The sequence below is a fragment of the Pseudomonas sp. MWU13-2105 genome, from assembly GCF_023242315.1.
Lineage (GTDB): Bacteria > Pseudomonadota > Gammaproteobacteria > Pseudomonadales > Pseudomonadaceae > Aquipseudomonas.
Genome location: NZ_JALLIY010000006.1, coordinates 114,650 through 229,992, shown reverse-complemented (window position 1 = coordinate 229,992; position 115,343 = coordinate 114,650). Strand labels below are relative to the sequence as shown.

General features: G+C 64.7%; 71 protein-coding genes (1 of these 71 cut by a window edge). 25 read left to right on the top strand and 46 right to left on the bottom strand.

What is annotated here, in order from left to right; translation table 11 throughout:
- The first annotated feature begins 95 nt into the window (after positions 1–95).
- The 4 genes from M5B96_RS10760 to M5B96_RS10745 all read left to right on the top strand — a co-directional run bounded on the left by M5B96_RS10760 (position 96) and on the right by M5B96_RS10745 (position 2,174).
- Complete coding sequence (locus tag M5B96_RS10760; RefSeq protein WP_248796693.1) at positions 96–332, top strand: glutaredoxin family protein; 237 nt, start codon at positions 96–98, stop codon at positions 330–332.
- Positions 333–495: 163 nt separating this feature from the next.
- Positions 496–696, top strand: coding sequence for a hypothetical protein (locus tag M5B96_RS10755; protein WP_040064674.1), 201 nt, complete (start codon positions 496–498; stop codon positions 694–696).
- Positions 697–846: 150 nt separating this feature from the next.
- Positions 847–1,179: a transcriptional regulator gene (locus M5B96_RS10750; protein ID WP_248796692.1), complete on the top strand. Its 333-nt coding sequence runs from the start codon at positions 847–849 to the stop codon at positions 1,177–1,179.
- Between the two features lie 104 nt (positions 1,180–1,283).
- The gene (locus M5B96_RS10745; RefSeq protein WP_248796691.1) at positions 1,284–2,174 is read left to right on the top strand and encodes a pseudouridine synthase; all 891 of its coding nucleotides are present in this window, start codon (positions 1,284–1,286) and stop codon (positions 2,172–2,174) included.
- A 12-nt stretch (positions 2,175–2,186) separates the two neighbouring features.
- Here the strand turns inward: M5B96_RS10745 and M5B96_RS10740 are convergent, their stop codons facing one another.
- The 3 genes from M5B96_RS10740 to mobA form a co-directional block, all read right to left on the bottom strand.
- Positions 2,187–2,630: a type II 3-dehydroquinate dehydratase gene (locus M5B96_RS10740; RefSeq protein WP_248796690.1), complete on the bottom strand. Its 444-nt coding sequence runs from the start codon at positions 2,628–2,630 to the stop codon at positions 2,187–2,189.
- A gap of 150 nt (positions 2,631–2,780) precedes the next feature.
- Positions 2,781–3,002, bottom strand: coding sequence for a YgdI/YgdR family lipoprotein (locus tag M5B96_RS10735; RefSeq protein ID WP_248796689.1), 222 nt, complete (start codon positions 3,000–3,002; stop codon positions 2,781–2,783).
- 95 nt (positions 3,003–3,097) lie between these two features.
- Positions 3,098–3,709, bottom strand: a complete 612-nt coding sequence (gene mobA, locus M5B96_RS10730) for a molybdenum cofactor guanylyltransferase MobA (RefSeq protein WP_248796688.1) — start codon at positions 3,707–3,709, stop codon at positions 3,098–3,100.
- Positions 3,710–3,790: 81 nt separating this feature from the next.
- Between mobA and moaB the strand changes: the two genes are divergently transcribed.
- On the top strand, positions 3,791–4,330 hold the full coding sequence (gene moaB / locus M5B96_RS10725; protein WP_248796687.1) for a molybdenum cofactor biosynthesis protein B: 540 nt from the start codon (positions 3,791–3,793) through the stop codon (positions 4,328–4,330).
- Between the two features lie 22 nt (positions 4,331–4,352).
- Positions 4,353–5,540, top strand: a complete 1,188-nt coding sequence (glp, locus tag M5B96_RS10720) for a gephyrin-like molybdotransferase Glp (protein ID WP_248796819.1) — start codon at positions 4,353–4,355, stop codon at positions 5,538–5,540.
- 145 nt (positions 5,541–5,685) lie between these two features.
- Here the strand turns inward: glp and fnr are convergent, their stop codons facing one another.
- From fnr to M5B96_RS10640, 16 genes are all read right to left on the bottom strand, one after another.
- Positions 5,686–6,420, bottom strand: coding sequence for a fumarate/nitrate reduction transcriptional regulator Fnr (gene fnr, locus M5B96_RS10715; RefSeq protein ID WP_248796686.1), 735 nt, complete (start codon positions 6,418–6,420; stop codon positions 5,686–5,688).
- A gap of 194 nt (positions 6,421–6,614) precedes the next feature.
- Complete coding sequence (gene hemN / locus M5B96_RS10710) at positions 6,615–7,997, bottom strand: oxygen-independent coproporphyrinogen III oxidase (protein WP_248796685.1); 1,383 nt, start codon at positions 7,995–7,997, stop codon at positions 6,615–6,617.
- An 82-nt stretch (positions 7,998–8,079) separates the two neighbouring features.
- A complete protein-coding gene (locus M5B96_RS10705) occupies positions 8,080–8,763 on the bottom strand; it encodes a sulfite exporter TauE/SafE family protein (RefSeq protein WP_248796684.1) in 684 nt (227 codons plus the stop codon).
- A complete protein-coding gene (gene ccoS, locus M5B96_RS10700) occupies positions 8,756–8,971 on the bottom strand; it encodes a cbb3-type cytochrome oxidase assembly protein CcoS (protein ID WP_248796683.1) in 216 nt (71 codons plus the stop codon). The genes M5B96_RS10705 and ccoS overlap by 8 nt, the downstream gene beginning before the upstream one ends.
- Before the next feature lie 22 nt (positions 8,972–8,993).
- Entirely contained in the window at positions 8,994–11,444 is a 2,451-nt protein-coding gene (locus M5B96_RS10695) for a heavy metal translocating P-type ATPase (RefSeq protein ID WP_248796682.1), read from the bottom strand.
- A gap of 245 nt (positions 11,445–11,689) precedes the next feature.
- Entirely contained in the window at positions 11,690–12,229 is a 540-nt protein-coding gene (locus M5B96_RS10690) for a FixH family protein (RefSeq protein WP_248796681.1), read from the bottom strand.
- Between the two features lie 11 nt (positions 12,230–12,240).
- A complete protein-coding gene (ccoG, locus tag M5B96_RS10685; RefSeq protein WP_248796680.1) occupies positions 12,241–13,656 on the bottom strand; it encodes a cytochrome c oxidase accessory protein CcoG in 1,416 nt (471 codons plus the stop codon).
- 395 nt (positions 13,657–14,051) lie between these two features.
- Positions 14,052–15,026 carry a cytochrome-c oxidase, cbb3-type subunit III gene (gene ccoP / locus M5B96_RS10680; protein ID WP_248796679.1) on the bottom strand — a complete coding sequence of 325 codons (975 nt, stop codon included), beginning with the start codon at positions 15,024–15,026 and terminating at the stop codon, positions 14,052–14,054.
- The gene (locus M5B96_RS10675; RefSeq protein WP_100940961.1) at positions 15,023–15,208 is read right to left on the bottom strand and encodes a cbb3-type cytochrome oxidase subunit 3; all 186 of its coding nucleotides are present in this window, start codon (positions 15,206–15,208) and stop codon (positions 15,023–15,025) included. The genes ccoP (M5B96_RS10680) and M5B96_RS10675 overlap by 4 nt, the downstream gene beginning before the upstream one ends.
- Positions 15,209–15,213: 5 nt before the next feature.
- On the bottom strand, positions 15,214–15,822 hold the full coding sequence (ccoO, locus tag M5B96_RS10670) for a cytochrome-c oxidase, cbb3-type subunit II (RefSeq protein WP_019361778.1): 609 nt from the start codon (positions 15,820–15,822) through the stop codon (positions 15,214–15,216).
- Positions 15,822–17,264 (bottom strand): cytochrome-c oxidase, cbb3-type subunit I, encoded by a 1,443-nt coding sequence (ccoN, locus tag M5B96_RS10665; RefSeq protein ID WP_248796678.1) that lies wholly within the window; start codon positions 17,262–17,264, stop codon positions 15,822–15,824. The genes ccoO (M5B96_RS10670) and ccoN (M5B96_RS10665) overlap by 1 nt, the downstream gene beginning before the upstream one ends.
- 333 nt (positions 17,265–17,597) lie before the next feature.
- Positions 17,598–18,536 carry a cytochrome-c oxidase, cbb3-type subunit III gene (gene ccoP / locus M5B96_RS10660; protein ID WP_248796677.1) on the bottom strand — a complete coding sequence of 313 codons (939 nt, stop codon included), beginning with the start codon at positions 18,534–18,536 and terminating at the stop codon, positions 17,598–17,600.
- On the bottom strand, positions 18,533–18,730 hold the full coding sequence (locus M5B96_RS10655; RefSeq protein ID WP_248796676.1) for a cbb3-type cytochrome oxidase subunit 3: 198 nt from the start codon (positions 18,728–18,730) through the stop codon (positions 18,533–18,535). Before M5B96_RS10655 ends, ccoP (M5B96_RS10660) begins: the two co-directional genes overlap by 4 nt.
- Positions 18,731–18,733: 3 nt before the next feature.
- Positions 18,734–19,342: a cytochrome-c oxidase, cbb3-type subunit II gene (ccoO, locus tag M5B96_RS10650; RefSeq protein ID WP_248796675.1), complete on the bottom strand. Its 609-nt coding sequence runs from the start codon at positions 19,340–19,342 to the stop codon at positions 18,734–18,736.
- A 10-nt stretch (positions 19,343–19,352) separates the two neighbouring features.
- On the bottom strand, positions 19,353–20,777 hold the full coding sequence (ccoN, locus tag M5B96_RS10645) for a cytochrome-c oxidase, cbb3-type subunit I (RefSeq protein ID WP_248796674.1): 1,425 nt from the start codon (positions 20,775–20,777) through the stop codon (positions 19,353–19,355).
- 262 nt (positions 20,778–21,039) lie between these two features.
- The gene (locus M5B96_RS10640) at positions 21,040–29,040 is read right to left on the bottom strand and encodes an Ig-like domain-containing protein (protein WP_248796673.1); all 8,001 of its coding nucleotides are present in this window, start codon (positions 29,038–29,040) and stop codon (positions 21,040–21,042) included.
- 188 nt (positions 29,041–29,228) lie between these two features.
- Between M5B96_RS10640 and M5B96_RS10635 the strand changes: the two genes are divergently transcribed.
- Positions 29,229–29,909 (top strand): alpha/beta family hydrolase, encoded by a 681-nt coding sequence (locus M5B96_RS10635; RefSeq protein WP_248796672.1) that lies wholly within the window; start codon positions 29,229–29,231, stop codon positions 29,907–29,909.
- A gap of 41 nt (positions 29,910–29,950) precedes the next feature.
- On the opposite strand, the gene M5B96_RS10630 is transcribed toward M5B96_RS10635, so the two are convergent.
- The 3 genes from M5B96_RS10630 to M5B96_RS10620 all read right to left on the bottom strand — a co-directional run bounded on the left by M5B96_RS10630 (position 29,951) and on the right by M5B96_RS10620 (position 34,390).
- On the bottom strand, positions 29,951–30,676 hold the full coding sequence (locus tag M5B96_RS10630; protein WP_248796671.1) for a hypothetical protein: 726 nt from the start codon (positions 30,674–30,676) through the stop codon (positions 29,951–29,953).
- Between the two features lie 28 nt (positions 30,677–30,704).
- A complete protein-coding gene (locus tag M5B96_RS10625; RefSeq protein WP_248796670.1) occupies positions 30,705–32,507 on the bottom strand; it encodes an addiction module component in 1,803 nt (600 codons plus the stop codon).
- Between the two features lie 119 nt (positions 32,508–32,626).
- Positions 32,627–34,390: a hypothetical protein gene (locus M5B96_RS10620; protein WP_248796669.1), complete on the bottom strand. Its 1,764-nt coding sequence runs from the start codon at positions 34,388–34,390 to the stop codon at positions 32,627–32,629.
- Positions 34,391–34,854: 464 nt separating this feature from the next.
- Between M5B96_RS10620 and M5B96_RS10615 the strand changes: the two genes are divergently transcribed.
- Positions 34,855–37,125 carry an autotransporter outer membrane beta-barrel domain-containing protein gene (locus tag M5B96_RS10615; protein ID WP_248796668.1) on the top strand — a complete coding sequence of 757 codons (2,271 nt, stop codon included), beginning with the start codon at positions 34,855–34,857 and terminating at the stop codon, positions 37,123–37,125.
- A gap of 77 nt (positions 37,126–37,202) precedes the next feature.
- On the opposite strand, the gene M5B96_RS10610 is transcribed toward M5B96_RS10615, so the two are convergent.
- The 3 genes from M5B96_RS10610 to acnA form a co-directional block, all read right to left on the bottom strand.
- Positions 37,203–39,020, bottom strand: coding sequence for a hypothetical protein (locus M5B96_RS10610; RefSeq protein WP_248796667.1), 1,818 nt, complete (start codon positions 39,018–39,020; stop codon positions 37,203–37,205).
- 391 nt (positions 39,021–39,411) lie between these two features.
- Positions 39,412–40,977, bottom strand: coding sequence for a methyl-accepting chemotaxis protein (locus M5B96_RS10605; RefSeq protein WP_248796666.1), 1,566 nt, complete (start codon positions 40,975–40,977; stop codon positions 39,412–39,414).
- Between the two features lie 265 nt (positions 40,978–41,242).
- Complete coding sequence (acnA, locus tag M5B96_RS10600; protein WP_248796665.1) at positions 41,243–43,984, bottom strand: aconitate hydratase AcnA; 2,742 nt, start codon at positions 43,982–43,984, stop codon at positions 41,243–41,245.
- A 162-nt stretch (positions 43,985–44,146) separates the two neighbouring features.
- Between acnA and rlmM the strand changes: the two genes are divergently transcribed.
- Both rlmM and tusA read left to right on the top strand, forming a co-directional pair.
- Positions 44,147–45,214: a 23S rRNA (cytidine(2498)-2'-O)-methyltransferase RlmM gene (rlmM, locus tag M5B96_RS10595; RefSeq protein WP_248796664.1), complete on the top strand. Its 1,068-nt coding sequence runs from the start codon at positions 44,147–44,149 to the stop codon at positions 45,212–45,214.
- A 26-nt stretch (positions 45,215–45,240) separates the two neighbouring features.
- Positions 45,241–45,492, top strand: a complete 252-nt coding sequence (gene tusA / locus M5B96_RS10590; RefSeq protein WP_248796663.1) for a sulfurtransferase TusA — start codon at positions 45,241–45,243, stop codon at positions 45,490–45,492.
- 34 nt (positions 45,493–45,526) lie between these two features.
- Here tusA and M5B96_RS10585 read toward each other — a convergent pair whose 3' ends face one another.
- Positions 45,527–46,939, bottom strand: a complete 1,413-nt coding sequence (locus tag M5B96_RS10585; RefSeq protein WP_248796662.1) for an MATE family efflux transporter — start codon at positions 46,937–46,939, stop codon at positions 45,527–45,529.
- Positions 46,940–47,123: 184 nt separating this feature from the next.
- On the opposite strand from M5B96_RS10585, the gene pdxB reads away from it, so the two are divergent.
- Positions 47,124–48,266, top strand: a complete 1,143-nt coding sequence (gene pdxB / locus M5B96_RS10580; RefSeq protein WP_248796661.1) for a 4-phosphoerythronate dehydrogenase PdxB — start codon at positions 47,124–47,126, stop codon at positions 48,264–48,266.
- A 153-nt stretch (positions 48,267–48,419) separates the two neighbouring features.
- Here pdxB and M5B96_RS10575 read toward each other — a convergent pair whose 3' ends face one another.
- Positions 48,420–48,593 carry a PA1571 family protein gene (locus M5B96_RS10575; protein WP_164886231.1) on the bottom strand — a complete coding sequence of 58 codons (174 nt, stop codon included), beginning with the start codon at positions 48,591–48,593 and terminating at the stop codon, positions 48,420–48,422.
- 264 nt (positions 48,594–48,857) lie between these two features.
- On the opposite strand from M5B96_RS10575, the gene M5B96_RS10570 reads away from it, so the two are divergent.
- Positions 48,858–50,651, top strand: coding sequence for an ABC transporter transmembrane domain-containing protein (locus M5B96_RS10570; protein WP_412548598.1), 1,794 nt, complete (start codon positions 48,858–48,860; stop codon positions 50,649–50,651).
- Positions 50,652–50,718: 67 nt separating this feature from the next.
- Here the strand turns inward: M5B96_RS10570 and M5B96_RS10565 are convergent, their stop codons facing one another.
- From M5B96_RS10565 to M5B96_RS10535, 7 genes are all read right to left on the bottom strand, one after another.
- Positions 50,719–51,000: a pyrimidine/purine nucleoside phosphorylase gene (locus tag M5B96_RS10565; RefSeq protein ID WP_248796660.1), complete on the bottom strand. Its 282-nt coding sequence runs from the start codon at positions 50,998–51,000 to the stop codon at positions 50,719–50,721.
- A gap of 128 nt (positions 51,001–51,128) precedes the next feature.
- Positions 51,129–51,671: an exonuclease domain-containing protein gene (locus M5B96_RS10560; RefSeq protein ID WP_248796659.1), complete on the bottom strand. Its 543-nt coding sequence runs from the start codon at positions 51,669–51,671 to the stop codon at positions 51,129–51,131.
- A gap of 69 nt (positions 51,672–51,740) precedes the next feature.
- A complete protein-coding gene (locus M5B96_RS10555; protein ID WP_248796658.1) occupies positions 51,741–53,702 on the bottom strand; it encodes an acetyl/propionyl/methylcrotonyl-CoA carboxylase subunit alpha in 1,962 nt (653 codons plus the stop codon).
- 124 nt (positions 53,703–53,826) lie between these two features.
- On the bottom strand, positions 53,827–54,627 hold the full coding sequence (locus tag M5B96_RS10550; protein ID WP_248796657.1) for an enoyl-CoA hydratase/isomerase family protein: 801 nt from the start codon (positions 54,625–54,627) through the stop codon (positions 53,827–53,829).
- A complete protein-coding gene (gene atuD, locus M5B96_RS10545) occupies positions 54,624–55,781 on the bottom strand; it encodes a citronellyl-CoA dehydrogenase (RefSeq protein WP_248796656.1) in 1,158 nt (385 codons plus the stop codon). Before atuD ends, M5B96_RS10550 begins: the two co-directional genes overlap by 4 nt.
- A gap of 24 nt (positions 55,782–55,805) precedes the next feature.
- A complete protein-coding gene (gene atuC / locus M5B96_RS10540) occupies positions 55,806–57,422 on the bottom strand; it encodes a geranyl-CoA carboxylase subunit beta (protein ID WP_248796655.1) in 1,617 nt (538 codons plus the stop codon).
- Between the two features lie 54 nt (positions 57,423–57,476).
- Positions 57,477–59,261, bottom strand: coding sequence for an acyclic terpene utilization AtuA family protein (locus M5B96_RS10535; protein ID WP_248796654.1), 1,785 nt, complete (start codon positions 59,259–59,261; stop codon positions 57,477–57,479).
- A gap of 170 nt (positions 59,262–59,431) precedes the next feature.
- On the opposite strand from M5B96_RS10535, the gene M5B96_RS10530 reads away from it, so the two are divergent.
- Positions 59,432–60,055 carry a TetR/AcrR family transcriptional regulator gene (locus M5B96_RS10530; RefSeq protein ID WP_248796653.1) on the top strand — a complete coding sequence of 208 codons (624 nt, stop codon included), beginning with the start codon at positions 59,432–59,434 and terminating at the stop codon, positions 60,053–60,055.
- A 98-nt stretch (positions 60,056–60,153) separates the two neighbouring features.
- A complete protein-coding gene (locus M5B96_RS10525) occupies positions 60,154–60,963 on the top strand; it encodes a substrate-binding periplasmic protein (protein WP_248796652.1) in 810 nt (269 codons plus the stop codon).
- Positions 60,964–60,970: 7 nt separating this feature from the next.
- On the opposite strand, the gene M5B96_RS10520 is transcribed toward M5B96_RS10525, so the two are convergent.
- Complete coding sequence (locus M5B96_RS10520; RefSeq protein ID WP_248796651.1) at positions 60,971–61,519, bottom strand: RNA polymerase factor sigma-70; 549 nt, start codon at positions 61,517–61,519, stop codon at positions 60,971–60,973.
- A 299-nt stretch (positions 61,520–61,818) separates the two neighbouring features.
- Between M5B96_RS10520 and M5B96_RS10515 the strand changes: the two genes are divergently transcribed.
- Entirely contained in the window at positions 61,819–62,577 is a 759-nt protein-coding gene (locus M5B96_RS10515; RefSeq protein WP_248796650.1) for a thioesterase II family protein, read from the top strand.
- 100 nt (positions 62,578–62,677) lie between these two features.
- Positions 62,678–75,709, top strand: coding sequence for a non-ribosomal peptide synthetase (locus tag M5B96_RS10510; protein WP_248796649.1), 13,032 nt, complete (start codon positions 62,678–62,680; stop codon positions 75,707–75,709).
- A 127-nt stretch (positions 75,710–75,836) separates the two neighbouring features.
- On the opposite strand, the gene dsbG is transcribed toward M5B96_RS10510, so the two are convergent.
- From dsbG to dsbD, 3 genes are read right to left on the bottom strand one after another with little or no spacing between them, the layout of a single operon-like run.
- Entirely contained in the window at positions 75,837–76,616 is a 780-nt protein-coding gene (dsbG, locus tag M5B96_RS10505; RefSeq protein ID WP_248796648.1) for a thiol:disulfide interchange protein DsbG, read from the bottom strand.
- The gene (locus M5B96_RS10500) at positions 76,592–77,461 is read right to left on the bottom strand and encodes a TlpA disulfide reductase family protein (RefSeq protein ID WP_248796647.1); all 870 of its coding nucleotides are present in this window, start codon (positions 77,459–77,461) and stop codon (positions 76,592–76,594) included. Before M5B96_RS10500 ends, dsbG begins: the two co-directional genes overlap by 25 nt.
- On the bottom strand, positions 77,461–79,203 hold the full coding sequence (dsbD, locus tag M5B96_RS10495; protein ID WP_248796646.1) for a protein-disulfide reductase DsbD: 1,743 nt from the start codon (positions 79,201–79,203) through the stop codon (positions 77,461–77,463). Before dsbD ends, M5B96_RS10500 begins: the two co-directional genes overlap by 1 nt.
- A gap of 192 nt (positions 79,204–79,395) precedes the next feature.
- Here dsbD and M5B96_RS10490 point away from each other — a divergent pair, with 192 nt between their 5' ends.
- From M5B96_RS10490 to M5B96_RS10475, 4 genes are all read left to right on the top strand, one after another.
- Positions 79,396–80,076 carry a response regulator gene (locus M5B96_RS10490; RefSeq protein WP_248796645.1) on the top strand — a complete coding sequence of 227 codons (681 nt, stop codon included), beginning with the start codon at positions 79,396–79,398 and terminating at the stop codon, positions 80,074–80,076.
- On the top strand, positions 80,073–81,398 hold the full coding sequence (locus tag M5B96_RS10485) for an ATP-binding protein (RefSeq protein WP_248796644.1): 1,326 nt from the start codon (positions 80,073–80,075) through the stop codon (positions 81,396–81,398). The genes M5B96_RS10490 and M5B96_RS10485 overlap by 4 nt, the downstream gene beginning before the upstream one ends.
- Positions 81,399–81,549: 151 nt before the next feature.
- Positions 81,550–82,962 carry an aspartate aminotransferase family protein gene (locus M5B96_RS10480; RefSeq protein WP_248796643.1) on the top strand — a complete coding sequence of 471 codons (1,413 nt, stop codon included), beginning with the start codon at positions 81,550–81,552 and terminating at the stop codon, positions 82,960–82,962.
- An 83-nt stretch (positions 82,963–83,045) separates the two neighbouring features.
- Positions 83,046–83,267 carry an MbtH family protein gene (locus M5B96_RS10475; protein WP_248796642.1) on the top strand — a complete coding sequence of 74 codons (222 nt, stop codon included), beginning with the start codon at positions 83,046–83,048 and terminating at the stop codon, positions 83,265–83,267.
- 103 nt (positions 83,268–83,370) lie between these two features.
- Here M5B96_RS10475 and M5B96_RS10470 read toward each other — a convergent pair whose 3' ends face one another.
- The 8 genes from M5B96_RS10470 to M5B96_RS10435 all read right to left on the bottom strand — a co-directional run bounded on the left by M5B96_RS10470 (position 83,371) and on the right by M5B96_RS10435 (position 89,784).
- Positions 83,371–84,255 (bottom strand): metal ABC transporter solute-binding protein, Zn/Mn family, encoded by an 885-nt coding sequence (locus M5B96_RS10470; protein WP_412548600.1) that lies wholly within the window; start codon positions 84,253–84,255, stop codon positions 83,371–83,373.
- 81 nt (positions 84,256–84,336) lie between these two features.
- A complete protein-coding gene (locus M5B96_RS10465) occupies positions 84,337–85,236 on the bottom strand; it encodes a metal ABC transporter permease (protein ID WP_248796640.1) in 900 nt (299 codons plus the stop codon).
- Positions 85,233–86,165 carry a metal ABC transporter ATP-binding protein gene (locus M5B96_RS10460; RefSeq protein ID WP_248796639.1) on the bottom strand — a complete coding sequence of 311 codons (933 nt, stop codon included), beginning with the start codon at positions 86,163–86,165 and terminating at the stop codon, positions 85,233–85,235. Before M5B96_RS10460 ends, M5B96_RS10465 begins: the two co-directional genes overlap by 4 nt.
- The gene (locus M5B96_RS10455) at positions 86,162–87,091 is read right to left on the bottom strand and encodes a metal ABC transporter solute-binding protein, Zn/Mn family (RefSeq protein WP_248796638.1); all 930 of its coding nucleotides are present in this window, start codon (positions 87,089–87,091) and stop codon (positions 86,162–86,164) included. The genes M5B96_RS10460 and M5B96_RS10455 overlap by 4 nt, the downstream gene beginning before the upstream one ends.
- Before the next feature lie 35 nt (positions 87,092–87,126).
- On the bottom strand, positions 87,127–87,699 hold the full coding sequence (locus M5B96_RS10450; RefSeq protein ID WP_248796637.1) for a DUF6162 family protein: 573 nt from the start codon (positions 87,697–87,699) through the stop codon (positions 87,127–87,129).
- A complete protein-coding gene (locus M5B96_RS10445; protein WP_248796636.1) occupies positions 87,696–88,025 on the bottom strand; it encodes a hypothetical protein in 330 nt (109 codons plus the stop codon). The genes M5B96_RS10450 and M5B96_RS10445 overlap by 4 nt, the downstream gene beginning before the upstream one ends.
- A complete protein-coding gene (locus tag M5B96_RS10440) occupies positions 88,022–88,561 on the bottom strand; it encodes a thiamine pyrophosphate-binding protein (protein ID WP_248796635.1) in 540 nt (179 codons plus the stop codon). Before M5B96_RS10440 ends, M5B96_RS10445 begins: the two co-directional genes overlap by 4 nt.
- Entirely contained in the window at positions 88,558–89,784 is a 1,227-nt protein-coding gene (locus tag M5B96_RS10435; RefSeq protein ID WP_248796634.1) for a PepSY-associated TM helix domain-containing protein, read from the bottom strand. Before M5B96_RS10435 ends, M5B96_RS10440 begins: the two co-directional genes overlap by 4 nt.
- 272 nt (positions 89,785–90,056) lie before the next feature.
- On the opposite strand from M5B96_RS10435, the gene M5B96_RS10430 reads away from it, so the two are divergent.
- The 5 genes in view from M5B96_RS10430 to M5B96_RS10410 are tightly spaced (at most 12 nt apart) and all read left to right on the top strand, a layout consistent with a single transcriptional unit that may run on beyond the window.
- Complete coding sequence (locus M5B96_RS10430; RefSeq protein ID WP_248796633.1) at positions 90,057–91,031, top strand: TauD/TfdA family dioxygenase; 975 nt, start codon at positions 90,057–90,059, stop codon at positions 91,029–91,031.
- Complete coding sequence (locus tag M5B96_RS10425; RefSeq protein WP_248796632.1) at positions 91,028–94,474, top strand: amino acid adenylation domain-containing protein; 3,447 nt, start codon at positions 91,028–91,030, stop codon at positions 94,472–94,474. Before M5B96_RS10430 ends, M5B96_RS10425 begins: the two co-directional genes overlap by 4 nt.
- Positions 94,471–102,321, top strand: coding sequence for a non-ribosomal peptide synthetase (locus M5B96_RS10420; protein ID WP_248796631.1), 7,851 nt, complete (start codon positions 94,471–94,473; stop codon positions 102,319–102,321). The genes M5B96_RS10425 and M5B96_RS10420 overlap by 4 nt, the downstream gene beginning before the upstream one ends.
- 12 nt (positions 102,322–102,333) lie before the next feature.
- The gene (locus M5B96_RS10415; RefSeq protein ID WP_248796630.1) at positions 102,334–108,942 is read left to right on the top strand and encodes a non-ribosomal peptide synthetase; all 6,609 of its coding nucleotides are present in this window, start codon (positions 102,334–102,336) and stop codon (positions 108,940–108,942) included.
- A 1-nt stretch (position 108,943) separates the two neighbouring features.
- Positions 108,944–115,343, top strand: partial view of an amino acid adenylation domain-containing protein gene (locus M5B96_RS10410; protein WP_248796628.1) — the 5' portion only. 2,267 nt of this gene lie beyond the right edge of the window; only the first 6,400 of its 8,667 coding nucleotides appear in the window; its start codon is at positions 108,944–108,946; the stop codon falls past the right edge of the window.

The window sequence follows — 115,343 nt, the reverse complement described above, 5'->3', positions numbered from 1 at the left end:
CGCAAGGTTCATTCTCCGTGGGCTGCATCGTCGGCTCGACTGGCCCGGATGGCGGACCTAGAATAAGTCTTCACCTTGTCCCGGACCCTCTTGCCATGCTTCCTGAATGCCAACTGTTCGGCACCCTGGGTTGCCATCTCTGTGAAGTCGCCGAAGCGCTGCTGATGCCTCTGGTCGATCACGGCCTGTTAGTGGAGCTGGTGGACATCGCCGACAGCGAAGCCTGGTTCGACGCCTATGGCTTGCGTATCCCGGTCCTGCGCCGGGTGGACAGCGGGGCCGAGTTGGACTGGCCCTTCGACGTCGAGCAGGTCGTGGCCTTTCTGCGCTGAACCTCCTTATCTCTTCTGTCATGTGCTTGTTGCACCATTACCCGGCGGCGGCGGCGCTTCTGTTTCATCAAATTACCTGCGGTTGCGCTTGAAAAACGACTGTGCTTACGTCGCTGCATGACGTTTAGGCAGCACGTTCCAGTGGTGCAAGGGAGGAAATGAAATGAAAGGGAGGTCGATTCTGCTGGTCAACCAACTGGGCGGTCGCAAGTTCCTGGCCACCGTGGTGGTTGGCGTAAGCACCGCGACGTTGACCTGGTATGGAAAGATCGATGGTGGGACCTACGCCATGGTGATCCTTGGCACGGTGGGTTCGTTCATCGGCGGCAACGTCTATGGCAAAGTCCATCCCAGGGAATCATGAAGGCTGCCGGCCGGCGGCAATCGGTTGGCGGCTCAGTAAAAAATCAGTTACTGTATGTTTATACAGTTTTCGTTCCGGTGTTGGGACAGGATGCCCACCCTGGCGTGCGCACCCGGGAACGGAATCCAGAGAGATAAAGAGGGTTAAAGCATGCTCAATGTCGAACAATTGAAATCCAGCGTGAATCGCATGTCCGCTGATGTGGTGCGTGAAGCGGTACTGGAATTGCGCCTGGACGGGCTGGTAACGGAAGGCAAGACGCCCTTCAACAAGTTGCACTTCAACACCTGTTTCGCGGAAATCGAAGCCTTGTTCCAACGCGCGGGCTATCACCGGCAACTGGATGTGGTGGGTTACCAGGGCTTGTTGTACGCGCTCTACGATCCGGGGCGCTGGGAGGCGGTGGATGTACTGCGCTGGCTGAAGGACTACACCGAGGCGGCCGGGACAAGGTTGCTGGGGAGCAAGATCGCCTCGGGCTGAGGCGCGCGGCTGGCGCCCGGTGCCTGGATCACGTTGCCGCGAGCCTAGGTTCTGCCGGAGTCTTGCGGGATAATGCCGGCTTGCCCAGCCGTTCGAGTCCTGTCATGTCCGCCTTGTCCTTCAATGCCGCCGAGCACCAGGCCAGCACCTTGTACCTGCCACCCGGTTCGTGGACCACGGTGCTGGATTGCCTGTGCGAACACTTCAAGGCGATCAGCCGCGAGCAATGGCTTGACCGCATTGCCCGTGGCCGGGTGCTGGATGCCGGGGGCGCGGCGATCAGCGCGCAGTTGCCTTACCGCGAAGGTTTGCGCATCCACTACTTTCGCGAAGTGCCCAATGAGACGCCGATTCCGCTGAACGAGACGATTCTCTACGCCGACGAGCATCTGGTAGTGGCGGACAAGCCGCACTTCCTGCCGGTGACGCCGGCCGGCGAGTATGTCGAGCAGACCTTGTTACGCCGCCTGATCCGCCGCCTGGACAACCCGAATCTGGTGCCGCTGCACCGTATTGACCGGCATACCGCCGGCCTGGTGTTGTTCTCGGCCAATCCAGCGAGTCGCTCGGCCTATCAGGCGCTGTTTCCGACCCGGCAGATTGAAAAACGCTACGAGGCCATTGCCGCGGCCTTGCCGGATCTGTCGTTCCCGTTGCTGCATAAAAGTCGCCTGGTGGAAGGCGAACCGTTTTTCCGCATGCGCGAAGGGGCGGGTACCTGCAATACCGAAACCGCAGTCGAAGTGCTCGAGAAAAATGCCGGGCTGTGGCGCTATGGGCTGTATCCGGTCACGGGCAAGAAGCACCAGTTGCGGGTGCACATGGCGGCCCTCGGCGCGGGTATCTGCAATGACCCGTTTTATCCACAGGTGCTCAAGGATGCCGTGGATGACTACGCCAACCCACTCAAGCTGCTGGCCCAGGGCCTGCGCTTCATTGACCCGATCAGTGGCCAGGAGCGGCGTTTCCAGAGCGAGATCGTCCTGGACTGGTGAAGCCGGCGACCGTCAATGGCAGGTCTGCGCCGCGCTCACCGCCGCCCGCAGGCCGAGCAGGTAGCTGTCGACGCCGAAACCGCAAATCTGCCCGCGCGCCACTTCGGCCAGCACCGAAGGCTGGTGCAAGGGTTCGTTGCGATGGATATTGGCCATGTACAACTCGATCACCGGCACCGACAAATGCGCCAGGGCGTCGCGAATGTCGTAGCTGCTGTGGGCCCAGGCGCCGGCGTTGATCAGCACCGCGTCCACCTGTTCGCGGGCGCCCTGGCGGATGCGGATGCACATCGCGCCCTCGCTGTTGGTCTGGAAACTGGTGACATCCACGTCGAGCTCCCTGGCCAGCGAGTGCAAGCGGGCGTCGATCTGTTCCAGGGTGATGCCTGCATGGCGGATCGGCTCGCACTTGCCGAACAGATGGTGATTGAGACCGTGCAGCATGAGGACTTTCATGATTCAGCTACCGGAAAGGGTCAATGAGCCCGGGTCGGGGATTCCCATAGAATAGGCCGTCCCCGGCGGTTGTGCCTGCACGCTGTCGCCCTCCGGCAAAAACGGCAGAGCCCGCGCCAGTCGGGCTCTGTGCTGGAGGCGTAGGAGGACTTACAGCTCCTTGACGGTACGCACCTGGTCCTTGTTGATGCGGGTCTTTTTACCGTCCAGTTGCTTGAATTCGTAGAAGCCCGAGTCCTCGTCGTATTTCGGTGTGTCCACCGCCTGGATTTCACGCCCGTCATTCAAGGTGATCACCGTCGGCGAAGAACAACCGGCGAGGGCGGCGAGGGCGGTTGTCAGCAGGAGTGCGGCAAGAGTCCGTTGCGTCATGGTACTTCTCCAGAAAGATTTTTTGAGAATAGCGGCGATTGATGTCAGAGCAGATGAATTACAACGCTCATTGATAGTTTCTGACGGACATAGGCTCAGCAAGTTCCTTGCGAGGCACCATCCGGCGAGTTATCCACGGGTTGCAGCAGCTGCGGGGTGTTCAGATTGGCCAACCTGGGATCACCCGGCGGACACTGCAGGGCCTGGGCCTGCAGTTGCAGCATGACCTTGCGCGGGCTGCGCTCGCCCTGGGCCCAGGCGTTTTCGAAGACCCCGGCCAGGGCCGTGGGGATCACGCACAGCAGTGGCTCCCAGTGCTCGCCCTGACGCAACATCAGTGGCTTGCCCGGCTCGCGGCGAACGGCATCGAGCATGGCCGTGAGCAGGGCGGCGTCGATTTGTGGCACATCGCAGGGCAGCACCAGCAGATGGCCATGGCGTGCCGCCGCGAGGCCTGCGCGAATGCCGGCCAGGGGGCCGGGAAAGTCATCGCTGTCGTCGCTCACCAACTGGTCGGCATACGCCGCGTAGCGCTCGCGGTTGCGGTTGCAGGAAATGATCAGGTCATCGCTGAACGGGCGCGCCACGGCGTGCAGATGGGCGATCAGCGGTTGTCCGCGCCAGTCCAGCAGGCCTTTGTCCTGGCCGCCCATGCGCTGGCCGCGACCGCCGGCCAGGAGCAGAATGGAAAGGTCGTTCACGGGCATGGGGCAGTCTCGACAGCAGCGATAAAAAGGGACGCTGTGATATAACACCGGGCTGTTCCTCCTTACAACTGGACCGAGCCTATGAAAGCCAAGGCTGATACACCTTTCGTACCGCTGAATATCGCGGTCTTGACCGTCAGTGACACCCGTACCTTCGAGACCGACACCTCGGGGCAGCTCTTCGTCGACCGCCTGACCGCCGCCGGGCATCGTCTTGCCGAGCGGGTGTTGCTCAAGGACGACCTTTATCGGATACGCGCGCAGGTCGCCAGCTGGATCGCCGAAGACGTGGTCCAGGTCGTACTGATCACCGGCGGCACCGGCTTTACCGGCCGCGACAGCACCCCGGAAGCCGTTGCCTGCCTGCTGGACAAGCAGGTCGACGGCTTTGGCGAACTGTTCCGGCAGATCTCCGTGGCCGATATCGGCACTTCCACCGTGCAGTCCCGGGCGCTGGCCGGCCTGGCCAACGGCACCCTGGTCTGTTGCCTGCCGGGTTCGACCAACGCGGTGCGCACCGGCTGGGACGGGATCCTCGCCGAGCAGTTGGATTCGCGCCATCGCCCGTGCAACTTCGTCCCTCACTTGAAACTGGCGGCGCCTTGTGAATCCCGTGGGTAAGCCGGGCAAGCTCAGTGCGTTGATGCCGGTGGAAGTCGCCCTGGCCCGGCTGCTGGCGCTGGCCGAGGCGGCGCCGATCCTTGAGGCGCAGCGCGTGCCATTGGCGCAAGCCGACGGCCGGGTGTTGGCCGAGGACCTGGCCTCCAGCCTCGACCTGCCGCCCTGGCCCAACAGCGCCATGGACGGTTATGCCCTGCGCCTGGCCGACTGGCACGGCGAGCCGCTGCCGGTCAGCCAGCGGATCTTTGCCGGGCAAGCTCCCGAGCCCTTGCTGCCGGGAACCTGCGCGCGGATCTTTACCGGTGCGCCGCTGCCGGCGGGGGCCGATTGCGTTGAAATGCAGGAAAACGCCGAGGTGCTCGCCGATGGGCGGGTGCGTTTTATCGAGGCGCTGGCGGTTGATCAGAACATCCGCCCCCAGGGCCAGGAAACCACAGTGGGCGAGGTGGTATTGACCGCCGGAACCCGCTTGGGGCCGATCGAGCAGGGGTTGGCGGCGTCCTTGGGCTGCGCCGAACTGAACGTGGTACGGCGGGTGCGGGTGGCCGTGCTGTCCACCGGCGACGAGCTGGTCGAACCGGGCCAGCCGCTGGGGCCGGGACAGATCTACAACAGCAATCGTGTGTTGCTGTGCAGTTGGCTGGCACGCCAGGGCTGCGAGGTGCTGGACGCCGGGATCCTGCCGGATGACCTGGAGGCGACCCGCCGGCGTCTGACGCAGTTGGGCGATGTCGACCTGATCCTGTCCACGGGCGGGGTCTCGGTGGGCGAAGCCGATTTCCTTGGGATCGCCTTGCGCGAGGCGGGCGAGCTGGAGCTCTGGAAGCTGGCGATCAAGCCGGGAAAACCGTTGACCTTCGGGCATTTTCGCGGGGTGCCGGTGATCGGTCTGCCGGGCAACCCGGCTTCGACCCTGGTCACCTTTGCGTTGTTGGCCCGGCCTTATCTGTTGCGCCGCCAGGGCGTGCGGGAGGTGCAGCCGTTGCAGTTCAAGGTGCCGGCCGGGTTTGTCTGGCCCAAGCCGGGCAACCGCCGCGAATACCTGCGCGGGCGCCTGGAAAACGGTCGGGCGATCATCTACCGCAACCAGAGCTCTGGCGTGCTGCGCAGCGCGGCCTGGGCCGAGGGGTTGGTCGAGGTGTTGGAGGGGAGCACCCTGGTGGAAGGCGACTGGGTGAGCTTTATTCCGTTGAGCGAAGTGCTGGGTTAGCCCGCGAGGCTTTCAGCGGTCTTGCGGGCCTTTTCGCGGATAAATCCGGCTCCCACAAGGTGTGTGTCGAACCGAGAGTTCGCATCCCTGTGGGAGCGGAGCTTGCCCGCGAAGCTTTTAGCGGCCTCACGGCTCTCCAGCCGGATCAGCCCTCCAGCGAACCACCGGCCAGCGCACAGAGCTGGATCGGGTCGAGGATATGCACTTCCTTGCCCTCGGCGGCGATCAATTCGTTGCTCTGAAAACGGGTAAAGACCCGGGACACGGTTTCCACCGCCAATCCCAGGTAGTTGCCGATCTCGTTGCGCGACATGCTCAGGCGGAACTGGTTGGCCGAGAAACCCCGGGCACGGAAACGCGCCGACAGGTTGACCAGGAAGGTGGCGATGCGCTCGTCGGCGGTCTTTTTCGACAGCAGCAACATCATTTGCTGGTCGTCGCGAATTTCCCGGCTCATCACCCGCATCAACTGCCGACGCAGTTGCGGCAGTTGCAGGGCCAGTTCGTCCAGGCGCTCGAAGGGGATTTCACAGACCGAGGTGGTTTCCAGCGCCTGGGCCGAGACCGGGTAGGTCTCGGTGTCCATGCCCGACAGGCCGACCAGTTCGCTCGGCAGGTGAAAACCGGTGATCTGTTCTTCGCCGCCGTCGCTCAGGCTGAAGGTCTTCAGCGCGCCGGAGCGCACGGCATAGACTGAACCGAAGGTATCGCCCTGGCGAAACAGGAATTCGCCTTTCTTCAGTGGTCGGCCACGTTTGACGATGTCGTCCAGCGCGTCCATGTCCTCCATATTCAGCGAAAGTGGCAGGCAAAGAGGGGCCAGGCTGCAATCCTTGCAATGGGCCTGACTATGGGTGCGCAATTTCACGGGGTCGGACATTTCTTAAATCCTTGTGGGAAAACACACATAAGACGTAAGGGTAACTCAGCAAGGGGCACTCAGGCCAGCCTGCGCCAAAATGGCACACCTGTGCCACGGGCGCTCGCCATCCTCCAAGTCGGGCCCTGGCCAGGGTCTACGTGAGCCGCGCCGCGCCAGTCCGGGGCCCGGCTGCCACAACCCCGTGGATCGTTTCAGATCACCCGTGAAAAGCGCTGACGGTTCTGCTGCTCCAGGTACGCATCGAAGACCATGCACACCGAGCGGACCAACAGGCGTCCCGCCGGCAGGACCGTGAGGCGTTCGTGGTCCAGCTCGATCAGACCGTCCGCGGCCATCTCCGTCAGGCGCGGCCAGAGCGCGGCGAAATAACCGCCGAAGTCGATATTGAACTGGCGCTCGATGCTCGCGAACTCCAGGCTCAGGTTGCAGATGATCTGCTGGATCACTTCCCGGCGCAGGCGGTCGTCGGCGTTGCACAGCAGGCCGCGGCTGGTGGCCAGTTGCGCACTGGCGAGGGTGTTCTGGTATTGGTTCAGGTCACTGTTGTTCTGGCAGTAGAGATCGCCGATCTGGCTGATGGCCGAGACGCCCAGGCCGATCAGGTCGCAATGGCCGTGGGTGGTGTAGCCCTGGAAATTGCGCTGCAGGGTCGACTCTTCCTGGGCAATCGCCAGTTCGTCGTCGGGCAGGGCGAAGTGGTCCATGCCGATATAACGGTAGCCGGCGGCGGTGAGCTGCTCGATGGTGCGGTGGAGCATTTCCAGCTTGTCGGCCGGCGCCGGCAGGTCATTGCTGTTGATCCGGCGTTGCGGCATGAAGCGCTCGGGCAGGTGGGCGTAGTTGAACACCGACAGGCGGTCCGGTTGCAGGTTGATCACCTCGTCGACGGTCCGGGCGAAATTATCCGGGGTCTGCTTGGGCAGGCCGTAGATCAGGTCGATATTGATCGAACGGAACTGCAGGGTCCGCGCCGCCTCGATGATCGCCCGGGTTTCCTCCAGGCTTTGCAGGCGGTTGACCGCGCGCTGCACGTCCGGGTCGAGATCCTGCAGACCGACGCTGACCCGGTTGAAACCCAGCTCGCGCAACAGGCCCATGGTCGACCAGTCGGCTTCCCGTGGATCGATTTCGATACCGTAGTCGCCGGAGTCGTCGTCCAGCAGGTTGAAGTGCTGGCGCAGGCAGGTCATCAGTTGCCGCAGTTCGTCGTGACTGAGAAAGGTCGGGGTGCCGCCGCCCAGGTGCAGTTGCTCGACTTTCTGCGCGGGATTCAGGTGGCAGGCGACCAGCTGGATTTCCTGTTCCAGGCGTTGCAGATAGGGCAGGGCACGGCCACGGTCCTTGGTGATGACCTTGTTGCAGGCACAGTAGTAGCAGATGTTCGCGCAGAACGGTATGTGCACGTACAGCGACAGCGGTCGCAGGGCCTTGCGGCTGTCGCGCAGGGCGTGGAGCAGGTCGAAGGTGCCGACCTGGCTGTTGAACTGCACGGCCGTGGGATAGGAGGTGTAGCGCGGTCCCGCGATGTCGTAGCGGTGGATCAGATCAGAGTCCCAACGGATGGCGTCGAGCATGCGGGCATTCCCCCGGATTGGCTGCAATATCCGGAGTCTAGGGGCTGTGCGCAATCGCCATCTTGACCTGTATCAACGGCTGTTAGTGGCCCATCAGCCAGTGCTGGTGCGGCCCCGGCAAGGTCCACAGGCCGAACAGCATTACCAGCAGGCCGCCACTCATACGCACGCTGCGTTTGCGCAGCACGGCGGTGACCCGCTCCGCCGCCAGCCCGGTGGCGAGCAGTACTGGCCAGGTGCCCAGGCCGAAGGCCAGCATTAACAGCGCACTGTCGAGGGCATTGCCCTGGCTCGCCGCCCAGAGCAGGGTGCTGTAGACCAAGCCGCATGGTAGCCAGCCCCAGAGCGCGCCCAGCAGCAGGGCGCGGGGCAGGCTCGATACCGGCAGCAGGCGGTTGGCCAACGGCTGGATATGCCGCCACAGGCCGCGTCCGAGGCTTTCGATGCGGGTCAGGCCACTCCACCAGCCGGCCAGGTACAGGCCCATGCTGATCAACAGCAGCCCGGCGATTACTCGCAGGAACAACGCCGCCGGGCTGCTGGCCACGGCCCAGCCGGCCAGGCCGATCAGCAGGCCGGCGCTGGCATAGCTGAGAATCCGCCCCAGGTTGTAGGCCAGCAGTAGACGAAAGCGCCGGCTGCGCTGCTCCGGGGGAATCGCCAGGGTCAGGGCGCCCATCAGGCCACCGCACATGCCCAGGCAATGGCCACCGCCGAGCAGGCCGAGAATCACCGCCGAGACCAGCAGGGGCGCCAGTTCAAGCATGGGGTGGGGCCTTGTCGTGCTTGTCGGTGATGGCTTTGGTTTCTTCGACGGCGGCGGTGTGCTTGGGGTCCTGGTCGTCGAACAGGATGCTGTGGGCCGGGCCCTCGAGGTCATCGTACTGGCCGCTGTCCACCGCCCAGAAGAAGATGTAGACGGCGATGGCCACGATCAGCAGCGCGGCGGGGATCATGATATAGAGGGCTGGCATGGGAACTCCATGTCCGCGCGGCTCAGGCCGGCAGCGGACGGGTATCTGGCGTGGTCGTGAGCGTCGGCGCGCCGGGCAGGCGGGTCAGGCGCAGGGCATTGAGGACCACGGTCAGCGAGCTGATGGACATGCCGACCGCGGCCCACACCGGAGTGACCCAGCCGAGGGCGGCGAACGGCAACATCAGGCCATTGTACAGGCTGGCCCAGATCAAGTTTTCGATGATGATCCGCCGGGTCCGCCGGGCCAGGCCGATGGCCTGCACCAGGGCACCCAGGCGATTGGACAGGAGCACCGCGTCGGCGCTGGTCTTGGCCAGGTCGGTGGCCGAGCCCATGGCCACGCTGATATCGGCGGCGGCCAGGACCGGCACGTCATTCACCCCGTCACCGAGCATCAGCACCTTGTGGCCCTGGCGATGCAGATCCCGCAGCACCTGCAACTTGTCGTCCGGGCGCAGGCCGCCACGGGCCTCGTCGATCCCCAGTTCGGCGGCGACGCTGGCGACCATCGGCGAACTGTCACCGGACAGCAGCAGGGTGCGCCAGCCGCGCGCGCGGCAGGCCGCCAGCAGCGCCGGGGCGTCATCGCGCAGGCGGTCGTCGAGGACAAACCAGGCCAGTGGCCCGCGAGTATCGCCCAGCAGCAGCCATTGCCCGGCCTCGTCCGGCGTCGGCGGTAGCGGGCAGTTGCCGAGCTCGCAGACAAAGGCCGCCTGGCCGATACGCAGCAGTTGCTCGCCGACCCGACCTTCGAGACCCAATCCAGGCGTGGCGTGGACCTCCTCGGCGGCTTGCGGGGCACGGCCGAAGGCGCGGGCGATCGGGTGTTCGGAACGGTTTTCCAGGGCGGCGGCGAGGCTCAGGCAGCGCTCGCTGTCCAACTCGCGCAGCGGACGGATGGCGCGCAGGGTCAGGCGGCCTTCGGTGAGGGTGCCGGTCTTGTCGAAAATCACCGTGTCGACCTGGTTCAGGCCTTCGAGCACGTGGCCACGGGTCAACAGCAAGCCGAGCTTGTGCAGGGTGCCGGTGGCGGCGGTCAGGGCGGTGGGGGTGGCCAGCGACAGCGCGCAGGGGCAGGTGGCGACCAGCATCGCCAGTACGATCCAGAACGCTCGCGCCGGGTCCAGTTGCCACCAGACCAGGCCGATGAGCGCCGCGGCGAGCAGCGAGAACAGCAGGAACCACTGCGCGGCGCGGTCGGCGATCTGCGCCAGGCGCGGTTTTTCGCTCTGGGCGCGGTCGAGCAGGCGGACGATGGCGGACAGGCGGGTGTCCGGACCGAGGGCCAGGACTTCTACGGTCAGGGCGCTTTCGACGTTCAGGGTGCCGGCGGTGACCGCATCCCCCGTTGTGCGCGTTTGTGGCAGGTACTCGCCGGTCAGGAGGGACTCGTCGATGCTCGACTGGCCCTCGACAATCCGCCCGTCGGCCGGCAGCACGGCACCGGGATGTACCAGCACCCGTTCCCCCTGGCGCAGTTCACTGAGCAGGATGCGTTCGCTCTGGCCGTCGGCGCCCAGGCGCAGGCAGGAAGCGGGCAGCAGGTTGACCAGTTGCGCGGTGGCGGCGGCGGTACGTTCGCGGGCGCGGCGTTCCAGGTAGCGGCCGGCCAGGAGGAACAGGGCGAACATGCCCACGGCGTCGAAATAGAGTTCTCCGACCCCGCTGATGGCGGTCCAGATCCCGGCGCAGTAGGCGCTGCCGATCGCCAGCGAGACCGAGACGTCCATGGTCAGGTGACGGGTGCGCAGGTCGCGAAAGGCGCCACGGAAGAACGGTGCGCAGCTGTAGAACACAATGGGCGTGGTCAGGAACAACGCCACCCAGCGCAGGATGGTGTGCAGTTCCGGGCTCAGGTCGATATTGAATTCCGGCCAGGTGGCCATGGTCGCCATCATCGCCTGGAACCACAGCAGGCCGGCCAGGCCCAGTTGGCGCAGCGACTTGCGGTTTTCACTGGCCAGTTGTTCGCTGGCCTGGTCGGCCTGGTAGGGGTGCGCGGCGTAGCCGATATGACGCAGTTCGCCGAGGATCTGGCTCAGTGGCAGTTGGCGGTCCGCCCAGCGCACTTGCAGGCGGTGATTGGACAGGTTCAGCCGCGCCTCGGCCACGGCGGGCAGGCCGAGCAGGTGTTTCTCTATCAGCCAGCCGCAGGCGGCGCAACTGATGCCCTCCATCAGCAGGGTGGCTTCGGCGAGTTCGCCGTCGTGGCGGACAAAGGGCTTCAGCACATCGGCGCGGTCGTACAGCGCCAGTTCGTCGACCAACTGCACGGGCAGGCTCTCGGGGTTGGCCGAGGTTTCGCTGCGATGGCTGTAATAGTGTTCCAGGCCGCCGGCGACAATCGCCTGCGCCACCGCCTGGCAACCCGGGCAGCAGAACTCGCGGGGTTCGCCCAGGACGACAGCGGTGAAGCGACTGCCGGAGGGGACGGGCAGGGCGCAGTGGTAGCAGGGAACAGGACTGGTCATGGGCGCCATCGGTCAATCAATTGTGGCGAGCGGGCTTGCCCCAATATCAGCCAGTCAAGAATGCTCTCAAGTCTGGCCGAGGTTTGTGGCGAGCGGGCTTGGCCGCGCTGGGCTGCGAAGCGGCCCCAAAATCGGCAAATGCGTTGTATCAGATACAGCGAGATTGCAGGTTTTACGACTGCTTCGCAGCCGAGCGCGGCCAAGCCCGCTCGCCACAGGAGTTTGTCCGTCAGGGAAGAGGGCATTTATCTAGAGCGTTCTTCAGCGCCTTGCAGCGGTTCGTCGCCCAGCTTCAGGTCCTTGTCCTGGCTGATCTGCTCTTCTTCGAACAGGCGCCAGCTCTTGTCGCCCTCGACCCCCAGCAATTCGACGAACCGCCGGCCTTCGATCTTGTCGGCCAGTTGCCCGATATAGCGTCCCGGTTCGCTGGCACTGCGGTTCAGGGTGATCTTGCGGTCCTTTTCCGGCTGGGTCGGCGAGATCAGGTTCAGCTCGACGCTGGCCGGCTGGCTGTTGCCCAGCAGGCGCAGGTCGACTTCACCGGTGACTTCATCCAGATGCACGCTGGCATGCAGCTTCAGGCTCTGGGCCAGCAGTTCGCGGTCCAGGGAACGGTTGATGCCCTTGCCGGCCTCGTAGTAATTGTCGTTGACCAGGTTGTCCGGGTTCTTCACCGCAATGGTCACCATCGACAGGGTCAGGGTCACCGAGCAGGCCATGATCCCGATCAGGATCCAGGGCCAGAGGTGCTTGTACCAGGGGCTTGTGGCGGTGGCTGCGGGCATTGGGTCGTTCCTTAACGGATTTGCGGGCCGATGAATCGGCTCTTGGCTTCAATGTGAATGCTGTCGTTATCGGCATCGCGCAAGGTGAATTTCACCTCATTGGTGCTCGACGGCAGTTGATCGGGGGCGCTGGACAGTTCCATCGGCATGCTGAAGATCTCGCCGGCGGCCACGTGGATCTCGCGCTTGCCCTGCAGTTTCAGGTCGGGCAGTCCGCTGGCATCGAGGACATAGGTATGGTCGCGCTGATCCTTGTTCATGATCTTCAGGCTGTAGACGTTTTCAATCCGCCCTTCGGCATTCTCACGGTACAACACGCGGTCCTTGCTGACGTCGAAGCCCACCAGCGGGCGGATGAAGAACGCCGCGACCAGCAGGCTGATCATGGTCAGCAGCACCAGGGCATAACCGATCAGGCGTGGCCTCAGCTTATGGGTTTTCTGCCCGGAGAGGTTATGTTCGGTGGTGTAGCTGATCAGTCCGCGAGGGTACTGCATCTTGTCCATGATGCTGTCGCAGGCGTCGATGCAGGCGGCGCAACCGATGCATTCGATCTGCAGGCCGTCGCGGATGTCAATGCCGGTGGGGCAGACCTGTACGCACATCGTGCAGTCGATGCAGTCACCCAGGCCCTGGGCCTTGTAGTCGGCGCCTTTCTTGCGCGGGCCACGGCTTTCGCCACGGCGCGGGTCGTAGGAGACGATCAGAGTGTCCTTGTCGAACATCACGCTCTGGAAGCGCGCATAGGGGCACATGTAGATGCACACCTGTTCGCGCAGCCAGCCGGCGTTGCCGTAGGTGGCGAGGGTGAAGAAGCCGACCCAGAAGTACGACCAGCCATCGGCCTCGCCGGTGAAGAAGCTGATGACCAGTTCGCGAATCGGCGAGAAGTAGCCGACGAAGGTCATGCCGGTGACAAAACCGATCAGCAGCCACAGGCTGTGCTTGGCGAACTTGCGCAGGAATTTGTTGGCGCTCATGGGCGCCTTGTCGAGCTTGATGCGCTGGTTGCGGTCGCCTTCGGTGACCTTTTCACACCACATGAAGATCCAGGTCCAGACGCTTTGCGGGCAGGTATAGCCGCACCAGACCCGCCCGGCATAGACGGTGATGAAGAACAGGCCGAAGGCGGCGATGATCAGTAGGCCCGAGAGCAGGATGAAGTCCTGGGGCCAGAAGGTCGCGCCGAAGATGAAGAACTTGCGCTCGGGCAGGTTCCACCACACCGCCTGGTGACCGCCCCAGCTCAGCCACACGGTACCGAAGTACAGCAGGAACAGGCCGGCACCGCCCACCATCCGCAGGTTGCGGAACAGGCCGGTGAAGGCGCGGGTGTAGATTTTCTCTCGCGAAGCGTAAAGATCGACGGTTTCAGGGGTGTGCTTGGCAGGTGGCGTGACGTCGTGTACCGGAATCTGGTTGCTCATCATTGCGTCCCACGGCTGGGGGAAATGCCTCGGTCAGTACGTGCCGACCGCGATCAAAAAGGGTAGTGCAGTGGCGCAATGATACGCCGGTCCCTGCGTTCCAAGGGTGCGACCTTTGGTCGCGTTGGGTCTGCGCTCAGTATGGTGTAGCAGATGTAACAAGACATGATCCAAGTCAATTGACTATAGATGATTGATCATGAACGGGGGGGGGCGAGCGGACTTGCCCCAATGCCGTTCAATCAAGGGGAATGGGATATTGAAAACGCTACCTAACCTGTGGGAGCGGTGCCTGCCCGCGAAGCTTTTAGCGACCTCAAGGGCCTCTTCGCGAGCAAGCTCCGCTTCCACAAGGACCGTGTTCGGCTCTCTCCCTCAAGCCAACAACAAGGTGCTTATTCAGCCGGCTTGTTATCCCCATGGGACAGGCTGTAGACATAGGCGGCGAGCAAGTGAACCTTGTCGTTGCCCTGCAGCTGTGCCTGGGCCGGCATCTGCCCTTGGCGACCATAACGGATGGTCTGTTGCAGCTGCGCGAAGCTCGAACCGTAGATGAATGCCGCCGGGTGCGTCAGGTTCGGCGCGCCCATGGCCGGGGTGCCCTTGCCTTCAGGACCGTGGCAGGCCACGCAGTTGGCGGCGAAGAGTTTCTGCCCCGCCACCGGGTCGGCCTTGGCGCCTTCCGGCAGCTTGCGGCCGTCGAGGTTGGTCAGCACGAACGAAGCGACATCGGCCACGCCTTGCTCGCCGATGACTTCGGCCCAGGCCGGCATCACCGCGTGGCGACCGCCCATGATGGTGGTCTTGATGGTTTCCGGCTCGCCGCCCCAGCGCCAATCCTCGTCGGTCAGGTTGGGGAAGCCGTAGGCGCCCTTGGCGTCGGAACCGTGGCACACCGAGCAGTTGGAAGCGAACAGGCGCGCGCCCATCTTCAGTGCTTGCGGGTCCTTGGCCACGTCCTCGATAGGCATGGCGGCGTACTTGGCGAAGATCGGCCCGAACTTGGCATCCGAACGAGCCATTTCCTTTTCCCACTCGTGCACGCCGGTCCAGCCGTTCTGGCCGTTGGCAAAGGGGGTCTGCTTATCGTTGTCGAGGTAGTTGTAGCCCGGCAGCAGGCCTTTCCAGTTGCCCAGGCCCGGGTACAGGGCCAGGTAGCCGAGGGCGAAGATGATGGTGCCGACGAACAGCATGAACCACCATTTGGGCAGCGGGTTGTCGTACTCCTCGATACCGTCGAAGGAGTGGCCAACCGTCTCGTCGGTCTGCTCGGCGCGCTGGCCCTTGCGGGTGGACAGCAGCAACCAGGTCAGGGCGAAGATGGTACCCAGGCTGAGGACTGTGACGTACAGACTCCAGAATGTAGTCATTCTTTGTTACTCCTAGACGCTTTTTCGACCTGCTTGATGGCTTCGGGGTCATCCGCGAAAGGCAACAAGGTCGCGTCCTCGAATTCCGACTTGCGCCGCGGGCTGAACACCCACAGCGCCAGGCCGATAAAGGCCACCATCACCACCAGGGTGCCCAGGCCACGAATCATCCCGATATCCATCCAGATCACCGTTTGCTTTTGATGATGGTGCCCAGGCCTTGCAAGTAGGCCACCAGCGCGTCCATTTCGGTCTTGCCCTTCACGGCATCCTTGGCCCCGGCGATGTCTTCGTCGGTGTAAGGCACGCCGAGGGTGCGCAGGACTTCCATTTTCTTCGCCGTGTCCTTGCCGTCGAGCTTGTTTTCCACCAGGAACGGGTAAGCCGGCATTTTCGACTCGGGCACCACGTTGCGCGGGTTGTACAGGTGCGCGCGGTGCCAGTCATCGGAGTAACGTCCGCCGACCCGGGCCAGGTCCGGCCCGGTGCGCTTGGAGCCCCAGAGGAACGGGTGGTCCCAGACGCTTTCACCGGCCACCGAGTAATGCCCGTAGCGTTCGGTCTCGGCGCGGAACGGACGGATCATCTGCGAGTGGCAGCCGACACAGCCGTTGGCGATATAGATGTCGCGGCCTTCCAGTTCCAGCGCGGTGCGTGGCTTCATGCCCTCGACCGGCTTGTTGGTGACGTCCTGGAAGAACAGCGGGACGATCTGGGTCAGGCCGCCGATGCTCACGGCGATGACCATGAAGAAGGCCAGCAGGCCGATATTTTTCTCGACTACTTCGTGCTTCATCAGTGAGCTCCAGCGACAGCGATCTGAGCGGCGGCTTCAGCTTCAGCCGGGTCCGAGGCGCGAACGGTACGGAACACGTTGTAGGCCATGAACAGCATGCCGCTGGCGAAGAACGCACCGCCCAGGGCGCGAACGATATAGCCGGGGTGGCTGGCCTGCAGCGCTTCGACGAACGAATAGGTCAGGGTGCCGTCGTCGTTGATCGCGCGCCACATCAGGCCCTGGGTGATGCCGTTGACCCACATCGAGGCGATGTAGAGCACGGTGCCGATGGTGGCGAGCCAGAAGTGCGCGTTGATCAGGCCGATGCTGTGCATCTGCGGCCGGCCGAAGATTTTCGGGATCATGTGGTAGATCGCGCCGATGGAGATCATCGCCACCCAACCGAGGGCCCCGGCGTGCACGTGGCCGATGGTCCAGTCGGTGTAGTGGGACAGCGAGTTGACGGTCTTGATCGCCATCATCGGCCCTTCGAAGGTCGACATGCCGTAGAACGCCAGCGATACCACCAGGAAGCGCAGGATCGGGTCGGTGCGCAGCTTATGCCAGGCGCCCGAGAGGGTCATCATGCCGTTGATCATGCCGCCCCAGCTCGGGGCCAGGAGGATGATCGACATCGCCATGCCCAGCGACTGGGCCCAGTCCGGCAGGGCGGTGTAGTGCAGGTGGTGGGGGCCGGCCCAGATGTACAGGGTGATCAGCGCCCAGAAGTGCACGATGGACAGGCGATAGGAGTAGATCGGCCGCTCGGCCTGTTTCGGCACGAAGTAGTACATCATCCCGAGAAAGCCGGTGGTCAGGAAGAAGCCCACGGCGTTGTGCCCGTACCACCACTGGATCATCGCATCGGTCGCCCCGGCATAGGCCGAGTAGGACTTGAAGAAGCTCACCGGCAGCGAGATGTGGTTAACGATGTGCAGCATCGCCGTGACGATGATGAAAGCACCGTAGAACCAGTTGCCGACATAGATGTGCTTGGTCTTGCGCTTGATGATGGTGCCGAAGAACACCAGGGCGTAGACCACCCAGACAATCGCCAGGAGGATTGCCAGCGGCCATTCCAGTTCGGCGTATTCCTTGGTCGTGGTGTAACCCAGGGGCAGGGTGATCCCGGCGCCGACGATTACCGCCTGCCAACCCCAGAAGTGGAAGGCCGCGAGGCCGTCGGAGATCAGTCGTACCTGGCAGGTTCGCTGCACGACATAGTAGGAGGTGGCAAACAACGCACAACCACCGAAGGCGAAGATCACCAGGTTGGTGTGCAGCGGGCGCAGGCGTCCAAAACTCGTCCAGGGCAGGCCGAAATTCAACTCCGGCCAGACCAGTTGCGAGGCGATGAAGACACCGAGCCCCATGCCAAGGATCCCCCAGACCACCGTCATGATGGCGAACTGGCGGACTACCTTATAGTTATAAGCAGTCGGACTGATTGCTGTGCTCATTCTAAGGTTCCACGGTTTAGGTATATTTATTAGGGTGAAAATCGCCCGCAAGTATGGATAAAGAGTAGGGTCATTGCAACGCGCCATGACCTGGGTCAATACCGTGCGACGCTGATTCTGCGGCCTTTCCATGCTCGGTGTAAGGTCAAAGCGCGCCCTCGGAAAGTCCGGAATCGACCGGCAGGCGAGGGAATACGGTTTGATCGAAGTTTGCAAAGCTTAGTACCGATTCCCCGGAGTGGGTAGGCGGACTAAAGGAGAGGTGCGACACTTGGTCACGTACAGGCGGGGAACTGCCGCATCCTGGTCGATGCGGCAGGAAATATCCGGTGCTTATTGGGCTTTGTTTTCTCCTTGATTGCCGTGGGAGAGGCTGAACACGTAAGCGGCGAGCAGCTGTACCTTGTCGTTACCGAGCAGTTCGTGCTGGGCTGGCATTTGGCCCTGGCGCCCGTGGCGGATGGTCTGCTGCAACTGTTCCAGGCTGCTGCCGTAGATAAATGCCGCCGGCTCGGTCAGATTCGGTGCGCCCATGGCTTGGGTACCCTGGCCGGTGGCGCCGTGGCAGGCCACGCAGGTGGTACTGAAGATCTTCTGGCCGGCCTGCACGTCGGCATCGCTGCCCGCGGCTAATGGCAGATGACCCAGTTCATGCCTGACATAGGCGGCGACATTCTTCACCCCGGCTTCACCGAGGATTTCGCCCCAGGCCGGCATGGCCGCGATCCGTCCACCCATGATGGTCTGCTTGATGGTGTCGGCACTACCGCCCCAGCGCCAGCTGTTGTCGGCGAGGTTCGGGAAGCCATAGGCACCCTTGGCATCCGAGCCGTGGCACACCGCGCAGTTGGAGGCGAACAGGCGCCCGCCCATTTTCAGCGCTTGTGGGTCCTTGGCCACTTCTTCCACGGGCATCGCCGCGAATTTGGCGAAGATCGGCCCGAACTTGGCATCGGCCTTGTCCATCTCCTTTTCCCACTCATGAACGCCGGTCCAGCCGTTCTCGTAGCCGGGCAGGATGCCTTTCCAGTTGCCGAGGCCGGGGTAGAGGATCAGGTAGCCGACGGCAAACACCAGGGTCCCGGCGAACAGCATGAACCACCACTGCGGCAGCGGATTGTCATACTCCTCGATGCCGTCGAAGCTGTGGCCCATGGTCTGGTCGACGCTGCCCTTGGTTTCACCCTTGCGCGTCCCGATCAGCAACCAGGTCAGGCCGATCAGGCTGCCGATGGTCAGTACGCAGATATACGCACTCCAGAAGGTGGTCATGGCCGGGTGCTCCTTGTTGCGGTGGGATCTTCAGGGGGGGCGGGAAGCGGTTCATCATCGGCGAACGGCAGCATGCAGGCCTCGGCGAACTCGGGTGCGCGCTTGGCGTTGAACACCCAGAGGGCGAGGCCGACGAAGGCGATAAAGACCACCAGGGTGCCGAGGCCGCGGATCATTCCGGTACTCATATCCATGACTCACCTCTTGCTCTTGATCGCAGTGCCGAGCACTTGCAGGTAGGCGACCAGGGCATCCATCTCGCTCTTGCCCTTGACGCTGGCCACGGCCCCGGCGATATCGTCGTCGGTATAGGGCACGCCGAGGGTACGCATGGCCCGCAGCTTGGTTTCGGTCAGGCTGCTGTCCAGCGGGTTGGCCACCAGCCAGGGGTAGGCCGGCATTTTCGACTCCGGTACCACGTTGCGCGGGTTGTACAGGTGCGCGCGGTGCCAGTCTTCCGAGTAGCGGCCGCCGACCCGGGCCAGGTCCGGTCCGGTGCGTTTGGAACCCCAAAGGAACGGGTGGTCCCAGACGCTTTCGCCGGCTACCGAGTAGTGCCCGTAGCGTTCGGTCTCGGCGCGGAACGGACGGATCATCTGCGAGTGGCAACCAACGCAGCCCTCGCGAATGTAGATATCGCGGCCTTCCAGCTGCAGCGCGGTGTAGGGCTTCATGCCCTCGACCGGCTTGTTGGTGACGTCCTGGAAGAACAGCGGGACGATCTGGGTCAGGCCGCCGATACTCACGGCCAGCACCATCAGCAGCATCAGCAGACCGACGTTCTTTTCAATTACTTCGTGTCTCATGGCGAACTCCTCAAACCGTCTGCGCGGCGGCGATCACGGCGGCGGGTTGTGCACCGCGCACGGTGCGCCAGGTGTTGTAGGCCATCAGCAGCATGCCGCTGAAGAAGATTGCCCCGCCGATCAGCCGGACGACGTAACCGGGGTGGCTGGCCACCAGGGTTTCGACGAAGGAGTAGGTCAGCGTGCCGTCCTCGTTGACCGCGCGCCACATCAGGCCCTGGGCGATGCCGTTGACCCACATCGAGGCGATGTAGAGCACGGTGCCGATGGTGGCGAGCCAGAAGTGCGCGTTGATCAGGCCGATGCTGTGCATCTGTGGGCGGCCGAAGATTTTCGGGATCATGTGGTACAGCGCGCCGATGGAGATCATCGCCACCCAACCGAGGGCCCCGGCGTGCACGTGGCCGATGGTCCAGTCGGTGTAGTGGGAGAGGGCGTTGACGGTCTTGATCGCCATCATCGGACCTTCGAAGGTCGACATGCCGTAGAACGCCAGCGATACCACCAGGAAGCGCAGGATCGGGTCGCTGCGCAACTTATGCCAGGCCCCCGAGAGGGTCATCATGCCGTTGATCATGCCGCCCCAGCTCGGTGCCAGGAGAATCAGCGACATCACCATGCCCAGCGACTGGGCCCAGTCCGGCAGGGCGGTGTAGTGCAGGTGGTGGGGACCGGCCCAGATATACAGGGTGATCAGCGCCCAGAAGTGCACGATCGACAGGCGATAGGAATACACCGGGCGCTCGGCCTGTTTCGGCACGAAGTAGTACATCATCCCGAGGAAACCGGCGGTCAGGAAGAAGCCCACGGCGTTGTGCCCGTACCACCACTGCACCATGGCGTCGGTGGCCCCGGCGTAGACCGAGTAGGACTTGGTCAGGCTGACCGGCAGTTCCAGGTTGTTGACGATATGCAGGATCGCCACGGTGATGATGAAGGCACCGAAGAACCAGTTACCGACATAGATGTGCTTGGTGGTGCGCTTCATCAGCGTACCGAAGAACACGATGGCGTAGGCAACCCAGACGATGGTGATCAGGATATCGATCGGCCATTCCAGTTCGGCGTATTCCTTGGAACTTGTGTAGCCCAGCGGCAGGCTGATGGCCGCCAGGAGGATCACCAGTTGCCAGCCCCAGAAGGTGAACGCCGCGATCTTCGGCGCAAACAGCTGGGTCTGGCAGGTGCGTTGCACCGAGTAGTAGGAACTGGCGAACAGTGCACAGCCACCGAACGCGAAAATCACCGCGTTGGTGTGTAACGGGCGCAGGCGGCCGAAGCTGGTCCACGGCAAGTTGAAGTTGAGTTCGGGCCAGACCAATTGGGCGGCGAGGAAAACCCCGAGCCCCATGCCGACGATGCCCCACACCACCGTCATAATGGCGAATTGGCGGACCACCTTGTAGTTGTAGGCGGTACTGATTGAAGTGTTCATGGTTCCCCATCCACGGTTCAGACCCGGCCGGCGCTCTTGCATTCGCGGGATCTGGAGTTATAGGCAGACTAAAAGCCAGCCAAGCATGGGCAAATAGCCAGCCGGTGGTATTGACGAAGGTCAATGGGGCGGGTGTGGGAGCGGTGCCTGCCCGCGAATAGGGCCGTGAGACCGCTAAAAGCTTCGCGGCGGTGCGGCGATCCGACAAGCACCGCTCCCACAGGATATGCGTTCAAGCCTCACGGCTGACGCAGGTTCCGGCTCAGCTCAGGCCCAGGCCATAAGCGCTGCTCAGATCGAACAGGATCGACTCCTTGCCGCTGGGCAGGTGCACGCTGTAGTACTTGATCGGTGGCACCTGGGTTGCACGGTCGGTGGACCAGGTCAGGCCGAAATCCCGCGAGGTGGTCGACTCCGCCTCCCGCGGGGTGTTTTCCAGCCATTCGCGCTGGACGCCCAGGGGCCAGCGGTTGCCATAGAGGCGATGGATCTGTGTGAATTCGGCGCGGGCCGGCAGCCGCCGTTGCCCGGCGTAGGCCTTGGCCTGCATGTTGGCGAACGTGCCCAGCCCCAGGGCATGGCAATGGATCACGCCGCTGACCGACAGGCTGTAGCTTTTCATCTGGCCGCCAGCATCGCTCACGCTGATGGTAGTACTGCCGTTGCCGCGCACCGTGACCAGGCCGGAGGCGTCGACCACGGCAATCGCCGGATTGCCCGAGGTGTAGGTATAACCGGGGGTCCCGCCGCTGGCCTGGCGCCGGGCCGAGGTGGTCGGGCCGAAGGCCGGCAACACCGCTGGGTGGCTGGGGATCAGGTAGATCTTGCCACTGAGGGTGAGCGGACGCTGGTCGAACACCAACTCGGGGTGCTCGCCGCCCGACAGTCGCAATTTGACCGTGATCGCTGCCGAACGCTCCGACAAGTTGCCCGCGCGATCGCGGATCCGGTAGGACACCGGCCAGTCGGCATCCGCGCCGAGTGAGGCGAGGAAGGCGCGGGGAAACTCGATGACGATGGTCTTGAGCTCCATGACCAGCATCCCCGGTCCCTCGACATCGCCCCAGAAGCTGGTCACCTGGTCGCCGACCGCGAAACCGTTGTAGCTGGCGATGGTGCCCGGCAGCACATTACCCAGTTGGGTCAGCTCCGCCGAGGTCAGGCCGTCGTTGATCTGGGGGGGGAAGGCCATGGCTGCGAGCAGCGGCTGGCCGGGTTTTTCGCGGTCGACCTCGATCAGGCTCGGGAACGAATCCGTCGAGGCCTGGCTGATGGTGTCGTACGCCCGGTACCTGAGTTCATGGCGGCCGTGGGTCAGTGCCTCGACGGGAATGTCCAGCGCCAGCGTGTCTCCGGGATTGTCGCCCGGACCGATGAACACTGGACTACCGAGCAGTTCCGTACCCCAGAGTAACTGGTAGGTTTCGTCGGTGGTGGGGTTGCTCCAGACCGGGAAGGTCACCGTGACGGGCGCGTCGAGGGCGCTGGCCGGCAACAGTCCATGACCGTCGTCCAGGGCCGCCTCGACCCTCGGTTTTTCCAGTTCCCGGGCGTCCGCGGGCAGGCCCCGGGCTTTTTTGCAGTCGCTGATCAGCGCGGGACCGATGCCCAGTCCGCTGGCCTCATAGATCAGGCCCAGGCCGGCGGTGATCTTGATATAGGGCCGGTCCGGCTCGACCACGTCCAGGGTCATATCCAGTACCGCATGCACCAATCCCAAGGTGCTTTTGGTCGTCGATGACCAGGTTTTCGGCTTGAGCGGCGACTGCAACGGCCAGCGCTTGCCGTAGGCCGCGCGGATGCTGATCAGTTCGTCCAGTGATGGAATATCCAGGCCTTTTTGCCGGGCCTTGCGCAGGGTTTCGTCTTGGCTGCCTTCGCCCAGGTTGTAGCACTGGACCACGCCGCTGACGCTGAGCGGATAGCTCTTGCGCTGCCCGGCCCGGTCGCTGACGCGGATCGTGGTCTGGCCATTGCCGCGCACGCTGACCTTGCCGCTGCTGTCGACCACGGCGATCCGCGGGTTGTCGCTGCTGTAGTAATAGCCGGGCACGCCGCCGCTGGCGGCGCGCTGGAGGGTTGTGCCTGGGCCGAAGAGCGGCAGTACCCGCGGGTGGCAGGGGATCAGGTAGATCTTGCCAGGCAGGCTGGCGGGGCTGCTGTCGAAGAGCAGTTCCGGCACGCGTTTGCGGGCCCTGACCGTCAGTGACAACCGCGGGAATGTCAGGGCGCCCGATTCATCGCTGCTGCCGTCGAAGGCGACCTTGAAGGTGAAGGTCAGGCCGCTCAGGTCCCTCAGTTGATCGAGCTGCGCCCGTGGGAGCAGGCCTTCGACAAGATCGGCGACCATGCTGACCTCCTCGGCGTTCCAGAGTGTGAAACTGTACGGACGGCCGTTGTCCAGGGTCCCCTCGATCCGGAGCCAGATCCGCTGTCCGACCTGGATATGCGGCCATTTCCTGACTTCGATGTGGGCCGCGCCAGCAAAGGTGTTGAGGTCCAGCAGGAGATTGTCCGGGGCCTCGCGAACGAAGGGTGGCTGCAGTTGTTCGTGGGCGATGGGCAGGATGTCCAGCGGCAGGACCTTCGAGGGTGCCGCGATACCCTGGCGGGTGACGCTATAGCCGACCTCGACACGCTTGCCGATATTGGCGCTGACCGCCGTAACCGGAACGGCAAAGTCGACGCTGCCCTCGGCGCTGCCGGGCTTGGCTTCGAGCATCGGCGTGCCATTGCCGGGCGTGCCCCGCCAGTAGGCCTGGATACTGTCGTGGGGCTCCATCGCATAGCTCACCCGGATCGTCGCGCCGGCGAGCGCCTCGTGGGGGAACAGTACGCTGTCATGGGCTTCCAGTACCTCCGGGCGCGGCAGATCCAGCGGGTTGGCGCTGACCGGCAGCAACAGCGGTTGCGAAATAATCGGCTCCGGGGCAAGGGTCTTGACGTTATAGCGCACCACGACCGAGCCTCCGGCCAGCCCACTGACCTGGTCGTCCGGGATCGTGAAGTCGATGTCCCGCTCGGTCTCGATGACCGCCTGGCTCTGTTCGTGCAGGACCTCCATGCCGCCGGCGGTGATGCCGAGCCAGATCAGGCTGACGGTCTGGCCCACGGCGCTGAACGAGTAGGGTTCGACCCGGGCAATGACGCCGGTTTGTGTCGGGTCGAGGACGTTGCCGTTCGCTTCGGCCACGGGGACCCGTGGCGGCTTGAGCATCAGGGCGCGACCGACGATCTGCAGCGACAGGCTCTTGGAGCGGCGTGACGGCTGGTTGGGCGCCTCGACATAGTAGTAGAACCGCGCCTGCCCCTGAATGATCAGGCGGAACTGTTCGTTCGGCACCTCGAAGGACACGAACGCATCGCTGTCGTTGCCGGGCTTGACCTCGCTATACGCGGGCAGCGTCGCGCCGAGGGCGGTTTCCCGTTCGACCAGCAGGCGCAGGGTCTGGGCGCTGCTCATGCCTTCATAACGCAGTACCAGGGTCTGCACGTCGGCGCCATTGAGGGCGTCCAGGTTCAACTGCATGCCCTGGGCTCGCGGGACCACCGGGGCGCGCAGGTCCGGATCGCCGATGGCGACTTCGACCAGGGCCGGGCGTGACCAGCGCGACCAGTTGTTGACCCCGTCGCGTATCTCATAGCGCACGAGGATCGCCTCGGAGTTGCCGGCCTCGCGGATAATCGCCGGATCGATCGGCACCAGCACTTCGTCGCTCGGTGCGCTCAAGGGCGGGTGTTGCACCAGGCGGCCATGCCAGGACACGACAATGCTATCGCCGGCGGCCATGTTCGCGTAGCGCTTGACCAGCACGCTGACCCCCTCGGGGTCTTCGATCACCCCGGGTGGTAGCACAACCGGCAGTTCGAGTTTGTCATTGATGGTCGGCGTCGCGGATTGGGTGTCGGGGTCGCCGGGTACGTCGAGCTTGATCCGCACCCGGGTCTCGGCGGTTTCCGGCGCTCCGCCGGGGAAGGGCGTGAGTACGTAGCGCACGGTCAGCTCTGCCGCCGACATGATCCAGCGGGTCGCGACCCGCAAGGTCAGATGGCTGGCGCCGGATTCGCCGCCTTGGGTATGGCTGGCGACGGGGTCCGGATGGCTGCCCCAATACAGGTCGACCCGATCCCTGGGTTTCAGGTCCAGCGGGGCAATCACCACGGGCAACGCTCGTTGCGGATCGATCACATCGGTGGCGCCGACGCCACCGATATTGAAACTGTTGATCAGCGGCGGTAGCAGGTCCCGCGTAGCCCGTGGGCGCCGATCAGCGACTGCTGTTGTCGGCGTCCAGCTGGCGTCGATCGGGCCGGGCTTGTGCCAGAACGTACTGGTTCGCAGCACGCTCAGCTTGCCCGCGCTGGCGACGGCATTGATCAGGCGGACATGGGGCGGGGTAATGCCGTTGCCGGTGGCGCTGTCCGGTTCGGCTGGCATGCACAAATCCCGTTGTGCGCTGGAATCCCTGGGCTGGTACTTGAGCAGCGCGCCTTCCTGGCTGGAGTAGTAGACGCCATTGAGGAAGAGATTGTCCGCCAGCAGGGTCCTGGTGACGAAGCAGATATCCTCGACGCAAAAGAAGTCGAAACAGGGCGTGTCGCCGATCTGGTAGCGGGCAGGGTCGAGCGGCCTGGCATAGTGGATGCTGTCGAGCGGGGTTTTCCCCAGGGTCAGCGCAAGGCGCTGTTGCTCCAGTTCCTGGGTCTTCAGGTCGGCCAGGGTGCGGGTGACCTTGATCGCCCGGCCATCGACGAAAGGCTCAAGGGTGACATAGCCGTCGGGGGCGGATGTCCGATAGATCGCGTCGACCAACAGCACGCCTCGACCTTGGCCGATTTGCTCATGGGTAAAACGCGCGGCATCGTCCGCATGGGCGAAAAACGGGCTGAGGGCATAAGGTCCGGCTTCACCCGGCGTGCCGTCGGCCGGGTCCCAGTTGGCGCTGACCGGACCCGTCTGCCGCCACAGCGTACCGGGTTGCAAGACACTCAGTTTGCCGCTCGCCGCCACGCGGCGAACATAGTCGCGGCCGGACAGCGAGCCGTTCTCCAGTTGCGCCTGGGTGTCGATACCGTCGTTGTGAAAGACGCTACCGCGCAGCACTTCGTCGGCATCCGGGACCAGCGCCACCTTGTAGCTGAACAAGGCCCCGTCGGCGCTCGACAGATAAATCCAGGTGTTGCTCTGGTGTCCCGGCACGATCGCCGTCTCGCGAGCGGTCTTGATCGCATGGGCGAAATCGCGCACCGAAATGAAATGCTGGTAGACCCTGTCGCCGGGCGGCGCCTCGCGCCGCGGGGCCGACACATAGAGGCCATCGGGGAGATAACCGGGAATCAGGCTGGGAATGGCGATGTCCGGCGCGAGTATCAGCGTTCGATCGAAGTCGGCGCTGGTAGCGAGGGTGGGGGCGGTCGCGACGTATTCTTTCTCGGTTCTCCGGAAAATGAAGCCGAAGCTGCGCTGGGTTCGCTGGTTGGTTTGCCCGAGCGCATGGCGCACGGCATCCGCCGCCGTCATGAACAGCGGGCTGAACGCGGGAGGCGCGGTGGCGATAAGCGCCTGGTCCGTCTCGACCAGCACCCCGCCGGCACTGTCGCGAATCGACAGCACTTTCCCGGTGTCGGTCCAGACATCGCGACCGCGGACCAGCACCCGCAGCTCAGCGGCTTTGACCAGGTCCCGGACGAATGTCAGCACAGCGCCCTTGTCGGCCTCCTGGCCACTCTTGAAGCGTTGCTCCGTGGGATTGTCCATCAGGTTCAGCGGGTCTGCCGATGACGGCGACAGGGCCTTGAACAGATCGATTTCGTTTGGGGAATGCTGGCTGGTATAGCGGATCAACGAGCCGTCCTGGGCGGAGAAATAGCGCAATGGAATCGAGCGTTCCTTGATCGCCCGATAGATATCCCAGGTCGGAAACAGGTTCAGGTAAAGCTGGCCTTCGGTTTCCGGCAGCGAGAAATCCAGGGTCCCCAGGCGGGAGCTATAGGTCCCGATAATCGTGTGATCCTCCAGGGGAAAACCATTCCTGATGGGGAAGATCAGCGTGTGGTCGAAGATTTCGGTGGCTGACGCCAGCGGCATCGTCGCGACAAACAGGCCGTCCGGGCGTTTCAGGATCACCCCGCCATAGACCTTGTCGTAGCGCCGGGGGATCTGTCCGTGGGCGTGGCGCGCCGCGTCGTCGGCGCTGGCGAAGAGCGGACCGAGGACGCGCCGGCGCAGCTGGCGATAGGCACGCCACTCGCTGCTGACCGGTCCTGCCGGGCCCCACAGTTCACTGGGTTGAAGCACGCTCAGTTCACCGCTGTCGGCCAGCGCGTGGATGAAATTCAGCGGGTCGAGGATGCCCTTGACCAGGCGTTCGCCATAGCTCGGATCGGAGCCGGCGAGCAGGGCTTTGTCGAAGGGGATGTCGCGTGACCGGTATTTCAACTGCGCCCCATCGCGGCTGCTCAGGTACAGAGGCAGGGCCGGAGCGCTCGGGGCCGGGCAATAAGCTTCGATCTGTTTGAGCGCCGCCAGCAGTTCATCAGGCAGAAAGAAGTTCCGGTACATCCAGACGTCTTTGCACGGGAAGCGTTGCGGATACAGCGCGGCGCTGTAGTAGAGGCCGGCAAGGCGGTAGCCCGCCGGCAATGCCAGTGAGCCATCGGCGTGTGTGGGCCAGCTTGGGGGGGCGGCAAACAGCGGTTCCCCGGCGCTCAGCGGTTCGCTGGCGGCGTAGCGGTTGTGGCTGTCGTTGATAATGAAGCCGATCCTCCGGTCGCGGTATTGGCCATTGATGCGTTCGTTGGCATACAGGGCAGCGGCGTCCGCGCTGTCGAACAGCGGGCCGAAGGCCGGCAGTGCCGGGGGCGAGGCTTTCCTTGGCGGGTAGGGCGCCCAATCGTCGGGCAGCCGGCCTGGCGGGCCCCAGTAGCTATCGCCGCGAACCACGTAGAGCGCGCCGGTTTTGGCCAGGGACTTGATGAACTCGCTCGGCAGCAACCGATCGAGGTCGCTGAGATCATTGCCCGGCAGCAGGCGCGGGATCAGCGCGTCTTCTTCGTCGGAGCCGCTGGGCATGTATTTGATGATGTTGGCATTGGTCATCAGCACATAAAACGCCCTGACCCCCCGCGTACGGGCGAGCAGGGTCGTGAGGACCTCGTCCGGGGTAATGCTTTTCAGCCGCAGGCGCGTCTCCTGTTCGGAGAGCGGCGCCGGCCTGTCGAGCAGTCCGGCTTTTTGCTCCTTGAGCGCCGACAGGCTGATATTGGAGCGGTACACGGCATGGAGCCGGTGTCCGGGGGGGAAACTGGCGATACCGGTTTCGGTGACAGGGTACAGGCTATCGCTATTGAAGCGGCGGTCGTTGCCGGTGGTTGGCAGCGTGGCGACAAAGGTCGCGTCCTCGCGCTGGAAGATCAACCCGCCGAACTCCTTGTCGGTGCCGCCCTGGATAAGTTGCTGGGCATGGCGGGCGGCGTCATCCGCGCCGAGGAAGGCCGGACCCAGTCCCGCAAGCACGGCGTCGGCGAACGCTGTCCAGCGGATCGGGTCGACCAGGCCCAGGCGATTCCACAGGTAGCTGCCGTGCAGCACTCGCAACTGGCCGGCGGCGGCAAGTGTGCGGACCCATTGGTTGGGCGGCAGTGCACCGCTCAACAGTTGCTCGCGAGCATGCCCGGCCCGTGCCTGCCAGTCTGCTCCTGAGGGCAGCAACGCCAGCTCCAGTTCGCTGTCCTCGGCGCGATAGATCAGCAGCGCCCCGTCGGGGCAACCGAAGAACAGCGGCGGTGGCTGCGCGCCAGGCATCGAGGGGCGTGCGCGACGGGCATGATGGAGCCCGGCGAACAGGTCGTAGGGGCTGAAAAAGTTTTCGTACAGCCAGCTCTCCCGGGGGGGCAGTTGTTCTTGGGCGGTCTCGGCCTGGCAGTAGAGGCCGGCGAGGATGAAGCCTTCGGGCAATTGCAGGACGCCGAGGGCGTCCCGGCCGAAGACCGGGTCCGGGTCAAAGGGCGCCGTGGCGTCGGACAGCGCTTGCGTCGCGATGAACTCGGTTTTTTGCGCATGCTTGAGGATAAACCACGACTGTCGCTTCAAACCTTTGAAAGCGGCCTGGCCGTGGGCATACTTGACGGCTTCGTCGAGACTGGCGAAGGCGCGGCTGAGCCGCGGCGCAGCCACCCTGGGGGGAACCGGCGCGACCGGACGATCCGCTGGAAGGTGACTGGCGCGAGGTTGTTCGGCGTGGGTGAGGGCGTCTTGAGGCATGGCAATACTCGTCTGAAAATGGACAGGGGAGCGTCCCGTGTCGGCGCCGCCGGCCTTGCAGTGTCTGGGCCGGCAGATAAGGTGTTTTCATTTTCAGGAAAAGCGGCGCAGCGATGCGTTACATATCTAGGCTGCCGGCGCGCGCCACGGCGGACGTTGTCGGTGCGAACAATGAGATGAGAAGCGACATGTCGACCCTGCAAGCAACCCATTCCCAGGCCACCCTGGCCGTGGATCCGGGCTATCTGTACAACGCCGCCGGGGAGGCGGGGGCCCTCGCCACGCTGATCCTCGCCCACGGTGCCGGTGCGCCGATGGACAGTGATTTCATGAACGCCATGGCCGAACGCCTGGCTACGCTCGGCATTGCCGTGCTGCGTTTCGAGTTTCCCTATATGGCGCAACGGCGCCTGGACGGCGGCAAGCGTCCGCCGAACCCGCAGGCACGCTTGCTGGAGCGTTGGCGCGAGGTGTACGAAGGTGTGCGGCGCGAGGTCCGGGGACCGTTGTTGATTGGCGGCAAGTCGATGGGCGGGCGCATGGCCAGCTTGTTGGCCGACGAGCTCGGGGCGCAGGGCTTGGTGTGCCTGGGCTATCCGTTCTACGCGGCGGGCAAACCGGAAAAACCACGGGTGGCGCATCTGGCGGAGATCGCCACGCCGACCCTGATCGTGCAGGGCGAACGCGATGCGCTGGGCAATCGGCAGACGGTGTCGGGTTATACGTTGTCGCCACAGGTCCGGGTAAGCTGGCTGGTGGCGGCCGATCACGATCTCAAGCCGCTGAAGGCCAGCGGTTTCAGCCATGCGCAGCATCTGGACACGGCGGCGCGGCAAATCCACGACTTTATCCAGCGTCAGATGGTGTAAAACGCCGCTTGCCTGGTTCAGGGCAACCGGCGTGGGTGGTTTCAGCGCCTGTCGAGACTGACCACAATCTCGCTGGCGGGTGAACGCTTCGACCAGTTGCCGACCACGTCGCGGATCTCATGGCGCACTGGCAGGGCACTGGCATTGCCGACGGCTTCGATGATCGGCGCCGGGATCGGGACTATCACTTCCTGGTCGACTTGCGTCGCGCTCAAGGCCGGGTGGTCGATGTTCCGCTCCCCCCAGATAACGCTGATCCGATCGCCTTCACTCATGTGCTCGTACGGCGCGACGATGACGTGCACCCCTCGCGGATCGACGATCACGCCGGCGGGCTGTACCTGTGGTTGGCGCAGGGCTTCGTTCTCATAGGGCGTCGCCGGATCGATATCGATACCGCCGGGGCGCTCCAGTTTTACCCGGATAAAGGTGGTATCGGAGTCTTCGCTGCCGCCGCCGGGAAACGGCGTGAAGTGATAGTGCACCGGCAGCGGGTCCTTGGCCGATTCAAGCCGGCGGGTCTCGACGAACAGGGTGACGAAACCGTTGTCGGGCGGTGCGTCCAGGGGATGTTCGTAGCTGACGATCGGTTCGGCAACATTTCCCCAGTACAGGTCGATACGATCCCGCGGCTTGAGATTCAACGGCCCGACCAGTACGGCCAGGGGCTTTTGCGGGTTTTCGACATCGATGGCACCGACACCGGCGGGGTGGGCGCTGAGGACCTGGGGGCGATCCAGGTTTCGTGGCCGGATGGAGTTGGACATGATAAGGCTCCAGGAGAAAAGGGCGGGGTCACTGGCGAACGGCTGGCGGACAGACGCCGGCCACGCGCATATCGACATAGGCGCTCTGGCGTTTCGAACGACCGGTTCCGCTCAGGCTGTCGACGCTGAACGTGGCTTCGGCGTGGCCGTAGCAGGTGGCGTCCAGCACCCTTCGCGGGATCCGCAGGTCGTAGCCGTCGCGGGTTTGTTGCTCGGTCAGGGGATCGGAGGTGTGCGGCCACTGGTTTTTTGGATTGCCGCCAATCAGTTGGTCGAAACCTTCGTAGAGGAAATGGATGACATCGCCCTGCTTGATATTCACGTAGGGGGCGATATGCAACGGGGCGCCGTCCTGGCCGTTGAGTGTATTGATCGCGCCATGCTCGTTCAGTGCGGTGAACACTGGTGCATCCGGCCCGGCTGGCCCGCCTGGCAGTTCATCGCGGGAGCGGACGATGATGCCTTGTTCCGGCGATCTCGAAGTATTCGGATTACCGGCCTGGTTGACGCTGTAGCGCACGCGGATATCGGCGCCGGTGCCCACCGGCCGGAAACGGCTGTTGGGGACGGCCCGGTGGAGGTCGCGGGCGGCGGCGACGTCATCGGCACTGATGCGATAGGGCGGTTCGAACATCGCTTGCCCACCCCAGAACAGCTGGATGAGCTGGCCTTCGGCGAAGCCGGGATTCCAGGCGATGATGGCGCTGGCGTCCCGTTCGAAATCGTTCTCGTCGATCAGGTTGTCCACTGCCTCGGGCGAGGCGCCGCGGATGACTGGCCGCCTTAGCTCGCCGGGCACCGGTAACCTGGCCCTGACAACGATATCCAGCGGCAACGAATAGCCGATGACATGACCGTCGCGGCTGAGCTCGTAGCTCAGGCGGATGGCGCCGTCGCCGGCCTGTTCGATGGTGCCCTGGTCCACAGGGATGCGTAGGACGATCGGTTGACCGATGGACTCCGGTTCGAAGGGACCCAGGGCCACGTCGCCCCAACGCAGGAGGATCGGGTCGCCGTCTTCGAGCAGATTCGAGCTGGGGATCCACACCTCGACACCGGCCTGTGCCTGTTCGTCGGTAATCGGCTCGACATAACCGTCGAGGATTGGCGCGGGGAGGTCGGTCACCGGTTCGTTGAGCAGTAGCAGGAGGTCGGTGCTGGTCGAGTCCTGGGAGACATTTTCGGCCCGGTCGGTGACGGTGTAGAACACCGGCCCGTTGAAATCTCCCAGCGACTCGAGAAAGGCACGGGAAAACTCAATGATCAGTTGCCGCGGCTCCATGTCATGCTCTTCGACCTCGCCACCGGGACCTTCGGTGTCGCCCCAGAAAGTCCTGATCCGATCGCCGATGGCGAAGCCGCTGTAGCCGTGGATGGTGCCGGGCAGTACATCACCCAGTTGCGTCAACTCTTCCGAGGTCAGGCCGCCGTTGACCGCCGGGGGGAAATCAAGGGGGGCGAGGGTGGTGGGATAACCGGGGGCGGTGGTGTCGATTTCGAGGGGGGCGGGGAAGGAGTCGGTGGATTCTTCGCTGAAAGTATCGGTGACGCGATAGGCCAGTTGGTATTTACCCTCGATCAGCGCATCGAGGGGGATATGCAGTTCCAATGGATCGCCGGGCCTGTGCTCGGGTTTGATCGCTTGGCTATTGCCGATAGGCACTTCGTTCCAGAGTAATTGGTAAGTTTCGCTGGTTGAAGGATTGTCCCAGACCTTGAAGGTGACAAGGACCGGGGTGTTCAGTGCACTGATGGGTAATAAGCCATCTTCGAAGGCGGCGGGAACTTCCGGTTTATTGAAAATAGGCGTGCGGGTAGTTGTCAGGGGCATCATATTTTCCTTGTTGGAATGCGGCCTTGTGGAGAAGGCCGCGGACACACTGAGGCACTTGATAAGCATTCACTTATAAAGGGCTTGTCGGGTTTTCAGATGGATGTAACTTTGCAGCGTCAGCTGCAGCCGACACCGGGCTTGTTCATGCTGACCGGTGCCGAGCCCATCAATGAGTTGGCCGGTTCCTGGTTATGTTCAGGCCGCGGTTCGACCCGATAGGTAACTTCTGCATAGCCTTTGCAGATGCTGATCAAGTTGGCCAGCGGAATCAGGAAGGTCAGGCCGGTGTCGATATTGGTCGGGTTGATGGTGTCGGTCTTTTCATAGCGGGCCGCCGGGATCGGGGTGCCATCCAGCTCGAACCCTTCGAAGGTCAGGGCAATGTCGTGGTAGAGGCGGATATTGTCATAAGGCCTGACCAGTACCGGCGTGCCGTCCGGGCTCAGGCTCGGAATGACATGGCCGGCGTCGGACAGGCGGGTAAACACCGGTTCCAGAAGGCCGAGATCGCCGCCGGGTTGTTCCATTTTCGAGCGAACCACCACCGCCTGGGTCGGTGCCAGTGCCGGGTTGGGGTTGCTGTCGCGGGTGACGGTGTAGGTCACCGGGATCGCGGCACCCGTACCCTCGGCCTTGATCACCGTATTGCCTACCTCGATGTCGAAATCGACGCCGGCATTGAAGTCGGCCTGGGTGATCTGATACCACTGCGGCACCTGCTGCTGGCCCCAGTGCAGGTTGATGTAGTCGTCGACCCGCAGTCCGTTGACCCAGCGGAAGATGGCCCGCGCATCCAGTTCGTAGTCGTCCGGGTCGATGAAGTTGTCGTCGCGGTTGGGGTTGTCGCTGGTGCCCTGGATCGTCAGCGGTTGCAGGCGTTCCTCCGGCACCGGCAGGGTCAGGTAGACAGCCACCGGCAGGACCAGCGAGGTACCCTTCAGTTCGCCATTGCGGCGCACTTCATAGTGGACGTTGACCGTGGCTTCGGGGAAGCGGTTGATGATGTCGAATTGCAGGACCGGAGAAAGAATCGGATCCTGGTCTTCTTCGCCATCCTGGATCGGAATGGCCGGCAACGGGTTGCTGTCGCCCCAATACAGCGTGACCAGGTCGCCGGGCAGGGCGCCGATGTAATGAGGGATGGCGACGGTGACACCGGCCTTGGCGTCGTTGTAATCGATCAACCCACCCTGTGCCGGGCTGGCCTGTTCGACGATCGGCCGCGGCAAGTCGTTGGGGATCTCGGCCAGCAGCAAGCGGATCTGCCGTGCCAGGGAGCGCGGCGAGACGTTGGTGGCGCGGTCGGTGATGATATAGGTCACATCCGTCAGGGCGTTGCCGACCTGGGACTCGACGCTTTCAAGAAAGGCGCGACTGAATGAAATCGGCACTTCTTCCAACTCGATATCGTTCATCTGCACGGTAGCCGTGGGACCCGGGATATCGCCCCAGAACGTCTCGATGAAATCACCCTGGGCCATGGTGCTGTAGCTGCTCACGATGACATCGAGGGAATCGCCCAGCGCGGTCAGTTCCGCCGAGGTCAGGCCGTCATCGACCTCTTTGGGGAAGGCCATCGGGCCATGGCTCGGCAGGCCGGGACGGGTGGTATCGATCTCGATCAGGCGGTTGAGCGAGTCGGTTGTCTCCTCGCTGGCTTTGTCGTAGATCTGGTAGCTGAGTTTATATTTCTTATCGGTTGGGTTCTCCTGATCATTCTTTTCAACCAACAGTTCCACGGGAATATGCAGGCTCAGATAGCGCTCCGGGTTATCCAGGTCGTCCTGTTCGACATCGACGGGAGTACCAATTTCATCGCCATCCCAGAGCAATTGATAAGTTTGTTCGATGCTGGCGTCATCCCATAAACGGAACGTCACCTGAAGTGGCGCTTCAAGTGCGCTCAGTGGCAGTAAACCGTCTGGAAAGGCAAGATCCACATCGGGTGGCGGTGGGTTCTGGTGGGTGACACGAGTGTAATTGTTTTGCGTGAGAATAAGGCGGTTTTTGCTCTTGCACATGGTTCTATTCCTGGTTGAAGAACACTGTAAATAGCGGGTAACCGATGCTGTCGGATATTGATAGGTTAGTGCCGCGTCATGTCAGATTTGTTCGATAGGTGTTTTCCTATCTGGGGCTCACGTAATAGAAGTGACTTATAGGTGTCAAGCGTTGTTGTCGGTTTTTTTGGGAAGTTTGCTTGTGTGAAGATGCGAATTTTCTGTGAGTAATAGCCTTGCGTTATTTAGGAAGATTCCTACTTTTTTGACGGCCTTTTTGAATATTAAATCGGGGGTCCCGCTCATCAAACTATGACTTCTTGTTGTTTGGTGGAGAGGAAGTAATGTTGCACACGACTTATCGACTGACCCCGTTCTGTTATCGATATAAGGGGCTTGGAAAAATCGCCTGCCTGATGGGGGCGGTGCTGGGGGCCGAGTCGAGCCTGGCGCAAGACCGGGATCAGGCTGTCCTGGGCAATGAAACCCAGGAGACAGTGAGCAACCGCTGGGAAACGGTTACGGCCGAGAGCGCGATCACTTCATGGCAGGTGATCAATAAAGGCGTGTTGGAAATTGTCGAGGGGGGCGTCGCTGCTCGTGTCCGGGCCGACGGCTCCAACTCCTGGGTGATCGTCAATGGTGGCCGGGTCACCGAAGGGATTCACCTGGGGGCGGCAAGGGCTGTTCTCGACAATGCCGATATCCGCAACGATACCGGGACCGCACTCGTGCTGAGCACCGTGACTTCGGCGGGTACGACCACCGCCGCCAGGGCGGATATCCAGGGCAGTACGCTATCCGGGGCCGGGGTAGGGATTGCGGTGGCCGCGCTGGGGCGACTCAGCCTCGACAATACCCGGGTGTTCGGCAGCGACTTCGGCGGGGTGGGGGGCGTGGGGATCCGCTTGCTCGGCGCCACTCTGAACATGACCAACAACAGCTATGTCCAGGGTGATTCAATCGGCATGCAACTCGATGGTCGAACCGCCGCGCCGGGCGGGCCGATCATCCCCCGGGAAGCCAACATCGTGGTCGACAATTCGACGATAGAAGGCCTGACCGGCCCGGCCATCTCGGCGGAGCAGGCTACGAATGCGCGAATCACGCTGCAGAACGGTGCGAGCCTGCTGGCCGGCAACGGCATCTTGCTGGACGTTTCGGGTGCCAGCACCATTGGGTTTACCGCTGATAGCAGCTTGTTGCGCGGCGACCTGGTGGCCGACGACAGCAGCACCCTGGATGTCACCCTGCAAAACGGTGCGCGGCTGTTCGGCAACCTGGTCAACACCAACAGCGTGGCGATCAACAGTCGGGCGAACTGGACGCTGACCGGCGATGCCGAGGTCAAGTCGCTGTCCATGGACGGTGGCAGCGTGACCCTGGGTTCGGCCGAGCAGTTCTATACCTTGTCCTTGGGCGAGTTGTCCGGCACTGGCATGTTCAATATGCACGTCAACCTGCTGGACAACACGGGCGACCGCCTGGATATCAACGGCGAGGCCCACGGCAACTTCCTGCTGAATGTGCAGAACACCGGGTTGGAACCCAACTCCCCGGAGATCAAGCCCTTGCATGTGGTGCATACCGAGGGCGGCGATGCGCTGTTCGAGGTGGTCGGCGGCAGCGTCGACCTGGGGGCCTACTCCTATCAGTTGGAAAAGCAGGGCGACGACTGGTTTATCGTCGGTGCCGGCAAGACCATCAGTCCCTCGACCGAGGCATCGCTGGCGCTGTTCAGTGTCGGGCCGACGATCTGGTACGGCGAACTGGCCACCTTGCGCAGCCGCCTGGGTGAAGTCCGCACCAGTGGCGAGGGCGGTGGCTGGATCCGCAGCTACGGCAACCAGTACAACGTCACCGCCGCAGCGGGGTTCGGTTACAAGCAGCGCCAGCAAGGCTTGTCTTTCGGGGTCGACCTGCCCGTGCCGGTCAGCGATGGACAGTTGATGGTCGGGGTCATGGCCGGGCATAGCCGTTCCGACCTGAGCCTGAGTCGCGGCACCTCCGCCACGGTGGACAGCTACTCCCTCGGCGCCTACGGTACCTGGCTGCGGGAGGATGGCTACTACCTCGATGGGGTGCTCAAGTTGAACCGTTTCGATAACCAGGCCGATGTCTCGATGACCAATGGCACCCAGGCCAAAGGCGACTACGACAACTTCGCCTATGGCGGCTCGCTGGAGTTCGGCAAGCACATCAAGTTGCGTGAGGATGTCTTTGTCGAACCTTACACGCAGCTGTCTTCGGTCCTGGTCAAGGGCAGCAACTACCAGCTGGACAACGGCCTGCGGGCGGATAACGGCCGCACCGTCTCCGTGCTCGGCAAGGCCGGCGCGACCCTGGGGCGCAACCTCGAACTGCCCGATGGCGGGTTGTTGCAGCCGTATCTGCGGGTGGCCATGGCCCATGAGTTTTCCCGTAACGACAATACGGTGAAGGTCAACGGTATCGCCTTCGACAACAGCCTGTACGGTAGCCGTGGCGAACTGGGCGTCGGGGTTTCCGCGGCGCTGTCGAAGGACCTGCAACTGCACGCTGACTTCGACTATATGAAGGGCGAGCACATCGAGCAGCCCTGGGGTGTCAATCTCGGCCTGCGCTACGCCTTCTGATCCCGGCCAGCATGGCTGAGCGCCGCTGCCCGAAGCCCTCGACGACGGATCGTCGAGGGTTTTTTCATCGCGGACGTTCAACGCGCCATGACGCTCGCGCGTGATGAGATATAGACATCGGCGGGCAATGAAGTGACCCGTCCCAGCTCGCTGATCACCTCATAGCGCGCGCGACCACGACCGTGCTCGATGGCCATCAGGCGCGCCAGTGGCACCCGCAACCGGCAGCCGTTGCGCAGTTCGTGCTCGCCGACCAGGCGTTCGGCGCTGAAGCTCGCGGCCTCGATCTCGTTGCCTCCGGTCAGCGCGTCAAAACCGCAGAAGCGCAGGACGATGCGGTCGCCGAGTTTCATGTTGCGATAGGGGCTGACCAGCACCACCGTGCCCTCGGGATCCTTGCGCGGGTCCACTACATTCAGCACGCTGGCCGCGGTGAACACCGGCTCCATCAGGCCGCCCGAGCCGCCCGGCAACTGCATCTGGAAGATCACCGCGACCGATTGCCTGGGCGAGTAGGAGGTGTTCGGATTGCCTTCCCGGGTCACGGTGTACTGCACGCCGATATCGACGCCGCAGCCTTGCTCGGTAATCAGGCTGTTGGGCACGTTGATCACCAGATAGCAGGCGGCCTCGACATCGCGCGGGGTAATCGGGCGTACCAGTGGCCGGCTGGCTTGGCCCCAGAACAGGTTGATCCGGTCGCCGGCCTGGAACGCCTTGCGCCAGGCGATGACCGCGTCGGCCGAGAGTTGCGCGTTGTCTTCATCGAGATAGTTGTCCAGCCGCCGGCCATGCGGATTCTTGCCCTTGATCACCGGCGCGGCCAGGGCCTCGTTGACCATCGTCTGCGGGGTCGGGTCCCGCGGGCCGGGCAACTGCAAAAAAACCTCGAGTTCCAGGTCCGCCGAGGTAAACACCTCGCCATTGCGGCGCACCTGGTAGTTCACCCGGGCCGGGCCGTCGCCGTGGCGGGAAATCACCAGATAACGCGCCATGACGTTCAGCAGCAGGGGCTTGCCCAGTTCGTGGGCGCTGATGACCCGCCGGGCGGCGGCCCGTTCGCCGTTCCACAGCACGCAGATTTCGTCACCGATGGCGACATGGGTGTAGGTGGGCACCGCGATCTTCACGCCGACGCGGGCCTGGGCATCGTGCACCTGGCCATTGTCGAGTTGCGGGGCCAGGGGCGCTTGCAGGTTGGCCGGTGCTTGCTGCAACTGCAACTTGAGTATCACCGCTTGCGAGCGCACGGAGGTATTGCCGGCGCGATCGCGGATGCTGTAGCTGAGGGCGAACTCACCGTTGCCCAGCTGTTCGAGGAAACTCCGATCGACGCTGAGTTGGACCTTATCGCTACCGGGTTGATCGGCTTTTACGCTATGGGTAGGGCCGGCCAGTTCGCCCCAGTAACTTTGAATAACATCGCCCCACTGCATGTCGAAGTAGCCGGGGACGGTGACAGTGAGTTGGTTGTCCAGGGCCACGAGTTCATTATTACCCAGGCCGTCGAGAGCGATGCTCGGGAGGATAAGCGCGGCGAGAAGAGTGCCGCCGGGCGGGCTGCGATCAATGATAAGGGACGTGGTTTGCGACATATGGGCGATGCCGTCCGGGCTTCTGATTATCTGGTAGCCAAGCTGATAAGTGCCCTCGACGGCAAGTGTGGCAAGCGGGATATGCGAATACAGGATATCACCGGGTTGCAGCGGGGGAACCAGTTTAATGGGCTCGCCGATCAAGGCGTTATTCCAGGTGAGTTGATAACGATCATCGGGTCTTGCATTCGGCCAGAGCGGCAAGGAGACCGAGAGCGGCGTGTCCAGTTCGCTGACGGGTAGCAGCCCATCCTCCGGGGCGGCTTGCTCGACACGGGGGGCGATAAGGTCCTCTTTCATGAAGCGAGACTGTAGGGTGTTTACTAGATCCATCATAAGGATAGTCCTGCTATCTAATTGAGTGTTGTCAGGTCGTTTCACGGTCGAACGCGTTACCGGTTATTGTGAGTGTTTTGCGTCGGCACGTGCAGTTCTGGCAAATAAGGCATGAAAGTCTCAAGTGGGTAGTAACTATCTATGCGATGTCATGCCAGGGCTTTAACGAATAGTAACTGCCAGGGCTTGTCAAGAGTTTTGCGCGGTTGAGTTTGCTGGCGGTATATCGTGTCAGCTGAAGGTTTATAAGTTTTGGGAAGTTTCTTACTTTGCAAGCAGAGTCGGTTGGCTTTTCTTTGGGTAATAAAAAACCCGATGATTATTAATCATCGGGCTTTTCAGGGCGCTTTAGTAATTAGCGGTTAAAACGCTCCACCAACGAATACTGGGTGTTGGCGGTGCGGGTCAGCTCTTCGCTCAGGTGCGCCGAGGCGTGGGCCTGTTCCGAGGTCTGGTCGGCCAGTTGCGCAATGGTGCTGATATTGCGGCTGATCTCTTCGGCCACCGAGCTTTGCTCTTCGGTGGCGGCGGCGATCTGGGTGGTCATGTCGGTGATATTGGCCACCGCTTCGCTGATCCCGACCAGCGCCGCATCGGCTTCCATGACCCGCGCCACGCCTTCCTGGGCCTGGCGGTGGCCGGCGTCCATGGTTTGCACGGCATTGCTGGCGGTCTGTTGCAGCTTGGCGATCAGGGCGTGGATCTGCCCGGTGGATTCGCTGGTACGCTGCGCCAGTTGCCGCACTTCATCGGCGACCACCGCGAAACCACGGCCCATTTCCCCGGCGCGAGCCGCTTCAATGGCCGCGTTCAAGGCCAGCAGGTTGGTCTGGTCGGCAATCCCCTTGATCACATCGACCACGCCGCCGATCTCGTCGCTGTCCTTGGCCAGTTGCGTGACCGTGCTGCCGGTCTCGCCGACCACCACCGACAGGCGCTCGATGGCCTCGCGGGTTTCACCGGCGATATCGCGACCGCGACCGGTCAGGCGATTGGCTTCCTGGGTGGCATCGGCCGTGCGCTGGACGTGGCTGGCGACTTCCTGGGTGGTGGCGGCCATCTGATTGACGGCGGTGGCCACCTGCTCGGTTTCCTGGCGCTGGCGATCCAGGCCGGAGGAGCTTTTCTGCGCCAGATCGTCGGACTTCTTCGCCTGGGTGGTCAGGTGTTCGGCGGTATCCTGCAAGCGGGTCAGGCAGGTTTTCAGGCGTGCCTCCTGGCTCAGGATGGACATTTCCAGGCGAGCCTGGGCACCACGGCTGTCCGTGTACATCTGCGCGATCAACGGGTCGGAGGTGGTCTGTTCGGCCAGGAGCAACAGGCGCTTGAGGCCGCGCTGCTGCCAGCTCAGGCCCATCAGGCCGAGCGGCACCGAGATCGCCGCGGCGAGGGCGAAGCCCCAGTGGGAGTTGAGCCAGACGCCAATCAGGAAGCTGACCTGGCTGACCAGGATGAATGGCAGCCAGTCCTGCAGCACCGGCAGCCATTTATCGCGTCGCGGTACGGCCGACTTGCCCTGGTTGATGCGCTGGTACAACGCCTCGGCACGGCGGATCTGCTCGGGGGTGGGCTTGACCCGCACCGACTCGTAGCCGATCACCTGGTTGCCTTCGAAAACGGGCGTCACATAGGCGTTGACCCAATAATGGTCACCACTCTTGCAGCGGTTCTTGACAATGCCCATCCATGGCAGGCCTTGTTTCAGAGTGTTCCACATGTGCGCAAACACCGCCGCTGGAACGTCCGGGTGCCGCACCAGGTTGTGCGGTGCGCGGATCAGTTCTTCACGGGAAAATCCACTGATCTCGACAAACGCGTCGTTGCAGTAGGTGATCACGCCTTTGGCGTCGGTAGTGGAAATCAACCGTTGCTGAGCGGGGAAGGTGCGTTCTCGTTGGGTAATGGGTTGGTTATTACGCATGGTTTCTCTATCCGCAAGGCTTTGACGGTATATCGGCAGGGTTAGGGGGATACTGAATATATTTTTCAACGCTGAGGATCGGCTCTCATCTTGCCGTTCGCGGGCTTGACCCCAGGCTGAATCGCTTATGCGAACAGTGACTGGAGCATAGTGCCTTATTATTCGATCGTTGGGTTTAATTGGAACCCGAGTACCACGATTTGTCCCCCTCTATTAAAACACCGGCCGCGGCCGGTGTTGTATCAGACTATATTCTTAGTGCCGTTCAAGAGGCGATCAATTGCCGCAAGACATAATGCAGAATCCCCCCAGCCTTGAAGTATTCCACTTCGTTCAAGGTGTCGATCCGGCACAGCACCTCGATTTTCTCCTGGCTGCCGTCCTCACGGCTCAGGGTCAGCGTCAGGTTCATTCGCGGTTGCAGGTCGGCGCCGCTCAGCCCGCTGATACTCAAGGTTTCCTTGCCGGTGAGCTGCAGGCTCTTGCGGTTCTGGTCGAGCTTGAACTGCAATGGCAGCACGCCCATGCCCACCAGGTTGGAACGGTGGATACGCTCGAAACTCTCGGCGATCACCGCCTTGACCCCCAGCAGGTTGGTGCCCTTGGCGGCCCAGTCACGGCTCGAGCCGGTGCCGTACTCCTGGCCGGCAATCACCACCAGTGGTGTCCCTTCGGCCTGATAGCGCATGGCTGCGTCGTAGATCGGCAGCTTCTCGCCGGACGGCACATGGAAGGTATTGCCGCCTTCCTCGCCGCCGAGCATTTCGTTGCGGATACGGATATTGGCGAAGGTGCCGCGCATCATCACTTGGTGGTTGCCGCGGCGTGAGCCGTAGGAGTTGAAGTCCCGCGGTTCCACGCCGAGCTCGCGCAGGTAACGGCCGGCGGGGCTGTCGGCCTTGATATTGCCGGCGGGGGAGATGTGGTCGGTGGTCACCGAGTCGCCGAGCAGGGCCAGTATCCGTGCGCCCTGGATGTCTTCGATCAGCGGCAGGGGCCCGGCGATATCGTCGAAGAACGGTGGGTGCTGGATATAGGTCGAGTCCTTCTGCCAGACATAGGTGGCGGCCTGTGGTACTGCAATCGCCTGCCACTGGGCGTCGCCGGCGAAGACTTCGGCGTACTCCTTGTGGAACATGGCGGTATCGACCTGGGCCACGGCCTCGGCGATTTCCTTCTGGCTCGGCCAGATATCCCGCAGGTACACCGGCTTGCCGTCCTGGTCTTCACCCAGCGGTTCGCGGCTGATATCGATGCGCACGCTGCCGGCCAGGGCATAGGCCACCACCAGCGGCGGCGAGGCCAGCCAGTTGGTCTTGACCAGCGGATGCACCCGGCCCTCGAAGTTGCGGTTGCCGGACAGCACCGAGGCAACGGTGAGATCGGACTGGGTAATGGCTTTTTCAATCGGCTCGGGCAAGGGGCCGGAATTGCCGATGCAGGTGGTGCAGCCATAGCCGACCAGGGCGAAGCCCAATTCGTCGAGGTAGCGGGTCAGGCCGGCGGCCTTGTAGTAGTCGGTCACCACCTTGGAACCGGGGGCCAGGGAGCTCTTGACCCAGGGTTTGCGTTTCAGGCCTTTTTCCACGGCCTTCTTCGCCACCAGGCCGGCGGCCATCATCACGCTGGGGTTGGAGGTGTTGGTACAGGAGGTGATGGCGGCGATGACCACGGCGCCATTTTTCAGCCGGTAGGTCTGGCCTTCGTAGCTGTAGTCGGCTTCGCCGACCATGTCCGCATTGCCCACCGCGACACCGCCGCCGCCTTCGCTTTCCAGGCGGCCTTCGTCCTTGTGCGCCGGTTTGAATTGCAGCGCCATGAAGTCGCTGAAGGCTTGCGCGACAGCCGGCAGCGACACCCGGTCCTGTGGACGCTTGGGCCCGGCCAGGCTGGCTTCGACGCTGGCCATGTCGAGGGCCAGGCTGTCGCTGAAGGCCGGTTCATGGCCGGGCAGTCGCCACAGGCCCTGGGCCTTGCTGTAGGCCTCCACCAGCTTGACGGTTTCGCTCGGCCGCCCGGACAGGCGCAGGTAATCCAGCGTCACCTCGTCCACCGGGAAGAAACCGCAGGTGGCGCCGTATTCCGGGGCCATGTTGGCAATGGTCGCACGATCCGCCAGGGGCAGCTCGGCCAGGCCGTCGCCGTAGAACTCGACAAACTTGCCGACCACGCCTTTCTTGCGCAGCATCTGGGTCACCGTCAGCACCAGGTCGGTGGCGGTGATGCCTTCCTTGAGCTTGCCGGTGAGCTTGAAGCCTATCACCTCGGGAATCAGCATCGACACCGGCTGGCCGAGCATCGCCGCTTCCGCCTCGATGCCGCCGACGCCCCAGCCGAGCACGCCGAGGCCGTTGATCATGGTGGTATGCGAGTCGGTGCCGACCAGGGTGTCGGGGAAGGCATAGGTGCGACCGTCCTCATCCTTGGTCCAGACGGTGCGGCCGAGGTACTCAAGGTTGACCTGATGGCAGATCCCGGTGCCCGGCGGCACCACGCTGAAATTGTCGAAGGCGTTCTGGCCCCAGCGCAGGAAGGCGTAGCGTTCGCCGTTGCGTTGCATTTCGATATCGACGTTCTCGCCGAAGGCCGCCGGGGTGGCGAACTTGTCGACCATCACCGAGTGGTCGATCACCAGGTCGACCGGGGAGAGCGGGTTGATCCGCTGCGGATCGCCGCCGGCCTTGGCCACGGCGGCACGCATGGCGGCCAGGTCGACCACCGCCGGCACCCCGGTGAAGTCCTGCATCAGCACCCGCGCCGGGCGGTACTGGATTTCCCGGTCGGAGCCGCGCGTCTTGAGCCAGGCGGCGATGGCCTTGAGGTCGGCGCCGGTGACGGTCTTGCCGTCTTCCCAGCGCAGCAGGTTTTCCAGCAGGACCTTGAGCGACATCGGCAACTTGTCCAGGTTGCCGAGGGACTTGGCGGCATCCGGGAGACTGAAATAGTGGTAGGTCTTGGCGCCTACCATCAGGGTTTTAAGGGTTTTCAGGCTATCGAGGGAGGACATGAAATGACTCCTTGAGGCCCGCACGGCACGGGCCGGGTGGAACGAACAGAGCCTTAAACCTAGCTCCGATTGGGAAAACTGGCTAATTACTGGACTCTATGGGCAAGTCCAAGGTTCCGAACTCGGCTATGATGCGCCGGTTTTCGTGACAGGCTGATTCCAATGAACACCCTCTTTATGCATTGCCGTCCCGGCTTCGAAGGCGAAGTCTGCTCGGAGATTTCCGAGCACGCCGCGCGCCTGGACGTCCCGGGCTACGCCAAGGCCAAGGCCTACAGCGCCTGCGCCGAGTTCGTCTGCGCCGACGATGACGGTGCGCGCCGACTGATGGCCGGCTTGCGGTTCGCCGAGCTGATCTTTCCCCGGCAATGGGCGCGTGGGCGGTTTATCGACCTGCCGGAAACCGATCGCATCAGCGTGATCCTCGCCGAGCTGGCGCAATGGCCGACCTTCGGCAGTCTCTGGCTGGAAGTGGTCGATACCAATGACGGCAAGGAGCTCTCGAACTTCTGCAAGAAATTCGAAGGGCCGCTGCGCAAGGCCCTGAGCCAGGCTGGCAAGCTGGTGGAGGATGCGCACAAGCCGCGCCTGCTGCTGACCTTCAAGAGCGGCCGGGAAGTCTTCCTCGGCCTGGCCGACGCGGACAATTCGGCGATGTGGCCAATGGGTATTCCCCGGCTCAAGTTCCCCCGGAGCGCGCCAAGCCGCTCGACCCTCAAGCTGGAGGAGGCCTGGCACCATTTCATTCCCCGCGACCAGTGGGATGAACGCCTGCACAGCGACATGACTGCGGTCGACCTCGGCGCCGCGCCCGGCGGCTGGACCTGGCAACTGGTCAACCGGGGCATGCTGGTGACGGCCATCGATAACGGTCCCATGGCCGAAAGCCTGATGGACACCGGCCTGGTCCAGCACCTGATGGCGGATGGCTTCACCTTCAAGCCGAAACAGCCGGTGGACTGGATGGTCTGCGATATCGTCGAGAAACCGGCGCGCAATGCCGCCCTGCTCGAGACCTGGATCGGCGAGGGGCATTGCCGCGAGGCGGTGGTCAACCTCAAGTTGCCGATGAAACAGCGTTATGCCGAGGTCCGGCGTTTGCTGGAGCGTATCGAAGAGGGTTTCAAGGCCCGTGGGATCCGGGTGGCCATCGGTTGCAAGCAGCTGTACCACGACCGTGAGGAAGTGACCTGCCACCTGCGTCGACTGGATGTGAAAAAAGCTAGATAATGCCGGCCTGGTTTCAGGAGTGAAGCATGACCCAACCCCACGACCCCGCCGTTGACGGCACCCTCGACGCCACCGGGCTCAATTGCCCGGAGCCGGTGATGATGTTGCACCAGCACATCCGCGACCTGCCGCCGGGGGGGCTGCTCAAGGTGATCGCCACCGATCCGTCGACCCGTCGCGATATTCCCAAGTTCTGTGTGTTCCTTGATCATGAACTGGTGGAACAGCGCGAAGAGGCCGGTACCTACCTGTACTGGATTCGCAAGAAGCTCGACTAGGCGCGGCGGAGCGCTTGTTGTGGGAGCCCTGCTTCTACAGTGACCGTGCCGAATGTATCCGGATCCGCCTGCGCGCGCTGCGTACCAGGCGGATCGAGAGCATCACCGCCGCGCACGACAACCCGACGATCAAACCCTGCCACAGCCCGCTCGGGCCACTGGGCGGCCCCAGCCAGTCGGTCAGGCCCAGGGCGTAACCCACCGGCAAACCGATGCCCCAATAGGCGAACAGCGTCAGGAGCATGGTTACCCGGGTGTCCTGGTAACCGCGCAAGGCACCGGCCGCCGTGACCTGGATCACATCGGAGATCTGGAACAGCGCCGAGTACACGATCAACATGGTCGCCACCTGGATCACCCGCGCATCGTTGGTGTAGAGGGTCGCCAGGTGTTCGCGGAACAGCAGCATCAGGCTCGCCGACACACAGCCATAGGCCAGCGCCATGGCCACGCCCACCCCGGCGGTGAAGCGCGCTTCACGGGGCTGTTCGCGGCCCAGGGCCTGGCCGACCCGCACGGTAATGGCCATGCTCAGGGAATAGGGGACCATGAACACCAGCGAGCTGATATTCAGGGCAATCTGATGCCCGGCCACCACGGTGGCCCCGAGGCTGCCGATCAACAGGGCGATCACCGAGAAGATACTGGCCTCGGCGAACACCGCAATGCCGATGGGCAGGCCGATATCCAGCAAACGCTTGATCACCGCCCACCGTGGCCACTCGAAATGGCTGAACACCTGGCTCGGTCGATAGACCTTGGCCCAGCGCACCCAGCCGGCCATGCCGAACAGCATGCACCACATCACGATCGCCGTGGCCCAGCCGCAGCCCGGCCCGCCCATGGCCGGCACGCCGAAGTGCCCGTAGATGAACAGGTAGTTCAGCGGGATATTCAGCGCCAGCCCGCACAGGCCCAGGACCATGCTCGGGCGCGTGCGGCCCATGCCGTCGCTGCAGCAGCGCAGCACATGATAGAGCGCCACCGTCGGCAGGCCGGTGCCGATGCCGCGTAGATAGTCCATGCACGGACCGATCAGTTCCGGGTCGACCTTCATCAGGTGCAGGACCGGTTCGGCGTTGTAGAGCATCACGCCCGCCGCCAGGCCCACCAGCAGCGCCAGCCACAGGGCCTGGCGCACCAGCGGACCGATCTCGGCCGGGGTGCCGGCGCCATGACGCTGGGCGACCTTGGGTGTGGTTGCCAGCAGGATGCCGGTCATCAGCAGGAACACCGGCACCCAGATCGAGTTGCCCAGCGCCACCGCCGCCAGGTCGCGCGGGCTGACCCGGCCGGCCATCACCGCGTCGACGAAGCCCATGGCGGTATGCGCCAGCTGGGCGATGATGATCGGCAGGGCCAGGCCCAGCAGGTTGCGCAGTTCCAGGCGCACCCGGGCGGGGCGACTCAGGGGCGGGGTGGCAGGTGTTGCAGTGAGGCTGTTCACCGATGATGTATCCAGGCATGACGCGAAAAACCGTCGATTCTACCTGTTGACGCAAGAGTCAGGTAATCGCCGCTTGTAGCTCATTTGTAAGGTCGCGGCTCCTGCCAGGACCGTGGGGGTGACGCTCGGCTGGCCCTCGGACGCTGACTGCGCCTACACTGCGCCCTTGCCCAAGGAGCCTGCCATGCTGATTGTTGCCGACGAAAATATTCCCCTGATCGAGGCCTTCTTTGCCGGTTTCGGCGAGATCCGTCGCTTGCCGGGCCGCGGCATCGACCGGGCCGCGGTGGCCGAGGCGGATGTGCTGCTGGTGCGTTCGGTGACCCAGGTCAACCGCGAGTTGCTCGACGGCAGCCGGGTGCGCTTCGTCGGCACCTGCACCATCGGCACCGACCACCTCGACCTGGACTATTTCCAGCAGGCCGGCATTCACTGGTCCAGCGCCCCCGGTTGCAATGCCCGTGGGGTGGTCGACTATGTACTGGGCAGTCTGCTGACCCTGGCGGAAATCGAAGGCGTCGACCTGACCGCGCGCACCTATGGGGTGATTGGCGCGGGTGAAGTCGGCGGACGCTTGATCAAGGTCCTGCGGGGGCTGGGCTGGAACGTCCTGGTCTGCGACCCGCCACGTCAGGCGGTCGAGGAGGGCGACTACGTCAGCCTGGAGCAGATCATCGAACAGTGCGACGTGATCAGCCTGCACACGCCCTTGACCCGCTCGGGCGAGCAACCCACCTGGCATCTGCTCGATCGCCAGCACCTGCAGCGGCTCAAGCCCGGTACCTGGCTGATCAACGCCGCGCGCGGCCCGGTGGTGGACAACGCCGCGCTGCGCGAAGTGCTGCTGGCCCGTGACGACCTGCAGGCGGTGCTGGACGTCTGGGAGGCCGAGCCGCAAGTGGATGTCGCACTGGCCGAGCTGTGCGTACTGGGTTCGCCGCATATCGCCGGTTACAGCCTCGACGGCAAGCAACGCGGCACCGCGCAGATCTATCAGGCGTTCTGCGCCTTCCTCGACCAGGCCCCCACGGTCGCTCTCGATGAACTGCTGCCCAAGCCCTGGCTGGCGCAGGTCACCCTCAATGCCGGCAGCGACCCGGCCTGGGCCATGGCGATGATCTGTCGCGGGGTCTACGACCCGCGGCGCGACGATGCGGATTTTCGCCGCAGCCTGGGCGGCAGCGTGACTGAGCAGAAAGTCGCCTTCGACCTGCTGCGCAAACACTATCCCGAGCGCCGGGAAATCGAAGGCTTGCCGGTGAAGATCAACGGTGACGACGCGGTGTTGCGCCAACTGGTGCTGGCCCTGGGCGCTGTGCTGCTATAAGCGAAATGTGCGGGGCTTTCCGGCGGCTTGCATAGTCTGTCCGGCCATCATCGCCGGCAAGTCGGCTCCTACAAGCAAGGTAGTGCGGCGTTTTCAGCTCAGCAGGCAGAAAAAACCCGGCAGCAAGGCCGGGTCAAGGGGGAGTTCGGGCTGTCAGTCTTGCTCGGCAGGCTTGACCAAGCGCTGTTCCAGTTCGCGGCAGGCGTCCTGGATCATTTCTTCGGTGATCGGCACCTCACGACCCTGGGCGTCGATAATCGCGCAACCCAACTTCTGGGGGCAGGGACGAATCACCGGAATCTGGTTGCTGCTGTTTTGCAAGTCCATGGCCTGTCTCCTCGCTCAGGTTTCGTCTTCAGGTTCATCTAGAGATTATAAGCGTCGCATGACCAGCCTGTTACAACAGGCTACAAGCAAGGCGACGGCACCAGTGCAACAGAAACCGTTCGTCACCGCCAGAGAGGCTTTAGACCAATACTCTCTAGGGATTAGCATGCACGGTCATAATTAATCCGATTGATTGCGTTTTGCATAAGTTCCTTCCCAGTTCGGTGTAGGCTCTGTCTTCATCGCCCAAGGGACTTCCTGCCAATGTTATCTGCACGCCATCGTCGCGCCATTCGCCTGGCCAGTCGTTTTGTCGCTCCTTATCGTTGGCAGGCGGCCGGTGCCCTGCTGGCGCTGATTGTCACCGCGGCCATCACCCTGTCCATGGGCCAGGGCATCCGCCTGTTGGTGGACAAGGGTTTGATGACCCAGTCGCCGCAGTTGCTCAACCAGTCCATCGGCTTGTTCATGTTGCTGGTCCTGGGCCTGGCGGTGGGCACTTTCGCGCGCTTCTACCTGGTGTCGTGGATCGGCGAGCGGGTGGTGGCGGATATTCGTCGGCAGGTGTTCAACCACCTGATCTACCTGCACCCGGGGTTCTACGAGAACAACCGCAGTTCGGAAATCCAGTCGCGCCTGACCGCCGACACCACGCTGTTGCAGTCGGTGATCGGCTCATCGCTCTCGCTGTTCCTGCGCAATGCCTTGATGGTGATTGGCGGGGTGGTGCTGCTGTTTATCACCAACCCCAAGCTCACCAGCATAGTGGTGGTCGCCTTGCCGCTGGTGCTGGCGCCGATCCTGATCTTCGGTCGCCGGGTGCGCGGCCTGTCGCGCCTGAGCCAGGATCGGATCGCCGATGTCGGCAGCTACGTCAGTGAAACCCTCGGCCAGATCAAGACGGTGCAGGCTTATAACCACCAGGCCCAGGACGAACAGCGCTTCGCGGTGACCGTCGAACAGGCTTTTGAGACCGCGCGCAAGCGCATCGTGCAGCGGGCCTGGCTGATCACCCTGGTGATTGTGCTGGTGCTGGGCGCGGTGGCGGTGATGCTCTGGGTCGGCGGCATGGACGTGATGGCCGGGAAGATTTCCGGCGGCGAACTGGCGGCTTTCGTGTTCTACAGCCTGATCGTCGGCAGCGCCTTCGGCACCCTCAGCGAGGTGATCGGTGAGTTGCAGCGGGCCGCCGGGGCGGGGGAGCGGATCGGCGAACTGTTGCAGTCGAGCAATGAGATCACCGCGCCGGTCGGCGGTGGCGTGAAGTTGGCCGAGCGGGTCAGCGGCAACCTGGTGTTGGAGAATCTGCGTTTCAGCTACCCCTCGCGTCCGGACAGCTATGCCATCGACGGCCTGAGCCTGACGGTCAGGGCCGGGGAAACCCTGGCCCTGGTCGGTCCGTCGGGGGCGGGTAAATCCACGGTGTTCGACCTGTTGCTGCGTTTCTATGACCCGCAACAGGGCCGCCTGCTGCTCGACGGTCAGGCCCTGACCGAGCTGGAGCCACAGGACCTGCGCCGCTGTTTTGCGCTGGTCTCGCAAAGCCCGGCGCTGTTCTTCGGCAGCGTCGAGGAAAATATCCGCTACGGCAATCCGGCGGCCACCGACGCCCAGGTCCGCGAGGCGGCGCGTATCGCCCATGCCCACGAGTTTATCGAGCAAATGCCCGAGGGCTACCGCACGCACCTGGGGGATGGCGGGTTGGGGCTGTCCGGTGGCCAACGGCAGCGCCTGGCGATTGCCCGGGCGTTGCTGGTGGATGCGCCGATCCTGCTGCTGGACGAGGCCACCAGTGCCCTCGATGCCCAGAGCGAACACTTGATCCAGCAAGCGCTGCCGAGCCTGATGCAGGGCCGCACCACCCTGGTGATCGCCCACCGCCTGGCCACGGTGCAGAACGCCGACCGGATCGCGGTGATGGATCAGGGCAAGCTGGTGGCGATCGGCACCCACTCCGAGCTGATCGCGAGCAATCCGCTTTATGCGCGGCTGGCGGCGTTGCAGTTCAATGCGCGGGGCGCGGAATTCGTGCCGGGGGACGCGGCGACTGAAGCTTGACCGACCAAGTAGCACGGCATAAAAAACGGCGCCCGCGGGCGCCGTTCCGGTGTCGTACCGCCCGGATTCAGCGGTATTCGCACAGGTAAGCAGTGTCCACGGCGACTTTCAGCTGGAACTTGCTGTTGGCCGGTACATTGAACTGGCTGCCGGTTTCGAAGGTTTCCCAGGTGCTGCTGTCGGGCAGCTTGACGCTCAGGGAGCCGGAGATCACGTGCATGATCTCGCGCTGGGCGGTACCGAATTCGTATTCGCCCGCGGCCATCACACCGATGGTGGCGGCGCCTTCGGCTTGTGCGAAGGCAATCGACTTGACGGTGCCGTCGAAGTACTCGTTGACTTTAAACATGGGCGATTCCTCGAAATGAGCTGAAAAATTGGGCCGACCAGTATGCCCAAGGCGTTTTGCCTCGTCACGCGTTGAAGACGCTGTTAAAGATCTCATCCGCGACGCGGCCCCCTGTGGGATCGCTGTCATCAGCTCGGCAGGCTCAACGGCAGCAGTCGCGCGGTATTGCGTGCATCCTCCAGCGCGCGGTGTTGCTGGCCATTGAATTGCAGCCCGGCCAGTTGCAAGGCGCCGTTCAGGCCCAGCGGCCGCTCCAGGCGCCGCGCCTTGGCGAAGCGTTGCTTGAGGTTGATATGCGGCACCTGGCCCAGGGCACTCGACACGCCGAGCTGCCGCCAGTCTTGTTCCAGTTGCCGGCGGTCGTAGTCGCCCCAGCTGGCCCAGCCTTCCAGTCGGGCCTGATGCTGGCCCAGCCAGCGCTCGAACACTGGCCAGACCTCGCCCAGTGGCGCGGCACTGTCGATCTGGGCCTGGCTGATATGGGTCAGTTCGCGGCAGAACAGGGTCAACAACGGGCGGCGCAGGGGCCTGACAAAACGCTGGAAGTGGTCCAGCTCGCGGCCTTCACGGTTGACCAGGGTAGCGCCGATTTCGATGATTTCCATCTCCGCCAGCGGCCAGCCCCCATCGTCCGTCGTGGCTTCCAGATCAATCACCAGCCAGTGGGCCATCGCAAGCTCCGAATACAGCATCCTAGTCCGACTCAAGCGTAGCCAAAGGCGCTTGATCCGCCTAGCGGCTTATTCGACTTCCAGCAGGATCTGGCGGTTTTTTACCTGATCGCCCTGGATTACTCGCACCTGGCGGACCACGCCATCCATCCCGGCCTTGAGCGGGTGCTCCATTTTCATCGCCTCCAGCACCAGCAGCAGCTGGCCTTTGCGGACCGAACTGCCTGCGCTGACCAGGACCTGGACGATGGCGCCGTCCATGGGGGCTTGCAGCGTGCCGGAACCGACAACGCTCGGGGGTTGCACGGGGGCGTGGGTACAGTCACGCAGGTGCAGGCTGCCCGGGTTGGTGAAGAGCCAGAGCTGGTCGCCGTCGAGGCGGTAGGCGTAGCGCCGGACCACACCGTCGACCTGCACCCGTAGCCATCGCGCGTCGCGCTCCAGTACCCGTAGTTCGACGTGCTCATCGGCCCGCTGGACCCGCAGTGCCTCGCCGGGGCGGTCAGTGAGCAGCAGGTCGAAGCGAGTGTCTTCCAGCGCCAGCCGATAGGCGCGCGGGACGCTGGCAGTGTTGCGCCAGCCCGAGAGTCCGGGTGTATGCCGGTCCGCCGCCTGCCGATAGAACAGCGCGGCGGCCAGGGCCAGCTCCGTCGTCGAGGGGACATAGGCCTGGAGGCCCGGGTGTGCGCTGAAATGCTCATCGATAAAGGCGGTATTGAACTGGCCCGCGACAAAGCGCGGATGCCCCAGCAGCTGTGTCAGCAAGCGTTGATTACTGGCAATCCCCAGCAGCACGCAATCCTCGACTGCCCGCAGCAACTTGCGCCGGGCTTCCTCGCGGGTCGCGCCGTGGGCGATCAGCTTGCCCAGCAGCGGATCGTAGAACGGGCTGATGGTGTCGCCCTCGAGCAGGCCGTGATCGATCCGTACACCGGCCCCCGGTGCCGGCTCCCAGCCACGGATCCATCCGCTTTGCGGCAGGAAGTCACGGCTCGGATCCTCCGCATACAGGCGTACTTCAATGGCATGGCCGTTGAACTCGACCTGTTCCTGACGCAGCGGCAACGGCAGGCCGGCGGCGACATTGATCTGCCAGGCCAGGAGGTCGAGACCGGTGATCATTTCGCTGACCGGGTGTTCGACCTGCAGGCGGGTATTCATTTCCAGGAAATAGAACTGGCCGCGGTCGTCCAGCAGGAACTCCACGGTACCGGCGCCGACATAGTGCACCGCGCGCGCGGCCTTCAGCGCCGCCTCGCCCATGGCCTGGCGCAGTTCTGCGGTCATCACCGGGCAGGGGGCTTCCTCGATGACCTTCTGGTGCCGGCGTTGGATCGAGCAGTCGCGTTCACCGAGATGGATCAGTTGGCCATGCTGGTCGCCGAACAATTGGATTTCCACATGGCGCGGCTCGATCAGTGCCTGTTCCAGGATCAGTTCGTCACTGCCGAAGGCGCTCAGGGCTTCCGAGCGGGCGCAGTGGATTTGTTGCACCAGCTCCTCGGCCCCGTGCACCAGGCGCAGGCCGCGTCCGCCACCGCCGGCGCTGGCCTTGATCATCAGCGGATAACCGATCTGTTCGGCCGCGCGGGCGAGGCTCGCATCATCCTGTTCGGCGCCCTGGTAGCCGGCGATGCACGGCACGCCGGCGGCGAGCATGGCGATTTTCGACAGGCGCTTGCTGCCCATCAGCGCGATCGCGGCGGGGCTGGGGCCGATAAAGGTCAGGCCGGCGTCCAGGCAGGCCTGGGCGAAGGCGGCGTTTTCCGAGAGCAGGCCGTAGCCGGGGTGGAGTGCATCGGCGGCGGTTTTGCGGGCGGCGTCGAGCAATGCAGCGCTGTTCAGGTAGGACTGGCTGACCTGGGCTGGGCCGATGCATATCGCCTCGTCGGCGAGTTGCACATGACGGGCCTGGGCGTCGGCTTCGCTGAACACGGCGACGGTGCGATAGCCCAGGGCCTGGGCGCCGAGGATAACCCGGCAGGCGATTTCACCGCGGTTGGCGATCAGGATTTTGTGGAAGGCGGGCATGGGGTTCATCCTCGGGGGAATGTGTTGTCAGTGAGATCGCCTTCGCGGGCAAGCACTGCTCCCACATTGGAGATTCGGTCGGATACATACGCTCGGTTCGACACGCACATTGTGGGAGCCGGCTTCAGGACGATGAGGGCGCCCAACGCGGTACCCGCTTTTGCACAAAGGCCAATGTCCCTTCGCTCCCTTCCTCCCCGCTCACCGCCTGTGCAAACCACTCGGCGGCCCGGTCCAGCAAAGGCGCCAACGGCTGCTCATCCAGCAGCAATGCCTTGGTCGCCGCATTCGCCTCCGGCGCGCAGCGCAACACCTGGGCAATCACTGTCTCCAGGCGTGCATCCAAGGCTTGCTCATCCGCCTCGACAAAATGCACCAGCCCCAAACGTCCGGCTTCATTCCCATCGAACCGCGCCGCAGTCAGTGCCAGGCGCCGCGCCTGGGTCAAACCGATGCGTCTCGCCACGAACGGCGCAATCTGTGCCGGCAACAGCCCCAGGCTGGTTTCCGGCATGCCGAAGTCGGCGTTGCTCCGGGCGATGGCGATATCGCTGACACAGGCCAGCCCCAGGCCACCGCCGAGCACCGCCCCTTGCAGCACGGCAATCACCACCTGCGCGGCGTTCTGGGTTTCCTCCAGCAAGGCGCCGAATGCCCGGTTCAACTCACGGCAGGCGTCGACACCCGCGCCCCGGGCCCGGGCCATATCCTGAAGATCGCCGCCGGCGCAGAAATGCCCGCCAGTTCCGCGCAACACCAGCAGCCGAACGCTGTGATCAAAGCACACGGCGGCGAGGGTCGCGCGCAGTTCGTCGAGCATCTGCCGGTTCATCGCGTTACGGCTGTCCGGGCGATCGAGGGTGATATGCAGCACCCCCGCCTGCAAGACCAGGCGCAAGGTCTGGCAAACTGGCAGGTCGCTCATGGTTTTTTCCCCGGCAGGCTGCCCATCAGCTTGCAGATGATCCCCAGCATGATCTCGTCGGCGCCGCCGCCAATCGATACCAGGCGCATATCGCGATAGGCCCGGGCCACCGGGTTGTCCCACATAAAGCCCATGCCGCCCCAATACTGCAGGCAACTGTCGCTGACCTCGCGGCCCAGGCGCCCGGCCTTGAGCTTGGCCATGGAGGCCAGCCGCGTCACGTCCTGCCCGTTGATGTACTGCTCGGTGGCCTGGTAGACCAGCGCCCGCAGGGATTCGATCTCGGTCGACAGCTCCGCCAGGCGGAAATGGATCACCTGGTTGTCGATCAGCGGTGCGCCGAAGGTCCGGCGTTCCTTGCAGTAGGCCAGGGTGCTGTCAATGCAGGATTCCAGCCCCCTGAGCATATTCGCCGCGCCGAACAGCCGTTCCTCCTGGAACTGCAACATCTGCATCATGAACCCCGCGCCTTCCTGACCGATGCGGTTGCGCTGGGGCACCCGCACGTTGTCGAAAAACACCTGGGCGGTTTCCGAACTGCGCATGCCGAGCTTGTCCAGGTGCGGGCCCAGGCTGATTCCGGGGCTGTCCATCGGCACCATGATCAATGACTTGTTCAGATGCGGCTGGTCGTCCGAGGTATTGGCCAGCAGGCACATGAAGTCGGCGCAGGGCGAATTGGTGATCCACATCTTGCTGCCGTCGATCACATAGTCAGCGCCGTCCTTGCGCGCGCGGGTCTTCAGCCCGGCGACATCGGAGCCGGCACCGACCTCGGAGACGCCGATGCAACCCACCTGTTCGCCGCGGATCGCCGGTCGCAGGAACTGCTCGCGCAGTTCATCGGAGCCGAAGCGCGCCAGGGCCGGGGTGCACATATCGGTCTGCACGCCGATGGACATGGGGATCCCGCCGCACTGGATGCTGCCGAACTCTTCGGCGGCGACGATGGAGTAGCTGTAGTCCAGACCCAGGCCACCGAAGGATTCCGGCTTGGAGATGCCGAGCAGGCCCAGCCCGGCGGCCTTGCGGAAAATCTCGTGGATGGGAAAACGTCCGGCGTTCTCCCACTCGTCGACATGCGGATTGATGTCGCGCTCGACGAACTGGCGCACGCTGCGCCGCAGGGCTTCATGTTCCTGGGTGAAGATCATTTCCTTGTGCTCCGTGATCGTTGATCAGAACCGCGCCACGCCAAAGCTGTTGGGTTGTAGCTGACGCACCTCGGCTTCGGCACAGATATCCAGCAAATAGCCCAGCAGCGTGCGGCTGTCCCGTGGATCGACCAGGCCGTCGTCCCAAAGGTTGGCCGTGCCATAGAGCGCGGTGGACTGGCTGTCGAGCTTCTGTGCGGTCATCCGTTCCAGCCCGTCGAGCATCTTCGCGTCGGGCACCAGGCCGTCCTTCAACTGCCGCGCCTCGGTGACGATGCGCAGTACCTTGCCGGCCTGGGCGCCGCCCATCACCGCGGTGCGGCTGCCGGGCCAGGCGAAGATAAAACGCGGGTCCAGGCCGCGCCCGCACATGGCGTAGTTGCCGGCACCATAGGAGCCGCCGACCACCAGGGTCAGTTTCGGCACCCGGGCATTGGCCACTGCCTGGATCATCTTCGCCCCGTGCTTGATCACCCCTTGTTGCTCTGCCTCGGTGCCGACCATGAAACCGGTGGTGTTATGCAGGAACACCAGGGGTGTGCGGCTCTGGTCGCAGAGCTGGATAAACTGCGCCGCCTTGCTCGCGCCCTTGGGCGTGATCGGACCGTTGTTGCCGATCAGGCCGCAGGACCGCCCCTGGATCCGCAGATGGCCGCAGATCGTCTGGGCGTCGAACTCGGCCTTGAATTCGAGGAAGTTCGAGCCGTCGGCCAGGCGGGCGACGATTTCGCGCACGTCATAGGGCTTTTTCGGGTCGTCGGGAATCAGGCCGAGCAACTCGTCGATGGGGTAGAGCGGTTCGGCCCAGGTCCGCGCGGGGGAGACCGGTAGGCGATCATTCCAGGGTAACTGGGCGATGATTTCCCGGGCGATGCGCACGCCGTCGGCATCGTTTTGCGCCAGGTACTCGGCGGTGCCTGCCACCTGGGCATGCATTTGCGCGCCACCGAGTTCCTCGTCCGTCGCCTCCTCGCCAGTGGCGGCCTTGAGCAACGGCGGACCGGCGAGGAACAAGCGGGCCTTGCCACGCACCACCACCACGTAGTCCGAGAGCCCCGGCTGATAAGCGCCGCCCGCCGTCGCCGAGCCATGGACCACGGTGACCTGGGGCAGGCCCATCGCCGACATCCGTGCCTGATTGGCGAAACTGCGCGCACCTTCGACGAAAATCTCCGCCGCGTAATTGAGGTTGGCGCCACCGCTCTCGGCCAGGGTGATCACCGGCAGTTTGTTTTCCAGGGCGATCTGTTGCAGGCGCAGGGTCTTTTTCAGGCCGCTGGGGGAAATGGTCCCGCCCTTGATCGCGCTGTTGTTGACCACCACCAGCACGCGCACGCCGCAGACATGCCCGATACCGGCAATCAGGCCGCCGCCGGCCAGGCTGCCGTCCTTGTCGTCATGCAGTTGGTAGCCGGCCAGGCTGGCCAGTTCGAGAAAAGGCGCGGCGGGGTCCAGCAGCAGGTTCAAGCGCTCCCGGGGCAGCAACTGACCGCGCTTGGCGAACTTCTCCCGCGCGCCTTCGGCCGTGTCCAGCAGGTTCTGTTGCAGCCGGCGAATCTGTTCAAGGCCATCGAGCATGGCCTGGCTATGACGGGCGAACGCCTCGCCATGCACATCGAGCCGGGATTCGATCACGGGCATGCGGGTCTCCTTGGCGCTTGGTCGAGCAGGGATGTACGGGGCGCGGTAATGGCCTCAAGCCAGTTGATCGGCAATCTGTCGTGGCACGGGAATCTGGATTTCCAGCAGTTGCTGGGCGAAGGCCTTGCCCTGCGGGTCGATACGCAAACTGGCGATACCGCCGCCGCCCAGGGCGTTTTCCAGCAGAAAATTCAGGCTGTGGCTGCCGGGCAGGTACCAGCGTTCGACGCGGCCATGGCGCGGGTCGAGGACATGGCCCATCCAGTCCACCACCACCGCCGGGGTCAGGGCCTCGGCGATCCACGGCAGATACTCGGGGCGGCGGGCCATGACGCCGATATTGCTGTGATTGCCCTTGTCGCCGGAGCGCGCCACCGCCAGTTTCACCAGCGGTACACTGGCCTCGGCGCGGCCCTCGGGCCTGGGCGGTTGCAGGTCTTCGGCAATGTGTTGCAGGGGGGCCGGGGCGGGGAGGGCGGTGACATGCACCTGGCCGTCGAAATGCACGCTCACGTCGCAGGCATTTTTATCGAGCTGGAAGGAAAACAGGCGGATCAGCGGGGATACCGTGGGTCGCCCGCCAAGAATCCCGGTCAGTCCCGGGGCCATGCCGGTGGCGGCCTGGGCGATCTCCCGGGAAAACAGCAGCAGGGCCTGGCGCTCGGGATGCCGCACCGCCAGCTTGATCACCACCTCGCGGCTGTCCTGGCGGCGCCCATGGGGACCGTAGGTGGCTTCGCTGCCGAGCAGTTCGCTGCTGACTTCGCTGTAGGGCGGCCAGCCGCGGGCGCGGAGCATTTCCGCGGTCTTGTCGAGGATTGCCTGGCTGACCCGACGGGCCTTGGCCACGGCGTCGATCCCGGCCATCAGGCAACTGGCGGTGCAGCGGAAGCCGTCGGGATAGGTGGCGCAGACCTTGTACCGCGCGGTCGGCGCCGAGCCCCTGGCGCCGCTGACGCTGACGCGATTGGCGGCCTGCTGCACCAGGCGAACCCGGGTGAAATCGCAAATGACGTCCGGCAGCAGATAGGCCCTGGGATCGCCGATTTCGTAGAGCAGTTGCTCGCCCACGGTCAGCGGCGTCAGCAGGCCGCCGGAACCCTCGGGCTTGCTGATAGTGAACTGGCTGTCGGCGCTGACTTCGACGATGGGAAAACCGATGTGCTCGTAGTCCGGGACTTCGCGCCAGTCGGTGAAGTTGCCGCCGGTGCACTGCGCGCCGCACTCGATGAGATGTCCGGCGAGGGCGGCCTGGGCCAGCTTGTCGTAGTCCTGCCAGGACCAGCCGAATTCATGCACCAGGGCCGCGCTGACCAGCGCGCTGTCGACCACCCGCCCGCTGATCAGCACATCCGCGCCCAGATCCAGTGCCTGGACAAGGCCCGGGGCACCGAGATAGGCATTGATCGAGATGCAGTTGGCGGGCAGCGGCGTGCCGTTGAACATTTCCTGGATGCCGCTTGCGACCAATTGTGGGAGTTGCGATTGCAGGTCGTCGCCTTGCAGCACGGCGATCTTCAGTGCTACCCCGGCTGCCGTGCAGGCCGCTTGCAGGGCCGTGGCACAGGCCTGGGGATTGACCCCGCCGGCGTTGCTGATCACGCGGATTTTCTGCCTGGCGATTGCGCCGAGCAAGGGCCGCAGGACCTCGACGAAGTCCGTTGCATAACCGGCGGCGGGGTCCTTGATCCGGGCTCCGGCCATGATCGACAGGGTCACTTCCGCCAGATAATCGAACACCAGGTAGTCCAGGTGCCCGCTTTCGACCAACTGCGCCGCCGCGGTGCTGGTATCGCCCCAGAAGGCACTGGCGCAACCGACACGAACCCGAGCTTTCATCAGCGTCCCCTGCGAAAAGTCCTGGATGAGGCTACCAAGCAAGCGCTTGGTTTGTAAGTCCCGTTGGTCTGTTCCCCCAAGCGCTTGCTTGGCTGTCCTTGTAGGCTTAAATTGCGCGCAACCTGCCTCTTATCAGGAGCAGGATGCAGTAGAGTCATGAGGAACATGCCGTGAACGAGCAACAAGCCCAGCGTGTCATGCGCGACCTGGTCAGCGCCGGGCAACTGACCGACCCGGACAGTGCCCGCGGCAAGCTGCTGCAGACCGCGGCCCACCTGTTTCGCAACCAGGGTTTCGAGCGCACCACGGTGCGCGACCTGGCGGGCGCCATCGGCATCCAGTCCGGCAGCCTGTTCCATCACTTCAAAAGCAAGGACGAAATCCTGCGCGCGGTGATGGAGGAGACTATCGTCTACAACACCGCCTTGATGCGCGCGGCGCTGGCCGAAGCCGGCAGCCTGCGCGAGCGGGTGCTGGCGCTGATCCGCTGTGAGTTGCAGTCGATCATGGGCGGCACCGGTGAAGCCATGGCGGTGCTGGTCTACGAATGGCGCTCGTTGTCCGCGCAAGGGCAGGCCAAGGTCCTGGCATTGCGTGATCTCTACGAGCAGATCTGGCTCCAGGTGCTGGGCGAAGCCCGCGATGCCGGTTATATAAAGGGCGATGTGTTCATCACCCGACGCTTCCTGACCGGGGCCTTGTCCTGGACCACCACCTGGTTTCGACCCCAGGGCAGCCTGACGCTGGATCAATTGGCCGAAGAGGCTTTGCTGTTGATTCTCAAAGATTCGTGATGTTGTTGCGCAAGTCATTAATTAACGGGCGAAAAGTTGTCTAAGTTGGGAAAAGCGCCTAGTTTGATGCCACGATTTTTTTCCTGAGGTATGTGCCTTTGAACGTCTTGCCCGTGCGCACGGTTTCCCGGATTCTGTTGTTGGCGCTCCTGGCACTGGTGGTCTTGCCGGTATCGGCGGCGCAACTGGTTCGGATCGGCGCCGCGCATTTCCCGCCGTACACCATCCGACCCGAGCAGGGCGCCGATACCGGCTTGTTGCCGCAGCTGGCCGAGGCCTTGAACAAGCTGCAGAGCGACTACCGGTTCACCCTGGTGCCGACCTCGATCCCGCGTCGTTTCGGTGATCTGCAGCAGGGACGGACCGACATGGCGATCTTCGAGAATCCGGCCTGGGGCTGGCAGGAGATTCCCCACACCGCGGTGGACATGGGCCTGGAGGATGCCGAGGTGTTTGTCGCCCAGCGTGAGCCGGGGCGCGACGAAAGTTACTTTGCCGACCTCAAGGGCAAGCGCCTGGCCCTGTTCAGCGGTTACCACTACGAGTTCGCCAACTTCAACGCCGAACCCAAGTTCCTCGCCGACACCTACAACGCCACCCTGACCTACTCCCATGACGCCAACCTGCTGATGGTGTTGCGTGGGCGGGCCGATATCGCCCTGGTGACCCGTTCCTACCTGTCCGATTACCTGATCCGCAACCCGGATGTGGCCAAGGATTTGTTGATCTCCGAGCGTATCGACCAGGTCTATCACCACTATGCGATCCTGCGTCCGCAAGCGCCGATCAGTGGCGAAGCCTTTGGCAAGCTGCTGCAGCGTTTGCACGACAGTGGCGAGTTGCTGAAGATCTTCCAGCCTTACCGCATCCAGGTGATGCCGGCCGCCGCCGCGGTGGCGGGCCAGTAGTCCCGGCTCAACGTCGTGCCAGGTTGTTGCCGCGGGTTGCCGAGACCTTGCGGCAATGCACCAGCGCATCGCGAATCATGAAGTTCACCAGCGTCGGCGATACGCCAAGTTCCTTGGCGATGTCCTTCTGCGGCACGCCGTGCAGTCGATACATCTCGAACGCATAGCGGGTGCGCTGCGGCAACTCGCCGAGGGCGTCGGCGATATTTTCCAGCGCGCGGAAATTGATATGCGAGTTCTCCGGCGACGCGCCCTGGATCACCACGCTCAAGCCTTCCTCTTCCGGCCCCGAATACCTCAACTCCAGCGCCTGCTTGCGGTAGTGGTCGATGGCCAGGTTGCGCACGATCTGGAACAGGTAGCTCAACTGGGCCTTGAACGAGGAGGTGATCTGCGGCGCCGACTGCAGGCGGAAAAAGGCGTCCTGCACCACGTCCTCGGCGCGCGAGCGACAACCGGTGATCCGCGCGGCGATCTTGACCAGGATCAGGCGGTTGTCGACAAAGGCCTGGAGCAGCGGTGAATCGCACTTGCTTGTGGATGCATGTTCCATCATGGAAATCACCTTGTAGCGAATAGGTAGCGGGGCAGAGCCGTGAGAGGTGCCCGGCGTGGCGGACATAAAAGTAGGATGAATGATAATTATTGTCAAATGAGAAAAATAATTAATCATGCTGCGCGCGAGTGCAAACCGACGGCTACGGCGTGCGCTGTCAGCGGCATTGCCGAGGGATGCCGGGACTAATTATTCCCGCCGGCCATCCGTTCTTCATGGAGAACAGGCCGGGCACCCGCACGGCCCAGGATCGGTATCTTCGAGGAGGGCGACATGGTTTTCATCAAGGGTGGCTGGGCATGAACACCTCCCCCGGGTTGCGACTGTTGTGCCTTCCTTATTCCGGCGCCAGCGCCACGTTCTACCAGCGCTGGCGGCGCCAGCTGCCGCAGTGGCTGCAGGTCTCGCCGCTGGAGTTGCCGGGGCGTGGCATGCGGATGAACCAGCCGCTGCAAAGCGATATCCAGTCCCTGGCCCGGCAACTGGCCGCAGAGATCGCCGGCGATCTCGAGCAACCCTATGCCGTCTTCGGCCACAGCCTGGGTGGCCTGCTGGCGTTCGAGTTGGTGCATGTGCTGCGTGAGCGTGGCTTGCCGCTGCCATTGGCGCTGTTCGTGTCGGCCACGGCCGGACCGTTGCGGCGCGATGTCAGCCAGTACGCGCTGGCGAAAACCGACGAGCAGTTGCTCGAACGCCTGCGCGAACTCAAGGGCACGGCCGAGGAAACCCTGGGCAACAGTGACCTGATGCAACTGATGCTGCCGATCCTGCGTGCCGACTTCCTGCTCTGCGGCAGTTTCAACTACGGCGAACGGGCGCCGCTGCCGTTGCCGATCCATGTGTTCGGCGGCAAGCAGGACAGCGTCCGCGCCGATGAGCTGCTCGACTGGCAGGAGGAAACCAGCGTCGGTTTCTCCCTGGACATGTTCGACGGCCACCACTTCTACCTGATCGATCAGCAAGCCGCGCTGCTGCGTTGCCTGCGGCGTTATGCCGACGAACACCTGGCGCGCTGGCGCAACCGCGCACGGCGCCAGTCGACCCGGGCGGCGGGCTGAGCCGCGGCGTTGCGCCTCACCTTTGTCTTTTCACGTCTCATATTCAATCGGCCGACCCATTTTCAAGACCTCGGGCAGGCCGACTTCAGGCAGGAATACCATGATGGATGCGTTCGACCTCCCCAGCACCCTGGCCCAGGCCCTTCAACGTCGCGCGGCGCAGACGCCGGAGCGGCTGGCCTTGCGCTTTCTCGCCGAGAACCAGGAGCAGGGCGCGCTGCTCAATTACCGCGACCTCGACCTGCGGGCGCGGACCATCGCGGCGGCCTTGCAGGCCACTGCCCAGGTCGGAGATCGGGCGGTCCTGCTGTTTCCCAGCGGCCCGGACTATGTCGCGGCGTTCTTCGGCTGCCTGTATGCCGGGGTTATCGCGGTGCCGGCCTATCCGCCGGAGTCCGCCCGGCGTCACCATCAGGAACGCCTGCTGTCGATTATTGCTGACGCCGAACCGCGCCTGGTCCTGACCCAGGAGGCCTTGCGCGAACCGCTGTTGCGGATGGCCGAGCTGTCCGCCGCCGGGGCTCCCGGCTTGCTCTGCGTCGATCGGTTGGACAGCGCGCTGGCCGCCACTTGGAACCCACCCGAGCTGCGCGGCGATGACATCGCTTTCCTGCAATACACCTCCGGTTCCACCGCGTTGCCCAAGGGCGTGCAGATCAGCCACGCTAACCTGGTGGCCAACGAACTGCTGATTCGTCGTGGTTTCGGTATTGATCTCAACCCCGATGACGTCATCGTCAGCTGGCTGCCGCTCTACCACGACATGGGCCTGATCGGCGGATTGTTGCAACCGATCTTCAGTGGCGTGCCCTGTGTGCTGATGTCGCCGGCCTATTTCCTGGCCCGCCCGTTGCGCTGGTTGGAGGCGATCAGCGAATACGGCGGCACCATCAGCGGCGGCCCGGACTTCGCCTATCGGCTGTGCAGCGAGCGGGTCAGCGACAGCGCGCTGGCGCGCCTGGACCTGAGCCGCTGGCGGCTGGCCTATTCCGGTTCCGAGCCGATTCGCCTCGATACCCTGGAGCGTTTCGCCGGGCAATTCGCCGCCTGTGGTTTCAACGCCGATGCCTGGTTTGCCTCCTACGGCCTGGCGGAAGCCACCCTGTTCGTCGCCGGTGGCCAGCGTGGCCGGGGAATTCCCGCGCTGCGCCTGGACGATGCGGCCCTGGCGCAAAATCGCGCGCAGCCGGGCAACGGCAACGTGGTGATGAGTTGCGGCAGCGGCCAGCCCGGGCATGCCGTGCGGGTGGTCGAAGCGAACACGCTGCAAGTGCTGGCCGACAACCAGGTTGGCGAGGTCTGGGCGAGCGGGCCGAGTATCGCCCTGGGCTACTGGCGCAACCCCGAGGCCTCGGCCAAGACCTTTGTCGAGCACGCCGGGGCGACCTGGCTGCGCACCGGCGACCTGGGTTTCCTGCGCGACGGCGAGTTGTACATCACCGGGCGGCTGAAGGACATGCTGATCGTGCGTGGTCAGAACCTCTATCCCCAGGACATTGAACAGACCATCGAACGCGAAGTGGAGGTGGTGCGCAAAGGTCGGGTGGCGGCGTTTGCGGTCAGCGAGCAGGGCGAGGAAGGCATCGGCATCGCCGCCGAGATCAGCCGCAGCGTGCGCAAGATCCTGCCGCCGCAAGCCCTGATCCAGGCGATCCGCCAGGTGGTGGCCGAGGCTTACCAACAGGCGCCGAGCGTGGTGGTGCTACTCAACCCGGGGGGGCTGCCGAAGACTTCCAGCGGCAAGTTGCAACGTTCCGCCTGCCGCAGCCGTCTGGTCGATGACAGCCTCGACGCCTATGCCGTATTCCCGGATCGCGCGACAGACGCGGAGGCGGATGTGGCAGCGGCGGTGGATAACACCGGCAGCGAACTGCAAGCGCTGATCGGCCGAATCTGGTCCGAACAGTTGCAGGTTGCGCAAGTCGCCAGCGAAGACCATTTCTTCCTGCTGGGCGGCAACTCGATCCTGGCGACCCAGGTGGTGGCGCGTCTGCGGGAGGCGCTGGGCATCGAACTGAACCTGCGCCTGTTGTTCGAAGCGCCGACCCTCGGCGCTTTCAGCGCACAAGTGGCACGCTTGCAGCAGGACGGCGGCCTGGCCCAGGGCGCGATTGCCCGCCTGGCGCGTAACCAGGACCTGCCGCAGTCCCTGGCGCAGAACCGCCTGTGGTTCCTCTGGCAACTGGACCCGCGCAGCAGCGCCTACACCATCCCCGGTGCCCTGCGCCTGCGCGGCGAGTTGGACGAGGCGGCGCTGCGCGGCAGCTTCCAGCAATTGATCGACCGCCACGAATCCCTGCGCACGCGCTTCCTTGAGCGCGACGGCCAGGCCCTGCAGCGAATCGAAGCCAGGGCCGACTTCGAATTGCACTGTATCGACCTCGGCGAATTGCCCGCGGACGCCCGTGCCGCCCGGGCCCGACAAATCCGCGAGGACGAAGCGCGCAGCCAGTTCGACCTGGAAAATGCTGCGCTGCTGCGGGTGACGCTGGTGCGCCTGGACGAACAGGAGCATCAGTTGCTGGTGACGTTGCACCACATCATCGCCGACGGCTGGTCGTTGAATATCCTCATGGACGAGTTCGCCAGGCTTTACGCCGCCACGACCCAAGGCCAGGTTGCCGAGCTGGCGCCATTGCCGTTGCAGTATGCCGACTACGCCGGCTGGCAACGCCAATGGCTGGCCCGGGGCGAAGGCCAGCGGCAGCTGGATTACTGGAAAACCCGCCTGGGCGGCGCCGAACCGCCGACCCTGGACCTGGCCACCGACCACCCGCGCTCGGCGCAAAAACGCTACAGCGCCGAACGCTTGACCCTGCGTCTGGACAAGACGCTGGGCGAGGCGGTGCGCCAGACCGCCCAGGCCTTCGAGTCGACGCCGTTCATGCTGCTGCTGTCGGTGTTCCAGGGGCTGTTGCACCGCTACAGCGGCCAGCGGGACATCCGCATCGGCGTGCCCGGCGCCAACCGTCCGCGCCTGGAAACCCAGGGCCTGATCGGCTTCTTTATCAACACCCTGGTGCTGCGGGTCGAGCTGGACGCGCGCCTGCCGTTCAGCGCGCTGCTGGCCCGCACCCGCCAGGCCATGCTCGAAGCCCAGGCGAACCAGGACCTGCCCTTCGAACAACTGCTCGAAGCCTTCCCGCAAGCCCGCGAACAGGGCCTGTTCCAGGTCCTGTTCAACCACCAGCAGCGTGACCTCGGGGCTTTGCGCCGTTTGCCCGGCCTGCTGGCCGAGGAGTTGCCCTGGCACAGCCGCGAAGCCAAGTTCGACTTGCAACTGCACAGCGAGGAAGACCGCGGCGGTCGCCTGAGCCTGTCCTTCGACTACGCCGACGAGTTGTTCGACGCGCCGACCATCGAGCGCCTGGCCGGGCATTTCGTCAGCCTGTTGCGTGAAGTCTGCGCCCAGCCACAGCGGGCGATTGGTGATGTAGCGCTGCTGGATAACGCTGAACAGGCGCAGCAGATCGAATGGGCCGCGGCGGCCTGTGCCCCGGCCCGGCAATGGTTGCCGGAGCTGCTCGAACAACAGGCCCGGCTGACCCCGGAGCGCATCGCCTTGCTCTGGGAGGGCGGTAGCCTCGACTTCGCCAGCTTGCACACCCAGGCCAATCGCCTGGCCCATTACCTGCGCGACAAGGGCGTCGGCCCGGACGTACGGGTGGCGATTGCCGCCGAGCGCTCGCCGCAACTGCTGATCGGCCTGCTCGCCATTATCAAGGCCGGCGGCGCCTATGTGCCGCTGGACCCGGACTATCCGGCCGAGCGCCTGGCCTACATGCTCGCCGACAGCGGCGTCGAATTGCTGCTGACCCAGAGTCATCTGCTCGACAGTTTGCCGCTGGCCCCCGGGGTCAGCGCCATCGCCCTCGACCTGCTCAAGCTCGACACCTGGCCGAGCCAGGCGCCGGGCCTGCACCTGGAAGGCGAGCACCTCGCCTATGTGATCTATACCTCCGGCTCCACCGGCCAGCCCAAGGGCGTCGGCAACACCCATTCGGCCCTGGCCGAACGCCTGCAATGGATGCAGGCGACCTACAGGCTGGATGAAAGCGACGTGCTGATGCAGAAGGCTCCGATCAGCTTCGACGTGTCGGTCTGGGAATGTTTCTGGCCGCTGATCAGCGGCTGCCGCCTGGTGCTCGCCGGGCCTGGCGAACACCGCGACCCGCGGCGAATCGCGCAACTGGTGCAGACCTACGGCGTGACCACGCTGCACTTCGTTCCGGCGTTGCTGCAACTCTTCGTTCATGAGCCGCGGGTGTCCGTTTGCGGCAGTTTGCGGCGGCTGTTTTCCGGTGGCGAAGCCTTGTCCGCCGAACTGCGTGACCGGACCCTGGAAGCCTTGCCGAATGTGCAATTGCATAACCGCTATGGCCCGACCGAAACCGCGATCAACGTGACCCACTGGCACTGCCAGGTCACGGACGGCGAGCGCTCGCCCATCGGCCGGCCGCTGGGCAACGTGCTTGTGCGGGTCCTCGATGCCGAGCTCAATCCGCTGCCCGCCGGTGTCCCCGGTGAGCTGTGCATCGGCGGTATCGGCCTGGCCCGGGGTTACCTGGGGCGGCCGGGGTTGACGGCCGAGCGCTTTGTCGCCGACCCGCTGGGAGAGGCGGGCGCTCGCCTGTACCGTAGCGGCGACCGGGTGCGCTGGAATGCCGATGGCGTGCTGGAATACCTCGGCCGTCTCGACCAGCAGGTCAAGCTGCGCGGCTTGCGCCTGGAGCCGCAGGAAATCGAAGCACGGCTGCTGGCCCACGACGAGGTGGCCCAGGCCGTGGTGCTGGTACGCGAAAGTGCGGCCGGCGCACAGTTGATTGGCTACTACACCAGCGCCGTCAACGACGGTCCCGAAGCACAGCAGAACCAACGCCTCAAGACCGCGCTGGCTGCCGTATTGCCGGACTATATGGTGCCCGCGCAACTGGTGCGCCTGGACGCCATGCCCCTGGGCCCCAGCGGCAAGCTGGATCGCCGGGCCCTGCCGGAACCGCAGTGGCAGCTGCGCGAGCACCTTGAGCCGCGCAGCGCGCTGGAGCAGCAGATCGCCGCGATCTGGCGCGAAGTGCTCGGCCAGCCGCGCATCGGCCTGCGGGATGACTTCTTCGCCCTTGGCGGTCATTCGTTGCTGGCCACCCAGATCATTTCCCGCACCCGCCAGGCCTGCGATGTCGAGCTGCCGTTGCGGGTGTTGTTCGAAGCCAGCGAACTGGCGGCTTTCGCCGAACAGGTCCGGCTGCTCCAGGCTTGCGGTCGACGTAACCTGCAAACCGCGATCCAGCCGGTCGACCGCAGCCGGCCGGTGCCCTTGTCCTATTCCCAGCAGCGCATGTGGTTCCTCTGGCAAATGGAGCCGGACAGCCCGGCCTACAACGTCGGTGGCATGGCGCGCTTGAGCGGGGTGCTGGACCTGGGCAGTTTCGAGGCGGCGTTGCAGGCGCTGATCCGGCGCCACGAAACCTTGCGCACGACCTTCCCGAGCGTCGATGGCGTGGCCTGTCAGCGGGTCGCGGCGGAGACCGGCCTGCGCCTGGCGCTGAAGGATTTCTCCGCCTTCGATCGTGCAACGTCTGAGCAGCGCCTGCGGCAACTGGCGGACAGCGAGGCGCACCAGCCGTTCGACCTGGAAAGCGGGCCCTTGCTGCGGGCCTGCCTGGTCAAGGCCGGCGAGCAGGAACATTACTTCGTCCTGACCTTGCACCATATCGTCACCGAAGGCTGGGCGATGGATATCTTCGCTCGCGAACTGAGCGCGCTCTACGAAGCCTTTGCCGAAGGTCGCGAGTCGCCGTTGGCGCCACTGGCCGTGCAGTACCTGGATTACAGCGCCTGGCAGCGCGAATGGCTGGAGTCCGGCGAGCGCCAGCGCCAGCTGGATTACTGGACCGCGCAACTGGGGGACGAACACCCTTTGCTGGAGCTGCCCGGCGACCGTCCACGGCCGCCGGTGCAAAGCCACCGCGGCGAGCTGTACCGCTTCGATCTCGACGACGCCCTGGCCGCACGGGTTCGTACTTTCAATGCCGAACACGGCCTGACCCTGTTCATGACCATGACCGCCGCCCTGGCCGTGCTGCTCTATCGCTACAGCGGCCAGGGCGACTTGCGCATCGGCGCACCGGTGGCCAACCGGATCCGCCCGGAAAGCGAAGGCCTGATCGGCGCCTTCCTCAATACCCAGGTGCTGCGTTGCCGGCTCGACGGCCAGATGCGCGTCGGCGAACTGTTCGAGCAGGTCCGGCATACCGTGATCGAAGGCCAGTCGCATCAGGACCTGCCGTTCGACCAACTGGTCGAGGCCCTGCAACCGTCACGCAGCGCGGCCTACAACCCGCTGTTCCAGGTGATGTGCAATGTGCAGCGCTGGGAGTTCCAGCAAAGCCGGCGCCTCGGCGGGATGAGCGTGGAGTACCTGGTCAACGATGCCCGGGCGACCAAGTTCGACCTCAACCTGGAAGTCACCGACCTCGACCAGCGCCTGGGTTGCTGCCTGACCTACAGCACCGACCTGTTCGACGAACCGCGTATCGCGCGCATGGCCGGCCATTGGCGCAACCTGCTGTCGGCCTTGCTGGACGATCCGCAACAACGCCTCTGCGAGCTGCCGCTGCTGCTGGCCGACGAGCAACAGGCGTTGCACGACAGCCTCGCGATCGAGGCCGGCGAACAGCGCCTGGACCAGTGCATCCAGAGCCTGTTCGGCCAACAGGTCGTGGCCCGTCCGGACGCTCCGGCGCTGACCTTTGCCGGCCAGACCCTGAGCTATGGCGAGCTCGATAGTCGCGCCAATCGCCTGGCCTGGCGCCTGCGCGAGCAGGGCGTCGGCCCGCAGGTACGGGTCGGCCTGGCGCTGGAACGCTCGCTGGAGCTGGTGGTCGGTCTGCTGGCGATCCTCAAGGCCGGCGGCGCCTATGTGCCGCTGGACCCGGAGTACCCGCTGGAGCGCCTGCATTACATGATTGAAGACAGCGGCGTCGGCTTGCTGCTGAGCCACTCCGCCTTGCTCGACGCCCTCGGGCCACTGCCCAGCGGCGTGGCGAGCTGGTGCCTGGAAGAGGACGGCCCGACCCTGGCCGACTATCCCGCCAGCGAGCTGCCGTTGATCAACTTGCCGCAGCATCAGGCCTACCTGATCTACACCTCCGGCTCCACCGGCAAGCCCAAGGGCGTGCTGGTATCCCATGGCGAAATCGCCATGCATTGCCAGGCGGTGATCCGGCGTTTCGCGATGCGGCCCGACGATTGCGAACTGCATTTCTATTCGATCAACTTCGATGCCGCCACCGAGCGCCTGCTGGTGCCGCTGCTCAGCGGTGCCCGCGTGGTACTGCGAGCCCAGGGGCAATGGGATGCCGAGCAGATCTGCCAGTTGATCGACCAGCAGCAGGTCAATGTCCTCGGTTTTACCCCCAGCTATGGCAGCCAGTTGGCGCAATGGCTGGCGACCCAGGGCCGGACCTTGCCGGTGCGCCTGTGCATCACCGGCGGCGAAGCCCTGACCGGCGAGCACCTGCAGCGGATTCGCGCGGCGTTCAAGCCGCGGCTGTTCTTCAATGCCTATGGCCCCACGGAAACCGTGGTCATGCCCCTGGCCAGTCTCGCCCCGGAGCAGTTGGCGGAGGGCGTCGCCAGCGTACCGATTGGTCGCATGGTCGGTGCGCGGGTGGCGTTTATCCTCGATGAGGACCTGGCATTGCTGCCACAAGGCGCCACTGGCGAATTGTATGTCGGCGGCGCGGGCCTGGCCCAGGGTTATCATGAGCGTCCCGGCATGACCGCCGAGCGTTTTGTCGCCGATCCGTTCTCGGCCGATGGCGGGCGCCTGTACCGTACCGGCGATCGGGTGCGCCAGCTGGCCGACGGTCAGGTGGAGTACCTCGGGCGTGTCGACCAGCAGGTGAAGATTCGCGGTTTCCGCATCGAGCTGGGGGAGATCGAAAACCGCCTGCTGGAACATCCGGCGATTCGCGAGGCGCTGGTCCTGGCGCTGGAGATGCCCGGCGGTCGGCAACTGGCGGCGTATCTGAGCAGCGCCGTGGCCGCGCAGGGCGATGCCGAACAGGCGGTCTTGCGCGAGGCGCTCAAGCTGCATCTCAAGCGCCAGTTGCCGGACTATATGGTGCCGGCGCACCTGATCCTGCTGGAGCAGATGCCGCTGACCGGCAACGGCAAGCTCGATCGCCGCGCCTTGCCGGCCCCCGATCCGGAGCTCAACCGCCAACGCTATGTGGCGCCGGGCAACGAGCTGGAGCAGTCCCTGGCGGCTATCTGGCGCGAAGTGCTGAACCTCTCGGCAGTGGGCTTGCACGATAACTTCTTCGAACTGGGCGGCGACTCTATCCTGTCGATCCAGGTGGTCAGCCGGGCGCGGGCACAGGGGATTCATTTCAGTCCCCGCGACCTGTTCCAGCACCAGACCGTGCAAAGCCTGGCGGCGGTGGCCAGCCGCAGCGAGCGGCGCGTCGCCGAGCAAGGCCTGCTGAGTGGGGCCTCGGGCCTGACGCCGATCCAGCACTGGTTCTTCGAGAGCGCGATTGCCGAGCGCCAGCACTGGAACCAGGCGGTCCTGCTGGCACCGACCCGTCTCCTTGAACCGCATGTCCTGGAGCAGGCGCTGTTGACCCTGCTGGAACACCACGACGCGTTGCGCCTGCGTTTTACCCGGCGCCATGGCCAGTGGCTGGCGGAGTACGCGGCAGCGACGCGAGCCAGTGTGTTGCAGCAGGTCCGTGTCGCGGACTTCACGCAGTGCACCGAGCTCTACAGCGAGGTCCAACGCAGCCTCGACCTGCAACAGGGGCCGTTGCTGCGGGCCTTGCTGGTGGACGGGCCGCAGGGGGAACAACGCCTGCTGCTGGCGATTCATCACCTGGTGGTGGACGGCGTTTCCTGGCGCATCCTGCTGGACGATCTGCAAACCGCCTATACCCACTTGATCGACGGCCAACCTGTGCAACTGCCGGCCAAGACCAGCGCCTTGCGCGACTGGGCGGCGCGCTTGCAGGCCTATGCCGGCAGTGAATCGCTGCGCGAAGAAATGGCCCTCTGGCAGGCGCGACTGGCTGGCCCGGTGGCCGAGCTGCCCGGACTGAATCGCCAGGGTGGAGGGCACAACCGCCATGCGCAGAGCCTCAGCGTGCGCCTGCCGGCGGCGCGCACCCGGGCCTTGTTGCAACAGGTCCCGGTGGCGTATCGCAGCCAGGTCAACGACTTGTTGCTGACCGCCCTGGCGCGGGTTATCTGTCGTTGGACCGCTAGCGATTCGGCGCTGATCCAGCTCGAAGGCCATGGCCGCGAAGGCCTGTTCGACGAGATCGACCTGAGCCGTACCCTGGGCTGGTTCACCAGCGCCTACCCGGTGCGCCTGACCCCATGCCTGATCGAAGAGGCCGCCGGACAGGGCGCCTCGATCAAGGCAATCAAGGAGCAATTGCGCGGTGTGCCGCACAAGGGCCTGGGCTATGGCGTGCTGCGCTACCTCGCTGACCCGGCCCATCGCGCGGCGCTGGCGGCCTTGCCGCAGGCGCCGATCACCTTCAACTACCTGGGACAGTTCGACCATGGTTTTGGCGACGCGGCGCTGTTCCGGCTGCTGGACGAATCGGCGGGGCAGGCCCATTCGCCGGAAGCGCCGTTGCCCAACGAGTTGAGCATCGACAGCCAGGTGTATGGCGGTGAACTGGTGCTGCGCTGGACCTTCAGTCGTGAACGTCTCGCCCCACAGACCGTCGCCGAACTGGCCCAGGCCTACCTGGGCGAACTGGACAGCCTGATCGAACACTGCCTGAACGACGGCAACGGCGGCCTGACCCCGTCGGACTTCCCGCTGGCGCGCCTGACCCAGCCGCAGCTCGACGCGCTGCCGGTGCCGGCCGCGCGGATCGAGGATGTCTATCCGCTGACGCCGATGCAGGAAGGCCTGTTGCTGCACACCTTGCTGGAACCGGGCACCGGCCTCTATTACATGCAGGACCGCTACCGTATCAACAGCGAACTGGACCCGCGGCGTTTCGCCGAGGCCTGGCAGCAGGTGAGCGCCCGTCACGAAGCCCTGCGCGCGTCGTTCTGCTGGAACGTCGGCGAAGACATGTTGCAGGTTATCCACAAGCCGGGCAGCACGCCCTTCGAATACCTGGACTGGAGCCTCGAAGCCGAGGCCAGCCATGAACCGCGCCTGCAGGCCTTGCTCGAAAGCGAGCGCGAGGCCGGTTTCGATCTGCTCCGCGAGGCACCGTTCCACCTGCGCCTGATCAAGCTCGGCACGGCACGCTACTGGTTCATGATGAGCAACCACCATATCCTGATCGATGCCTGGTGCCGCTCGTTGCTGATGGACGATTTTTTCGAAATCTACACGGCCCTGGGCGAGGGCCGTGAAGCGCGGCTGCCGCAGCCGCCGCGCTACCGCGACTATATCGGCTGGCTGCAACGCCAGGACCTGGGGCAGGCCCGGCAGTGGTGGAAACGCAACCTGCAAGGCTTCGAGCGCGCCACCCATATCCCGAGTGACCGGCCGTTCCTGCGCGAGCATGCCGGGGCTACCGGCGGCATGCGGGTGGGAGACTGCCATACCCGTCTCGATGTCCGGGATGGCGCACGCTTGCGCGAGCTGGCCCAGCAACATCAACTGACCGTGAACACCTTTGCCCAGGCGGCCTGGGCCTTGCTCCTGCGCCGCTGCAGCGGTGATCGCGACGTGCTGTTCGGCGTCACCGTGGCCGGTCGGCCGGTGGACATGCCGCAGATGCAGCGCACCGTCGGCCTGTTTATCAACAGCATCGCGCTGCGGGTGAAACTGCCGCCGGACGGCGTGACTTGCAGCGTGCGCGATTGGTTGAGCGGGCTGCTGGCGCACAATATGGAACTGCGCGAGTACGAATACCTGCCGCTGGTGAATATCCAGGCGCACAGCGAACTGCCCAAGGGGCAACCGCTGTTCGACAGCCTGTTCGTATTCGAGAACGCCCCGGTGCAGGTCTCGGTACTCGACCATGCGCAGAGCTTCAACGCCACCTCGGACTCGGGCCGGACCCATACCAACTTCCCGCTGACGGCGGTCTGCTATCCGGGCGATGACCTCGGGCTGCACCTGTCCTACGACCGGCGTTATTTCGAGGCGGCCAGCGTCGAGCGCCTGCTTGGCGAATTCAAACGCCTGTTGCTGGCCTTGATGGACGGTTTGCACGGCGATATGGCCGATTTGCCGCTGTTGGGCGAGGGTGAGCGCGAGTTCCTGCTGCACGGCTGCAACCAGAGCGAGCGCGCCTACCCGCTGGAGCAGAGCTATGTGGCGCTGTTCGAGGCGCGGGTGGCGCAACATCCGCAACGGATCGTGGCGAGTTGCCTGGATCAGCAGCACAGTTACGAGCAATTGAACCTGGGGGCCAACCGTCTGGGGCATGCGCTGGTTCAGGCCGGTGTCGGTCTCGATCAGCCCGTGGCGCTGCTGGCCGAACGCGGTCTGGAGCTACTGGGCATGATCGTTGGCAGCTTCAAGGCCGGCGCTGGCTACCTGCCGCTGGACCCGGGCTTGCCGGGCTCGCGCCTGAGCCGGATCGTCGAGTTGAGCCGCACGCCGTTGCTGGTCTGCACCCAGGATTGCCTGGAGCGGGCGCGGGGGTTGCTGGAAGCGCTCGCCGAATCGCTGCGACCGCGGCTGCTGGTCTGGGAAGAGGTTCAACAGGGCGCGTACGCATCGTCCAACCCCGGTATCCACAGTGGCCCGGACAATCTGGCCTACGTGATCTATACCTCGGGTTCCACCGGTTTGCCCAAAGGCGTGATGCTGGAGCAGCGCGGCATGCTCAACAACCAGTTGAGCAAGGTGCCATACCTGCAACTGGGCGAGGCGGATGTGATTGCCCAGACGGCCTCGCAAAGTTTCGATATCTCGGTCTGGCAGTTCCTCGCCGCGCCGCTGTTCGGCGCGCGGGTGGCGATCGTGCCGAATGCCCTGGCCCATGATCCGCAAGGCTTGCTGGAACATGTCCGGGAGCGGGGCATCAGTGTGCTGGAAAGCGTGCCGTCGTTGATCCAGGGCATGCTCGCCCTCGACCCGGTCAGCCTCGACGGCCTGCGCTGGCTGTTGCCGACCGGCGAGGCGATGCCGCCCGAGCTGGCCTATCAGTGGTTGCAACGTTATCCACAGGTCGGGCTGGTGAATGCCTACGGTCCGGCGGAGTGTTCGGATGATGTGGCGTTCTTCCGCGTCGACGAGGCTTCGACGCGCGGGAGCTACCTGCCGATCGGCCTGCCGACCGACAACAACCGCTTGTACCTGCTCGACGGTGCCGATGAACTGGTACCGCCGGGTGCGGTGGGTGAGTTGTGCGTGGCCGGGACCGGGGTCGGTCGCGGTTATGTCGGCGACCCGCTACGCACCGCGCGGGTATTTGTGCCGCATCCGTTCGGCGGGCCGGGCGAGCGCCTGTATCGCAGCGGTGACCTGGCGCGGCGACGTGTCGACGGGGTGCTGGAGTATGTCGGGCGGATCGACCATCAGGTGAAGATCCGTGGTTACCGGATCGAACTGGGGGAAATCGAGGCGCGCCTGCATGAGCAGCCGGAGGTCCGCGAGGCGGCGGTCGGGGTTCAGGACGGTGTCAACGGCAAGCACCTGGTGGGTTACCTGGTGGCGACGGATTCGGCCCTGGGTGCCACCGAGCGGCTGGAGCGGATCCGGCAGCGTCTGCGGGCCGAGTTGCCGGAGTACATGGTGCCGTTGCACTGGTTGTGGCTGGACGCCTTGCCGTTGAACGCCAACGGCAAGCTCGAGCGCAAGGCCTTGCCGGCCCTGGCGATCGGCCAGTTGGCCAGCCGGGACTACCTGGCCCCGCGCAACGAACTGGAGCAGACGTTGGCCGGGGTCTGGGCCGAGGTGTTGAAGGTCGAGCGGGTCGGGGCGCGCGACAATTTCTTCGAACTGGGCGGGCACTCGCTACTGGCCACGCAGATCGCCTCGCGGGTGCAGAAGGTCTTGCAGCGCAACGTGCCGCTGCGGGCGATGTTCGAGTGCGGCACGGTGGAGGCGTTGGCGGTTTATATCAATGGGCTGGAGGCCAATGAGATCAGCGAGGAGCAGGTCGATCGCCTGAGCGACCTGCTGGCGGAGCTGGAGGGGTTGTAATGAGAGCCTGCTGTCGAACCCTGAAGGATCTCTGAAGGAACACTTGTGGCGAGCGGGCAAGCCCGCTCGCCACAGGACCGCACTCGGTTTTAAATCGTCTTAACTGGCAATGGGGTAAGCCTGGCGCTTACTTCGGCCCGAGAATCTTCACCAGCTTGTCCGGCGACGGTGCGCCCTGCTGCTGTTGCAGGTCGCCATTCTCATCGAGATAGAAAATCGCCGGGGTGGCCGACAGCTCCAGGTCTTCCATCAACTTCATGTTGGCATCGAGCTTGGCCTGGATATCCGCCGGAATCGTGTCCAGCGGCTTGAGCTTGCTGCCCTTGCCGGCCTTCTCATGGTCATGCAGGGCCAGTTGCGGGTCCTTGGCGGTAAACAGCGCGGCGGCCTTGGCCGCGCTGTCCTCGCGGATGATCCCGACCATGATGTGGCGCAACTGCACCTTGCCGGACTCGACCCATGGCCGCGCCTGTTCCCAGAACATGTTGCAGTACGGGCAGTTCGGGTCGCTGAACAGATAGACGGTGCGCGGCGCATCCTTCTTGCCGTCCTCGATCCAGTTGCTCTTCTCCATCTGCCCCCAGACCTGCTTGGCCATCGGCGCATACACCAGCTTGTGCAACGGCGCCTGGGTCAGGTCATTGCCGTCGGCGTCATACAGGTTGCCGGCGACCACGTGCTTGCCATCGGCGGTCAGGTACAGCGCCATGCCCCGGTTCTGATACTGCGCGGCATAGCCGCGCAGGCCTCCCGGCGCGTCGAAGCTACCGACGATTTTCGCGCCCTTGGCTTCGATGCTCTTGATCGGCGCGGGCAGTTCTTCGGCCTGCGACACAGGCGCTTGCAGCAGCAACGCGCCCAGCGCGGTGCTCAGGCTCAGGTTCAGCAGGTGGCGGTGGAAGGGCATAGCGGTTTCCTTGCTGTGGCAGGTACGGCCGAAGTGGATTTGGGCGGACCGAAGTTTTCCAGGGCCCGGGCCAGGCTGGCCTCGGACAATTCGCCCAGGTGGGTGCCGAGCAGGCGACCTTCGGCGTTGTACAAAAGGGTGGTGGGCAGGGCCATCGAGCCGACGCTCTGGGCCAGTTTGCCGGTACCGTCGAACAGCACGTTGTTCAGGTTCAGGCCCTGGGTCATCAGGAAGGTGCTGACGCTCTGCATGCTTTCGGCCTGATTGACGAACAGGAAGGTCACGTCCTGGCGTTCATGCTGGGCTTTTTGCAACACCGGCATTTCCCGCCGACACGGTGGGCACCAGGTGGCCCAGAGGTTGATCACCAGCGGGCCGCCCTGGTAGTCGCGCAACTGCACCTCCTGACCCTGGGCATTGCGCAGGGTGATTTCCGGCAGGTGCGTGCCTTGTTCATAGAGGGTCATCGACAGGCTGGCGAGCAGCCAGAACGCCAGGCCGCTGCCCATGCCCAAGCCCAGCGGCCGGCGCAGGGCCGGACGCCGCCAGCAGAAGAACAGCGCGCCCAGCAGCAGCGTGAGCAAGCCCGGCCAGGCGAGGAAGCCGCCGTCGCGGATATCGAGCATCTGCAACGGGTCGTCGCGGAAATACGCCCAGTAGGCGATCACGAAGCTGACCCGCGCGATGAGCATGGCCAGCATGAACAGCCCGAACAGCACCGACTCCGGGTTTTCCCCGCCCCTTTTCGCCACCCGCCAGCCCACCAGCGTCGCCAGGGCGAGGGCGAGCAGCAACAGCAGGTGGTTGATCGACAGGGCGAAAGTGCCGAGGGTCAGGGTGAGCATCAGCGAGCGTCCCGTGTGCTGTTCCAGTTCTGCAGAAAAGTCTTGGCATCGACTTCGCCGGTAATCCGGCTGGCCCGGCGTTCCTCGCCGTCCGGCGCGAGCCACAGCAGGGTCGGCGGCCCCGGTACTTCGTAGCGGCCGAGCAATGCGCGGCTGGCGGCGTTGTCGTTGGTCACATCCAGGCGCAGCAGGCGTACATCGCCCAGGGCGGCCTGGACCTCGGCGCGGGAAAAGACGGTTTTCTCCATGATCTTGCAGGACACGCACCAGTCGGCGTAGTAATCCACCAGCACCCATTGGCCCCGGGCCTTGGCCGTGTCCAGTTCGCGCTGCAGGGCGGCCGGGTCATCGAGGGTGACAAAGGCATCGCCGGTCGCGCTCGCGCCGTTGGCCGCGGCCGCCCCGGTATAGACGTGCAGCGGTCGCCACAGCTCGGTGCTGCCACCCGCGGCCCCGACCACCAGCAGCGAACCCCAGAGGCCGAGCAGGACGCCGGCACAGGTGCTGAGCAGGGCGGTGGCGCCCGGCTGGCGCGTCTGTTGCCAGATGCAGCTGCAGGCGACGATCAGCAGCAACGCGCCCCACAGCGCGAGCCACAGCGACTCGTTGACCACCGGCCGGATCATCAGCACGGCGGTGCCGAGGAACAGGAAACCGAACACCGCCTTGACCCGGTCCATCCAGGATCCCGGCTTGGGCAGGAAGCGGCTGCCGACGGTCACCAGCAGCAACAGCGGCAAGCCCATGCCGATGCCCATGGTGAACAGCACCAGGCCGCCTTCGACGATATTGCCGCTCTTGGCGATATACAGCAGGGCGCCGGCCAGGGGCGCGGTCATGCACGGGCCGACCAGCAGGCCGGAAAGCGCGCCGAGCACCCCGGCTCCCACCAGGCTGCCGCCGCGGCGGCCGCTGCCGGCGTTTTCCAGGCGATCACGCAGGGCCGCCGGCAATTGCAACTCGAAGAAACCGAACATCGGCAGGGCCAGCACCACGAACAGCGCGGCGAAACTGCCCAACAGCCAGGGTTGTTGCAGCAGCGCCTGCAAGTTGCCGCCGAGCAGGGCCGCGAGCATGCCCAGCGCGGCGTACACCAGCGCCATGCAGGCTACATAGCTGCCGGCCAGGGCAAAGCCCCGCCGTGGACTGGCGCCACTGCCCACCACCAGGCCGGCGAGGATCGGCAGCATCGGCAGCATGCATGGGGTGAACGCCAGCAGCAGGCCGAGGCCGAAGAAGGCCAGCAGGCTCCAGCCCAGGGCGTTGTGTTGCAGGTTGGCGGCCAGGGATTGGTCCTGTGCCTGGCCTTGCGCCTTGGCCGCCGGGGGCTTGCCACCCAGATCGACGGTCTTGCTCTGTGGCGGGTAGCACAGGCCGGCGTCGGCGCAGCCCTGCCAGCCGACGTTGACCCGGCCAGTGGCGCCTGCCGGGATCAGCAATTCAAGCTCGCTGCGATGGACCTGCTGGTCGCCGAAGAACTCGTCGCTGTGGTGCTCGCCTTCGGGCAGCGCGGGTCGTTGGGCCGGGTCGAGGCCGTCGAGCTTCAGGCGTTTCTGATAGAGGTAGTAGCCGTCGGCGATCTGCCAGTACAGCCGGGTTTGCCCCGAGGGCAAGGTTTCGCTGCTGAAGTTGAAGGCCTTGTCGACGGGCAGGAAGTCCGGTTTTTTTACCGCGAACGGATCGTTACCGGCCTGGGCCAGGCCTGCGAAAAGGACAAAAACAAAGGTCAACAACCAACGCATAAAAAAGCCTTAGAAACGTGGCAAGTGGGGCCAGCCTGCAAGCAGGCGATTAACCGATCATTAACCCGATATTATCCGGGTTGTACACGGACTTTGCAGGCGCGGGGCGATTAACTGTTCTGCGGCTATTGGCGGCATAATCGTCGCTTAATCCATTTGCGTTCCAATTGACACATTTGCGCAGGTATCCCCATGCATGTACTGGTTTGCGAAGACGACGAGCTGATTGCCAGCGGCATCAAGGCCGGCCTGACCGCCCAGGGCATGACCGTCGAGCATGTCGCCAGCGCCGCGGCCGCGCGAGCCATGCTGCGCGCGGCGGAGTTCGACGTGATGGTACTTGACCTTGGACTGCCCGACGAAGACGGCCTGAAACTCCTGGCGCAACTGCGCCAGAAGGGCCTGGAGATTCCGGTGCTGATCCTCACCGCCCGCGACTCGGTCACCGACCGGGTCGACGGCCTGCAGGCCGGTGCCGACGACTACCTGCTCAAGCCCTTCGACCTGCGCGAACTCTTCGCCCGCCTGCAAACCCTGCTGCGGCGCGTGGCCGGGCGCAGCGTCAACCTGATCGAGCACGGCGTCCTGAGCTACGACCCGAGCAGCCGCGTGACCCTGCTCGACGGCCAGCCGGTGGACCTCTCGCGGCGCGAACAAGCCTTGTTGCAGGCGCTGTTGCACAATCGTGGCCGGGTCCTCTCCAGCGAGCAACTGAAGGACAGCGTCTACGGCTTCAGTGACGAACTGGAAAGCAATGCATTGAACGTGCATATCCACCATCTGCGGCGCAAATTGGGCAATGGCATCGTCGAGACCGTTCGCGGCCTCGGCTATCGACTGGGCCCGGCGGGTAACGAGGACTCCGCGTCATGATGAGCCTGCGTTTGCGCCTGAGCCTGACCATCGGCGCGGCGTTCATCCTGATCTGGGCCCTGGCCGCGACCTGGATGCTCAGCGACCTGCGGCACCAGATGATGTTTTCCCTCGACCAGCGCCTGGTGGCGTCGGCACGCATGGTCGCCGGGCTGCTGGAGCAATTGCCGCCGATTTCGAGCAAGGGCGACGGCACCCATTTCAGTGCCGAACAGCTTAATATTCCTGGTGGCATGGCCTGCCAGGTCAGTTCCCTGCGCGGCGAGATCCTCGCCCGCAGCCACAATAACCCGGAACAGGCCCTGGAGGACCGGGCCGCCGGCTTCCACGACCAGATGATCGACGGCGCGCCCTGGCGCAGCTTCACCCTGGTGCGTGGCGATGTGCACATCACCACCGCCGACCGCCAGGTCGAGCGCGAGGCACTGAATCTCTCGGTGCTGCTGGCGGCCTCGGTGCCGGTCGGCGTGGCCCTGCTGGGCTGCCTGTGCCTGCTCTGGCTGGGGATCGGCCAGGGCCTGGCGCCGCTCAACCGCATGCGCGATGCCTTGATGCGGCGTAGCGCCGACTCCCTGGAACCCTTGCAGGTGCAGCCGTTGCCGCGCGAGTTGCAGCCGCTGCTGGACACCCAGAACCAGCTGTTCCAGCGCATCGGCAAGACCATCGAGCGCGAGCGTCGCCTGACCGGCGATGCCGCCCACGAACTGCGCAGCCCGCTGACCGCGATCAAGACCCACCTGCAAGTGGCGCGCATGACCGAAGGCGCGGCCCGTGACCAGTCCCTGGCCCACGCCGAGGCCGCTACCGACCGCCTGCACCGGACCCTCGAGCAGTTGCTGCTGCTGGCGCGGGTCGAAGGCAGCCTGTCGTTCGACGACGGTGTGCAGTGCAATGCCGAGCAGGTGGCGCGCCTGGCGATCCAGGATTCGGCCAATGGCAACCGTGGCCGTATCGCCTTGCACCTCGCGGAAAACTTCTCCGCGGCCCCACTGGAAATGCCTTCGACCCTGTCCATCGCCGCCTTGCGCAACCTGCTGGACAACGCCCTGCGCCATACTCCGGGCGATGCCCCTGTGGAATTGAACGTGGAAACCATCGGCAACCGCGTGCGCTTCCAGGTCCGCGACCACGGCCCGGGCATCGCCCCGGACGATCTGCAACACCTGACCCAGCGTTTCTGGCGCAACAGCACGAGCAGCGGTTGCGGCCTGGGGCTGGCGATTGTCAACGCCATCGTCCAGCGGTGCGGTTGCGTGCTGCACTTCGACAGCCGTCCCGACGGGCTGCGGGTCGAGCTGACCATGCCGTTGCGGGCAACCTGAACCCTCTCGCGTAAAAAACTCCTGATGCAAAGCGCCGCCCGGGTGTAAATCCTGGCGGCGCTGGTGCGTTTCCAGAACACAAAGCCTGCAGGCATTCGCGTGCGGGCACGGGGTTTTGGTCAATATCAGCCGAGTATTGAGGGATCGAGAGATGTCAGTCGCTACCAGCCTTATCGAAAAGCTACCGGTCGCCGCCAGTCAGCTGCCGGTTGGCACGCTCTATCAGTTCGACGAGTCGCCGATTCTGGCCCGCCAGAGTCGCCAGGAATCCAGCGCCCGGAGCTACCCACGGCGTATCCCGCTGGCGCTCAAGCGTGCCGGGGGCCTGTATGTCGAGGATGTCGAGGGCCGGCGTTTCATCGATTGCCTGGCCGGGGCCGGGACCCTGGCGTTGGGGCACAACCACCCGGTGGTGATCGAGGCGATCCAGCAGGTGCTGGCCGACGAGCTGCCGCTGCACACCCTCGACCTGACCACGCCGGTCAAGGACCAGTTCGTCCAGGACCTGTTCGGCTTGTTGCCCAAGCCCCTGGCCAGGGAAGCGAAGATCCAGTTCTGCGGCCCCACCGGCACCGATGCGGTGGAAGCCGCGTTGAAACTGGTGCGCACGGCGACGGGGCGCAGCACGATATTGTCCTTCCAGGGCGCCTACCACGGCATGAGCCAGGGCGCCCTGAGCCTGATGGGCAGCCTGGGGCCGAAAAAGCCATTGGGCGCACTGCTGGGCAATGGCGTGCAGTTCCTGCCTTATCCTTACGACTACCGTTGTCCGTTCGGTTTGGGTGGCGCGCAGGGGGTGAAGGTCAATTTGCATTACCTGGAAAACCTGCTGAACGATCCCGAGGGCGGTGTGCAGTTGCCGGCGGCGATCATTGTCGAAGCGGTGCAGGGCGAGGGCGGCATGATCCCGGCGGACCTCAACTGGCTGCGCGGCCTGCGGCGGATCACCGAGCAGGCCGGCGTGGCGCTGATCGTCGACGAAATCCAGAGCGGTTTCGGGCGTACCGGCAAGATGTTTGCCTTTGAACACGCCGGGATCATTCCGGACGTGGTGGTGATGTCCAAGGCCATTGGTGGCAGCCTGCCGCTGGCGGTGATGGTCTATCGCGACTGGCTCGACACCTGGGCCCCGGGCGCCCATGCCGGGACCTTCCGCGGCAACCAGATGGCCATGGCCGCCGGTTCCGCGGTGATGCGTTATCTCAAGGAGCACGATCTGCCGGCGCATGCGGCGGCCATGGGCGCGCGCTTGAGCGAGCACTTGCACACCTTGCAGCAGGATTTCCCGCAGTTGGGCGATATCCGTGGGCGCGGCTTGATGCTGGGGGTCGAGTTGGTTGATCCGAGCGGCATCCCGGATGCCCAGGGCCATCCGCCGGCCTTTGCGCGCCTGGCGCCGCTGATTCAGCGCGAGTGCCTCAAGCGCGGATTGATTCTCGAACTGGGTGGGCGCCACGGCGCGGTGGTGCGGTTCTTGCCGCCGCTGGTGATCAGTGCGGCGCAGATTGACGAAGTGGCACGGATTTTCGGCGCGGCGCTGGCGGCGGCGGTGGCCGGTCTGTAATTTTTTGCCGGGTTCGAACGTTTCCTTCTACACGAGCGCTGCGCAGCTGGCGCGGCGTCATCCCCACACGACGGAGAACAGCAATGACTTCAGTATTCGACCGCGACGACATCCTCTTCCAGGTAGTGGTCAACCACGAGGAGCAATATTCCATCTGGCCGGACTACAAGGCGATCCCCAATGGCTGGCGCGCTGTGGGTAAAAGCGGTTTCAAGAAAGAGTGCCTGGACTATATCGAAGAGGTCTGGACCGATATGCGTCCGCTGAGCCTGCGCCAGAAGATGGACGCCCAGGCGACGGCGTAACTTTTAAACGCGTGGTTTGCCGGCAAGGCCTTCAGCGATCCTGAAGGCCTGCTCGCGGGCAAGCCCTGCTCCTACAGGATCGTGTTCAGTCTTTAGCTCACGTCTACCACGGATCCTTTAGCGCCGTCAGTACCTGGTCGATCGAGGACTCAAGCTCCAGCAACGGGTCCGCTTCTTCACCGCTGAGCACCAGCAATCGACTCCCCGTTGCGACAATCGCCGCCTTGACCGGCTCGCTCGGCTGGCGATGATCCAGCACCACCTTCACCTCGTTGGCCTTGAGGGTCTGGCTCAACTGCTCAAGGGCTTCAGGCGTCCAGGCATCGTCGGTCCGCACAGCGACCTTGATCACTTCCAGATTCAGCCCGCCCATCAGGTAATCGAAACGCTCCGACAGGCTGGCCACCGCCAGATTGTCGGCCTGGCTCAGGCGTGCCTCGGTTTCGGCGCTGAGCTTGAGCAGACGCTGCTTGAGGCTCGCCAGGTTGCTCTCGATCTTCGGTTTGGCCTCGGGCGCCAGGCGCACCAGGTCGGCGGCAATCACATCGGCCATCCGCCCCAGGTTGTTGCCCGACAGCCAGGGCTGGCTGTTCAAGCCGTCCACACCCTTGCCCGGCTGCACCGCGATACCCGCCAGGCCACCGTCCACCGGACGGGCCGCATCGACTTCGACGATCCGCACATTGCTGCGCCGGGCCATGGGGTAGAGCGGGTCCTCGGGCCACAGCGAACGCAGGCCGATCACCGCGTCGGCATTGCTCGCCAGCTTTTCCAGGGCCGCGGCCCCGCGTCCGCTGAAATAGGCACTCTGGCGACTGCCCGGCAGGTTGGCGTCGACGGCGCGTTGTAGCTCCACGCCGCTGTCCTTGAGCAGGATCTCGCCCAGGCCGTAGGTGATTGGCAGGCTGGCGAGGACGCGCAGCGGCCTGGCCGCGCTGCTGGCGTGCAACGCCGCATTATCCAGGCCGTGATTGGTGGTGATCGGCATCGGCGCCGGGTTGGCGAACGATGCTGTGCTGTACAGGCCACTCAGGGCCAGGGCGAGCGCCAGGGGGCGAAAAACAGGCATTTATCCAATATTCCCTTTGAGACTGGGTACGGTACCGCGGGCAATGGCGGCGAAGGCGAAGGCGCTACCGGCCATCAGGATGATCGCCGCGCCGGACGGCACGGGCAGGTCGAACAGGATCGGCAGCAGGATGCCGCAGAGGGTGCTGACGCTGGCAATCGCCACGGAGATCCAGAAGAAACCCTTGAGCGACTGGCTGAGCAGGCGCGCGGCAGCGGCCGGAATCACCAGCAGGGCGCCCACCAGGATCGCGCCGATGACTTTCACCGCCGCCACGGTGATCAGCGTCACCAGCACCACGAACAGGTAGTCGAGGGTTTTCACCGCGACGCCGCGCACCGCCGCCAGTTGCGGGTTGAAACTGGCCAGCATGATGCGGTTGTACAACGGCAGGCTCAGGCCCATCACCAGGCTGCCGACAATCAGCAGCACCAGCAGGTCGTCGCCATTGACCGTCAGCACCGAACCGAACAGCACGTTTTCCAGGATATGCACGTTGATCTTGCCGGCCAGCACCAGCAGCAGGCTGGCACCGAGGGCCAGGGACACCGAGAGAAACACCCCGATCAGGGTGTCCGGTGCCAGTCCGGTGCGGTTGCGCAGGTAGTTGAGCAGCACGCCGAACAGCAGGCAGTAGCCGAACAGGCTGCCGTAGGGGCCGGTGTAGGGTTCGCCGAGCAGGATACCGATGGCCACGCCGGTCAGCGCCGCGTGGCCCACTGCTTCGGAGAAGAACGCAAAGCGCTTGACCACCACCAGGGTGCCGAGGCCACCGAGCACCGGGCCGATCAACAGCCCGGCAAGCAGGGCGTTGACCACAAAGCCGTAGGCCAGCGCCGCCGGCAGGAAACCGGACGAGGCCCAGCCCTGGATCATCAGGCGAAAAGCTTCATAAGTCATGCCCGGGTCTCCTCGTTGAGGCTGCGCGGATGGGTGGAGAACAGGGTCAGCAGGCGGTCCGGGGTCAGGGCCTCGGCCGGCGAGGCGTCGAACAGCACCCGGCGATTGAGGCCGGTGACCCGGTCGGCCAGGCGCTTGACCGCTTCCAGGTCATGTTCGATCCAGAGCACGGTGATGCCGGCGCGGCGCCAGTCGAGCAGCAAGTGCTCGAAAACCTGGATGCCGGCCTCGTCCAGGGCCGACATCGGCTCGTCGAGCACCAGCAACTGCGGCGCGGGAATCAGCCCCTGGGCCAGCAATACCCGCTGCCGTTCGCCACCGGACAAGGCGCCCATGCGGCGCTTGCGTTTGTCCTGCATGCCGACCCGTTCCAGGGCCTCGCCAATCGCCCCGGCGAAATGCCGGGACAGGCCGAGAAAGGCTGGGCGGCGCTGGCACATGGCGGCCATGAAATCGTCGACGGTCATCGGTAACCCGCGGTCGAACTCCATCGCCTGGGGCACATATCCGATGATTCGCTGCAGTGCTTGTGGGGGCACAGTCCGCGAGAGCGCAACCTGTGGGAGCGCAGCTTGCCCGCGAAGCTTCTGGCGCTCTCCCGGTCCTCTTCGCGCGCAAGCTGCGCTCCCACAGTCTGCATTCCTGAGGTCTGCACTCTCACAGGCTGCGCTCCCACAAGTTGGATCTGGGGTGTTTTTGTCCGACCATTCCAGGCTCAGGCGTCCCTGGTGGGGCATCTGCCCGAGCAGGGTCTTGATCAGCGAACTCTTGCCACCGCCGTTGGGCCCGACCAGGGCGTGTATATGACCGGGGCGGACCTGGAAGGTCACGTTGTCGAGAATGCGGGTGCGCCCGAGTGCCAGGCTCACCCCGGCGAAATCGAGGGTCGGACCGATGGCCGCTACCGTCATGCGTTCGGCAGCCGTCATGCCCCGGCCTCCTGGATCGCCCGGACCACGGTGTTCAGGTTGTCGGTCATTTCCTTCTCGTACTTGTCGGCGCTGTAGTCACCATAGGAAATATGTGACAGCGGGTAGATCCGCACCCCCGACTCGCGGCGGATGGTCTCGACATAGGTGGACGGGAAGTCCAGCTCCGAGAAGATCACCTTCACATCCAGTTCGCGCAGTTGGTCGATGGTCTTCTTCAACTGGCTCGGGCTTGGTTCGATGCCATGGGCCGGCTCGACCACGGCGGTGACTTCCAGGCCGAACTCGCGCAGCAGGTAGTCATAGGCCGCATGCACCGTCGCCACCCGCAGGTCGGCGTTGGGCGCCTGGGTCAGCTTGGCCAGGGCGTCGGCGCGGATCTGCCGCAGGCGCTTGCCATAGGCGCGGGCATTGGCGGTGTAGGTCCTGGCGTTGTCCGGGTCGAGCTTGCCGAGTTCCCGGGCGATATTGTTGACCTGGGCGATGGAAGCGCTGATGGCGAGGAACGTGTGCGGGTTGACCACCTTGCCGGCGCCCCGCGCGGCGGTGCCGGTGGCGGCCAGCAACGGCACGTTTTCATTGGCCTCGATCACAGCGATATCCGGCTTTTCGCTGACGGCGATCATGCGGTCGGCGAAGTCGTCATGACCGACGCCATTGAGCACGATCACATCCAGCGTGCCGATGCGCTTGATGTCCTCGGCCCGGGGTTCGTAGGCGTGGGGATTGAAACCGGCCGGGATCAGCGGCACCACCTCGGCCTTGTCGCCGACGATATTGGCCACGTAGCTGTAATAAGGGTGCAGGGTAATGCCGATGCGCAGGCGCTTGGCCGGCTCGGCCTGGACCTGGAGGGACAGCAGCAGGGGCATGAGCAGCAGCGCGAGTAACAGGCGCCGGCGGCCGAACAGAGTTGAAGTGGACATGGGTAGACGGTCTTCCCTGGAGTGAGTCGGAAGGTTCAGTGTCGATGCTGGCGGGTCACGCCGGCATCGAATTGCGCGACCACCCGCTGCCAGCCGCCGGCGATCAGGGCGCTGTCGCCCAGGTCGGCGGGCTCTGCCAGGTCGTTGCGACGGTTGAGCCAGATGTCCGGTGCGGCGTTCGCATCGCCGCCGACCCGCATCAGGAACGAACCGGCGCTGGCCGTGGCCTGGCTCAGGCCGAAGTAGGCGTGCTGGTCGAGCAGGCGCCAGGCATGCCCACCGCGACTGACCGAGCTGGCGTCCCGGGCGAAGGGCGCAAAACCTTCCGCGCCGAGTTGCTCGGGGGAGGGTAGGAGCTGCTGGTCCTGCTGCAACAGGTGGATCTCGTCGAGCGTCACCCGCAGGTCGGCGTAGATACCCTGCTCGCCGGGGCTGAGGTCGCGGCGTGCATCCAACTGATAGGCCGCGAGGCTGCTGACGGCCTGCTTCTCGCCATGTAGCGCCACCACGGAACCGGCAACCAGCAACACGATCAGGCAGAACAGCAGCACATACAGGGTTTCATGGCCGGCCCCGGCAGGGCGCACGACCTGGCTGGTTGCACTCATGGGGCCTCGATATCCGCGTGGTCGATTTCAACGATATGCCCGGGACCGGCATCGAACAGCACATAGAAATCGCTCTCCGGCTTCTTGAAGGTCAGGCTCGAGTCCTGACCCAGCTTGCCGGGCAGCAGGATGCTTTCGTCATAGCCGATCACATCCAGGGTCACCCCGGAGGCGGCGCTACCATCGGAGAAGCCGCCTTTGCATTGAATCTGTTCGGCATCGAGCTGTTTGCATTCGCAGATCGGGTTGTGGGCCAGGGCGCTGGTACTGAAACCGGTCGCCAGCAGCAGGCAGGTGGTAAGCGCCTTGGGCGGCATGAAGATCATTTCCGGGCTCCTTGTTTGTCCAGCCAGGCGATGGTGGCCGGGGAGGCCTGGCGCAGTGGCAGGGCGGCCTGATGCACCGAGCCGTCCCAGCCTTCGAGGGTGATCCACAGTTCCGCATCGCCCTGGGTACGCTCGGGAATCGGTACCACGGCGTTCAGGCGGTAGGCCGTGCCGAAGAAGATCACCCCAGCGGCGCGCAGGCTGCGGGGTTTGCCCACGCGCAGGTAGGCGGCCTTGACCTGCTCGCCGCAAGCGTCGCACAGGCGCGCGTTGAAGCTTTTCAGATAGCCGGCGGGCCCGTCGCGACGCGGCCCTTCGTCCCAGAGTTCGGCCAGTTCCAGTCTCCAGGGGCCGACCTGGAGCTGATTCAGGTGCTGGCCCAGGCCGGTGTCGCCACGGAACAGCGCGGCATCGGAAAAGTAGCGCGGCATGAAACCCAGGGGGATCAGCACCAGCAGGATGTTCAGATGGAAGCGCCATTTATGCCAGAGGCGACTGAGGGGCGAGGGCGTCAGCAGTGCGTTGGCCTTGCTCACGGGCTTACCTCCGAGGTCTCGGCAGCCAGGGCGGTGACTCGGGGTTTGGGCATGGCGGCCGGTTCGCTCCGGGTACGGCGTTTCAGGGCCTGGGCGGTGGCCAGGGCGGTGCGTTTGCTCCAGATCAGCAGGCCGCTCAAGACCATCATGCTCAGCAGCAGGCCGAAGAAGAACCAGATCAGCTTGATCCACAGGCCGCCGAAGTCCCCGGTGTGCAGGGGCCGCATCGATTCGGTGAGGAACTCCAGGTTGTTGCGATCCGCAAGCAGGCGCGATTGTTCGATCCGGCCGTTGTAGGGGTTGATCTGCAGGGTCTGGTACATCAACGGATAGCCGCTGCGCCCGCCGACTTCGATGGGGCTGAAGGCATTGCTCGGCAGGCTGACGAAGCTCGAATCGAGCCCGGGCACCCGTTGCTGGGCGATGCGCAGGGCTTCGTCGGCACCGAGCCTCGGCGCCGGCCGGCCTTCGGGCATCAGGGGGGCGCTGTCATGGGAAATGATCGCCGGGATCGGCCGGCTGGCGAAGCTGATCTGGTTGTCGGCGAGGATCGCCTGGATCAGGAACCAGCTGCCGGTGATGGAGATCACCGCGATAAACCAGATCGACCAGATGCCGCTCAACCGGTGGAAATCGCCCCAGAAAATCCGCGCCCCCTGGTTCAAGCGCAGGGTCGGCTTGAAGAAGCCTTTCCAGAAACGCTTGTACACCATCAGCCCGGTGACCAGCGAGGCCAGCAGCGGCAGCCCGAGCAGCGACACCAGGTACCAGCCCCAGCTGTAGCCGTTGACGAACGGCACCAGCCACCAGCCGTGCAGGGCGCGGGTGAACTGCTTGAAGTCGAACTGTGGGCTGATGCCCTGGATCGCCCCGGTATAGGGATTGACGTAGACGCTCACCGAGCGGCCGTCGGGGTAGTTGATATCGGCGCGCAAGGCGAAATGCGCTTCGTCCGGGCGAATGATCTGCTGGACGATCACCTCGGGATCGCTCTTGGCGATGGCGCCGATCACCTGGTCGAAGCTGAGCCGTGGCGCATCCTCGAACGGCTTGCTGGCGCGGATCTCGGGATTGGCCAGCCAGACGATTTCCTGGCTGATCACCGCCAGGGTGCCGGTGACACAGACGATCAGGACAAAGAACCAGATGGGCAGCGCCAGCCAGCTATGGACCAGGAACCAGAGTTTTGAGCGGGACTTCTTCGCGGTGGAAAGCTTCGACATGGGAAAGCGCGGACTCGATTTCTAAGGGTGTCATCTGGATAAGACGGATGAGCCTTGGAAAAACCTATAGGGAAATGAAAGTAGATGTTTCAAAGCCATGAGACCCGGTCCTACAGAGGGGCGCTGTTTTCGAAATCGTGCGGGCATCCGACCAACGTTGCCCGGCGCACCTAATTTCCCTGTACGGCCATCCGTTAATCGAAGCACAGCCAAGTGGTGCTGCCTTCGCGGGCCCCGCACTTGCGATTCGAGATCAAGGGAGAAGAGTCGTCATGAACAATGCATCGAGTTTGGATATCCGGCCGCTGCTGACCGGGTCGGGCACCTTGCCCATGCTGATCCAGGCGCCTGAACCCGGTCTTGACCTGCGCGAGGCCTTCGCCGAATGCAGGCCGTTGATCGATGCGCACCTGTACCGCAGTGGCGGGATCCTGTTGCGCGGCTTCGATGTCGGCGGTGCCGAGGCGTTCCGTGAGTTCGCCGCCGGTTTCGGCCATCCGTTGCTCAATTACGAATTCGGCTCCACGCCGCGCAGCAACGTGACCAAAGGGGTCTACACCTCCACCGAATACCCGGCGCACCAGAGCATTCCGCTGCACAACGAACAGGCCTACACCCTCGAATGGCCGATGAAGATCTGGTTCTACAGCATGATCGCGGCACAGACCGGTGGCGAGACGCCGATCTGCGACAGCCGTGAGGTCTATCGCCGGGTGCCGGCGCGGATCCGCGAGCGTTTCGTCAGCAAGGGCCTGATGTACGTGCGCAATTACGGCAATGGCCTGGATGTGGACTGGAGCCAGGTGTTCAACAGCGAGGACGAGGCGCTGGTCGAGGCCTATTGCCGGGCCCATGCCATCGAATGCCAATGGAAGGACGACGGCGAGCTGCGCACCCGCCAGCGCTGCCAGGCGGTGGCCCGGCATCCGGTGACCGGCGAGGACGTCTGGTTCAACCAGGCGCATCTGTTCCATGTCTCGAACCTGCCGGCGGAAGTGCGTGAGACCCTGCTCGACGTGGTGGATGAAGAGGACCTGCCGCGCAATGTCTATTACGGCGACGGCTCGGCCATCGAGGTCGACCTGCTGGACGAAGTCCGTGGCGTGCTCGACGACTGCACCATCCGCTTTCCCTGGCAGGAAAACGATGTGCTGATGCTCGACAACATGCTCTGCGCCCACGCCCGCTCGCCGTTCACCGGCAAGCGCAAGGTGGTGGTGGCGATGGCCGAGGGGTACGCGCAATGAATCCGCGCGACGCACAGCAACTGGCCCGCCGTTTTATCGCGCTGTCCGAGGAGAAGCGCCGGGTGTTCCTGGCGGCGATGGACCGCGAGGGCGTCGATTTCTCGCTACTGCCCATCGTTGCCGGTGACGGTGTCGTCGAACGCGACGGCCTGTCTTACGCCCAGCAGCGCCTGTGGTTTCTCTGGCAGCTCGATCCCACCGGTGCGGCCTACAACCTGCCGCTGGCCGTGCGCCTGGACGGGGTGCTGGAGTTACCCGCGCTGGAGCAGGCCTTCAGCGCCCTGGTGGAGCGCCATGAGTGCCTGCGCAGCACCTTTGGCCAGGACGGTGAGCGCGCCTTCCAGCGCGTCGCCGAGCCGGGTCCGGTACGCATTGCCCTCAGCGACCTTTCCGCGCTGGCTCCGGAGCTGCGCGCACAGCGTGCCCGGCAAGCCATGGTCGAGGAAGCGGGACGGGCGTTCGATCTGCAGCAGGGGCCGTTGTTGAGCATTCGCCTGTTGCGTCTGGCCGAACAGGAACATGTGCTGTTGCTGACCCTGCATCACATCATCGCCGACGGCTGGTCGATGAATGTCCTGGTGGACGAGTTCACCCGCCTGTATGACGCCTGTGTCGCCGGCCATGCGCCAAGCCTGTCGCCTTTGACCGTGCATTACCGCGACTATGCCCTGTGGCAGCGCAGTTGGCTGGAAGCCGGCGAGCGTGAACGGCAACTGGCCTATTGGCGCGGACACCTGGGCGAAGAACATCCTGTACTCGAACTGCCCACCGACCGTGCCTATCCGGCCCAGGCCAGCCATCGTGGCGCGCGTCTGGAAGTGCAGGTCGACGCGGATCTGCGCCAGCAGCTCAAGACCCTGGCCCAGCGCCAGGGCGTGACCTTGTTCGTGGTCCTGCTGGCGACGTTCAAGACCCTGTTGTACCGCTACAGCGGGCAAACCGATATCCGTGTCGGTGGCCTGATCGCCAACCGCACCCGCGGCGAGACCGAGGGCCTGATCGGCTTCTTCGTCAATACCCAGGTACTGCGCAGCGAGGTGTCCGGGCAGCACTCCTTTGTCGAACTGCTGCACCGCGTGCGCGAGGCCGCCGCCGGTGCCCAGGCCCATCAGGAGCTGCCATTCGACGCCCTGATCGAAGCCCTGCAACCGGTCCGCAGCCAGAGCCACAACCCGCTGTTCCAGGTGATGTTCAACCACCAGCCGCTGGTCACCGATGTGCAGGGCAAGCTCCTCGCCTGCGGGCTGCAAGTGCGGCACCTGGGCGCGGAGGAGGGCGCCGCGGGTTCACGGGAGCACGCCGCCGCCAGCGACCTGATGCTGGAAACCCGCGAGGAAGGCGAGCAGTTGTTTGCCGCCTTTACCTACGCCAGCGATATTTTCGATGCCGCGACCATCGCCCGCCTGGCCGGGCACTGGCGCAACCTGCTGGCGGCAGTGTGCCGCGATCCGCAACAGGCGCTGGCGCGGTTGCCGATGCTGGCGCCCGAGGAGGTTGCTCAGTTGCTCGGTGATTCGGCCGGTAAACCAGTGTTGGCAACTGACTCCATGCTGCTGCCGCAGCTATTCGAAGCCCAGGTCCGGCGTACCCCCGACGCCGCCGCGCTGATCCTCGCCGAACCCCAAGCCAGCACTCAACTCCAGGCAGAACTGCAACCTGTGGGAGCCGGTGCCCCCCACCTGACCTACGCCGAACTGAATCGCCGCGCCAATCGCCTGGCTCATCTGTTGCGCGAGCGCGGCGTCGGCCCCGAGGTGTTGGTGGGGATCGCGGTGTCCCGCAGCCTGGAGATGGCGGTGGCCATTCTCGCTGTACTCAAGGCCGGTGGCGCCTATGTGCCGCTGGACCCGCAAACCCCGCCCGAGCGTTTGCAGCATGTGCTGCAGGACAGCGGCCTGCGGTTGTTGCTGACCCAGGGCCCGTGGTTGACCAGCCTGCCGACTTTCCATGCGGGTGACATCCTCTGCCTGGACCAGCTCGACGACTCGGCCTTTTCCGACAGCGACCTGTCGCTTGTCATCGAGCCGCAGTCCCTGGCCTATGTGATCTACACCTCGGGCTCCACCGGTCGGCCAAAGGGCGTGGCGATCAGTCACGCGGCCCTGGCCGAGTTCGTCGCCCGGGCCAGTGAATACAGCCAACTGGTGGACTCCGACCGGGTCCTGCAAATGGCCACCAGCAGCTTCGACGGCTTTGTCGAACAGTTCTTCCCGCCGCTATGCCTGGGAGCCTGTGTGGTGCTGCGTGATGACCGCTTGTGGGACAGTGCAAGCCTGCATGAGGCAATCCTCGAACATGGCATCACCCTGGCGGACCTGCCGGCCGCCTACTGGCATCTGCTGGTCCAGGACTGGGCGGCCCGGCCACCGCGACACTACGGCGTACTGCGGCAGATCCATATCGGCGGCGAAGCCATGGCGGTCGACGGCCTGCGTCTCTGGACACTCGCCGGCCTCGGGCATGTGCGGTTGATCAACACCTATGGTCCGACCGAAGCCACCGTGGTCGCTACCACCCATGACTGTTCGACATTGTTGCCCGAGGATGTGTCCTGGCGCGGGGTGCCCATCGGTCACGGTTTGCCCGGCCGCCGGCTATTCGTGCTGGACGACGAACTGAACCTGTTGCCCCAGGGCGCGGTCGGCGAGTTGTATATCGGCGGCCCGGGCCTGGCGCGCGGCTATCAGGGGCAAGCGGCCCTCAGTGCCCAGCGCTTTATCGTCGATCCGTTCAATCCTGGCGAACGCCTCTACCGCAGCGGTGATCGCGCGCGCCTGCGTGCCGATGGCGCCCTGGAGTACGTCGGTCGGGTCGACCACCAAGTGAAGATTCGCGGTTTCCGCATCGAGTTGGGCGAGGTTGAAGGCCGCCTGTTGCAATGTCCGGGCGTGCGCGAAGCCGCCGTGCTGGCGTTGCCCCTGGCGGGTGGCACGCAACTGGTCGGTTACCTGGTGGCGGAACAGGCGGCGGACCCGGCGAGCTTGCGCCAGCAGGTCAAGACCTTGCTGCAAGGCCGCTTGCCCGACTACATGGTGCCGACCCACCTGCTGCTGTTGCCGCGCCTGCCCCTGACCCCCAGCGGCAAGCTCGATCGCAAGGCCTTGCCGTTGCCCGATCCGAGTCAGTTGCAGGCCCGCTACCGGGCGCCCCAAGGCGAGATCGAACGCAGCCTGGCCGAGATCTGGGAACAGGTCCTGCGGGTGCCCCGGGTCGGGCTCGACGACCATTTCTTCGAGCTGGGTGGGCATTCGTTGCTCGCCGCCCAGGTGAGCGCCCGGATCAAGGCGCGCCTGGCCGTCAGCCTGCCCCTGCGCAGTCTGTTTGAACATCCCGTGCTGGGTGACCTTGCCGCGGAAGTGGCAAGCCTCGCCGAGGGCGTCGGCGAGAACGACTGGGATGATATGGAGCAGTTCATGAGTTCGCTGGAAGAGGTGGGAGCATGAGTGCCCAGGCCGCATTGAGTCTTGCCAAACGGTTTATCGGCCTGCCGCTGGAACAGCGGCGGCAGTTCCTCGTCCGCCTGAGCCAGCAGGGCAAGGACTTCAGCCTGCTGCCGGTGCCGGTCAGCCGCCATGCGCAGACGCTGCTTCCATTGTCCTATGCCCAGCAACGCCTGCTGTTCCTCTGGCAGCTCGAACCGGACAGCGCGGCCTACAATATGGCCGCCGCCTTGCGTCTGCGCGGTCAGTTGGATGAAAGCGCCTTGCAGCGCGCCTTCGAACATCTGGTCCGGCGCCACGAAGTGCTGCGTACCCGTTTCCAGATCGACGACGGGCAACCGCGCCAGGTGATCCTTGAACAGCAGGCGCTGCCGCTGGAGCGTATCGACCTGACGGCCTGCGCCACCGAGACTCGTGAGGCCGAGTTGGCCGCGCGGGTCGCCGCGCTCAGCGCGCAACCCTTCGATCTGCTCAGCGGCCCGTTGCTGCGGACCAGCCTGATCCGGCTCGACGATGAGCAATGGGTGCTGCTGGTGTGCATGCACCATATCGTCTCCGACGGCTGGTCGATGGACGTGATGGTCAAGGAGTTCGTGCAGGGCTATCAGGCCTTCCGCCAGAACCGCGAGCCCGGGTTGCCGGAGCTGGCCTTGCAGTACGCCGACTATGCGCTCTGGCAGCGCAGTTGGCTGGAAGCCGGCGAGGGTGAGCGGCAGCTGGATTACTGGCGGCGGCAACTGGGCGAGGAACAACCGCTGCTGGATGTCGCCGCCGATTTTCCGCGTCCGCCGCTGCAGAGCTTCCAGGGTCGGACCCTGCGCTTCGATTTTGGTGCCGAGCGTTCGGCGCGGCTGCAGGCCTTTGCCCGCGGCCAGGGCCTGAGCCTGTTCATGCTGGTGCTCGGCGGCTACGCCTGGTTCCTCTCCCGGCACGCCGGGCAACGGGATATCCGCGTCGGGGTGCCCAACGCCAACCGTGGCCGGGCCGAGATCGAGGACCTGATCGGTTTCTTCGTCAATACCCAGGTGCTGCGTTGCGAGGTCGACGAGCGCGAGAGTTTTCTTGAATTGCTGGCGCGGATTCGGGAAAGCAGCTTTGGCGCCCAGGCGCACCAGGAGCTGCCCTTCGAACAATTGGTGGATGCCCTGGCGCCGCAACGCAGCCTGGACCACAACCCGCTGTTCCAGGCCAAGTTCAACCAGAACGTCGGCCTGCAGCAACGGCGCGCCCTGAACCTGCCGGGCCTGTCGGTCGAGGAGTACCCGCTGCACAAGGACAGTACCCACTTCGACCTGGCCCTGGACATCACCGATGCCGGCCACCTGATTCTCGGTGAGATGACCTATGCCAGCGACCTCTACCAGCCTTCGACTATCGAAGGCTTTATTGCCTCGCTGCTCCGTCTGTTCGACGCGGTACTACGGGCCCCGCGCGCGCCGCTGCTGAGCCTGGAAAACCGCCCGCCGGTCCTGGCCACGGAACCCCGTGGTCGGGCGACTCCGGTGCTGCAACAGTGGGACGCCCAGGTGCAACGCCAGCCCCAGGCGCTGGCCGCTCGCTGTCTCGACCAGACCCTGGGTTTCCTTGAACTGGACCAGGCGGCCAATCGCCTTGCCCATCATTTGCGCGAGCAGGGCGTCGGCGTCGGCGAGCCGGTGGCGGTGCTGATGGAGCGCTCGCTGGACTGGCTGATCTGTGTCCTGGGGATTCTCAAGGCCGGAGCGGTATACATGCCACTGGACAGCAAGGCGCCTGAGGCACGTTTGCGGCCGATGCTCGAACGCGCGCGCGCGCGCCTGCTGCTGTGTGCCGAAGGCGATCCGCGGGTGACGACGCTGACCGTCGCCGGTTGTGTCGGCCAGGCTTACGTCCCTGAGCAATGGCGTCATCAAGCGGATAGCGCGCCGGCCCTGGACCTGGCGGAACAGGCCCCGGCCTACGTGATCCATACCTCCGGCTCCACCGGCTTGCCCAAGGGCGTGCTGGTCAGCCACGGGGCGCTGGCCAGCTACGTCAGCGGTCTGCTGGAACACCTGGCGCTGGCGCCCGAGGCGAGCATGGCGCTGGTCTCGACCATCGCCGCCGACCTCGGTCACACCATGCTGTTCGGCGCCCTGTGTTCCGGACGGACCCTGCATGTGCTGCCCGAGGAACTGGGTTTCGACCCCGAGCGCTTTGCCGGGTACATGCGCGAGCATCAGGTCGGCGTCCTGAAGATCGTTCCCGCTCATCTCGCGGCGTTGCTACAGGCGGCCGAGCCGGCCGACGTGTTGCCCTGGCATGCGCTGATCGTCGGTGGCGAAGCCTGTTCGTCGGCGTTGTTCGAGCAGGTCCGGGCGCTCAAGCCGGACTGCCGCTTCATCAATCACTACGGCCCCAGCGAAACCACCGTCGGCGTGCTGGCGAACGAGGTTTTGACGCTGCATCCGCATGCCCGTGGCATCGCGGTGGGCCGAACCTTGCCGGGTGCCCACGGCTATGTTCTGGATGACGTACTCAATATCGCCGTCGAGCAGGTGCCGGGCGAGTTGTATATCGGTGGCGCCAGTGTCGCTCTGGGCTATCTCGGGCAACCGGGGCTGACCGCCGAACGTTTCCTGCCCGATCCCTTCGGTGCGCCGGGCGCGCGGGTCTATCGCAGCGGCGACCGCATGCGCTGCACACGCCTGGGGCTGCTGGAATTCCTCGGGCGCACTGACGACCAGGTGAAGATTCGCGGTTACCGGGTGGAGCCGGCGGAAGTCGCCCGGGTTCTCCAGGGCCTCGCTGGCGTGGCCCAGGCGGTGGTCCTGGCGTTGCCGCTGGATGAGGCGGGCGGGCGCCTGCAACTGGTTGCCTACTGTGTCGTGGCGGCGGCTGCGCCATGCTCGGTCGATGACCTGCGACAACAGTTGCAGGCATGTTTGGTCGATTACCTGGTGCCGGCGCAGATCGTCCTGCTGGAGCAGTTGCCGCTGACTGCCAACGGCAAGCTGGACAGGCGTGCGCTGCCGCAGCCAGGGGCGGTTCAGCAGGGCTATGTCGCCCCGCTCGGCGAGCTCGAAGAGCAATTGGCGGCGGTCTGGGCTGATGTGCTCAAGCTGGAGCGGGTCGGCAGCCGCGACAACTTCTTCGAATTGGGCGGCGACTCGATCCTCAGCCTGCAGATCATTGCCCGGGCCAAGCGCCTGGGCATCCGCCTCAGTCCCAAGCAGTTGTTCGAGAAGCAGACCATCGGCCAGTTGGCGACGGTGGCGAAGCGGATCGAGAATAAGCCGGCGCGCGAGGTCATGGCGCGGGTCAGTGGCCAGCAGTTGCTGCTGCCGATCCAGGCCCGGTTTTTCGAGATGGACATCGCCCGGCGCCAGCACTGGAACCAGTCGCTGATGCTCAAACCCCGCGCGCCGCTCGACGCCGGCCCCCTGCAAACGGCACTCATGGCGCTGCTGGCGCAGCACGCTGCCCTGCGTCTGCGCTTCGCACAGCAGGACGGTCAATGGCAGGCGCATTACGCTTCGGCAACCACGGCCGATCTGCTGTGGCTCCGCGAACTCGCCGATCCGGCACAGCTGACGGGGTTGGCCGATCAGGCCCAGCGTAGCCTGGACCTGAAGAACGGTCCGTTGTTGCGGGCGCTGCTGGTCAATCTGCCCGCCGGCGAGCAGCGCCTGTTGCTGGTGATCCATCACCTGGCGGTGGATGGCGTGTCCTGGCGGATCCTGCTGGAAGACCTGCAGCAGGCCTATAGCGCCAGCGTCGCCGGGCAGTCGCCGGTGGCGGCCGTGCGCAGCAGTTCGCTGCAAACCTGGGCCGAGCAGTTGCATGGCTATGCTCGCAGCGAACCTCTGCTGGCCGAGCGTGATTATTGGTTGCGAACCCTGGCGGACGATCTCCAGGCGTTGCCGCTGGAGCTTGCCTCGGGGCAAGTGCCTGCCGGCGAAGCCGCTCATGCCAGCTCACGCCTGGACAAGACGCTGACCCGGCAACTGCTCAAGGTTGCCCCCACGGCTTACCGCACCCAGGTCAACGACCTGCTGCTAGCGGCCCTGGCGCGGGTGCTGTGCGACTGGAGCGGGCACCCTTCGGTATTGGTCCAGCTCGAAGGTCACGGTCGTGAGGACCTGTTCGACGAGCTTGATCTGAGTCGCACCGTGGGCTGGTTCAGCAGCCTGTTTCCGCTGCGGCTTACCCCGCAGGCGGAGCCGGGCGCTTCCTTGTGCGGGATCAAGGAACAATTGCGCGCGGTGCCGAACAGGGGCATCGGCTATGGCGTGCTGCGTTACCTGGGCGATGCCGACTTTGCCCGGCAACTGGCGGCCTTGCCACAGGCGCGGGTGACCTTCAACTACCTGGGCCAGTTCGACGGCAGTTTTGTCGAGGCCGACGGCGCGTTATTCGTGCCCACCGGCGAATCCACCGGGCGCAACCAGCCCGAGGATGCGCCGCCGGGCGACGGCCTGAGCCTCAACGGCCAGGTGTTCGACGGTGAGCTGCAACTGGATTGGGCGTTCAACCGCCAGCAGTATCGGCCGGAAACCATCGAGGCCCTGGCCCGCGCCTATGAACAGGCCTTGCGCGAATTGATCGAACATTGTTGCCAGGGTGGGCAACTGGGTGTGACCGCGTCGGACTTCCCGCTGGCGAACCTCAGTGCCGGGCAACTGCGGCGGCTGCCGGTAGCGGCGCCGCAGATCGAGGATATCTATCCGCTGTCGCCGATGCAGCAGGGGATCCTCTTCCATCATCTGGAGGATCCGCGGGGCGCGGCCTATATCAACCAACTGCGGGTCAGCGTGCGGCACCTGGATGTCGAGCGCTTCCAACTGGCCTGGCAGCAGACCGTGCAGGCCCATGACATGCTGCGCACGGTATTTGTCTGGCCCCAGGAGCTGGCGGCCCCGCTGCAGATCGTCCTGCGTTCGCAGCAGATGCCCGTGGCGGTTCACGACTGGCGCGCGCGCCTCGACCCTGGGGTGGCCTTCGAGCAGTTGGCGCAAGCCGACCTCGCCGCCGGTTTCGAACCCCATCGCGGACCTTTGTTGCGAGTGACGCTGGTGCGCACTGGCGAGGCCGAATACCAGATGATCTACACCAGCCACCATATCCTGATGGATGGCTGGAGCACCTCGCAGCTGTTTGGCGAAGTGCTGCAACGTTATGCCGGGATCGCGGTTGCCCGGAGTGTCGGCAGTTATCGCGACTACATCGAGTGGCTCGGCCAGCGCGATGCCCGCGCCAGCCGGGACTTCTGGCACGCGACCCTGGCCGGGTTGCAGGAGCCGACCCGCCTGGCCGGCACGCTGGGCAGTCACGCATGGGCGACTGGCTACGCGGAACATCGACATGTGTTCAGCGCGACGTTGACGGTCGGGTTGGGCCGTTTCGCCCGGGAACGCAAAGTCACCCTCAACACCCTGATGCAGGCCGCCTGGCTGCTGCTGTTGCAGCGTTATACCGGCCAGGATTGCGTGGCCTTCGGCGCCACCGTGGCCGGGCGTCCGACCGACCTGCCCGGGGTCGAGCAGCAGATCGGCCTGTTTATCAACACCCTGCCGGTGGTGGCGAGCCCTGACGCGCGGCTGACGGTGGGCGAGTGGCTGCAACAGGTGCAGGACCTCAACCTGGCGTTGCGCGAGCACGAGCAGACGCCGCTGTACGAGATCCAGCGCTGGGCGGGGTTGGGCGCGGGCGGATTGTTCGACAGCCTGCTGGTGTTCGAGAATTACCCGATGGCCGAAGCGTTGGACCAGGCGTCGGGCGTGGGCCCCGAGTTCGCGGCGCTCGAACGTTCGGAGCAAACCAATTATCCGCTGACCCTGGTGGCGCAGACGGGGCGCGAACTGGTCGTGGATTGCAGCTACGACCGGGCCGGTTTCGATGCCGCTGGCGTGGCGCGACTAGGCCGGCAACTGGAGTACCTGATGAGCCAGTTCATGGCCGATGTGCAGCAGTCGCTGGGGGCTCTGGAGCTGCTTGATCCGGCCGAGCGCCAGGTCGCCCTCGACTGGGGCCGGAGCTCTTCTGTAGGTTTCAAGCCGCGGGCCCGGAGCCATGTGCTTGAGCATCTCGCGGTCCGGGTGGCCGATCAACCTGACGCCCCGGCAATCCTGTTCGCCGACTGGCAACTGGACTACCGCACTCTCGACCGGCGCGCCAATCGCCTGGCCCACCTCCTGCGTGAACGCGGCATCGGCCCCGAGGTGCGGGTCGGCGTGTGCCTGCGCCGCACCCCGGAGCTGATCGTTGCCCTGCTGGCGATCCTCAAGGCCGGCGGCGCCTATGTGCCGCTGGACCCCGAATACCCGCGCGAGCGCCTGTTGCATATGCTCGACGACAGCCGCGCAACGCTGTTGCTGAGCGAAGCCATCCTCCTCGAACGCCTGCCGCATGAGCTACCCGCCCCGGTGCTGCTGATGGAGGCGGGCGATGCCTGGCTGGCGAGCTACCCGGCCAGCGCGCCGCCCGTGGACAGCTGCGCGCAGAACCTGGCTTATGTCATCTACACCTCGGGCTCCACCGGCCAGCCCAAGGGCGTGGCGATCACCCACGACAATCTCGCGGCGTTGATCCACTGGTCATTGCAGACCTACGACCGCGAGCAACTGCGCGGGGTGCTGGCCTCGACCTCAATCTGCTTCGACCTGTCGGTCTGGGAGATCTTCGTCACCCTGGCCGGCGGCGGTTGCCTGGTGCTGGCGGACAATGCCCTGGCGCTGGCGGAGCTGCCGGCCCGCGAGCGGGTCACGCTGATCAACACAGTGCCTTCGGCCATCGCCGCGCTGCTGCGAGCCGGGCAGATCCCGGCCACGGTCGGCACCCTCAACCTGGCCGGCGAGCCGCTCAAGCAGACGCTGGTGGATACGCTCTATGCCGGGACCCGGGTGCGCCAGGTGTATGACCTCTATGGTCCTTCGGAAGACACCACCTACTCGACCTTCACCCTGCGCATCGCCCAGGGCACGGCCAATATCGGACGCCCGCTGGAGAACACCCAGGCCTATCTGCTCGATCCCGCTCTGCAACTGTTGCCCGCCGGGGTCGCGGCCGAGCTGTACCTGGGCGGTGCCGGGGTGTCCCGGGGTTACCTGGGGCGGCCCGGACTGACCGCCGAGCGTTATGTACCGAACCCGTTCGGCACGGACGGTGAGCGCCTGTACCGCAGCGGCGACTTGGTGCGCCAGGGCGAGGGCGAGCGAATCGAGTACATCGGTCGCGCCGACCATCAGGTGAAGATTCGGGGTTTCCGTGTCGAGTTGAGCGAAGTCGAAGCCTGTCTGCTCGAGCAGCCGTCGGTTCGCGAAGCGGTGGTGCTGGCCCAGGAGGATGCGGCGGGCAAGCACTTGCAGGGCTATGTGGTGACGCCGCCGGGCACGGTCGATGCCCAGGCGTTTGTCACCGCTCTCAGGACGGCCCTGGCCGCGCGTTTGCCGGCACATATGCTGCCCGGCCAGTTGCACCTGGTCGAGGCCTTGCCGCTGACCCCCAATGGCAAGCTCGACCGCAAGGCCCTGATTGCCCTCGGCAGCGGGCCCCGACAGCCGCGCTACGAGGCGCCACAAAGCGAGCTGCAATGCCAGGTCGCGGCGCTCTGGGCGCAAGTGCTGGGGATCGAGCAGGTGGGCCTGGACGACAACTTCTTCCAGTTGGGCGGCCATTCGTTGTTGGCGACCCTGGTGGTCAGTCGGATCGGAGAACGCCTGGGCGACAAGGTACCGCTCAAGGAACTGTTCCAGACCGACAGCCTGCTGGCGTTCTGCGAACGGATCGAAGTGCTGCGCGCTGGTTCGTCGCCTGTTCAGGACGAATTGGCTAAATCCCTGGAGGCCCTCAAACGTCTATCCCTCGAAGATCTGGAAAAACTGATTTCTTGAGGGGAAGCACGAGTGCAAGGGTTAATCGAGTCGGTAGGACAGCTCTCGTCCAAGCAGCGTAAAGGCTTGGCGGCATTGCTCAAGCGCAAGGGCATCAATCTGTTCGAGGTCGCGCCGGTGTTCCGCCGCGCGGCCGAGGAGCCCCTGCTGCTGTCCTACGCCCAACAGCGCCAGTGGTTCCTCTGGCAATGGGCGCCGGACAGTGCCGCCTACAACATCGCCACGGCCCTGCGGGTGTACGGCCAGCTCGATGCAAACGCCTTGCAGGGTAGCTTCCAGGCCCTGGTGGAGCGGCACGAAAGCTTGCGCACGGTCTTCACCCAGACCGATGGGCAACCGCTGCAGGTGGTGTTGCCCGCCGCTCGCTTCAGCCTGGATCTGCAGGCCCTCGAACCGAGCTCCCGGGCGGAGCGTGAGGCGCGGGTCCAGGCCTTTGTCCAGGCGCGGAGCCGGCAGCCTTTTGATCTGGCCAGCGGCCCGCTGTTGCGGGCCGCGCTGTTGCAGGTGACGGCCGATGAGCAGGTGCTGGTGCTGACCCAGCACCATATCGTTTCGGACGGCTGGTCCCAGCAGGTGATGACCGAGGAGCTGTTGGCGCTGTATGCCGATCTGAGCCAGGGCCGTGCGCCGCAGTTGCCGGCGTTGCCGATCCAGTACGCCGACTATGCGTTGTGGCAGCGGCACTGGATGGAAGCCGGTGAACAGGAGCGCCAGCTGGAATATTGGCTGGGCAAGCTCGGCGGCGAGCAGCCGGTGCTGGAGTTGCCGGTCGATCATCCGCGGCCGTTGTCCCCGAGCTTTGCCGGGGCCAGTCAGGCCCTGGTACTCGACCCGGCGTTGAGCGAAGGGCTCAAGGTCCTGGCCCGAGCGCAAGGGGTCAGTCTGTTCGCCTTGTTGCTGGCGTCGTTCCAGGCGCTGTTGCATCGCTACAGCGGGCAGGGCGATATCCGCGTCGGGGTGCCGGTGGCCAACCGCGAGCGGGCCGAGGTGGAGCGGTTGATCGGCTTCTTCGTCAACACCCAGGTGCTCAAGGCCGAGGTGGACGGGCAGTACGGCTTTGTCGAACTGCTGCGTCAGGTCTGGCAGACGCAGCAGGAGGCCCAGGCCCATCAGGACCTGCCGTTCGAGCAACTGGTCGAGGCGCTGGAGCCGGGACGCAGCTTGAGCCACAGTCCGTTGTTCCAGGTGATGTTCAATCACCAGGCGCAAGGGCGGGTGAATCCTCTCGGTGCGGCGCAGAATGTGGCATCGCCATCGCCACCCCAGGCATTGCGCATCGAACCGCTGCACTGGCAAAGCCGGACGGCGCAGTTCGACCTGGTGCTCGATACCGTCGATCAACCTCACGGTATCGAGGCTGTATTCAAATACGCCACCGATCTGTTCGAAGCGAGCACCATTGAACGCCTGGCCCGGCACTGGCTGAACCTGCTGCGTTCGATTGTCGAGAACCCACATCTGCGTATCGCCGATATCGTCCTGCTGGAGCCGGGCGAGCAGCGCCAGGTCCTGGTCCAATGCAACCCGGCACCCCGCCAATATCCGGTCGACGGCAGCCTGCAACAACGCATCGAAACCCAGGCGACGTTGCGTCCGGACGCGGTGGCCGTGGTCTTCGCCGACCAGCAACTGACCTACGGCGAACTCAACGCCCGCGCCAACCAGTGGGCCCATCGCCTGATCGCCCGGGGCGTCGGCGCGGATGTGCTGGTGGGCGTGGCCTGCGAGCGCTCGCTGGAGATGCTCGTGGCGATTGTCGCGGTGCTCAAGGCCGGTGGCGCCTATGTGCCGCTGGACCCGGGCTACCCGGACGAGCGCCTGCGTTACATGATCGAGGACAGCGGCCTCAAGTTGTTGTTGGCGCAAGGGCACCTGCCGGGGCGCCTGCCGATACTGGCGGACGTCGAGTGCCTCGACCTGGATCAGCTACCCCAGGACAGCTCGCGGGACAATCCGCCCTGTGTCACCGGCGCCGATCATCTCGCCTATGTCATCTACACCTCGGGTTCCACCGGCAAGCCCAAGGGCGTCTTGTTGCCCCATGGCAATGTGCTGCGCCTGTTCAGCGCCAGCGATGCCGGGTTTGGCTTCGGTGCCGACGATATCTGGACGCTGTTTCACTCCTACGCCTTCGATTTCTCGGTCTGGGAAATCTTCGGGGCCTTGCTTCATGGCGGCAAGCTGGTGCTGGTGCCGCAGGACGTCAGTCGTTCGCCCCAGGATTTCCACCGCCTGCTCTGCGATGAGCGGGTGACGGTGCTGAACCAGACGCCTTCGGCATTCAAGTCGCTGTTGTCGGTGGCCGTCGATTCACCGCGCGAGCTGGCCTTGCGTTACGTCGTGTTCGGCGGCGAGGCTCTGGAAGTGCAGGGCCTGCGCGCCTGGTTCGAGCGCTTCGGCGATCAGGCGCCGAAGCTGGTCAATATGTACGGCATCACCGAAACCACCGTACACGTGACCTACCGGCCGTTGTCCCTGGCCGACCTCGAACAGGCCGCCGGCAGCCCCATCGGCGAGCCGCTCAGCGACCTGTCCCTGTACCTGCTGGACGATGCGCTGAACCTGGTGCCGCCGGGCTGCGTCGGCGAGTTGTATGTGGCCGGTGCCGGGCTGGCGCGGGGTTACCTGAAGCGCCCGGAGCTGACGGTCACGCGCTTTGTTCCCGACCCATTCGATCCGCAGGGCAGCCGACGCCTCTACCGCAGCGGTGACCTGGCGCGCCGGCGTGCCGATGGCGTGATCGAATACATCGGCCGGCGCGACCAGCAGGTGAAAATTCGCGGCTTCCGCATCGAACTAGGGGAAATCGAGGCGCGCCTGCAAGACCATGCACGGGTGAGCGCGGCCGCGGTGCTGGCGCTGGAGGGCGCGAGCGGCAGCCAACTGGTGGCCTACCTGGTCCCCACCGATCCGGCGGTGCGGCAAGACGAGTCGCAGGCCACCACCCTGCACGGCGAACTGCGCAACTACCTCAAGGCCCATCTGGCCGACTACATGCTGCCGACGCACCTGGTGCTGCTGGATACACTGCCGCTGACCGCCAACGGCAAGCTCGACCGCAAGGCCTTGCCCGCTCCGGACAGTCATGTGCTAAAGCAGGCTTACGTCGCTCCGCAACGGGAAATCGAGCAGCAACTGGCGGCGATCTGGGCCCAGGTGCTGCGGGTCGACCGGGTCGGCCTGCGGGACAACTTCTTCGAACTGGGCGGGCACTCATTGCTGGCGACCCAGGTGATCGCCCGGGCGCGCCAGGAACTGGGCCTGGAGCTGTCCCTGCGCAGCCTGTTCGAGACCACGGACCTGGGCGGTTTTGCCGAGAGCGCCGGAACGGATCGGGCGCCGAACGCACCGGCCTTCCGCCTGGTCGATCGTAACCAGCCGCTACGCTTGTCCTATGCCCAGCAACGCCAGTGGCTGCTCTGGCAACTGGAACCGGATAACAGCGCCTATCACATCCCGACCGCGCTGCGACTGGACGGGGTCCTGGATCGTGAAGCCTTGCGCCGCGGCTTCGAAGCCCTGGTCGCCCGTCACGAAAGCTTGCGCACCACTTTCGGCCAACTGGACGGGCAGGGTGTACAGCAGGTGCAAGCGGCTGCGGTCTTTGCCCTGGCACTGGATGAGTTCAAGCCGATTTCGGGCGAAGACCCCGAGGCCTGGGTCAAGGCCCGCGTGGCGCAAGAAGTGGAGGCGCCCTTCGACCTGCAACACGGGCCTTTGCTGCGGGCACGCTTGCTGAGCCTCGGCCAGGCGCGGCATGTGTTGGTGGTGACCCTGCACCATATCGTTTCGGATGGCTGGTCGATGCCGATCATGGTCGACGAGTTGATCGAGTACTACACCGCCTTCAGCCAGGGTCATGCGCCCGTGCTCAAGGATCTGCCGTTCCAGTACGCCGACTTCGCCGATTGGCAGCGCGACTGGATGGCGGCGGGCGAGGAGGCGCGGCAACTGGACTACTGGCGCGGTCAGCTCGGCGACCAGCAGCCGGTGCTGGAGTTGCCGAGCGACCGGCCGCGCCCGGCGTTGCAGAGCAGCGTCGGGGCACGCCTCGAGGTCGCGTTCGAGCCGACCTTGCTGATAGCGCTCAAGGCGCTTGCCCGGGAGCAGGGCGTGACCCTGTTCATGTTGTTGCTGGCTTCGTTCCAGACCCTGCTGCATCGCTACTCGGGCCAGGCCGATATCCGTGTCGGCGTGCCGATCGCCAACCGCACCCGCGTGGAAACCGAGGGCCTGATCGGCTTCTTCGTCAACACCCAGGTGCTCAAGGCCGAGTTCGAGCCACAGGGTACCTTTGGCCAACTGCTGGCCCAGGTCAAGCAGGCGGCGCTGGGTGCCCAGGCGCATCAGGACCTGCCGTTCGAGCGCCTGGTGCAGGCCCTGCAGCCCGAGCGCAGCCTCAGCCACAGTCCGTTGTTCCAGGTGCTCTACAACCACCAGAGCGAACGCAAGGGGGTGGTGCGCCAAGTGCCGGGCCTGCATATCGAAGGCCTGGACAGCGGCGGTCATGGCGCCCAGTTCGACCTGGCGCTGGACACCGTTGAAGGTGAAGAAGGCCTGCGGGCGGCCCTGACCTATGCCACCGCGCTGTTCGATGTCGCCACCGTCGAGCGTATGGCCGCGCACTGGCGCAACCTGCTGCGGGCAATTGTCCAGGAGGGCGTGGCCCAGCGCATTGCCGACCTGCCGCTGCTGGATAGCCAAGAGCGCCAGTGCATCCTGCACCACTGGAGCCGTATCGACGGCGTTTACCCGGACGCGCCCTGCGTCCACGAGCGGATCGCCGCCCAGGCCCGGGCGACCCCCGAGGCCACGGCGCTGATCTTCGGCGAGGAGCAGTTGACCTATGCCGAGCTGGAGCGCCGGGTCAACCGCCTGGCCCACCAACTGCGGGCGCTCGGCGTCGGCCCGGAAGTGCCGGTGGGCATCAGTGTGGATCGCGGACTGGAGATGGTGGTCGGCTTGCTGGCGATCCTCAAGGCCGGCGGCGCCTACGTGCCGCTGGACCCGGAGTTCCCCCGCGAGCGCCTGGCCTACATGATACGGGACAGCGGTATCGAGCTGTTGCTCTGCCAGGCTCATCTGCTGGCACGCTTGCCGCTGGCGGCATCGCTGCGCACGCTGTGCCTGGACCCGGTCGAAGACGGGTCGCCAGGCCCAGGTGACGAAGCACCGGTCAGTCTCGTGCGGCCGCACAACCTGGCCTACATCATCTACACCTCCGGTTCCACCGGCCAGCCCAAGGGCGTGGCCATCGACCACGCGGCCCTGAGCGCCCATAGCCACGTCGCCATCGAGTATTTCCGCCTGCGACCCGAGGACCGCGTGCTGCTGTTCTCCACCCTCAATTTCGACGGCTTCGTCGAGCAGCTGTTCCCGGCCCTGTGCCACGGCGCGGCGGTTGTGGTACGTGGCAACGAGGTCTGGGACAGCGCCACCTTCCACCGTGAAGTGCTGCGCTCGGGGATCACCGTGGCGGACCTGAGCACCGCCTACTGGTACCTGCTGGTGCAGGAATTCAGCCGCCAGGTACCGAGGGACTTCGGCCCGCTGCGCCAGGTCAGCGCCACCGGCGAGGCCATGCCGCCGGAAGGCCTCGAACTGTGGAAGCAGGCGGGGCTGGGCCATGTGCGCCTGCTCAATACCTACGGCCCGACGGAAACCACTATCAGCGCCAGCTACCTGGAGTGTGACGCGTATGTTCGCGGTGAACTGCCCAAACCGTTGTCGATGCCGATCGGCCGACCGCTGGGGGGCCGGCGCATGTATATCCTCGACAGCGATTTCACCCCGGCGGTCCAGGGCGCCACGGGCGAGTTGCTGATCGGCGGCGCCTTGCTGGCCCGCGGGTATCACCGCCGTGCAGCGTTGACCGCCGAGCGCTTTATCCCCGACCCGTTCGCCGAGCAGGGCGGCGGCCGTTTGTACCGGACCGGCGACCTGGCCCGCTACCGCGACGCCGGGCTGATCGAATACGCCGGGCGCCTCGACCATCAGGTCAAGATCCGTGGTTTCCGTATTGAACTGGGTGAGATCGAAGCGCGCCTGCAACAGCATCCGCAGGTGCGCGAAGCGCTGGTGGTGGCTGTCGACGGCCCGTCCGGCAAGCAGTTGGCGGCCTATCTGCTGCCCGCCGATCCGGCCTTGCACGACACCCCGCGGCTTTTGCGCGAGGCCCTGCGCGACGATCTCAAGGCCAACCTGCCGGACTATATGGTCCCGGCGCACTGGGTGGTGCTCGACGCCTTGCCGATGACCCCCGGCGGCAAGCTGGACCGCAAGGCCCTGCCCAAGCCGGACCCGAGCGCCTGGCAGCAGGCCTATGCAGCCCCGCGCAGCGAGCGCGAACAGCAACTGGCGGCGATCTGGGCGCAGGTGCTGCAGGTCGAGCGGGTCGGCCTGGACGACAACTTCTTCGAGCTGGGCGGGCATTCGTTGCTGGCCGCCCAGGTGATCTCCAGGATCCATTCGGGCCTGGGAATCGACATACCGCTGCGGCTGATTTTCGAGAAACCTCAATTGAACGAGTTTGCACAGGCACTTGAAGGCAGCGGCCTTGCCCTGACCGATGACGGGCTGTCCGACATTGAACGCATGATGAACGATATGGCGGAGGCTTGAGATGGAGACCACCACGGCACAACGGATTGCCCGGCGTTTCGTCGGCCTGCCCCTGGACCAGCGCCGACAGATCCTGGAAAAAATGCAGGCCAGCGGGCAGAGCTTCAGGCTGCTGCCGATCGCCGTCACCCGGCACGAGGTCCCGCGTATTCCGCTGTCCCATGCCCAGCAGCAGATGCTGATTCTCTGGCAACTGGAGCCGCGCAACAGCGCCTACAACGTACCGATGGCCGTGCGCTTGAGCGGCGGGCTGGATGAGCCGGCGCTGGGCCGGGCCCTGGAGCAACTGGTGCGGCGGCATGAAAGCCTGCGCACGCGCTTTGTCTCGGTGGACGGTGTGTTTCATCAGGAGATTCTTGAGCAGTCTGGGGTGAACCTGGTGCGGGTCGATGTCTTGGCGACTGGCACCGACAGCGTCGAGGAGCACCTCAAGAGCTTGGTCCGCGCCGAGTTGAGCGCGCCGTTCGACCTGTTGCAAGGGCCATTGCTGCGGGTCAGGCTGTTCCGCCTGGGCGAAGCAGAGCACGTGCTGACCCTGTGCATGCACCACATCATTTCCGACGGTTGGTCGGGGGAGGTGCTGGTGCGTGAGTTCATCCGTTTCTACCAGGGGCCGCGTCTGGAGCTACCGGCGCTGCCGATCCAGTACGCCGACTTCGCCATCTGGCAACGGGCCTGGCTCGAAGCCGGCGAGGGCGAGCGCCAGCTGGCGTATTGGAAAGCCCAGCTGGGCGACGAACATCCGCTGCTGGAACTGCCCCTGGACCACGAGCGCCCGGCGCACCCGAGCTACCGTGGCGCCATCGTCCACAGCGACCTGACAGCGGCCCTCTCGGCACAACTCAAGAGCCTGGCGCGGCAGAACGGCCAGACCCTGTTCATGCTCAGCCTCGCGGCGCTGGCCGTGGTGCTTTCGCGCTACAGCGGCCAGGCCGATATCCGCATCGGCGCGCCGAATGCCGGACGCAGCCGCGAAGAACTGGAAGGGTTGATCGGCTTCTTTGTCAACACCCAGGTCCTGCGGGTACAGGTGGATGAGCGCGTCACCTTCCAGCAACTTCTGGAACAGGTGAAACAGGTGGTGAGCGGCGCCCAGTCCCATCAGGAGTTGCCTTTCGAACAACTGGTGGAAGCCCTGGCCCCGGAACGCCACCTCGGTCACAACCCGCTGTTCCAGGTCAAGATCAACCAGAACGTGCTGGCCGCCGCCAGCGCCGGGGACAAGGCCCACGACCTGAGCGTCGAAGCCTTCGCCATCGACGTCACCGATGCGCGCTTCGACCTGGCCCTGGATTTCACCGACACCGCGCAAGGGATCGAGGCCGGCTTCACCTATGCCACCGACCTGTTCGAGGCCGCGACCATCGAGCGCCTGGCCGCGTCCTGGCGCCAGGTACTGGAGCAACTGGCGCACGCCGCTGAGCAGCCGCTGCTGGCACAACCCGCTGGCGCCGCCCGGGCCATCGAGCACCGGACAGCGCCATGGCCCTTTACGGATTTCCTCGCACTCTGGGAACAGGGGCGGCGGATCGGGCATGGCCGGCCGGCGTTGCATGCCGCCGGTCAAGCGATCGACTACGACGAACTGGAACGCCGCTCCAACCGACTGGCGCACTATCTGCGGGCCCAGGGCCTGGGTCGCGGTGATGTGATCGCCCTGTGCCAGGAGCGTTCCTTCGAGTGGGTGGTCGGGCTGCTCGCCGTGCTGAAGACCGGCGCGGTCTACCTGCCGCTGGATACGGCGCAACCGCGCGAACGTTTGCAGCAACTGCTCAAGGACAGTGCCGCCACGCTGCTGATGCATGCGCCGGGCGATGCCAAGTCGGCCGGCCTGGGCATCTGCCCGGTGCTGGCCCATGACCCCGGACAATGGGCCGATTGCGCTGCCGAGCCCCTGGCGATCCGGGTCCTGCCGGAGCAGCCGGCCTATATCATCTACACCTCCGGTTCCACCGGGCAGCCCAAGGGTGTGCTGATCAGCCACCGGGCCCTGGCGAATTACGTGCAGGCCTTGTTGCAACGCCTGGACCTGGCGTCCGGGGCGAGCCTGGCGCTGGTCTCGACCATTGCCGCCGACCTCGGGCACACCCAGCTGTTCGGTGCGCTGGCGTCCGGTCGCCCGCTGCATCTGATGGCCGCCGAACACGCCTTCGATCCCGACGGCTTCGCCGCCTATATGGCCGAGCACCGGGTGGATGTGCTGAAAATCGTCCCGAGCCATTTGCAGGGCCTGTTGCAGGCCGCGCGGCCGGCGGACGTGCTGCCCCGGCAATTGCTGGTCCTCGGCGGCGAGGCCAGCCCCTGGGCGCTGATCGAGCAGATCCGGCGCCTGGCGCCGGAGTGTCGCATCGTCAACCACTACGGGCCGACGGAAACCACCGTGGGTATCCTGACCCATGAAGTCCAGGCGCGCCTGGCGGGTTGCCGCACGGTGCCGGTGGGGTGGCCGCTGGCCAATGCCCAGGCGCGGGTGCTGGATGCCTGGCTCAACCCGGTGGCGGAACGCGTCGCCGGTGATCTGTACCTGGGTGGTGCCGGCCTGGCCCAGGGTTATCTGGGACGGGCGGCAATGACCGCCGAACGTTTTGTGCCCGATCCCGAGTCGCTGCACGGCGAGCGTCTGTACCGTGCCGGCGACCGCGCGCGGCTAAGCGACGGGTGGGTGGAGTACCTCGGTCGGGCCGACGATCAGGTGAAGATTCGCGGCTACCGGGTCGAGCCCGGTGAAGTCGCGCAGGTGCTGCAAGGCCTGGACGACGTACGCGAGGCGGTGGTCCTGGCCCTGCCGCTGGACAGCGATGCTTCGCGCCTGCAACTGGTCGCCTATTGTGTTCCCGAAGCCGGCACCGAACTGGCAGTCGAGACCTTGCGCCAATCCTTGCTGGCCGAACTGCCGGAGTACCTGGTGCCGGCGCATATCGTCGCCCTCGAACGCCTGCCGCTGACCGCCAACGGCAAGCTCGACAAACGTGCGCTGCCCAAACCGGGTGTCGCCGGCAAGCGTTACACCGCGCCGGTCGGCGAGATCGAAGAAAAGCTCGCGGCGGTCTGGGCCGATGTGCTCAAGCTGGAGCGGGTCGGCAGCAGCGACAACTTCTTCGAACTGGGCGGCGATTCGATCCTCAGCTTGCAGATCATCGCCCGGGCCAAGCGCCAGGGCATCAAGTTGAGCCCCCGGCAGTTGTTCGAGAAACAGACCATCGGCCAACTGGCGACGGTGGCCCGGCTGATCGAGAAGAAGGCCGAGGTGGTCGAGGTGGTCCAGGGCAGCCTGCCGCTGCTACCGATCCAGGCACGGTTTTTCGAGCTGGAGATCCCCCAGCGTCAGCACTGGAACCAGGCATTGATGCTTGAGCCGTCGACGACCCTGGAGCCGGAACACCTGCGCAATGCCTTGCACATGCTGATCGAGCGGCACGAGGCCCTGCGCCTTGGTTTCGAGCAGCGGGACGGCGTTTGGCAGGCGAGCTTCGGCACGGGCGTCGCGATTGATCCGTTGTGGGTGCACGAACTCGACGATCCGGCGCGCCTGCGCGAACTGGCCGACGAAGCCCAGCGTAGCCTCGACCTGAAGCAGGGACCGCTGTTGCGCGCCCTGTTGGTCAACCTGCCGCAAGGGCAGCGCCTGCTGCTGGTGATTCATCACCTGGCGGTGGACGGGGTGTCGTGGCGCGTGTTGCTCGAAGACCTGCAACAGGCCTATACCGCCCTGGCGGCGGGGCGCTCGCCAGTCCTGGCGCCGCGCAGCAGTTCGCTCAAGGCCTGGGCCGAGCACTTGCAAGCTTATGCCCGTGGCCCGCTGCTCAAGGCTGAACGCAACTACTGGTTGCAGAGCCTCGGGCACGCGGAAGGCCAACTGCCCCGGGATAACCCGCTGGGGGCCAATACCCGGCGCCAGGTCCGTCATGCCCGTTCCTGCCTGAGCAAGGACCTCACCCAACAGCTGTTGAAAGTAGCCCCGGCGGCCTATCGGACCCAGGTCAACGACCTGCTGCTGACTGCCCTGGCCCGGGTGCTGTGTGCCTGGAGCGGGCAGGCGTCGGCGTTGATCCAGCTGGAGGGCCACGGTCGCGAGGACCTTTTCGAGGACCTCGACCTGAGTCGCACGGTGGGCTGGTTCAGCAGCCTGTTTCCCCTGCGGCTGACGCCATGCGCCGAGCTCGGGGCGAGTATCCGCCGCATCAAGGAGCAATTGCGCGCGGTGCCGAACAAGGGCATCGGCTACGGGATCCTGCGTTACCTGGGCGATGCCGGGACGGTCGCGGCGTTGCAAGCGTTGCCCGAAGCCCGGGTGACCTTCAATTACCTGGGCCAGTTCGATGCGCAGGCCGGCCCTGGCGAGCGCGTGCTGTTGATGCCGAGCGCCGATGACTGCGGCGCGAGCCAGAACGAGGACGCACCGCTGGGTAACTGGCTGAGCCTCAATGGCCAGGTCTACGACGGCCGGTTGCAATTGGACTGGAGCTTCAGTGGCGAGGTCTATCACGCCGAAACCATCGAGCGCCTGGCGGCGGCGTACGAGCAGGCGCTGGCTGAAGTGATCGGCCATTGCCTGCGCGACGAGCACCACGGCGTGACCCCGTCGGACTTCCCGCTGGCGGGCCTGGACCAGGCGCAACTGGATCGCCTGCCGGTGGCGGCGCGGGACATCGAGGATGTCTACCCGCTGTCGCCGATGCAGCAGGGCATGCTGTTCCACAGTCTGTCGGCACCGGCCTCGGGCAACTACCTGAACCAGATGCGGGTCGATGTGACGGGGCTCGACGTCCCGCGTTTCCGTGCCGCCTGGCAGGCCGCTATCGAGCGTCACGAGGCGCTGCGGGCGCGCTTTGCCGAAGGCCGCGGGCAGCCTTTGCAGGTGATCCGTAAAACCGAGGTCCTGGCCTTTGCCGAAGAGGATCTGCGCGGTCGCGACGGGCTTGAAGCGCTATTGGCCGAACTGGCCGAAGCGGATCTGCGGCGCGGCTTTGACCTGGCGGGTGAGCCGCTGTTGCGCTTGACTGTATTGCGCACCGCGGAACGAGGTCATCACCTGATCTACACCAACCACCATATCCTGCTGGACGGCTGGAGCAGTGCGCGGCTGTTGGGCGAGGTGCTGGAGCACTACAACGGACACATCGTGACGCCGCCGGGCAGCCGCTTGTGCGACTATATCCAGTGGCTGCAACGCCAGGACAGCGACGCTGATCAGCGCTTCTGGCGCGAGCAGATGGCGGCCTTCGACGAGCCGACCCGCCTGGTGCAGGCGTTCAAGGCCGGTGGTGTGGTGAACGCCGTTGGTCATGGCGAACATCGCCAGAGCCTCGATGCGGCGCGGACCCTGCACCTGGGCGAGTTCGCCCGCGAGCAGCGGGTGACCCTCAACACCCTGCTGCAGGCGACCTGGCTGTTGCTGCTGCAACGCTACACCGGCCAGCGCAGCGTCACCTTAGGCGCCACGGTGTCCGGGCGTCCGGCGGACCTGCCCGGTGTCGAGGAACAGTTGGGCCTGTTTATCAACACCCTGCCGGTGCTGGGCAGTCCGGGGCCGGAGCTGCGGGTCGGCGACTGGCTGCAACAGGTTCAGGCGCGCAACCTGGCCTTGCGCGAGCACCAGCACACCCCGCTGTACGACATCCAGCGCTGGGCCGGCTGGAGCGGCGAAGCGCTGTTCGACACCTTGCTGGTGTTCGAGAACTATCCGACCTCGCAGGTCCTGGAGCAGGGCGCGGACAACGGGTTGGCCTTCAGCGACTTGCAGAGCCGGGAACAGACGCACTATCCGCTGACCCTGGTGGTGGAGGTGGGCGAGGTCATGTCAGTGGACTACCGCTACGCCCGACAACAGCTTTCGGATGCGGCAGTGGCGCAACTGGCCGGGCATTTCGAGCACCTGCTGCTGGCCTTGGCCGGCTCGGCCGAACAGCGCCTCGGCGAACTGCCGATGCTCGCTGAGGCCGAGACGCGGCAGACGCTGCGGGAATGGAACCGGACCCAGGCCGACTATCCGGCCCCCGGGTGCCTGCACCGCCTGATCGAGGCCCAGGTGCGGCGTTCGCCCGAGGCGCCGGCGCTGCTGTTCGACGGACAACAGTTGAGTTATCGCCAGCTCAATGGCCGGGCCAACCAGCTGGCTCATCGTCTGCGCGAGCGCGGAGTGGGGCCGGATGTGCTGGTGGGCATCGCCGCCGAGCGCAGCCTGGAGATGGTGATCGGCCTGTTGGCGATCCTCAAGGCCGGCGGCGCCTATGTGCCGCTGGACCCGGAGTATCCTCGCGAACGCCTGGCCTACATGATCGAGGACAGCGGCATCGAGCTGCTGCTGACCCAGCGTCATCTGCTCGAGACCCTGCCGATCCCGGAGCACGTGCAGTGCTTGTGCCTGGATGTTGCCGAGCCGGTGGCTGCCTGTGAGGACA

Bases quoted from the DNA above. Each gene is read 5' to 3' on its own strand.
- M5B96_RS10420 (WP_248796631.1), top strand. From the start codon at position 94,471: ATGAGTGCCCAGGCCGCATTGAGTCTTGCCAAACGGTTTATCGGCCTG.
- M5B96_RS10485 (WP_248796644.1), top strand. From the start codon at position 80,073: ATGATGAGCCTGCGTTTGCGCCTGAGCCTGACCATCGGCGCGGCGTTC.
- M5B96_RS10615 (WP_248796668.1), top strand. From the start codon at position 34,855: ATGTTGCACACGACTTATCGACTGACCCCGTTCTGTTATCGATATAAG.
- M5B96_RS10575 (WP_164886231.1), bottom strand. From the start codon at position 48,593: ATGGACTTGCAAAACAGCAGCAACCAGATTCCGGTGATTCGTCCCTGC.
- ccoP (WP_248796677.1), bottom strand. From the start codon at position 18,536: ATGACCACCTTCTGGAGTGCGTATATCTGCGTACTGACCATCGGCAGC.
- M5B96_RS10625 (WP_248796670.1), bottom strand. From the start codon at position 32,507: ATGCCCCTGACAACTACCCGCACGCCTATTTTCAATAAACCGGAAGTT.
- M5B96_RS10480 (WP_248796643.1), top strand. From the start codon at position 81,550: ATGTCAGTCGCTACCAGCCTTATCGAAAAGCTACCGGTCGCCGCCAGT.
- fnr (WP_248796686.1), bottom strand. From the start codon at position 6,420: ATGTCCGACCCCGTGAAATTGCGCACCCATAGTCAGGCCCATTGCAAG.
- hemN (WP_248796685.1), bottom strand. From the start codon at position 7,997: ATGCTCGACGCCATCCGTTGGGACTCTGATCTGATCCACCGCTACGAC.
- M5B96_RS10475 (WP_248796642.1), top strand. From the start codon at position 83,046: ATGACTTCAGTATTCGACCGCGACGACATCCTCTTCCAGGTAGTGGTC.
- M5B96_RS10635 (WP_248796672.1), top strand. From the start codon at position 29,229: ATGTCGACCCTGCAAGCAACCCATTCCCAGGCCACCCTGGCCGTGGAT.
- M5B96_RS10675 (WP_100940961.1), bottom strand. From the start codon at position 15,208: ATGGATATCGGGATGATTCGTGGCCTGGGCACCCTGGTGGTGATGGTG.
- M5B96_RS10735 (WP_248796689.1), bottom strand. From the start codon at position 3,002: ATGACGCAACGGACTCTTGCCGCACTCCTGCTGACAACCGCCCTCGCC.
- M5B96_RS10450 (WP_248796637.1), bottom strand. From the start codon at position 87,699: ATGAGTGCAACCAGCCAGGTCGTGCGCCCTGCCGGGGCCGGCCATGAA.
- ccoO (WP_019361778.1), bottom strand. From the start codon at position 15,822: ATGAAGCACGAAGTAGTCGAGAAAAATATCGGCCTGCTGGCCTTCTTC.
- M5B96_RS10435 (WP_248796634.1), bottom strand. From the start codon at position 89,784: ATGTCGAAGCTTTCCACCGCGAAGAAGTCCCGCTCAAAACTCTGGTTC.
- M5B96_RS10740 (WP_248796690.1), bottom strand. From the start codon at position 2,630: ATGAAAGTCCTCATGCTGCACGGTCTCAATCACCATCTGTTCGGCAAG.
- M5B96_RS10430 (WP_248796633.1), top strand. From the start codon at position 90,057: ATGAACAATGCATCGAGTTTGGATATCCGGCCGCTGCTGACCGGGTCG.
- atuD (WP_248796656.1), bottom strand. From the start codon at position 55,781: ATGATCTTCACCCAGGAACATGAAGCCCTGCGGCGCAGCGTGCGCCAG.
- M5B96_RS10500 (WP_248796647.1), bottom strand. From the start codon at position 77,461: ATGCTCACCCTGACCCTCGGCACTTTCGCCCTGTCGATCAACCACCTG.
- M5B96_RS10630 (WP_248796671.1), bottom strand. From the start codon at position 30,676: ATGTCCAACTCCATCCGGCCACGAAACCTGGATCGCCCCCAGGTCCTC.
- dsbG (WP_248796648.1), bottom strand. From the start codon at position 76,616: ATGCCCTTCCACCGCCACCTGCTGAACCTGAGCCTGAGCACCGCGCTG.
- M5B96_RS10445 (WP_248796636.1), bottom strand. From the start codon at position 88,025: ATGATCTTCATGCCGCCCAAGGCGCTTACCACCTGCCTGCTGCTGGCG.
- M5B96_RS10460 (WP_248796639.1), bottom strand. From the start codon at position 86,165: ATGACGGCTGCCGAACGCATGACGGTAGCGGCCATCGGTCCGACCCTC.
- M5B96_RS10555 (WP_248796658.1), bottom strand. From the start codon at position 53,702: ATGCCCGCCTTCCACAAAATCCTGATCGCCAACCGCGGTGAAATCGCC.
- ccoN (WP_248796674.1), bottom strand. From the start codon at position 20,777: ATGAACACTTCAATCAGTACCGCCTACAACTACAAGGTGGTCCGCCAA.
- ccoN (WP_248796678.1), bottom strand. From the start codon at position 17,264: ATGAGCACAGCAATCAGTCCGACTGCTTATAACTATAAGGTAGTCCGC.
- M5B96_RS10745 (WP_248796691.1), top strand. From the start codon at position 1,284: ATGTCCGCCTTGTCCTTCAATGCCGCCGAGCACCAGGCCAGCACCTTG.
- M5B96_RS10565 (WP_248796660.1), bottom strand. From the start codon at position 51,000: ATGTTTAAAGTCAACGAGTACTTCGACGGCACCGTCAAGTCGATTGCC.
- M5B96_RS10690 (WP_248796681.1), bottom strand. From the start codon at position 12,229: ATGCCCGCAGCCACCGCCACAAGCCCCTGGTACAAGCACCTCTGGCCC.
- M5B96_RS10425 (WP_248796632.1), top strand. From the start codon at position 91,028: ATGAATCCGCGCGACGCACAGCAACTGGCCCGCCGTTTTATCGCGCTG.
- mobA (WP_248796688.1), bottom strand. From the start codon at position 3,709: ATGCCCGTGAACGACCTTTCCATTCTGCTCCTGGCCGGCGGTCGCGGC.
- M5B96_RS10695 (WP_248796682.1), bottom strand. From the start codon at position 11,444: ATGACCAGTCCTGTTCCCTGCTACCACTGCGCCCTGCCCGTCCCCTCC.
- M5B96_RS10550 (WP_248796657.1), bottom strand. From the start codon at position 54,627: ATGAGCGACCTGCCAGTTTGCCAGACCTTGCGCCTGGTCTTGCAGGCG.
- M5B96_RS10760 (WP_248796693.1), top strand. From the start codon at position 96: ATGCTTCCTGAATGCCAACTGTTCGGCACCCTGGGTTGCCATCTCTGT.
- rlmM (WP_248796664.1), top strand. From the start codon at position 44,147: ATGAACACCCTCTTTATGCATTGCCGTCCCGGCTTCGAAGGCGAAGTC.
- ccoP (WP_248796679.1), bottom strand. From the start codon at position 15,026: ATGACTACATTCTGGAGTCTGTACGTCACAGTCCTCAGCCTGGGTACC.
- pdxB (WP_248796661.1), top strand. From the start codon at position 47,124: ATGCTGATTGTTGCCGACGAAAATATTCCCCTGATCGAGGCCTTCTTT.
- M5B96_RS10705 (WP_248796684.1), bottom strand. From the start codon at position 8,763: ATGCTTGAACTGGCGCCCCTGCTGGTCTCGGCGGTGATTCTCGGCCTG.
- M5B96_RS10520 (WP_248796651.1), bottom strand. From the start codon at position 61,519: ATGATGGAACATGCATCCACAAGCAAGTGCGATTCACCGCTGCTCCAG.
- M5B96_RS10610 (WP_248796667.1), bottom strand. From the start codon at position 39,020: ATGAAAGAGGACCTTATCGCCCCCCGTGTCGAGCAAGCCGCCCCGGAG.
- M5B96_RS10570 (WP_412548598.1), top strand. From the start codon at position 48,858: ATGTTATCTGCACGCCATCGTCGCGCCATTCGCCTGGCCAGTCGTTTT.
- atuC (WP_248796655.1), bottom strand. From the start codon at position 57,422: ATGCCCGTGATCGAATCCCGGCTCGATGTGCATGGCGAGGCGTTCGCC.
- M5B96_RS10605 (WP_248796666.1), bottom strand. From the start codon at position 40,977: ATGCGTAATAACCAACCCATTACCCAACGAGAACGCACCTTCCCCGCT.
- M5B96_RS10515 (WP_248796650.1), top strand. From the start codon at position 61,819: ATGAACACCTCCCCCGGGTTGCGACTGTTGTGCCTTCCTTATTCCGGC.
- M5B96_RS10755 (WP_040064674.1), top strand. From the start codon at position 496: ATGAAAGGGAGGTCGATTCTGCTGGTCAACCAACTGGGCGGTCGCAAG.
- acnA (WP_248796665.1), bottom strand. From the start codon at position 43,984: ATGTCCTCCCTCGATAGCCTGAAAACCCTTAAAACCCTGATGGTAGGC.
- M5B96_RS10655 (WP_248796676.1), bottom strand. From the start codon at position 18,730: ATGGATATGAGTACCGGAATGATCCGCGGCCTCGGCACCCTGGTGGTC.
- M5B96_RS10640 (WP_248796673.1), bottom strand. From the start codon at position 29,040: ATGCCTCAAGACGCCCTCACCCACGCCGAACAACCTCGCGCCAGTCAC.
- M5B96_RS10455 (WP_248796638.1), bottom strand. From the start codon at position 87,091: ATGTCCACTTCAACTCTGTTCGGCCGCCGGCGCCTGTTACTCGCGCTG.
- dsbD (WP_248796646.1), bottom strand. From the start codon at position 79,203: ATGCGTTGGTTGTTGACCTTTGTTTTTGTCCTTTTCGCAGGCCTGGCC.
- M5B96_RS10750 (WP_248796692.1), top strand. From the start codon at position 847: ATGCTCAATGTCGAACAATTGAAATCCAGCGTGAATCGCATGTCCGCT.
- ccoO (WP_248796675.1), bottom strand. From the start codon at position 19,342: ATGAGACACGAAGTAATTGAAAAGAACGTCGGTCTGCTGATGCTGCTG.
- glp (WP_248796819.1), top strand. From the start codon at position 4,353: ATGCCGGTGGAAGTCGCCCTGGCCCGGCTGCTGGCGCTGGCCGAGGCG.
- M5B96_RS10510 (WP_248796649.1), top strand. From the start codon at position 62,678: ATGATGGATGCGTTCGACCTCCCCAGCACCCTGGCCCAGGCCCTTCAA.
- moaB (WP_248796687.1), top strand. From the start codon at position 3,791: ATGAAAGCCAAGGCTGATACACCTTTCGTACCGCTGAATATCGCGGTC.
- M5B96_RS10470 (WP_412548600.1), bottom strand. From the start codon at position 84,255: ATGCCGATCACCACCAATCACGGCCTGGATAATGCGGCGTTGCACGCC.
- M5B96_RS10465 (WP_248796640.1), bottom strand. From the start codon at position 85,236: ATGACTTATGAAGCTTTTCGCCTGATGATCCAGGGCTGGGCCTCGTCC.
- M5B96_RS10535 (WP_248796654.1), bottom strand. From the start codon at position 59,261: ATGAAAGCTCGGGTTCGTGTCGGTTGCGCCAGTGCCTTCTGGGGCGAT.
- M5B96_RS10490 (WP_248796645.1), top strand. From the start codon at position 79,396: ATGCATGTACTGGTTTGCGAAGACGACGAGCTGATTGCCAGCGGCATC.
- ccoS (WP_248796683.1), bottom strand. From the start codon at position 8,971: ATGCCAGCCCTCTATATCATGATCCCCGCCGCGCTGCTGATCGTGGCC.
- M5B96_RS10560 (WP_248796659.1), bottom strand. From the start codon at position 51,671: ATGGCCCACTGGCTGGTGATTGATCTGGAAGCCACGACGGACGATGGG.
- tusA (WP_248796663.1), top strand. From the start codon at position 45,241: ATGACCCAACCCCACGACCCCGCCGTTGACGGCACCCTCGACGCCACC.
- ccoG (WP_248796680.1), bottom strand. From the start codon at position 13,656: ATGAGCAACCAGATTCCGGTACACGACGTCACGCCACCTGCCAAGCAC.